General features: G+C 44.2%; 112 protein-coding genes (2 of these 112 only partly in view). 84 read left to right on the top strand and 28 right to left on the bottom strand.

The annotated features are described in order from the left end of the window. Both FN831_RS07860 and FN831_RS07855 read left to right on the top strand, forming a co-directional pair. Positions 1-458, top strand: the final stretch of a protein-coding gene (locus FN831_RS07860) for a hypothetical protein (RefSeq protein WP_142527648.1). It extends 781 nt beyond the left edge of the window; the window shows 458 of its 1,239 coding nt (coding positions 782-1,239); the start codon falls outside the window, past its left edge; the stop codon is at positions 456-458. 59 nt (positions 459-517) lie between these two features. After that, positions 518-1,714, top strand: coding sequence for a glycosyltransferase family A protein (locus tag FN831_RS07855; protein ID WP_142527647.1), 1,197 nt, complete (start codon positions 518-520; stop codon positions 1,712-1,714). A 524-nt stretch (positions 1,715-2,238) separates the two neighbouring features. On the opposite strand, the gene FN831_RS07850 is transcribed toward FN831_RS07855, so the two are convergent. Together FN831_RS07850 and FN831_RS07845 are read right to left on the bottom strand one after the other, a co-directional pair. Continuing rightward, positions 2,239-2,679: a hypothetical protein gene (locus FN831_RS07850; protein ID WP_142527646.1), complete on the bottom strand. Its 441-nt coding sequence runs from the start codon at positions 2,677-2,679 to the stop codon at positions 2,239-2,241. 383 nt (positions 2,680-3,062) lie between these two features. Then, complete coding sequence (locus FN831_RS07845; RefSeq protein WP_142527645.1) at positions 3,063-3,743, bottom strand: ATP-binding cassette domain-containing protein; 681 nt, start codon at positions 3,741-3,743, stop codon at positions 3,063-3,065. 498 nt (positions 3,744-4,241) lie between these two features. Here FN831_RS07845 and FN831_RS07840 point away from each other — a divergent pair, with 498 nt between their 5' ends. Continuing rightward, positions 4,242-5,054, top strand: coding sequence for an SDR family oxidoreductase (locus FN831_RS07840; protein ID WP_142527644.1), 813 nt, complete (start codon positions 4,242-4,244; stop codon positions 5,052-5,054). A gap of 99 nt (positions 5,055-5,153) precedes the next feature. On the opposite strand, the gene FN831_RS07835 is transcribed toward FN831_RS07840, so the two are convergent. The 3 genes from FN831_RS07835 to metK all read right to left on the bottom strand — a co-directional run bounded on the left by FN831_RS07835 (position 5,154) and on the right by metK (position 8,502). Then, a complete protein-coding gene (locus FN831_RS07835; RefSeq protein ID WP_142527643.1) occupies positions 5,154-5,501 on the bottom strand; it encodes a hypothetical protein in 348 nt (115 codons plus the stop codon). A 52-nt stretch (positions 5,502-5,553) separates the two neighbouring features. Then, positions 5,554-7,098 carry an alpha,alpha-trehalase TreF gene (treF, locus tag FN831_RS07830; protein WP_142527642.1) on the bottom strand — a complete coding sequence of 515 codons (1,545 nt, stop codon included), beginning with the start codon at positions 7,096-7,098 and terminating at the stop codon, positions 5,554-5,556. 135 nt (positions 7,099-7,233) lie between these two features. Further along, complete coding sequence (metK, locus tag FN831_RS07825) at positions 7,234-8,502, bottom strand: methionine adenosyltransferase (RefSeq protein ID WP_142527641.1); 1,269 nt, start codon at positions 8,500-8,502, stop codon at positions 7,234-7,236. 234 nt (positions 8,503-8,736) lie between these two features. On the opposite strand from metK, the gene FN831_RS07820 reads away from it, so the two are divergent. The 30 genes from FN831_RS07820 to FN831_RS07675 all read left to right on the top strand — a co-directional run bounded on the left by FN831_RS07820 (position 8,737) and on the right by FN831_RS07675 (position 35,482). Then, complete coding sequence (locus FN831_RS07820; RefSeq protein ID WP_142527640.1) at positions 8,737-9,636, top strand: diacylglycerol/lipid kinase family protein; 900 nt, start codon at positions 8,737-8,739, stop codon at positions 9,634-9,636. 6 nt (positions 9,637-9,642) lie between these two features. Further along, the gene (locus FN831_RS07815) at positions 9,643-9,999 is read left to right on the top strand and encodes a translation initiation factor (protein ID WP_142527639.1); all 357 of its coding nucleotides are present in this window, start codon (positions 9,643-9,645) and stop codon (positions 9,997-9,999) included. A 132-nt stretch (positions 10,000-10,131) separates the two neighbouring features. Further along, the gene (gene pckA, locus FN831_RS07810) at positions 10,132-11,736 is read left to right on the top strand and encodes a phosphoenolpyruvate carboxykinase (ATP) (RefSeq protein WP_142527638.1); all 1,605 of its coding nucleotides are present in this window, start codon (positions 10,132-10,134) and stop codon (positions 11,734-11,736) included. A gap of 293 nt (positions 11,737-12,029) precedes the next feature. Beyond that, positions 12,030-12,860 carry a MotA/TolQ/ExbB proton channel family protein gene (locus FN831_RS07805; RefSeq protein ID WP_090558140.1) on the top strand — a complete coding sequence of 277 codons (831 nt, stop codon included), beginning with the start codon at positions 12,030-12,032 and terminating at the stop codon, positions 12,858-12,860. A gap of 85 nt (positions 12,861-12,945) precedes the next feature. Next, positions 12,946-13,557 (top strand): ExbD/TolR family protein, encoded by a 612-nt coding sequence (locus tag FN831_RS07800; RefSeq protein ID WP_142527637.1) that lies wholly within the window; start codon positions 12,946-12,948, stop codon positions 13,555-13,557. Between the two features lie 11 nt (positions 13,558-13,568). Beyond that, complete coding sequence (locus tag FN831_RS07795; RefSeq protein WP_142527636.1) at positions 13,569-14,108, top strand: ExbD/TolR family protein; 540 nt, start codon at positions 13,569-13,571, stop codon at positions 14,106-14,108. A gap of 30 nt (positions 14,109-14,138) precedes the next feature. Further along, on the top strand, positions 14,139-14,960 hold the full coding sequence (locus FN831_RS07790; RefSeq protein WP_142527635.1) for an energy transducer TonB: 822 nt from the start codon (positions 14,139-14,141) through the stop codon (positions 14,958-14,960). A 7-nt stretch (positions 14,961-14,967) separates the two neighbouring features. Next, a complete protein-coding gene (locus FN831_RS07785) occupies positions 14,968-15,192 on the top strand; it encodes a hypothetical protein (protein ID WP_142527634.1) in 225 nt (74 codons plus the stop codon). After that, positions 15,193-16,098, top strand: a complete 906-nt coding sequence (locus tag FN831_RS07780; RefSeq protein WP_142527633.1) for a PstS family phosphate ABC transporter substrate-binding protein — start codon at positions 15,193-15,195, stop codon at positions 16,096-16,098. Between the two features lie 228 nt (positions 16,099-16,326). Beyond that, the gene (locus FN831_RS07775) at positions 16,327-18,051 is read left to right on the top strand and encodes a tetratricopeptide repeat protein (protein ID WP_246101417.1); all 1,725 of its coding nucleotides are present in this window, start codon (positions 16,327-16,329) and stop codon (positions 18,049-18,051) included. An 82-nt stretch (positions 18,052-18,133) separates the two neighbouring features. After that, positions 18,134-18,505: an NADH-quinone oxidoreductase subunit A gene (locus FN831_RS07770; protein ID WP_142527631.1), complete on the top strand. Its 372-nt coding sequence runs from the start codon at positions 18,134-18,136 to the stop codon at positions 18,503-18,505. A 107-nt stretch (positions 18,506-18,612) separates the two neighbouring features. Next, positions 18,613-19,155: an NADH-quinone oxidoreductase subunit B gene (locus FN831_RS07765; RefSeq protein WP_142527630.1), complete on the top strand. Its 543-nt coding sequence runs from the start codon at positions 18,613-18,615 to the stop codon at positions 19,153-19,155. After that, complete coding sequence (locus FN831_RS07760) at positions 19,155-19,655, top strand: NADH-quinone oxidoreductase subunit C (protein ID WP_142527629.1); 501 nt, start codon at positions 19,155-19,157, stop codon at positions 19,653-19,655. Before FN831_RS07765 ends, FN831_RS07760 begins: the two co-directional genes overlap by 1 nt. Positions 19,656-19,659: 4 nt before the next feature. Next, positions 19,660-20,874: an NADH-quinone oxidoreductase subunit D gene (locus FN831_RS07755; RefSeq protein ID WP_142527628.1), complete on the top strand. Its 1,215-nt coding sequence runs from the start codon at positions 19,660-19,662 to the stop codon at positions 20,872-20,874. After that, positions 20,867-21,379, top strand: coding sequence for an NADH-quinone oxidoreductase subunit NuoE family protein (locus tag FN831_RS07750; RefSeq protein WP_142527627.1), 513 nt, complete (start codon positions 20,867-20,869; stop codon positions 21,377-21,379). The genes FN831_RS07755 and FN831_RS07750 overlap by 8 nt, the downstream gene beginning before the upstream one ends. Then, positions 21,379-22,746 (top strand): NADH-quinone oxidoreductase subunit NuoF, encoded by a 1,368-nt coding sequence (gene nuoF, locus FN831_RS07745; RefSeq protein WP_142527626.1) that lies wholly within the window; start codon positions 21,379-21,381, stop codon positions 22,744-22,746. Before FN831_RS07750 ends, nuoF begins: the two co-directional genes overlap by 1 nt. Positions 22,747-22,763: 17 nt before the next feature. After that, the gene (locus FN831_RS07740; RefSeq protein ID WP_142527625.1) at positions 22,764-23,768 is read left to right on the top strand and encodes a 2Fe-2S iron-sulfur cluster-binding protein; all 1,005 of its coding nucleotides are present in this window, start codon (positions 22,764-22,766) and stop codon (positions 23,766-23,768) included. After that, a complete protein-coding gene (gene nuoH, locus FN831_RS07735; protein WP_142527624.1) occupies positions 23,768-24,805 on the top strand; it encodes an NADH-quinone oxidoreductase subunit NuoH in 1,038 nt (345 codons plus the stop codon). Before FN831_RS07740 ends, nuoH begins: the two co-directional genes overlap by 1 nt. A 33-nt stretch (positions 24,806-24,838) precedes the next feature. Then, positions 24,839-25,339 (top strand): NuoI/complex I 23 kDa subunit family protein, encoded by a 501-nt coding sequence (locus FN831_RS07730; protein ID WP_142527623.1) that lies wholly within the window; start codon positions 24,839-24,841, stop codon positions 25,337-25,339. A gap of 75 nt (positions 25,340-25,414) precedes the next feature. Continuing rightward, positions 25,415-25,912: an NADH-quinone oxidoreductase subunit J family protein gene (locus tag FN831_RS07725; RefSeq protein ID WP_142527622.1), complete on the top strand. Its 498-nt coding sequence runs from the start codon at positions 25,415-25,417 to the stop codon at positions 25,910-25,912. Then, complete coding sequence (gene nuoK, locus FN831_RS07720; RefSeq protein WP_090558106.1) at positions 25,912-26,241, top strand: NADH-quinone oxidoreductase subunit NuoK; 330 nt, start codon at positions 25,912-25,914, stop codon at positions 26,239-26,241. The genes FN831_RS07725 and nuoK overlap by 1 nt, the downstream gene beginning before the upstream one ends. A 21-nt stretch (positions 26,242-26,262) precedes the next feature. Next, entirely contained in the window at positions 26,263-28,155 is a 1,893-nt protein-coding gene (gene nuoL / locus FN831_RS07715) for an NADH-quinone oxidoreductase subunit L (RefSeq protein ID WP_142527621.1), read from the top strand. A 21-nt stretch (positions 28,156-28,176) separates the two neighbouring features. Further along, the gene (locus FN831_RS07710) at positions 28,177-29,643 is read left to right on the top strand and encodes a complex I subunit 4 family protein (RefSeq protein WP_142527620.1); all 1,467 of its coding nucleotides are present in this window, start codon (positions 28,177-28,179) and stop codon (positions 29,641-29,643) included. A gap of 4 nt (positions 29,644-29,647) precedes the next feature. Further along, the gene (locus tag FN831_RS07705; RefSeq protein ID WP_142527619.1) at positions 29,648-31,021 is read left to right on the top strand and encodes an NADH-quinone oxidoreductase subunit N; all 1,374 of its coding nucleotides are present in this window, start codon (positions 29,648-29,650) and stop codon (positions 31,019-31,021) included. Positions 31,022-31,065: 44 nt separating this feature from the next. Continuing rightward, positions 31,066-31,725: a DedA family protein gene (locus FN831_RS07700; RefSeq protein ID WP_142527618.1), complete on the top strand. Its 660-nt coding sequence runs from the start codon at positions 31,066-31,068 to the stop codon at positions 31,723-31,725. 3 nt (positions 31,726-31,728) lie between these two features. Further along, positions 31,729-32,280, top strand: a complete 552-nt coding sequence (locus FN831_RS07695; protein ID WP_142527617.1) for an inorganic diphosphatase — start codon at positions 31,729-31,731, stop codon at positions 32,278-32,280. Beyond that, entirely contained in the window at positions 32,280-33,605 is a 1,326-nt protein-coding gene (locus FN831_RS07690) for a hemolysin family protein (RefSeq protein ID WP_142527616.1), read from the top strand. Before FN831_RS07695 ends, FN831_RS07690 begins: the two co-directional genes overlap by 1 nt. Positions 33,606-33,614: 9 nt before the next feature. Then, positions 33,615-34,319 carry a 16S rRNA (uracil(1498)-N(3))-methyltransferase gene (locus FN831_RS07685; RefSeq protein ID WP_142527615.1) on the top strand — a complete coding sequence of 235 codons (705 nt, stop codon included), beginning with the start codon at positions 33,615-33,617 and terminating at the stop codon, positions 34,317-34,319. Next, on the top strand, positions 34,316-34,975 hold the full coding sequence (locus FN831_RS07680; protein ID WP_142527614.1) for a DUF4159 domain-containing protein: 660 nt from the start codon (positions 34,316-34,318) through the stop codon (positions 34,973-34,975). The genes FN831_RS07685 and FN831_RS07680 overlap by 4 nt, the downstream gene beginning before the upstream one ends. A gap of 3 nt (positions 34,976-34,978) precedes the next feature. Next, on the top strand, positions 34,979-35,482 hold the full coding sequence (locus FN831_RS07675) for an acetyl-CoA carboxylase biotin carboxyl carrier protein subunit (protein ID WP_142527613.1): 504 nt from the start codon (positions 34,979-34,981) through the stop codon (positions 35,480-35,482). 151 nt (positions 35,483-35,633) lie between these two features. On the opposite strand, the gene FN831_RS07670 is transcribed toward FN831_RS07675, so the two are convergent. Continuing rightward, positions 35,634-37,259 carry an SUMF1/EgtB/PvdO family nonheme iron enzyme gene (locus tag FN831_RS07670; RefSeq protein ID WP_142527612.1) on the bottom strand — a complete coding sequence of 542 codons (1,626 nt, stop codon included), beginning with the start codon at positions 37,257-37,259 and terminating at the stop codon, positions 35,634-35,636. Positions 37,260-37,494: 235 nt separating this feature from the next. On the opposite strand from FN831_RS07670, the gene porV reads away from it, so the two are divergent. The 3 genes from porV to FN831_RS07655 all read left to right on the top strand — a co-directional run bounded on the left by porV (position 37,495) and on the right by FN831_RS07655 (position 39,499). Continuing rightward, positions 37,495-38,676: a type IX secretion system outer membrane channel protein PorV gene (gene porV, locus FN831_RS07665; protein ID WP_142527611.1), complete on the top strand. Its 1,182-nt coding sequence runs from the start codon at positions 37,495-37,497 to the stop codon at positions 38,674-38,676. 90 nt (positions 38,677-38,766) lie between these two features. Continuing rightward, complete coding sequence (ispF, locus tag FN831_RS07660; protein ID WP_142527610.1) at positions 38,767-39,246, top strand: 2-C-methyl-D-erythritol 2,4-cyclodiphosphate synthase; 480 nt, start codon at positions 38,767-38,769, stop codon at positions 39,244-39,246. Positions 39,247-39,289: 43 nt separating this feature from the next. Next, positions 39,290-39,499, top strand: a complete 210-nt coding sequence (locus tag FN831_RS07655; protein WP_142527609.1) for a hypothetical protein — start codon at positions 39,290-39,292, stop codon at positions 39,497-39,499. 148 nt (positions 39,500-39,647) lie between these two features. On the opposite strand, the gene FN831_RS07650 is transcribed toward FN831_RS07655, so the two are convergent. The 4 genes from FN831_RS07650 to FN831_RS07635 all read right to left on the bottom strand — a co-directional run bounded on the left by FN831_RS07650 (position 39,648) and on the right by FN831_RS07635 (position 41,785). Beyond that, entirely contained in the window at positions 39,648-40,178 is a 531-nt protein-coding gene (locus FN831_RS07650) for a YceI family protein (RefSeq protein WP_142527608.1), read from the bottom strand. Between the two features lie 85 nt (positions 40,179-40,263). Then, a complete protein-coding gene (locus FN831_RS07645; RefSeq protein WP_142527607.1) occupies positions 40,264-40,851 on the bottom strand; it encodes a Crp/Fnr family transcriptional regulator in 588 nt (195 codons plus the stop codon). A 13-nt stretch (positions 40,852-40,864) separates the two neighbouring features. Further along, positions 40,865-41,026, bottom strand: a complete 162-nt coding sequence (locus FN831_RS07640; RefSeq protein ID WP_142527606.1) for a FeoB-associated Cys-rich membrane protein — start codon at positions 41,024-41,026, stop codon at positions 40,865-40,867. 84 nt (positions 41,027-41,110) lie between these two features. Continuing rightward, positions 41,111-41,785, bottom strand: coding sequence for an NAD(P)H-binding protein (locus FN831_RS07635; protein ID WP_142527605.1), 675 nt, complete (start codon positions 41,783-41,785; stop codon positions 41,111-41,113). Positions 41,786-41,912: 127 nt separating this feature from the next. Here FN831_RS07635 and typA point away from each other — a divergent pair, with 127 nt between their 5' ends. After that, entirely contained in the window at positions 41,913-43,718 is a 1,806-nt protein-coding gene (typA, locus tag FN831_RS07630; protein ID WP_142527604.1) for a translational GTPase TypA, read from the top strand. 84 nt (positions 43,719-43,802) lie between these two features. Here the strand turns inward: typA and FN831_RS07625 are convergent, their stop codons facing one another. The 3 genes from FN831_RS07625 to FN831_RS07615 form a co-directional block, all read right to left on the bottom strand. Next, positions 43,803-44,366 (bottom strand): type 1 glutamine amidotransferase domain-containing protein, encoded by a 564-nt coding sequence (locus tag FN831_RS07625; RefSeq protein ID WP_142527603.1) that lies wholly within the window; start codon positions 44,364-44,366, stop codon positions 43,803-43,805. A 98-nt stretch (positions 44,367-44,464) separates the two neighbouring features. After that, on the bottom strand, positions 44,465-45,214 hold the full coding sequence (locus FN831_RS07620) for a glycosyltransferase family 2 protein (protein ID WP_142527602.1): 750 nt from the start codon (positions 45,212-45,214) through the stop codon (positions 44,465-44,467). 12 nt (positions 45,215-45,226) lie between these two features. Further along, the gene (locus FN831_RS07615; RefSeq protein ID WP_142527601.1) at positions 45,227-46,498 is read right to left on the bottom strand and encodes a glycosyltransferase; all 1,272 of its coding nucleotides are present in this window, start codon (positions 46,496-46,498) and stop codon (positions 45,227-45,229) included. Positions 46,499-46,596: 98 nt separating this feature from the next. Between FN831_RS07615 and FN831_RS07610 the strand changes: the two genes are divergently transcribed. After that, positions 46,597-47,352 (top strand): class I SAM-dependent methyltransferase, encoded by a 756-nt coding sequence (locus tag FN831_RS07610; protein ID WP_142527600.1) that lies wholly within the window; start codon positions 46,597-46,599, stop codon positions 47,350-47,352. Positions 47,353-47,412: 60 nt separating this feature from the next. Here FN831_RS07610 and FN831_RS07605 read toward each other — a convergent pair whose 3' ends face one another. From FN831_RS07605 to FN831_RS07575, 7 genes are read right to left on the bottom strand one after another with little or no spacing between them, the layout of a single operon-like run. Next, entirely contained in the window at positions 47,413-48,312 is a 900-nt protein-coding gene (locus tag FN831_RS07605; RefSeq protein WP_142527599.1) for a glycosyltransferase, read from the bottom strand. 4 nt (positions 48,313-48,316) lie between these two features. Beyond that, the gene (locus FN831_RS07600; RefSeq protein WP_142527598.1) at positions 48,317-49,078 is read right to left on the bottom strand and encodes a class I SAM-dependent methyltransferase; all 762 of its coding nucleotides are present in this window, start codon (positions 49,076-49,078) and stop codon (positions 48,317-48,319) included. Positions 49,079-49,090: 12 nt separating this feature from the next. Further along, entirely contained in the window at positions 49,091-49,738 is a 648-nt protein-coding gene (locus tag FN831_RS07595) for a class I SAM-dependent methyltransferase (protein WP_142527597.1), read from the bottom strand. After that, entirely contained in the window at positions 49,735-51,054 is a 1,320-nt protein-coding gene (locus tag FN831_RS07590) for a flippase (protein ID WP_142527596.1), read from the bottom strand. The genes FN831_RS07595 and FN831_RS07590 overlap by 4 nt, the downstream gene beginning before the upstream one ends. A gap of 28 nt (positions 51,055-51,082) precedes the next feature. Further along, the gene (locus FN831_RS07585; RefSeq protein WP_246101415.1) at positions 51,083-51,784 is read right to left on the bottom strand and encodes a YjjG family noncanonical pyrimidine nucleotidase; all 702 of its coding nucleotides are present in this window, start codon (positions 51,782-51,784) and stop codon (positions 51,083-51,085) included. A 3-nt stretch (positions 51,785-51,787) separates the two neighbouring features. Continuing rightward, on the bottom strand, positions 51,788-52,432 hold the full coding sequence (gene upp, locus FN831_RS07580; RefSeq protein WP_142527595.1) for a uracil phosphoribosyltransferase: 645 nt from the start codon (positions 52,430-52,432) through the stop codon (positions 51,788-51,790). Further along, entirely contained in the window at positions 52,413-53,534 is a 1,122-nt protein-coding gene (locus tag FN831_RS07575) for a DUF7033 domain-containing protein (protein WP_142527594.1), read from the bottom strand. Before FN831_RS07575 ends, upp begins: the two co-directional genes overlap by 20 nt. Before the next feature lie 65 nt (positions 53,535-53,599). Between FN831_RS07575 and uvrB the strand changes: the two genes are divergently transcribed. The 16 genes from uvrB (at position 53,600) to FN831_RS07495 (ending at position 70,799) form a co-directional block, all read left to right on the top strand. Next, on the top strand, positions 53,600-55,654 hold the full coding sequence (uvrB, locus tag FN831_RS07570) for an excinuclease ABC subunit UvrB (protein ID WP_142527593.1): 2,055 nt from the start codon (positions 53,600-53,602) through the stop codon (positions 55,652-55,654). 6 nt (positions 55,655-55,660) lie between these two features. Continuing rightward, entirely contained in the window at positions 55,661-55,864 is a 204-nt protein-coding gene (locus FN831_RS07565) for a YwbE family protein (protein ID WP_142527592.1), read from the top strand. Between the two features lie 98 nt (positions 55,865-55,962). After that, positions 55,963-56,214, top strand: coding sequence for a DUF4834 family protein (locus FN831_RS07560; RefSeq protein WP_142527591.1), 252 nt, complete (start codon positions 55,963-55,965; stop codon positions 56,212-56,214). A gap of 86 nt (positions 56,215-56,300) precedes the next feature. Continuing rightward, positions 56,301-58,766, top strand: coding sequence for a YfhO family protein (locus FN831_RS07555; RefSeq protein WP_142527590.1), 2,466 nt, complete (start codon positions 56,301-56,303; stop codon positions 58,764-58,766). 457 nt (positions 58,767-59,223) lie between these two features. Further along, the gene (locus FN831_RS07550; RefSeq protein ID WP_142527589.1) at positions 59,224-60,075 is read left to right on the top strand and encodes a UDP-2,3-diacylglucosamine diphosphatase; all 852 of its coding nucleotides are present in this window, start codon (positions 59,224-59,226) and stop codon (positions 60,073-60,075) included. Between the two features lie 29 nt (positions 60,076-60,104). After that, entirely contained in the window at positions 60,105-61,091 is a 987-nt protein-coding gene (locus FN831_RS07545; protein WP_142527588.1) for a glycosyltransferase family protein, read from the top strand. A 30-nt stretch (positions 61,092-61,121) separates the two neighbouring features. Then, on the top strand, positions 61,122-62,102 hold the full coding sequence (locus FN831_RS07540) for a DUF6427 family protein (RefSeq protein WP_142527587.1): 981 nt from the start codon (positions 61,122-61,124) through the stop codon (positions 62,100-62,102). A gap of 89 nt (positions 62,103-62,191) precedes the next feature. Further along, positions 62,192-62,947, top strand: a complete 756-nt coding sequence (locus FN831_RS07535) for a type III pantothenate kinase (protein ID WP_142527586.1) — start codon at positions 62,192-62,194, stop codon at positions 62,945-62,947. Next, positions 62,931-64,265: a porin family protein gene (locus tag FN831_RS07530; RefSeq protein WP_142527585.1), complete on the top strand. Its 1,335-nt coding sequence runs from the start codon at positions 62,931-62,933 to the stop codon at positions 64,263-64,265. The genes FN831_RS07535 and FN831_RS07530 overlap by 17 nt, the downstream gene beginning before the upstream one ends. After that, positions 64,265-64,837 carry a hypothetical protein gene (locus FN831_RS07525; protein ID WP_246101411.1) on the top strand — a complete coding sequence of 191 codons (573 nt, stop codon included), beginning with the start codon at positions 64,265-64,267 and terminating at the stop codon, positions 64,835-64,837. The genes FN831_RS07530 and FN831_RS07525 overlap by 1 nt, the downstream gene beginning before the upstream one ends. Before the next feature lie 127 nt (positions 64,838-64,964). Next, complete coding sequence (locus FN831_RS07520; RefSeq protein WP_142527584.1) at positions 64,965-67,061, top strand: peptidylprolyl isomerase; 2,097 nt, start codon at positions 64,965-64,967, stop codon at positions 67,059-67,061. 62 nt (positions 67,062-67,123) lie between these two features. Continuing rightward, positions 67,124-67,639, top strand: coding sequence for a DUF2480 family protein (locus FN831_RS07515; RefSeq protein ID WP_142527583.1), 516 nt, complete (start codon positions 67,124-67,126; stop codon positions 67,637-67,639). A 32-nt stretch (positions 67,640-67,671) separates the two neighbouring features. Then, entirely contained in the window at positions 67,672-68,451 is a 780-nt protein-coding gene (locus FN831_RS07510; RefSeq protein WP_142527582.1) for a DUF3108 domain-containing protein, read from the top strand. Beyond that, positions 68,451-69,017 carry a DUF3109 family protein gene (locus FN831_RS07505; protein WP_142527581.1) on the top strand — a complete coding sequence of 189 codons (567 nt, stop codon included), beginning with the start codon at positions 68,451-68,453 and terminating at the stop codon, positions 69,015-69,017. Before FN831_RS07510 ends, FN831_RS07505 begins: the two co-directional genes overlap by 1 nt. Before the next feature lie 16 nt (positions 69,018-69,033). Further along, the gene (gene rfbA, locus FN831_RS07500) at positions 69,034-69,894 is read left to right on the top strand and encodes a glucose-1-phosphate thymidylyltransferase RfbA (RefSeq protein ID WP_142527580.1); all 861 of its coding nucleotides are present in this window, start codon (positions 69,034-69,036) and stop codon (positions 69,892-69,894) included. 32 nt (positions 69,895-69,926) lie between these two features. Further along, on the top strand, positions 69,927-70,799 hold the full coding sequence (locus FN831_RS07495) for an ROK family protein (protein ID WP_142527579.1): 873 nt from the start codon (positions 69,927-69,929) through the stop codon (positions 70,797-70,799). Positions 70,800-70,879: 80 nt separating this feature from the next. On the opposite strand, the gene FN831_RS07490 is transcribed toward FN831_RS07495, so the two are convergent. After that, positions 70,880-72,655 carry an aminopeptidase P family protein gene (locus FN831_RS07490; RefSeq protein WP_142527578.1) on the bottom strand — a complete coding sequence of 592 codons (1,776 nt, stop codon included), beginning with the start codon at positions 72,653-72,655 and terminating at the stop codon, positions 70,880-70,882. Positions 72,656-72,680: 25 nt separating this feature from the next. On the opposite strand from FN831_RS07490, the gene FN831_RS07485 reads away from it, so the two are divergent. From FN831_RS07485 to FN831_RS07360, 27 genes are all read left to right on the top strand, one after another. After that, entirely contained in the window at positions 72,681-72,887 is a 207-nt protein-coding gene (locus tag FN831_RS07485) for a hypothetical protein (RefSeq protein ID WP_142527577.1), read from the top strand. A gap of 380 nt (positions 72,888-73,267) precedes the next feature. Continuing rightward, a complete protein-coding gene (locus tag FN831_RS07480; protein ID WP_142527576.1) occupies positions 73,268-73,795 on the top strand; it encodes an RNA polymerase sigma-70 factor in 528 nt (175 codons plus the stop codon). A 127-nt stretch (positions 73,796-73,922) separates the two neighbouring features. Then, entirely contained in the window at positions 73,923-74,915 is a 993-nt protein-coding gene (locus FN831_RS07475) for a FecR family protein (protein ID WP_142527575.1), read from the top strand. Between the two features lie 248 nt (positions 74,916-75,163). Then, positions 75,164-78,769, top strand: coding sequence for a SusC/RagA family TonB-linked outer membrane protein (locus FN831_RS07470; RefSeq protein ID WP_246101409.1), 3,606 nt, complete (start codon positions 75,164-75,166; stop codon positions 78,767-78,769). Positions 78,770-78,909: 140 nt separating this feature from the next. Then, positions 78,910-80,496: a SusD/RagB family nutrient-binding outer membrane lipoprotein gene (locus FN831_RS07465; RefSeq protein WP_142527574.1), complete on the top strand. Its 1,587-nt coding sequence runs from the start codon at positions 78,910-78,912 to the stop codon at positions 80,494-80,496. Between the two features lie 61 nt (positions 80,497-80,557). After that, positions 80,558-81,181 (top strand): hypothetical protein, encoded by a 624-nt coding sequence (locus FN831_RS07460; RefSeq protein WP_142527573.1) that lies wholly within the window; start codon positions 80,558-80,560, stop codon positions 81,179-81,181. Between the two features lie 133 nt (positions 81,182-81,314). Then, entirely contained in the window at positions 81,315-82,643 is a 1,329-nt protein-coding gene (locus FN831_RS07455) for a M20/M25/M40 family metallo-hydrolase (RefSeq protein WP_142527572.1), read from the top strand. Positions 82,644-82,648: 5 nt separating this feature from the next. Further along, on the top strand, positions 82,649-83,971 hold the full coding sequence (locus FN831_RS07450; protein WP_142527571.1) for a M20/M25/M40 family metallo-hydrolase: 1,323 nt from the start codon (positions 82,649-82,651) through the stop codon (positions 83,969-83,971). A 19-nt stretch (positions 83,972-83,990) separates the two neighbouring features. Next, positions 83,991-86,738 (top strand): M14 family metallopeptidase, encoded by a 2,748-nt coding sequence (locus FN831_RS07445; RefSeq protein WP_142527570.1) that lies wholly within the window; start codon positions 83,991-83,993, stop codon positions 86,736-86,738. Between the two features lie 79 nt (positions 86,739-86,817). After that, entirely contained in the window at positions 86,818-88,248 is a 1,431-nt protein-coding gene (locus tag FN831_RS07440) for an amidohydrolase (RefSeq protein WP_221931303.1), read from the top strand. A gap of 14 nt (positions 88,249-88,262) precedes the next feature. After that, entirely contained in the window at positions 88,263-89,702 is a 1,440-nt protein-coding gene (locus tag FN831_RS07435; RefSeq protein WP_142527569.1) for an amidohydrolase, read from the top strand. Between the two features lie 27 nt (positions 89,703-89,729). Then, positions 89,730-92,582: a M14 family metallopeptidase gene (locus tag FN831_RS07430; protein ID WP_246101407.1), complete on the top strand. Its 2,853-nt coding sequence runs from the start codon at positions 89,730-89,732 to the stop codon at positions 92,580-92,582. A 37-nt stretch (positions 92,583-92,619) separates the two neighbouring features. Beyond that, the gene (locus FN831_RS07425; protein ID WP_317132080.1) at positions 92,620-92,871 is read left to right on the top strand and encodes an outer membrane beta-barrel protein; all 252 of its coding nucleotides are present in this window, start codon (positions 92,620-92,622) and stop codon (positions 92,869-92,871) included. A gap of 34 nt (positions 92,872-92,905) precedes the next feature. Continuing rightward, a complete protein-coding gene (locus FN831_RS27660; RefSeq protein WP_185960422.1) occupies positions 92,906-93,097 on the top strand; it encodes a hypothetical protein in 192 nt (63 codons plus the stop codon). Further along, positions 93,081-93,302, top strand: coding sequence for a hypothetical protein (locus tag FN831_RS07420; protein WP_246101405.1), 222 nt, complete (start codon positions 93,081-93,083; stop codon positions 93,300-93,302). Before FN831_RS27660 ends, FN831_RS07420 begins: the two co-directional genes overlap by 17 nt. Before the next feature lie 197 nt (positions 93,303-93,499). Next, on the top strand, positions 93,500-94,138 hold the full coding sequence (locus tag FN831_RS07415) for a (2Fe-2S)-binding protein (protein WP_142527566.1): 639 nt from the start codon (positions 93,500-93,502) through the stop codon (positions 94,136-94,138). Then, on the top strand, positions 94,059-95,147 hold the full coding sequence (locus FN831_RS07410; RefSeq protein WP_317132079.1) for an FAD binding domain-containing protein: 1,089 nt from the start codon (positions 94,059-94,061) through the stop codon (positions 95,145-95,147). The genes FN831_RS07415 and FN831_RS07410 overlap by 80 nt, the downstream gene beginning before the upstream one ends. Positions 95,148-95,162: 15 nt before the next feature. Continuing rightward, positions 95,163-97,439 carry a xanthine dehydrogenase family protein molybdopterin-binding subunit gene (locus tag FN831_RS07405; protein WP_221931302.1) on the top strand — a complete coding sequence of 759 codons (2,277 nt, stop codon included), beginning with the start codon at positions 95,163-95,165 and terminating at the stop codon, positions 97,437-97,439. Positions 97,440-97,447: 8 nt separating this feature from the next. Then, entirely contained in the window at positions 97,448-98,602 is a 1,155-nt protein-coding gene (locus FN831_RS07400; protein WP_142527564.1) for an XdhC family protein, read from the top strand. Next, positions 98,599-99,285, top strand: a complete 687-nt coding sequence (locus tag FN831_RS07395) for a nucleotidyltransferase family protein (protein ID WP_142527563.1) — start codon at positions 98,599-98,601, stop codon at positions 99,283-99,285. The genes FN831_RS07400 and FN831_RS07395 overlap by 4 nt, the downstream gene beginning before the upstream one ends. A 61-nt stretch (positions 99,286-99,346) precedes the next feature. Continuing rightward, on the top strand, positions 99,347-100,327 hold the full coding sequence (gene moaA, locus FN831_RS07390) for a GTP 3',8-cyclase MoaA (protein ID WP_142527562.1): 981 nt from the start codon (positions 99,347-99,349) through the stop codon (positions 100,325-100,327). A gap of 121 nt (positions 100,328-100,448) precedes the next feature. Further along, positions 100,449-101,657 (top strand): molybdopterin molybdotransferase MoeA, encoded by a 1,209-nt coding sequence (locus FN831_RS07385; protein WP_142527561.1) that lies wholly within the window; start codon positions 100,449-100,451, stop codon positions 101,655-101,657. Positions 101,658-101,665: 8 nt separating this feature from the next. After that, positions 101,666-101,899 carry a MoaD/ThiS family protein gene (locus tag FN831_RS07380; protein ID WP_142527560.1) on the top strand — a complete coding sequence of 78 codons (234 nt, stop codon included), beginning with the start codon at positions 101,666-101,668 and terminating at the stop codon, positions 101,897-101,899. Between the two features lies 1 nt (position 101,900). Beyond that, complete coding sequence (locus FN831_RS07375) at positions 101,901-103,004, top strand: HesA/MoeB/ThiF family protein (protein ID WP_142527559.1); 1,104 nt, start codon at positions 101,901-101,903, stop codon at positions 103,002-103,004. A 47-nt stretch (positions 103,005-103,051) separates the two neighbouring features. Beyond that, positions 103,052-103,495, top strand: a complete 444-nt coding sequence (locus FN831_RS07370; RefSeq protein ID WP_142527558.1) for a molybdenum cofactor biosynthesis protein MoaE — start codon at positions 103,052-103,054, stop codon at positions 103,493-103,495. Continuing rightward, entirely contained in the window at positions 103,495-104,406 is a 912-nt protein-coding gene (moaCB, locus tag FN831_RS07365; protein WP_142527557.1) for a bifunctional molybdenum cofactor biosynthesis protein MoaC/MoaB, read from the top strand. The genes FN831_RS07370 and moaCB overlap by 1 nt, the downstream gene beginning before the upstream one ends. 182 nt (positions 104,407-104,588) lie before the next feature. Further along, positions 104,589-104,879, top strand: a complete 291-nt coding sequence (locus FN831_RS07360; protein WP_142527556.1) for an antitoxin Xre/MbcA/ParS toxin-binding domain-containing protein — start codon at positions 104,589-104,591, stop codon at positions 104,877-104,879. Between the two features lie 131 nt (positions 104,880-105,010). Here FN831_RS07360 and FN831_RS07355 read toward each other — a convergent pair whose 3' ends face one another. The 4 genes from FN831_RS07355 to FN831_RS07340 are packed head-to-tail and all read right to left on the bottom strand — an operon-like array spanning position 105,011 to position 109,596. After that, positions 105,011-106,231, bottom strand: a complete 1,221-nt coding sequence (locus FN831_RS07355; RefSeq protein ID WP_142527555.1) for an ABC transporter permease — start codon at positions 106,229-106,231, stop codon at positions 105,011-105,013. A 12-nt stretch (positions 106,232-106,243) separates the two neighbouring features. Continuing rightward, a complete protein-coding gene (locus FN831_RS07350; protein WP_142527554.1) occupies positions 106,244-106,990 on the bottom strand; it encodes an ABC transporter ATP-binding protein in 747 nt (248 codons plus the stop codon). Continuing rightward, a complete protein-coding gene (locus tag FN831_RS07345) occupies positions 106,987-108,258 on the bottom strand; it encodes an efflux RND transporter periplasmic adaptor subunit (RefSeq protein WP_142527553.1) in 1,272 nt (423 codons plus the stop codon). Before FN831_RS07345 ends, FN831_RS07350 begins: the two co-directional genes overlap by 4 nt. A gap of 3 nt (positions 108,259-108,261) precedes the next feature. Continuing rightward, a complete protein-coding gene (locus FN831_RS07340; RefSeq protein WP_142527552.1) occupies positions 108,262-109,596 on the bottom strand; it encodes a TolC family protein in 1,335 nt (444 codons plus the stop codon). Between the two features lie 228 nt (positions 109,597-109,824). Here FN831_RS07340 and FN831_RS07335 point away from each other — a divergent pair, with 228 nt between their 5' ends. The 3 genes from FN831_RS07335 to FN831_RS07325 all read left to right on the top strand — a co-directional run bounded on the left by FN831_RS07335 (position 109,825) and on the right by FN831_RS07325 (position 113,038). Then, positions 109,825-110,916: a sensor histidine kinase gene (locus tag FN831_RS07335; RefSeq protein ID WP_142527551.1), complete on the top strand. Its 1,092-nt coding sequence runs from the start codon at positions 109,825-109,827 to the stop codon at positions 110,914-110,916. Beyond that, positions 110,891-111,634, top strand: coding sequence for a LytR/AlgR family response regulator transcription factor (locus FN831_RS07330; protein ID WP_142527550.1), 744 nt, complete (start codon positions 110,891-110,893; stop codon positions 111,632-111,634). Before FN831_RS07335 ends, FN831_RS07330 begins: the two co-directional genes overlap by 26 nt. 657 nt (positions 111,635-112,291) lie before the next feature. Next, positions 112,292-113,038: a hypothetical protein gene (locus tag FN831_RS07325; RefSeq protein ID WP_142527549.1), complete on the top strand. Its 747-nt coding sequence runs from the start codon at positions 112,292-112,294 to the stop codon at positions 113,036-113,038. Positions 113,039-113,095: 57 nt separating this feature from the next. On the opposite strand, the gene FN831_RS07320 is transcribed toward FN831_RS07325, so the two are convergent. The 3 genes from FN831_RS07320 to FN831_RS07310 form a co-directional block, all read right to left on the bottom strand. After that, positions 113,096-113,830 (bottom strand): SDR family NAD(P)-dependent oxidoreductase, encoded by a 735-nt coding sequence (locus FN831_RS07320; protein WP_142527548.1) that lies wholly within the window; start codon positions 113,828-113,830, stop codon positions 113,096-113,098. 72 nt (positions 113,831-113,902) lie between these two features. Further along, positions 113,903-114,793 (bottom strand): AraC family transcriptional regulator, encoded by an 891-nt coding sequence (locus FN831_RS07315; RefSeq protein WP_142527547.1) that lies wholly within the window; start codon positions 114,791-114,793, stop codon positions 113,903-113,905. Between the two features lie 55 nt (positions 114,794-114,848). Beyond that, positions 114,849-115,343, bottom strand: partial view of an AraC family transcriptional regulator gene (locus tag FN831_RS07310; RefSeq protein WP_142527546.1) — the 3' portion only. 381 nt of this gene lie beyond the right edge of the window; 495 of the gene's 876 nt are visible here — the last part of the coding sequence; its start codon lies beyond the right edge, outside the window — the gene reads right to left on this strand; its stop codon occupies positions 114,849-114,851.

The raw sequence follows: 115,343 nt of genomic DNA, 5'->3' as shown, positions 1-115,343 counted from the left end.
GTGCCTGGGTAAATACATTTTTTCGAAAAAATTATGGCGTGTATGCGGATTCAGTGGGGCAGGATTTATTTGCTCGGTACCCATTCTACAGAGCGTTCATTTATTATTTCTCCATTTTTAAGGATCATCACATAGACCTTGTAAGAAAAAACAAAAAATCTTATCCTCTAAACCTCATAATTTACCTTGGGGAAGATAATAACACCCCGATGGTACGTTTGATTGAACACTTTGTACTGGTTGATTTTGCAGATAAATATTTTGTCATTGTTCAGGATAAATATATTAACAAGGTCTATAGCCTGTTTAATGGAAATGACCGCCTTGTCCTCTGGGCTGAAAGCTGGCTGTTTACCAAGGAGCAATATGAAGCAATCAATCAAATGGGCTATCTGAGAAAAAAAAGTATATGCTGCTATCATGCAGCCAGGCGTAATAAATCCTGTACAATTTTGTAACATTTAAAATCAGAAATCATGGGTGAGTTAATGAACTACAGTTATTACAATGTAATACTGTGGAAAAAAAAAGCTCCATAAGGCGCTATCCGAAACATATCGCATATATTGAAGCCCAGGGCGACGACCAGGACTATCTGATGTTCCTGAAATTTGAAAATCATTATGCTATACCAGATATTGACAGTTTAATTGCTGGCGCTGAACTACTTCTGAATGCCAGAAAGAAAACGTTGGTTATTCTCACTTCCAGGAAAGCCGCACCTCCATACACCGCGAGCGAGGACGAATTTGTATACTCATTTTGCTGTCAATTGAAGGATTACAAAACGCTTAGCAAAACCATCAATAAAACTGAAATTCTATCAACTGATCTACTTTTCGAGCTTTTAGATCAAATTGCTGAAAGTCATTCGGCATTTAAGCAAATCTTGGTAGGGCAAATCCCGTTTGATCTCGGTTTGCCTTCGGAAATGAATCAATGTGATGTCATTGTTCCCCATCGCGGAGATAATAAATATTTAAGAACAGCACTTAAATTTTTAAATCGAATAGATTTCACCTCAATATACGTAGGGATAGACCAGACTATAACCAAGGATATGAATGAGCTGATAAGCCGTTATAATGATGTTGATTTCTATAATTTTAGCCCAACGCCGGTAGGTCCGTATGTGATAAGAAATTGGTTAATTGATCAGGGCAATAATCCTTTGATATTCTTCCAGGATTCTGACGACATACCATGTGGAGACAGATTTTCTACGCTTTCTGCCTTTATGCACCTTAATAACTGCCAGATGTGCGGCTCACATGAATTAAGAATGGACTACTTCAAAAGGAAATTACAGGCAGTTCGCTTCCCCGAGGATGTCAAGGCCGCTTTATCTGGAGCCCCGTATTTTCCTTTACTGCATCCAACTGCCTGCATTACCAGAAAAGCATTCTACGATTGCGGAAAGCTATCTGAAGAGAGAATTTTCGGGAATGATACAAAATTTCTGCTGTATAGTTATTTTGTGTTATCCTCGATCCGCAATGTTCCTGAGTTTCTCTATATCAGAAAGGCACTTCCGGGATCTCTTACGACCTCCCCTGAAATAATGCTGGGTTCTGCTATCAGAAGAAATCTTAATTATCAATGGAATTGTGACTTTCAGGATATTAAAGATGGTTTATTAAAAAGGGAAGATTCAAATCTACCTCCTGTTCTTTCAGTTATTCCCATTGAAAAATGGAAATGTGATATTAACTGAAATACATAGAAGCGACTTTACTAATAAGCTGGAGATAAAAGTAATTAAACGAAATCTCCTGCTATTTTTTAATGCTCCGGGTTATGATCACTGCACATCGCTCCCCTAAATACTAAAATAGCCTACAACGATGGATTGCAGGCCATAGGAACTTTATTTTTGCATATAGGTTTTACTAGTCTATTCGAACTGCTATTTGGATAAACCATTATTCCTGAGATGGTATAGGTGTAGCAGGGGTTGCATTTTCTAGCCGGCTATTTCAACTAAGAATTGGTTACAATCCATCCACCGACCCAAACAATAATAATTTTTATTCGACTGATGCTATTTAAGAATCGTGTTTAAATTACGAAGGTTCTAAACGTAAATTTAAAGTGGAAAAGCTGTAGGCATAATTTCCCCCGCTCATTTGCGGCCTGCAAAACCGAAGGAGTTTTGCTTTAGCATTTACCGAAAGGGACATTACGGAATATGGCCGGCATCCTGTCACTCTTGCCTGCAACATTGTACGACCAACATGGTTATTCTTTTTTTGTTCCTCTAAGGACAGAATCTAAACTTGCCTTCATTTGAGCAACGTTTTTATTGCCATTGGCTTCAAAATAGGAATTATTTGTACGAATATTATTTTGTAACTCATCATAGTAGTGTGCGTTTAACCCCCTAGCAAGGCACTCTTCTTTACTAAACTTTAATACTTCTTTATTGTCCTCTACAACTACGCCATTGAGAAGCACATCATTAATAGCATTAATGAGTTTTTTCTGTTCAGTTGTTCTTAAACTGTCAGGAACAGCACCCAAGTGTTTGTACTTATGACCTTTAATATCAAGATAAGCAGTATCCTTTTCCCTTGTGTTATAGTTCATGTATGTTATCCCACCAGAAGTAATTTTTTTGCCTCTACGTTCACAAGAGCACAACCCTATTATGATTAAAAAGTACAATAAAAATATTTTCATGGCTGTTTTATATTGTTAAAATTATATTCTTCATGTTGATTATTCTATCATATATAATGTATAATGAACCATGTTCTTATCCTAACATGAGTGTGATAATGTGAAACTGTGTTTACTATCAATTAGAGGGCGATTTAATTAAAAAAAGGGTCTACAATTATTTGATTTTCAACGAAAAATTAGTATATTAGTATCATAGCAATGCAGCTATATTGTACTATGATTTTAGTGAGTAATTCATGAGTCACTAACCGAAAAAGCTTAGAAAAACGTCATTTAAAGGCCGTTAACCTACTTTCATAAAGACCCGTCCGGTCCGCTAAAAGCTCTTCAGATTTCTGAGGAGCTTTTTTGTTTTCCGGTTTTTGCTCTATCCATACAAATTACTGCTTCAATACGGACGATGCCGATGCAGGTAAATACCCAAGTTCCACCAGCTGTCTGTGTTCTGTGATTACTTTAGTATTGCCTTTGTCCAATAAAATCACGTTGGTTGCGATATCAAGCACATGCTCATAACTATGATCAGTAATAATAATTCCTTTACTGACGGAATGTTTCTGAATGAGTTTTTTCAAAATCTCAATATGCAGCGGAGAGATCCCATTGAAAGGCTCATCAAAGAGCAGATACTCCGCATCGGAATAAAGCATCATCATCACTTCTACAATTCTTTTTTCGCCGCCAGACAACTGATTGATTTTACTTTTTAAAAATGGCTTAATCAGATCCTCTGCCAGCAGCAGGGAAAGCGCGGCACTGCTGCAAAAGCATGAAATAATCGTTTTTATTTGGATATGATCGGGCAGGAAATTATCCTGCGGGAGATAATGGATCAGTTTTCTGCTTTCGAATAAAGAATTGAGCTTTCGGGCATTTACCGCCACATATTTATGATCGGCAGCCAATGAACCGAAAATTATTTTTAACAGGGTAGACTTTCCGGATCCGTTTCTGCCAAGGAGGCCAATGATTTGTCCTGGCTGACATGAAATAAATACATCGCTGAGAATTTGTCTGGCATTAATTTCTTTCCTGATGCTGTCGGCATGCAATCCGCTCATATGAGTGCAATCGAAATACCTGATACGGCGCTGATACTAATTGTAGTTATCCATAATATCAGTTTGCTCAGGCCCAGGTTATAATAAAAAAAGTATTCGCCGGGCTTTCTGATTTCATAGGTGAGATACTGCATAACAGGGAGCAGAATCATAAATGAAATGCCGGCGCCTGTAAAGAAATCGACATATTTTTGAAACATTAAAGACAGCATCACCGAGAATACCACCGAGGGAAGGATGATTTTTTGATAAAAGAAACATAATCCCGTCAACATGTGCATTTTTATAAATCCTTCGTTATGGCTACAATATATGTAATTAAACCTAGGCTCTGGTAATATCCCCAGTATCGGGTATAGAGAAATCCCTGATAATACTATAAAATTGCAGCCGCATTGATTAGTATTAAACAATTTCATCTATAATTGCAGCAATATGATGAAGAGCAGGCTAATCTTTGTGACCAGCTTATATATTTAAACTCATAAAACGATAATAATGAAAAAAGTAATCCTTATTACAGGTGCATCATCCGGTTTTGGCCTGGCGTCTGCGAATGCACTGCAGGCTGATGGTCATATCGTTTATGGCGCTAGTCGCAGTATTAAAGAATTAAAAAACATCTCTTTTATTCCCTTAGAGATGGATGTTACTGACGACGCCTCGGTAAATTCGGGAGTTGAACAGATTATAAAGGAGCAGGGAAAAATAGATGTATTGATTAACAATGCGGGTATTGTAACTGCAGGGCCTGCATACAGCACACCAGTAGAATTTGCTAAAAAACAATTTGAGGTTAATTTCTTTGGGGTGGTTCGCTTAAGCACAGCTGTTTTGCCCGGGATGATTGAGCAGAAAAAAGGGCTGGTGATCAACATGAGTTCGATGGCAGGTTTATTTGGCCTTGCTTATCAGAGTAAATATGTAGCGGCAAAGTTTGCACTGGAAGGCTATTCGCAATCTCTGCGTATGGAATTACAAAACACCGGTGTTGATGTTGTAGTAGTGAACCCGGGCGATTTTAAAACAGCCAATACCAGCACACGTGACAAGATGAAGTTTCCATTCAAACATCCAAAGCTGGAGGCTGAATATGCAGCGGCGATAGACGTTCAGGAAGAAAATGAAATTAATGGCGGTGATCCCGCTGTTGTAGGAAAACTGATTGCTAAAATTGTTTCCAGCTCTAAACCTGCACACCGTTATCTGGCAGGTGATTTTGGTCAGACCAGACTGCCTTTAATCGTCAAAGCATTGTTGCCAAGTACCATGTTCTCTAAAATGATCAACGGTTATTACAACATCAAGTAATTGTCTTTCCTGATACAGGGATGAATCAGTTGGTATGAATACAAAAAACCCAGATGGAATCAGTCCACCTGGGTTTTTTTTAAATCTTCTTCTGTCCTGTTATTTAAAAAGTTCCTGCAGATCTCTGTCTGCTGTCGGGATTTTCTTTAAAAAGTCATCAAAACCCGTATTTTCCTGTGAACTGTACATACCATACGCATCCATTATATAACCAATTTGTCCGTCTTTATCTTCAAGAAGATAAAGCACAGAATTGTCCGCAGGATCAGAGTCACCTTCAAAGCGGTAAGTTTTTATGATAGTAAGATCTTCAGGATTATAAATTTTATTGAGACCGGTACCTTGCATTTTACCATGGTCGGTCATCTTTATTTCGTTGTCTAAACCTTTTTGTCTCAGTTTTTCCAAAATCTGGCTAAGTGTGGTCATTTCTACTGGCTGTTCCATAATAAAGATTGTTTTCTCTATAACAATGCCCGTAGTAAATGGTTTCGTTTTTTTATTCAGGTAAATTATATTTCCTGATCAGACCCAATAAAACACCATTTGTCCATCCGAAGCCATCCTGTGAAGTGTATTCTCCACCCCCTGCGGTTAAGTGGATATCTACTACATTATATTTTTCCATCAGTTTTCCGGTACTGCGGTAAACCCTTGTATTCAGGTCTACCCAGCGGATCGCAATGTTCTTCGCCAGGTCGCTGTAGCCGTAGTTTTCAAGACCGGTAACAGAGATCCATTGCAAAGGTGCCCAGCCGTTGGGAGCATCCCACTGCTGGTGTGTATTGTGCAGTGTAGTGCTGAGTCCGCCGGCTCTCAGGAATTTCTGTTCAAGTGTAACCTTTGACAGTTGTGCCTGTTTTTGATCTGCGATGTTAAAAAACAGAGGGAACATCCCTGCCAGACTGAGTACGGCCGACTTTTGTTTCGTTTTATAATTGTAATCCGTATACCATTGATCCCTGGCCGACCAGAAATATTTTTGTATACTTTGCTTTCTCTTTTGGGCCAGGTTGCGGTACAGCTTTTCTTTTGCTGTATTGTGTTTTGCTGCATAACTTTTCTGAAGGGTGCTTTCCAGATGATACAAAAGACAATTGAGGTCTACCGGTATAATTTGGGTGGTTTGAATGGTTTTTAACTGTGTTCCGTCTGAAAACCACCGACTACTAAAATCCCATCCACTTTCTGCTGCTGAACGGATATCACGGTATAACCCGGGGTTCTGGTTCCCGGCTTCTCCGGCACTCAATACGTCTTCCTTGTAAGATTCCTGCCGGGGAATATTCAGCTGATCATAATAGCGGTTCAGCAGGCTTCCATCCGGCATCGTCATTACATGTTTTGTTGCAGCAGATTTGTCCATCCAGTAGGCATATTCTTTTTCCAGATAGGGCAGGTAGGTAATATAAACCTCTTTGTTTTTGATTTGAGCAAGCAGATCTATCATGAGTGCAAAAAAGGGCGGCTGAGACCTGCTCAGGTAATAATTTCTATTTCCATTAGGAATATGACCGTATTGCCTGATCAGTGCAGCAAAGTTCCTGATCATGTTTTCTATCACTTCATCTTTACCGGATGCCTTCAGTCCAAGCATAGTAAAATAACTGTCCCAATAATAGATTTCTCTGAAACGGCCTCCTGGCACGATATAGGGGTAGGGCAGGTTAAGCAGGCTGCTATTGGCAACTTTGCCTGAAGGTACGCGTTCCAACCCTGTCCATAAATCATTGATATGCTGTACAACGGATTGGTTTGTAGTAACTGCTACGGTCGTGTTGGTATCTGGAAATACGAAATTGTTTGCAACAAAATCTTTTAGACTGAATCCTTTACTTTTCCTGAGCCTGATATAATCCTGCAGGATTAATTTTGGGCTTCTTTTTGGCTCGCAGTCAACAAATGTCTTTCCGTCTTTCAATACATTTTGCATCTGGACATCAACAAAGAGCTGTCCATAAATCTGGTCCGGGGTTTTTGCCTGCTGGGCATAGAGGCTTCCGGACTGAAGGGCTATAAAAAATATCAGTATAATTTTGCGCATCGTTTTTTAGTCTATTCTTAATACTACGTAAATAATATCGTTATAAAAAATTGAGACCGCAAACAAAAAGGCTGTATTCGTTCAAAACGATACAGCCTTATAAAAGGTGATTTTTATATCACCTGTTTAAATAGTTTATAGAGAAAATGCCGCTTTAACAGCATCTACATGGTCTAATTTTTCCCAGGTAAACAATTCAACTTCAACAGAAGACTCTTCGCCGTTAGAAGCTTTGAATACTTTCGTCACCACCTCGTTTTTCTTACCGAAGTGACCATAAGCAGCAGTCTCAGAATAGATCGGGTTACGCAGTTTTAATCTGGTTTCGATACCATAAGGAGTCATGTCGAAGATTTTTTCCACTTCTTTGGCGATAGCGCCGTCAGTTAGTGTTTTGCCTTCAGCATCCTTAACTTTCGCAGTTCCGTAAGTATTTACGTAAATACCCATTGGCTGTGCAACACCGATTGCGTAAGAAACCTGTACCAGAACTTCGTCGGCAACACCACCTGCAACTAAGTTTTTAGCGATGTGTCTTGTTGCATAAGCTGCAGAACGGTCAACTTTAGATGGGTCTTTTCCTGAGAACGCACCACCACCGTGGGCACCTTTACCACCGTAGGTATCAACAATGATCTTTCTGCCTGTCAGGCCAGTATCTCCATGCGGGCCGCCAATCACAAACTTACCCGTTGGGTTGATATGATATTTGATATCCTTGTTAAACAAGTGTGCAAACTGCGGATATTGGCTTGAAACACGTGGAATAAGGATGTTAATAATATCGTCTTTGATTTTTTTAAGCATAGTCTGCTCTTCATCAAAATCATCATGCTGTGTAGAAACAACAATCGAATCAATCCTTACCGGCTCATTGTTGTCATTATATTCCAACGTTACCTGAGACTTGGCATCAGGGCGTAAATATTTAATTTCGCTGTCTTCACGGCGGATAGCAGCCAGTTCGATCAGGATCTTATGTGCAAGGTCGAGCGCTAAAGGCATGAAATTGTCAGTTTCGATTGTTGCATATCCGAACATCATACCCTGGTCGCCTGCGCCCTGAGTAGTTTTGTCAGCTTTGTCAACACCCTGATTAATGTCAGGCGACTGCTCATGGATAGCAGATAATACGCTGCATGAATTGCTGTCGAACATGTATTCGCCTTTGGTATAACCAATTTTGCTGATTACTTCCCTGGCAATTTTTTGAACGTCAAGATAGGCTTTCGATTTAACCTCTCCCGCCAGGAAAACCTGTCCGGTTGTTACTAATGTTTCACATGCAACTTTGGATTCGGGGTCAAACGCTAAGAAATTATCAATTAGTGCATCTGAAATTTGATCTGCTACTTTATCCGGATGACCTTCAGAGACAGATTCTGATGTAAATAAATACGACATTTTAAATAATTAATTTTATAATCAACAATTATATAAAATGGATAATGACCCTGCAAAAACAGGCAGTAAAAGGAAGTGTATGAATGGTTAGCACTTTTTTTTACGTGGTTGCAATCCCGTTATGTATACATAACATCGCAAATCAGTCCACCTTAGGATTGCAAAATTACTATATATATTCAAATTAGTCAAAAAATATCAATTATTTTGTACTCGAATTTAATTCATACCCCTTTGGCAAAGTCAAACATTCTATTTATTATCAATCCTATATCTGGTGGCAAGGACAAATTAAAGATACCAGCGATCATTGATGCAAACCTGGACCGCTCCAAATTTAATCCGAATTATAGCTTTACAGAATATGTGGGACATGCGGCCGAAATTGCGGAGGAAGCAGCCAACAAGAATTTTGACATTATTGTAGCGGTAGGCGGTGATGGTACGATCAATGAGATTGCAACAAAAGTAATGCAGCAGCAAAAGATTCTTGGGATCATTCCTTTTGGTTCGGGAAATGGACTGGCAAGATTTCTGAAGATCCCGATGAATACCGCAAAATCGATTCAGGTGATCAATGGCCTGAATGTAGTAAAGATAGATACCGGAACCTTTAATGATAAGTTTTTCTTTAATATGGCAGGAATGGGATTTGATGCGCACATCAGCTCTGTGTTTGTAGGCAATAAAAAGAGAGGTCTTTCAGGCTATATTAAACTTGGGCTCAAAGAAATGATTAATTACAAACCTGAAAAATATCATTTGCTGATAGACGGTGAAGGATATACGCGGACTGCGTTTGTAGTGAGTGTTGCCAACTCATCACAGTATGGGAACAACGCACATGTTTCGCCCCAGGCATCAGTAACAGATGGCTTGCTCGACGTTTGTATCATCAAATCATTTCCGCTATACAAGATTCCTTTGCTGGCGTATCATATGTTGAATGCGAGCACAGACCAGTCTGATATGGTTGAGATTATCAGGGGGAAGGATATACAGATTACCCGGGCAGAGGATGCGGCCATACATATTGACGGAGAACCCTTTTTTATGGGAAGGGACATTGCCGTGTCTATCTCGCCCTTATCACTCAATGTTATTATACCGGCAGACAACGCTGCCATCAGCTAAACGAATATGAGCAACCCAAAGAAAAAATTACTCAGCGACCTTGGCGGAATCATGTATTCTACCGATCCTTCATTTAATTATGAGCAGGAGCAGGAACCTGCTGAAGAAGCTGTGGCAAACAACCAGCAGGACCTCAGGGTGACCCTCGACCGTAAGAACAGGGGCGGAAAGGCTGTTACACTCATCACCGGATACCGCGGAACGGAAGCGGCGCTGGAGACCCTGGCTAAAATGCTGAAAACAAAGTGTGGGGTAGGAGGGGGCGCCAAGGATGGAGAGATCATCATTCAGGGAGATTTTAGAGATAAAGTAATGTTGATTTTGCAAAAAGAAGGATTTAAAGTAAAAAAATCAGGCGGCTAAAATTAGTATTAAGTTATTGATATATAGTGTATTATTTGATAGTGTAAATGCTACAATATTAAAAATTTTCATTTAAAATGATAATTTTTCAATAAATATCTGCTTAGCTTTGTCATACCAAATATTCTTGTTATGAACAAAGTTTTAATGCCCGGGCCAGACCTTTCATGGTTAAATCTGGGTAATGATCACGCGTTGTATCAGCTCAGCGTGCCTCAGCTGATAGAGGAGGCTGTGAGGAACGGCGAGGGTACGCTCACTTCTACAGGGGCTTTAGCCGTAGATACAGGTAAATTTACAGGACGTTCTCCTAAAGACAGGTTTATTGTTCTTGACGATATTACCCGTGATGCAGTGTGGTGGGGAGAGATCAACATCCGCTTTAGCCCTGCAGATTTCGATAGATTGCTGCAAAAAGTATGTGCGCACCTCAATCAAAACAAATTTTATGTAAGGGATGCCTATGCCTGTGCGGATAAGCAATATCAGACAGGGATCAGGGTAATCACTGAAACTGCATACCAAAATCTTTTTGCCTGCAATTTATTCCTGAGGCCTGAAAAGGCAGATGCACTTCAGCATCCGGAATGGACGATCATTGCCGCACCGGATTTCTTTGCTGATCCCGGCATCGATGGTACCCAGCAGGCTAATTTTTCTATTTTAAATTTTTCAAGAAAGATAATCCTGATCGGGGGCACAGGATATACCGGTGAAATTAAAAAAGGAATTTTCTCTGTCCTGAACTTTATCCTGCCGGAACAGCACCATACTTTGTCTATGCACTGCTCGGCCAATGTAGGGGCAAAAGGCGATACTGCAATCTTCTTTGGCCTTTCCGGTACAGGTAAAACTACATTATCTGCAGATCCGGAGAGGAACCTGATCGGAGATGATGAACATGGCTGGGGAGACCAGAGTGTTTTTAATTTTGAGGGCGGCTGTTATGCCAAGTGTGTTGATCTGACGCCCGAAAAAGAACCTGAGATCTATGCAGCAGTAAAATATGGGGCATTGCTGGAGAATATTAATTATTTTCCGCATACCAGGGAGGTAGATTATTCAAATATTGAAAAAACTGAAAATACAAGGGTAGCTTATCCCATACATTATATAAATAATGCCGCCGTACCGTCTATCGCAGCCGTTCCGAAGAATATTTTCTTTCTTACTGCAGATGCTTTTGGGGTGTTGCCGCCGCTTTCCAGATTAACCCGGGGACAGGCTATGTTTCACTTTATCTCAGGTTATACAGCCAAGGTTGCAGGTACTGAGGCAGGCGTAACTGAACCGCAGGTAACTTTTTCAGCTTGTTTCGGAAAAGCCTTCCTGCCGCTGCACCCGGCAAAATATGCTGCGCTGCTGGGCGAAAAGATGGATAAGCACCAGGTCAATGTCTGGCTGGTAAACACCGGCTGGAGCGGCGGGGCTTACGGAGAAGGACAACGGATGAAATTAAGTTATACCCGGGCACTGATCACTGCAGTGCTGGGCGGAAAATTAGCCGGTGCGAAATTTACTGAACATCCGGTTTTCGGATTGCTGATGCCCGAAGCCTGTCCCGGTGTTCCTTCAGAAATCCTAAATCCAAGAAATACCTGGGCGGATAAAAATAAATATGATCTTAAAACAAATGAACTGGCCAAAGCGTTTATTGAAAATTTTGGGCAGTTTGGGGAGTTGGTCACTGGGGAAATATGGGAATCAATCCCAAAAGTTGTGGAAAACACGTTTTAAATCAATTTTTTTAGGGAAAAATTTGCATTTCAATTTTTTTTTAGTTTTCATTGTGAAAGATTGTCTCCCAAACGAGGCAATCTTTTTTAATATACACTACTGCAAAGAGAATTTGGTTACGAATAATCTATTTTAGCTGATAACGATAATTTAATTTGGAATTTAAATCAAAGTTATAAATTTGTTTATTGCAACATTTGATTCTATTTGTCGTTGTGTGTATTACGGAATAATAATCTACATTTAAAAAATCTTTAAAAAACAAGTACTAAAAACTCAAAAACTAAAAAAAAATGGCAAACGCACCAAAACCAACAACAGTTAAACAAGAAGGCTCATCATCAGCTTCAAATCTATTCGCTACATTAACCATTCCTATTTGTATTATTATCGGAATCCTCCTTTATAAATTTGTTCTGGGAGATGCAAACAACTTCATCGATAACAACGTTGAAAATCTTCCAAAAACGGGTAACTATGCTGGTATGGCTTACAAAGGTGGAGTGATCGTTCCAATCTTAATGGGTATGCTTTTGATGGTAATCGTTTTCTCAGTAGAACGTTTTATCGTAATCGGAAAAGCAACAGGTACATCAGGTTTGGATGCTTTTGTTAAAAAAGTACAAGCTCTTTTAAATTCAAATAATATCGAAGCTGCAATCGCAGAATGTGATAAACAAAAAGGTTCAGTAGCTAACGTAATCAAATCTGGTCTGAAAAAATACCGTGAGATGGAAGTTGAAGCTAACATGGATACTGATCAGAAATGTCTTGCTATCCAGAAAGATATCGAAGAAGCTACTACTTTGGAAATGCCAATGTTAGAGCAAAACTTAACTGTAATCGCAACATTGGTATCAGTAGGTACTTTGATGGGATTATTAGGAACAGTAACAGGTATGATCAAGGCCTTCGGTGGTTTAGGTGCAGCTGGTTCACCAGATTCAGCAGCGTTGGCAACAGGTATCTCTGAAGCACTTATCAATACTGCAACAGGTATCGGTACTTCAACTACAGCGATTATCATGTACAACATCCTGACTTCTAAAATTGATAAATTAACTTATGCAATTGATGAAGCTGGTTTTAGCATCATCCAAACTTATGCTTCTACGCATAAATAGAAAATAATGTTATTTTTTTTTACCGGCTTTATGGAAAACCGGAAGAATTAACATCATTATATAAAACATAAGTAATTTTAAAATTATGGCAAGAGCAAAAGTTGCAAGAAAAAGTACCTCGATCGATATGACCGCCATGTGCGACGTGTCTTTCCTGTTGCTTACTTACTTCATTTTATCAGCAACTGCAAAACAACCGGATCCCTTGGATGTTAAAGTACCATCCTCGACATATAAGCTCAAAGTTCCTGAGAAGGATATCGCTATATTAACGATAGGAAGCGGCAAAGTGTTTTTTGAAACTGCTGGTCCTGATATCAGAGCTGCGACTCTTGATAAAATGGGAGAGCAGTACAAGATCAGTTTTACGCCAGAGGAGCGAAAACGCTTTAGCGTGGTAGCATCTTTTGGTGTGCCTATCCAGAACCTTAAAAAGTTCATCGCGATGGATGCTGGTGAAAGAAAAAAATCTGGTATTGAAAGTGGTATTCCTGCAGATTCGTTAAACAATCAGCTGGCTGACTGGATCCTGAATACACGTAAATCCGTTGCTGAGCTGCACTCTGAATCTATGCGTGTCAGTATCAAAGGTGACGCTGCTGAAGATTATCCGGCAGTTAAGAAGATCGTTGACATTCTTCAGAAACAAAAAATTAATAAATTTAGTTTAATCACTACTGCTGAAGGCGGTAAATAACTAATACTAACATGGCAGAATTAGATACCTCCAGCGGGGGTGGCAAAAAAGGAGGAGGCAAGGTCAGGAGTAAGAAAGCATCTACGAAAGTAGATTTAACCGCGATGGTTGATTTAGCCTTCTTATTGATTACCTTCTTCATGTTGACCACCACGCTGAGTAAACCACAGGCGATGGATATCGCTAAGCCGGATAAGGACGATAAGAACGAAACAAAATTAGAACTAAGGGCGTCTCAGACAATGACGATTTTATTAGGTAAAAATAATAAAGTTGCATGGTACATGGGCGAAGCTGGTAAAACAGCCCCGGAAATTCAGAGTTTCAGTCAGATCAGACAGACTATCCTGGACAACAAGAAAAAAGTAAAAGAAAGTACTGGTAAGGATATCGTAATGGTAATCAAACCTACTTCTGGTGCTAATTATAAGAACTTTGTTGACATCATGGATGAATTGTTAATCACAGGCATTAAAACTGCCCCGGCGATTGATGATGAGAATATCCTTGATAATGAGAAAGCTTTCATGAAACAACAAGGTATTTTATAATACAATTATTAACAATTTAAATAACAAGCAATGTTCGGTTCTAAAATAGATTTATTTGACAAAGAATGGCTTGATGTTGTATTTGCTAAAAAGAACAAATCATACGGAGCTTATGAGCTGCGTAAGGATAATGGTGCAAATACAACCAAGGCGTTATTTTTGGCATCGGCAGTCTTCATATTTCTTTTCTTTTTACCTAAGATCGTTGATTTGATCAAAGGTCAGATGCCGGAAGAAGAGATCGTGAAACAAACTGAAGTTGTCATGGCTCCACCTCCACCAGTGGACCCTAAAACACCACCACCGCCACCAGTTGAGCCACCGCCACCAAAGACGGATCAGATCAAATTCCCTCCTCCGATTGTAAAACCGGATGATCAGGTAAGAGATGAAGATCCTCCACAGGTTGAGCAGTTAAAGGCAGCTGACCCGGGACAAAAAACTATCGAAGGTGATCCAGGTGCGGACATCGTTGTAGTTGGTCCGGTAGGTGAAGGCCCTAAACAGGCTGCAGTGGTGGAAGATACTAAAGTATATGACTTCGTGAGTATTGAAACTCAGCCAGGTTTCCCTGGAGGTATGGATAAGTTTTACGCTTACTTAGGTAAAGCGATCAGATATCCTCCTATGGCTCAGGAAAACAATATCCAGGGTAAAGTATTCTGTTCTTTCGTAGTAGAGAAAGACGGTCGCTTAACTGACATCAAAGTAGAACGTAAATTAGGCGGTGGTACTGATGAAGAAGCCGTAAGGGTATTAAAGGCAAGTCCGAAATGGACTCCTGGTATCCAGAATGGTAAGCCGGTAAGGGTTAAGTATAACATCCCTATCAGCTTTACATTATCTAACTAACATTACAATGTTAAACTTCAATACATTTAAACAGAAATCGCCTCAACAGCGATTTCTGTTCATTTTAGGCCTTGTCATGTTTGCCATGTATCTGGCGCTCGGAGTATATCTGATCTTTTGGAAAGACATCCCTTTTGACATTAAGCCAACCTACAGGATAATGTTTGGCGGCCTGCTTATCGTTTATGCGGGAATAAGATTTTACCGTTTAATCAATCAAAAAGACAATTAAATGAACAAGTTATTCTTTCTGCTTCCGGTAATTTTGTTTGCAGCATGCAAGCCGAAGACTGCAAAAGAACCTGTTGAAGAAACCCGTACATCCGGCACGCTCAAAATGATTGTGGATGAGAGCTTCTCATCGGTGCTTGCAGATCAGATACAGGTATTCAGGGTTGATTATCCTGATACTAAATTCGATCTGGTCCAGGGCAGTGAAAATAAGATCCTGCCGGCATTTCTAAAGGACAGTGTACGTGCGGCAGTGCTTTCACGTGTGCTAACTCCCGACGAAGAGAAAGCTTTTGCCAGACGTGATGTCCGCATTTCTACTTCCAGGTTTGCCATTGACGGCATAGCCCTGATTACCGGCAACGATAATCCTGATTCTACGATCACGGCTGATGAAGTGATCGCGTTGATGAAAGGCAGTAATCCGGGGGGAATTAACCTTGTCTTTGATAATGCAAATTCCAGTACACTTCGTTATTTCAAAGAACTTGCACAGATAAAAGAGCTTCCAAAATCGGGCATTTATACTTTAAGCAGTAACAATGACGTTATAAAATACGTTGCAGAGCACAAAAACTATATTGGAATAGTGGGAGTGAACTGGCTGCTCAACGGGCAGAAAGACAGCTTCGATTTTACAACGCAGGTTAAAATACTGGCTGTTAAGAATGTTAAAGGTAAAAAGGGAGATGATGGCTTTTACAAGCCTGCCCAAAAAAATCTGATTGACGGAGTATATCCTTTCTTAAGAAATGTTTACATCATTAAGGCAGAGGTAAAAAACGATTTAGGCACGGGTTTTGCCAATTGGTTGGTAGGCCAGCGCGGCCAGCTGATCGTCCTTAAGTCGGGACTTGGCCCAAATTCAATGAACTCGAGGGACATTAATATAAAGAGTGAAAATTAAATATTATATTGAGCCCGGATTGACGTGTTGATAATTTGATAATGCGGTTCTTTCAGCATACAATCAACCTATAAAGCCTGCATAGTTTAGTTCTAGCTTTATCGGTATGATCTGTTCCTGACAGGTGCTTTAACTTCAAATTCAGCAAGACATCAATTGAAACATACTAATAGTATTAAAGACCAATAACTGGAATAAACACTGAAAACAAACAACGAACAGATGAAAATGACAAAGAAAGCAATAACCTTAAGTTTAGGTTTAGTAGTGATGGGTTCTGCCTCTTTTGCTCAAAATTTAAATGACGCAAAGAAAGCGATTGATGCAGAGCAGTATGCGAAAGCTACATCAATGCTTAAATCACTGGTAAGTTCACAAGCCGGTAAAGGAGAGAATTATTTTAGTTTAGGAGATGTTTATCTTCGCAATGATTATGTTGATTCTGCTAAAGCAGTGTTTAATAAAGGAATCGCTGCTGATCCAAAATATGCATTAAATTATGTTGGTTTAGGTAAAGCTGAACTTGCTTCCAATAACCCAACTGGTGCAAAGGCAGATTTTGATAAAGCAATTGCTGCTGCTTCGAAAAAGGATTACCTTCCATATATGTACATAGGTAAAGCTTATGTTGAGCAGGATAAACCTGACTTTGCTGCTGCTCTTCCTATGCTGCAAAAAGCTGATGAGTTAGATGCAGCCGATAAAGACCCCGAAACATTTGTTGCTTTGGGCGATTTCTATGCTGCTCAGAAAAAGAACTCTGAAGCCTTGAGCAATTACCTGCGTGCGTTGAACATGAACGAAGCTCAGGTAAGACCAAAGGTTCAGATTGGTAGAATGTACAAAGAATCAAGGGCGTTTCCTGAATCTGAAACTCAATTGAAAGAAGTAATCACTGCAGATCCTAATTATGGTCCTGCTTACCGTGAGATCGCTGAGCTTTACATGCAGTGGGCTAACTTTGAACCAGCAAACTTTGCTGCGAAATCAACTGAAGCTATCACCAACTACAAAAAATATTTAGACCTGACTGATAAATCTTTTGATGCAAGATTACGTTATGCACAGTTCCTGTACTATGCTAAAGATTTCAAAGCTTTAGAAACAGAAACAGCAGATTTAGCTAAATTGTATCCTAACAACCAAAAAGCTTTAGTAATTCAGCGTTTACAGGCTTATTCAGCTGCTGAAAACAAAAACCCTGAAAGTTTAAAACTGTTAACAGATTTCTTTGCTAAAAACTCTGATACTACACGCTTAATCGCTGCCGATTACCTTTATTTAGGTAAAGCTCAGTTATTGGCTAATCAGGATAGTTTAGCTTTGATCAGCATCACTAAAGCTGTAGCTAAAGATTCAACTAACGTTGAAGCCCTTGAAGATGTAGGTAAAGCATTATATGGTAACAAAAAGTACGCTCAGGCTGCTGATGTTTATAAAAATGCTATCAAGTTAAATCCAAATGGTAAAGGTTCACTAACCAACTATTACTATTTAGGTTCTGCTAACTACTACAGATATGCTATCGCTGATCAGGCAAAACAAAATCCAGACAAAAAAATCTTAGTTGAAGCAGATTCAGCATTGGCCTTCATCAACAGAACTGCTCCGGATTTTACTTTAGCTTATATCACCAGAGGTCGTGTAGCACGTTATATGGATGATCAGACGAATCCTAAAGGATTAGTTATTCCGTTCTATCAGCAGTATATAGACCTGGTTACAGTTAAAAAACCAGAACTGGCAACTCAGCCGGCTGAGAAACGTAATATCCTTGAAGCTTATGCTAACCTTGGATATGCGTATATGAACACAGACAAAACTAAAGCTGCTGACATGTTCAACAAAGCTTTAGCTATTGACCCTTCATATACTAACGCTTCAAATGGCTTAAAGGCATTGACTGCGCCAGCTCCAAAAGCGGCAGCAAAGGCAGCGCCTAAAAAGAAATAAAGAGTATTAATCATACAAAATTGAAAAGGCAGGGTTGATATCCTGCCTTTTTCTGTTACTTTTGTATTCAAATTCAAATTATATGGAAACCCAAAGTCTCCCTTCAGATTTTCTCCCGATTATTTTCCAGGTTATTGTAGCCCTAGGATTTGTTGTAGTTACTTTGTTTGCTACTCACTTTTTAGGCCCTGCACGTAAAACCAAAGATAAGTTGGGCACGTTTGAAGCCGGGATAAAAGTGGTAGGAAATGCGCGCCAGCCCTTTTCCATTAAATATTTCCTGGTTGCTATCCTGTTCGTCCTGTTTGATGTGGAGGTTATTTTCATGTATCCCTGGGCTGTAAACTTCAGGGATCTGGGATGGTCTGGCCTGATTGAGATGTTTATTTTCATGGCAACGCTCTTATTAGGCTTTATTTATATCCTCAAAAAGAAAGCACTCGATTGGAACTAAACTATTTAGATCGTTTCTAAATCTGGTTGCGTTCATATCTTTTGCTCCTAAATATTGTAGATTTGTGGTTCATTCTGTATTGGAATGAGCCTTTTTTGTTTTATGATATGAGTGACATCAATATAGTAGACGCGCCTCCGGGCATTGAAGGATCTGGGTTTTTCGCCACATCTTTAGACAAGGTTGTAGGCCTTGCCCGTTCCCATTCATTATGGCCCCTACCATTTGCTACATCCTGCTGCGGAATTGAATTTATGGCTACCATGGGTTCACATTACGACCTTGGCCGTTTTGGATCAGAGCGTTTAAGCTTTTCTCCACGCCAGGCAGACTTGTTAATGGTAATGGGCACTATCGCTAAGAAAATGAGCCCTGTATTAAAACAAGTCTATCTTCAGATGGCAGAACCCCGCTGGGTAATGGCTGTTGGTGCCTGTGCATCAAGCGGAGGTATTTTTGATACCTATTCTGTTTTGCAGGGGATTGATGAGATTATTCCGGTAGACGTTTACGTTCCTGGCTGCCCTCCGCGTCCTGAGGCCATCTTAGATGGTTTTGGTAAGATACAGGAGCTGGTAAGGAATGAGTCTGGCAGAAGAAGGCATTCTGATCAATACAAACAAATGTTGGCTTCATACGGAATAGACTAATGGCTGCAATGACCAACGAAGATCTGATCAAATTACTGGGCGATAAATTCGGTAACAAAATAAGCGGCGTGAACGAGCCTTATGGCTTGCTTACCATTGAGACAACCAAAGATGTGATTATCGGCGTACTTGGTTATTTAAAGGAAAGTGCCGGTACAGGATTTAATTACCTGACAGACATTACCGCTGTTCATTACCCTGAAAGAAATCATATTGCTGTGGTATATCACCTGCACAACATGGTGGATAAGATCAGGATCAGGGTAAAGGTTTTTATTCATGAACATACTCCAACAATCCCTACTGCTACTGTTCTCTGGAATGGTGCCAACTGGATGGAAAGAGAAACATATGACTTCTTCGGAGTAAAATTTGAAGGTCACCCGGATCTGAGAAGAATATTAAATATGGATGAACTTGATGTACATCCCATGCTGAAGCAATATCCTTTGGAAGATCCAAACAGAGTTGATAAAAAAGACGAATACTTTGGTAGATAAGAACATGAATCACAATCAACCAGTATATACAGACAACGATCCCCAGAGTGAACTGGTAACCCTAAACTTAGGCCCAACTCACCCGGCTACCCATGGTGTTTTTCAAAATGTACTTCAGTTAGACGGAGAGCGCATTGTAAGCGGAGTATCTACAATCGGGTATATCCACCGCGCTTTTGAGAAAATCGCAGAACACAGGCCATTTTACCAGATCACCCCGCTGACAGACAGGTTAAACTACTGTTCATCGCCGATCAATAACATGGGCTGGCACATGACGGTAGAAAAACTGTTAAATATAAAAATGCCTAAACGTGTTGATTATCTCAGGATCATCATCATGGAACTGGCGCGTATCTCAGATCACATTATCTGTAATACGATCATCGCACAGGATACCGGTGCAACAACTACCTTCCTTTATCTTTTCCAGTTCAGGGAACATATCTATGAGATCTATGAAGAAGTATGTGGTGCACGTTTAACTACTAACATTGGCCGTATCGGTGGATTTGAAAGAGATTTCAATGATATCGCATTTGCTAAAATCAATAAGTTCCTGAAAGAATTTCCTGTCGCGCTCAGGGAATTTGAAAGCCTGCTTAACCGTAACCGTATTTTCATCGACCGTACTGCAGGTGTTGCCTGCGTTACGCCGGAAGATGCATTAAGCTATAGCTGGAGCGGGCCATTATTGCGTGCTACAGGCGTTGATTATGATGTTCGTGTAAATGAGCCTTACTGTTCCTATGAAGACTTCGATTTTGAAGTTCCTGTAGGTACCAGCGGTGATATTTACGACCGTTATCTGGTGCGTAATGAAGAAATGTGGCAGAGCGTAAGCCTGATTGAACAGGCAATGGAGAAACTGAAACATGAACCTGCCGGAGTTTTCCATGCTGATGTTCCTGATTTTTATCTTCCTGCCAAAGAAGAAGTATATAACAATATGGAAGCACTGATCTACCATTTCAAAATTGTAATGGGAGAGATTGATGCACCAAAAGCTGAGGTATATCATGCTGTTGAAGGCGGAAACGGTGAACTTGGATTTTATCTGATCAATGATGGCGGAAGAACACCTTACCGTTTGCATTTCAGAAGGCCTAGTTTTATCAATTACTCAATGTATGCAAAAATGAGTGAGGGAATGCTGTTATCTGATGCCATTATCAACATGAGTAGTATGAATATTATTGCCGGAGAATTAGATGCTTAAAGTAGAAGAACAACAACCTGTAGAGTTTTCGCCAGCTTTGATCACAAAGTTTGATGAGATCTCGAGTAGATATCCTGAAGGCAAACAGAAGTCGGCCTTATTGCCTATGCTACATGAAGTACAGGCAGAACTGGGCTGGTTAAGTGCCGCTGCCATGGATAAAGTAGCAGATTACCTTAAAATAGAGCCGATCGAGGTGTATGAAGTTGCGTCGTTTTATAGCATGTACTTCCTTAAGCCTCAGGGTAAATATACACTTGAGGTGTGCCGTACCGGACCCTGCTGCCTGGTTGGCGCAGAAAAGGTGATGGACCATATTGAGCAGACACTGGGCGTAAAAGAAGGCGAAGTTACTGCAGATGGCTTGTTCAGCTGGAGAGGGGTAGAATGTCTTGCAGCCTGTGGTTTTGGCCCGGTATTGCAGATTGGCCCTGAATACACATTTTATGAAAACCTTGACGAGCAAAAGGTTGATACATTGATAGCAGAATTACGCAAAAAATAATGGCACGTAAACTCTTATTAGAACATATAAACGTACCAGGCATCAATACTCTTGATGTTTACCGCCAGAAAGGCGGCTATCGTGCTGTAGAAAAGGCTTTAAAAACTTTAACTCCTGATGAAGTGGTTGAAGAGGTTAAAAAGTCTGGCTTACGCGGCCGCGGTGGGGCAGGATTTCCTACGGGAATGAAATGGAGCTTCCTGGCAAAACCTGAGGGTGTTGCACGCTACCTGGTATGCAATGCAGATGAGTCTGAGCCGGGCACCTTTAAAGACCGTTACCTGATGACATATATTCCTCATGCTTTAATTGAAGGAATGATTGTGGCAAGTTACGCCCTGGGTGCTAAAACGTCTTATATCTATGTACGCGGAGAAATGATGCCGCAGATCAGGATCCTCGAAAGAGCGATCGCTGAGGCAAAAGCCGCAGGTTTCCTGGGTAAAAATATTCTGGGCACTGGTTACGACCTGGAGTTATACGTTCAGCCGGGTGGCGGGGCTTATATCTGTGGTGAAGAAACTGCGCTTTTAGAGTCGCTCGAAGGAAAAAGAGGCAATCCAAGGATCAAACCTCCTTTTCCTGCTATTGCGGGATTATATGGCTGTCCAACGGTAGTAAACAATGTTGAATCTATTGCGGCCGTTGTGCCTATTATCAACGACGGTGGCGATGAATATACAAAAATCGGTATCGGGCGCAGTACAGGTACCAAGCTGATCTCAGCTTCGGGGAACCTGGTTAAGCCGGGAGTATACGAAATTGAACTGGGACTGCCTGTAGAAGAGTTTATCTACTCTGATGAATACTGTGGCGGGATTGCCAATGGCAAAAGATTAAAGGCTACTGTAGCTGGAGGATCTTCTGTACCGGTATTGCCTGCTAACCTGACGCTGAAACTGGCAAACGGTGAGCCAAGGCTGATGAGTTACGAATCACTTTCTGAAGGCGGATTTGCTACCGGGACCATGATGGGTTCAGGCGGTTTTATTGCTTTTGACGAAGACCAGTGTATCGTAAGGAATACCTGGAACTTCTCCCGTTTTTACCATCATGAAAGTTGCGGACAATGTTCGCCATGCCGTGAAGGAACCGGATGGATGGAGAAAGTATTGCACAGAATTGAACACGGTCACGGAAAAATGAGCGATATCGACCTGCTGGTTGATGTTTCCAGAAAGATCGAAGGAAATACCATTTGTCCTTTAGGAGATGCTGCTGCATGGCCTGTTGCCAGTGCAATCAGACATTTCAGGGACGAATTTGAATGGCATGTAAGAGAGCCCCTGAAAAGTCAGGAGACCAATTACGGTATCGCTAAATATGCGGAGCCGATTGCCAAAGCAGAAGTGACTACAGATAACTAACGAGAATATCTTTAACAATGAGTGAAAAAGTTAAGGTAACCATAGACGGGATAACTGTTGAAGTTGAACCCGGAACAACGATCCTGAATGCTGCAAGGCAGATTGGGGGGGATATTGTGCCTCCTGCAATGTGCTACTATTCTAAACTGGAAGGCAGTGGCGGGAAATGCCGTACCTGTATTGTAAAGGTTAGCAAGGGTTCTGAAAAAGACCCCAGACCGATGCCTAAGCTGGTAGCGTCATGCCGTACCACGGTAATGGACGGAATGGAAGTGCAGAACATTACTTCTCCTGAAGTGATGGAAGCGCGTGCAGGGGTTGTAGAGATCCTGCTGATCAACCATCCGCTGGACTGCCCGGTATGTGACCAGGCAGGTGAGTGCGACTTACAAAACCTGGGCTATGAGCATGGATTACAGAAAACAAGATATGAATTTGAGCGCCGTACTTTCGAAAGAATAGATATCGGTGATAAAATCCAGCTGCACATGAACCGCTGTATTTTATGCTACCGTTGTGTGTTTACAGCTGATCAGATTACCAATAAACGTGTTCACGGTATCCTCAACAGGGGAGACCATTCTGAGATTTCTACCTATATCCAGACAGCAGTTGACAATGATTTCTCCGGAAATGTAATTGATGTTTGTCCGGTAGGTGCATTAACCGACAAAACTTTCAGGTTCAAAAACAGGGTTTGGTTTACCAAGCCTGTGGATGCACACAGAGATTGCCCTACCTGCAGCGGTAAAGTTACGCTCTGGTATAAAGGCGCTGATGTTTTAAGGGTTACAGCACGCAAGGATATTTACGGAGAGGTAGAAGAGTTTATCTGTAATACCTGCCGTTTCGAGAAAAAGAAAACTGACGACTGGGTACTTGAACACCCTACACATATCAGCGATGCTTCTGTGATTTCTTCAAATCACTACGAAACCATGATACCATTGCCTGTTATTCAGGAAAACCTGCGTTTACAGGAAGCTAACAAAGTTGAATTGGAAAAAACCGCTAAATTCTAATGGATATCACATTTGTAATAGAAAAATTTATACTTGTAGCTATCATTTTTGGTATAAGTTTAGTGATCGCGATGTACTCTACATATGCGGAAAGAAAAGTTGCTGCATTTTTACAGGACCGGCTTGGACCAGACCGTGCAGGCCCGGCAGGAATGTTCCAGCCACTGGCGGACGGACTGAAAATGTTCATGAAAGAAGAGATTATCCCTACACATGCCAATAAATGGCTGTTCATGGTGGGTCCCGGACTAGCCATGTTAACCGCTTGTATCGGTACTGCCGTTATCCCATGGGGAAGCGCTATCACTTTAGGCAGCAAGGTGATCCCGCTGCAGGTTACAGATATTAACGTCGGCGTATTATACATCTTTGGCGTAGTATCCTTAAGTGTTTACGGCGTAATGATCGGAGGCTGGGCTTCCAACAATAAATATTCCCTGTTAAGTGCTATCCGCGCTGCTTCGCAGAACATCAGTTATGAGGTAGCAATGGGACTGGCAATCATTGCCTTGTTACTGGTAACAAATACGCTTAGCCTTAAAGAAATTGTAGAGCAGCAGCATGGCTGGCGCTGGAATGTGCTGTATCAGCCGCTGGGCTTTATCCTGTTCATCGTTTGTGCTTTTGCAGAAACCAATCGTGCACCATTCGATTTACCGGAATGTGAAACCGAGCTGATCGGTGGTTACCACACAGAATATTCATCGATGAAATTAGGTTTTTACCTTTTTGCAGAATATATCAACATATTTGTGTCTTCGGCAGTAATGTCTACTTTATACTTCGGTGGATATAACTACCCGGGTATGGACTGGGTTGCATCTGTAGCTGGCCCGGTACTGGCGCCGCTGATCGGAACTGCCGTGCTGTTTATTAAAATCTTTGCCTTCATCTTTTTCTTTATGTGGGTAAGGTGGACGATCCCGCGTTTCCGCTATGATCAGCTGATGCACCTGGGATGGAAAGTGCTGATGCCACTGGCAATAGCAAACGTAATCATCACGGGTATCGTGATTGCAATAGTCGAAAAGTTTTAACTATCCGCACTGCGGAATATAAAAGGAGGTTTAATGGAACCATTAACCAATAAAAAGAAAGTATTAATACAGAAGCCACTGACTTTTGCTGAAAGGATCTATCTGCCGGCATTGACAAAAGGCTTATCTATTACCATCAGTCACTTCTTCAAAAAGGAAGCTACCATCCGGTATCCGGAGGTTCAGCGCGAGATGTCTATCAACTGGAGAGGAATGCATTCTCTGAAAAGGGATGAAGACGGAAAAGAACGATGCACAGCATGCGGGCTTTGTGCTTTATCATGCCCGGCAGAGGCTATCACTATGATTGCTGCTGAGCGTAAACCCGAAGAGAAAGATCTGTACAGGGAAGAGAAATATGCATCCGTATATGAGATCAACATGCTTCGCTGCATTTTCTGCGGATTGTGCGAAGAAGCCTGCCCTAAAGAAGCAATCTATCTGGATGGCCCTATTGTACCGTCGGATTACCTGCGCAAAGATTTTATCTATGGTAAAGATAAACTGGTAGAACAGCCTTTAGTAAAGAAATAACAGCAACTGAGGCGGTATGCCTCATATATCAATTTTATACATTTGCCGCTTTCGGCCCTAAAACAAAAATAATAAATGGGTACATCAGTATTCTATCTGGTCGCTTTCTTAAGTATCTTCTTTTCACTGATGGTGATCTTCGCGAAGAACCCTGTGCACAGCGTACTTTATCTGATCGTAACTTTTTTTACGTTCACCGTCCATTACATCCTGCTCAATGCGCAATTTCTGGCTGTGGTAAACTTCATCGTTTATATGGGTGCAATCATGGTATTGTTCCTGTTTGTGCTGATGCTCCTCAACCTCAATAAGGATAATGAGCCGCTAAAATCAGGTTTGGTTAAAGTGGTAGGAATCGTAGCAGGCTGCTGCCTGGTGGTTACGCTGATCGGGTCACTAAAAGCTACAGCAGCATCTGATCCGCTGGTACTGCAGAATGTAAATCTGGGATTGGTTAAAAACCTGGGTAAAGAATTGTTTGGCCCTTTTATGCTGCCTTTTGAATTGTCTTCAATTCTTTTGCTGACAGCAATGGTAGGTGCCGTATTGTTAACTAAAAAAGAAAAAGTATAGTGGGAAACATTACTCAGGATTTACAGGGCGTACCGCTTAACCATTACATCTGGTTAAGTGCCATTATTTTTACCATTGGCGTTATAGGCGTGCTTACCCGCAGAAATGCTATCGTGATCTTTATGTCGGTAGAGTTGATGCTCAATGCGGTCAACTTGTTACTTACCGCTTTTTCGGTACACAGCAATGATCCTTCAGGACAGGTATTCGTATTCTTCATCATGGCGCTTGCCGCGGCAGAAGTTGCAGTAGGGCTGAGTATTATTGTGATGGTGTACAGAAATACACAGTCTACAGATATTAATGTATTGAATCGCCTTAAGTGGTAATTATTAAGAATAAATTATAAAATGATAAATTTAGTTTGGCTGGTTCCGTTAATTCCTTTGTTGGGCTTTGTGATCAACGGTCTGGGAAGAAATACATTTTCTAAAAATCTGATTGGTTTTATTGGAAGTGGCGTTATACTCATCTCCTTTGTTATAAGTATCGGTATCTTTTTAGCGTTGGGCAGTGATGCGGTAAAGTCGCATGAGATATTCCTGTTTGACTGGATCAGTGCCGGTTCGTTGAAGATCCCGCTTTCTTTCCTGGTTGATCCACTGAGCGCAATCATGCTGCTGATCATTACAGGCATCGGCTTCCTCATCCATATTTATTCTATCGGGTACATGCATGACGACGAGGGTTTCGGCAAATTTTTCAGTTACCTGAACCTCTTTATCTTCTTTATGCTGCTGCTGGTTCTTGGATCTAACTATATCGTGATGTTCATTGGATGGGAGGGCGTAGGGTTATGTTCTTACCTGCTCATTGGCTTCTGGTTTACCAATTCAAGTTATGCCGCCGCCGCCAAAAAAGCATTTGTAATGAACCGTATCGGGGACTTAGGTTTCCTGATCGCCGTATTCCTTATTTTTACCACTTTCGGCAGTGTAGAGTTTGCAAAGGTATTTCCACTGGCAGGCAACATGCTTCCGGGAAATTCAACGGTTGCACTGATCACTTTATTGCTATTTGTTGGTGCCTGTGGTAAATCTGCACAAATTCCTTTGTTCACGTGGTTGCCTGATGCAATGGCCGGGCCTACGCCTGTCTCTGCACTGATCCATGCTGCTACGATGGTAACGGCAGGTATCTATATGATTGCACGTTCAAATGTGCTATTTGACCTTGCACCAGTTGTACAGCATGTCATAGCGATTATTGGTTTGGCCACCGCAGTACTAGGCGCGGTGATCGCAATGACACAAACAGATATTAAAAAAGTACTGGCTTACTCAACTGTTTCACAGCTTGGATATATGTTCCTTGGCTTAGGAGTAGGAGCATACAATGGTTCTTTCTTCCATGTGATTACCCATGCGTTCTTCAAAGCTTTATTATTCCTGTGCGCAGGATCTGTAATCCATGCAATGCACCACGAACAAGATATGAGACATATGGGCGGGCTGCGCAAAAAACTGCCTGTTACCTTTATTACCATGCTGATCGGTACGATCGCAATTTCAGGATTGCCTCCTTTCTCAGGTTTCTTCTCCAAAGATGAAATCCTGGCGCATGTATATGAGCATAACAAAGTAATGTGGGCTATCGCTGTATTTACCGCATTCCTTACAGCTTTCTATATGTTCAGAATGATCTTCCTTACTTTCTTTGGTTCTTACAGGGGCACACATCATGCAGAAGAGAAAATCCATGAATCTCCGTCAAGCATGACTTTCCCGCTGATCGTTCTGGCTGTTCTGTCTGCAGTAGGCGGAATCATAGGAATACCTGAAGCGCTGGGCGGCCATCACTGGTTATCAGGCTGGCTGTCGCCTGTCATCCCTCATCATGCAGGAGCAGAAGATTTCGCTACAGAATACATGCTGATGGCTGTATCTGTGATCGGTGTCATCATCGCTATCATTATTGCTTACTTCAAATATGTGAAACAAAACCACGTTCCTGTTGCAGATGAAAGTAAACGTTCAGTGCTGGCAGAAGTGTCCTATCATAAATTTTATATCGATGAGATCTATGACATTGTGATCAGAAGACCTCTGGATGCGATATCCGGTGTTTTCTACAGGGTGTTCGACAAGAAAATCGTAGACGGCATTGTGAACGGACTGGGATGGAGCACCTCTGAAGCAAGTAAAGGCGTAAGGCTGCTGCAATCCGGTAATGTTGGTTTCTATATTTTTATGATGGTGGCTGGAATCATCTCATTGTTATTGTATACTTATTTATCTCTATAAAGGATCGTCCAAGAAAACATAATGGAACAAGTTTTACTACTTCTTATATTTTTACCATTAGTTGCTGCGCTGATTACAGCATTTACCGGCAATGCCGCTAAACATGTGGCCATGGTCTTTGCTTTAGCCTCACTGGCCATTACGGCAGCTATTGCCTGTCAGTTTACACCAGATGCAAGTAAGCAGTTTGTGGTCAATCTTCCCTGGATACAGAGCCTCGGGATAAACTTTCATGCAGGTATTGATGGGATCAGCTTAATCACAGTGTTGTTAACAAACGTATTGGTCCCGATCATTATACTGGCAAGCTATCAGAGTGATTACAAAAAACCAGCATCATTTTTTGCGCTGATCTTATTTATGCAGGCAGGCCTGCTGGTGGTGTTTACCGCAATGGATGCGTTTCTGTTTTATATTGGATGGGAAGCAGCATTGATCCCGATATACTTTATCTGCGCCATCTGGGGCGGAAAAGACAGAGTAAGGGTAAACATGAAATTCTTTGTGTACACGATCGGTGGATCCCTTTTTATGTTGCTGGGAATTATTTACCTGTACCTGCAGAATCCTGCGCACAACTTTGACATACAGGCATTTTATCAGCTGAGTCTGGATCCTGCACAGCAGGGCTGGATATTCTGGTCGTTCTTTATCGCCTTTGCGATCAAAATGCCGGTTTTCCCTTTTCATACCTGGCAGCCCGATACCTATACAGAAGCTCCTGCGGGAGGTACCATGCTCTTGTCTGGTATTATGCTTAAAATGGGTATTTATGGAGTAATCAGATGGTTATTGCCAATCGTTCCCGCCGGTGTTCAGGACTGGGGCACTACAGCAATTGTGCTGTCTGTCATCGGGATTGTTTACGCTTCATTAATTGCCTTTACTCAAAAAAATGCCAAGAGGCTGGTTGCCTATTCATCTATTGCACACGTTGGATTAATTTCTGCGGGCATATTCGCACTGAATACTCAGGGAATGCAGGGCGCAATGATCCAGATGCTCAGCCATGGTATCAATGTGGTAGGTTTATTCTTTGTACTTGATATTATCTCATCAAGGCTAAAGACCAATACGATCAGTGAACTCGGCGGTATCGCTAAAGTAGCACCTAAACTTGCCATTGCATTTTTAATCATTGTACTTGGTACAGTGGCATTGCCAGGAACAAATGGCTTTATCGGGGAGTTCCTGTTGCTGATGGGTGTTTATCAATTCAATATCTGGGCAGTTGTTTTTGCCGGACTCACGATCATTTTCGGCGCAGTGTACATGCTAAGAATGTATCAGCATGTGATGCTGGGCAAAACCAATGAGCTTACCATTGGATTTGAAGACATCAGGGGAACTGAAACTTTGGTTTTAGTGATCATTTGTGCGCTCATCATTGTGCTTGGAGTTTATCCAAAACCAATTCTGCATTTATCAGAGGCTTCGGTACAACAATTATTAGAACAGGTAAATCAAAAATTAACATCGGTAAAATAAGGAAATGAATATCATTATAACAATTGTTGTTACAGCTCTGGCGGTGCTTTATGCGGGTTTGTTTAAAGCTACCAAAGCTTTGCTGCCGCTTACTTTAGTGGGACTGCTTGTTGCGCTTGGCTTCTGTGTTACTGCATGGGATACCAACACCATTTATTATGGAATGATGCAGATGAATAATTTTGCCATCGCCTTTTCATCGCTGCTGATCTTAGGTACCGCATTTATTTTTCTGCTTACAGAAAACTACTTTGCCAAAGACAGTGAAAATGTAGCTGAATACTATACACTGATCTTATTTGCACTCTCTGGTGGAGTGATGATGGTTTCCTATACCAATTTGTCGATGCTGTTTATAGGCCTGGAAATCATGTCTGTTTCTTCATACATCCTTGCCGGTATCCGTAAAAATAATTTTGCCTCCAATGAGGCCTCACTGAAATATTTTCTGATGGGTGCTTTCTCTACCGGCTTTCTGTTATTTGGTATTACTTTAATTTATGGCGCAACAGGTTCTTTCAGCCTGGGCGCAATCAACTCATACCTTGTGGGCAACTACAAGATGGTATCTCCTTTATTCTATCCCGGGGTAATCCTGATGATGATTGGTATGTGTTTTAAAGTGGGTGCGGCACCATTTCATTTCTGGACTCCGGACGTGTATGAAGGCTCGCCTTCACTTATAACCACGTTCATGTCTACCGTAGTGAAAACCGCTGCCTTTGCTGCCTTCATACGTATTTTTGCAGGAACATTTGCTCCGCTGCATGATTTCTGGATGCCGCCGCTGATGGTAATCGTATGCTTAACACTGTTCATTGGTAACGTGACAGCATTGTTCCAGAAGAACTTCAAAAGAATGCTTGCCTATTCAAGTATCTCACACGTGGGTTACCTGTTATTCTCCCTCATTACGCTTACCTCAACATCAAATAACAATGTGCTCCTTTATACTGCTGCCTATACGTTTGCCAGTATTACTGCCTTTGCCGTTTTGATCCTGGTTAAACAAAAAACCGGTGGTGATGATTTTGAGAGTTTCAACGGCTTGGGCAAACGGAATCCGCTGGCTGCCCTGGCACTTACAGTGGCTATGTTATCCCTGGCGGGTATCCCGCTTACGGGTGGTTTCATGGGAAAATACCTGATGTTCCTCAATGTAATGAACCAGTACCAGATCTATCTGGTGGCATTTGCGATTTTAAATGCTCTTGTTGGCTTCTATTACTATTTGAGAGTAGTGGTGGCCATGTACTTTAAAGAAGGCGCCGACGTACTGCTGGAAACTCCTGTTCAATACAAGGTTGTTCTTATTTTATCTGTTATTATCACTGTGATCCTGGGAGTTTATCCTTCAGTAATTTTAAATTTGATTTAAGCATTCCCAGTAAAATTATTTGTAGTTTTACGAATACTTGAACTATGCACGATTTCTGGACTTCCTTACATCAGTATATTGATCCTGAAAAATTACTCAAAGAAGGTGGTTTTTACGTGGTGTTGTTCGTTATTTTTGCCGAGACAGGATTATTCTTTGGCTTCTTTCTGCCTGGTGATTACCTGTTGTTCCTGGCTGGAATGTTTGTCGCTACCGGAAAACTTGATGTCAACATTTATCTGCTGATCCTGGGATTAATTGTATCTGCAGTCTGCGGCAACTTTACGGGTTATTGGTTTGGCAAAAAAACAGGTCCCGTTTTATATCATAGAAAAGATACTTTTTTTTTTAAAAAGCGCTATCTTAAAGCCGCAGAAGTATACTATAACAAACAAGGTGCATTTGCCCTGATCATGGGCAGGTTTGTACCGATCGTCAGGACCTTTGCCCCAATCTTTGCAGGTGTGGTAAAACTGGATTTCAAAAAGTTTGCATTATATAATATCTGCGGTGCATTTTTATGGATAACATCTTTAACTTTGCTGGGTTATTTTCTTGGCAAGAAATTTGAAAAGGAAATTAATGACTACCTCCTGTATATTATAATAGGTTTTATCACGATCACTTCTCTACCTCTGGCAATTGCCTTTTTTAGAAAAAGGGCGGAACAAAATACAAACGAAGATATTTCTAACACTGAATAATAAATGAATATAGACTTAAATCACCCCTGGCATAATGTTTCTCCAGGTGCTAATTTACCGGAATCGGTAAACGCTATTATCGAAATCCCTAAAGGATCAAAAGCAAAGTACGAAATTGACAAAGACTCTAACCTGATTAAGTTAGACCGTGTTCTTTTCTCTTCTGTAATGTACCCGGCCAACTATGGTTTCATTCCGCAAACGTATTGCGATGACAATGATCCCCTGGATATCCTTGTCCTGTGCTCTGTTGACGTTTATCCCCTTACCCTGCTCGAAGCAAAGGTGATTGGTGTAATGCATATGGTAGACAACGGCGAGCAGGATGATAAAATCATTGCTGTGGCTAAAAATGACATGTCAGTAAACTATATCAATGATATCGCTGAACTGCCTCCTCACCAGATGAAAGAGATCGTAAGGTTCTTCCAGGACTACAAAGCTTTAGAGATGAAAAACGTAACTATCGAAAAACTGATGGGCGTTACTTATGCTTATAAAGTAATTCAGGAAAGTATCGAACTTTATAACAGTACATTTAGAAACAACTCTTAATGGGCTTTCAGATATTCTTAACCTTTTTCTTAGTCGTCTTAAACGGCTTTTTCGTTGCAGCTGAGTTTGCAATCGTTAAAGTCAGAGCGTCGCAAATAGAAATTAAAGCTAAATCTGGTAATAGAGTAGCTAATATTGCTAAATATATTACACAACATCTTGATGGTTACCTGGCTGCAACGCAGCTGGGTATTACATTAGCATCACTGGGACTAGGCTGGGTTGGAGAATCAGTAATGGAGCATCTGTTACGTAATCTGCTAACTTCATTTACCCAGGACCCGGCATTCATCGAATCCTTCTCCAAAACAGCATCACCGATTATTGCATTTAGTTTTATTACGATTATGCACATCGTTTTCGGAGAACTGGCACCAAAATCAATCGCTATACAGCGCCCTGTGGCCACCACGTTATTTATATCACTGCCCTTACAGATCTTTTATATTGTATTCAGGCCATTTATCTGGCTGCTGAACAGCCTTGCCAATATTATACTTAAGATATTTGGGATTTCCACAGCAGGCGGGCACGATTCTGTACACAGTACCGAAGAACTGTATTACCTGCTTGATCAGGGAAAAGAAAGCGGTGCTCTGGATACAAATGAGCATGAGCTGATCCGCAACGTGTTCGACTTTAATGAACGTGTTGTAAAGAATATTATGGTTCCCCGTACCAAGATCTCGGGTATTGAGCTGGCAACACCAAAAGAAGAAGTAATTCAGCTGATCATTGCTGAAGGATATTCCAGGATGCCGGTTTATGATGATATTATTGATAAGATCATCGGTATCATTCACGCCAAGGATGTTTTGCCCCTGCTGGCGGTAAACAAGGACTGGTCGCTGAAAGATATCATCAGAAAGCCTTATTTCGTTCCGGAAACGAAAAAGATCAATGATCTGTTAAGTGAACTTCAGCAGAAAAGAATCCAGATTGCTATCGTGATCGATGAATTTGGAGGTACCGCCGGAATGGTGACCCTGGAGGATATCGTTGAAGAGATCGTTGGAGAGATCCAGGATGAATATGATGAGGAAAAACCTACCGTTGAAAAAATATCCGATACTGAGTTTGTGATCAATGCCTATGCAACGGTATATGATGTGAATGAACATCTGCCGCATGACCTGCCGGAAGACCTGGATTTTGATACAGTAGGTGGTCTGGTTTCCCATGCCTTTGGCAAGATCCCCGATGTGGGCGACAGCGAAGAGTGTTATGGATACCTGTTTACCATCCTGAAGAAAACGGAGCAGAACATAGAAACCATTAAGCTGGAACTGGTGATCCAGAAAGATGATATGGTAGACAACCACTAATTCTCGGTCATGCACGTTTTTTATACACCTGATATTACCTCGTCTGATTATATCCTCAATGAAGAGGAGAGCAGGCATTGTATGAAGGTTTTGCGCCTCGTTACAGGCGATGTGGTACATCTGATTGATGGCCGCGGCGGTTTGTACGAGGCAGAAATCACCGGTGAATCAAAGCGGAATGTTTCGCTGCATGTACTTAAAACTACCAGCGAATACCAGAAAAGAAATCATAACCTTCACATTGCCGTGGCGCCCACCAAAAATATAGACCGTCTGGAATGGTTTTTGGAAAAGGCCACGGAGATAGGTATAGACCAGATCACGCCAGTGATCTGTGAGCGCTCCGAACGTAAAATCGTAAAAGAGGACAGGCTCAATAAAGTAATAACTTCTGCGGTAAAACAATCCTTACAGGCTTACCATCCTATGTTAAATGAGGCCCTGTCCCTGAAAGAACTGATCAGCCATCATAGCGCAGATCACAGGATGATTGCACACTGTGTTGAAGGGGAGCCCCGCAAGTACATTAGTGAGATTGCTCCGTCAGGCAGCAGCTACCTGATTCTGATTGGCCCCGAGGGCGACTTCACACCAAATGAAATCCAGCTGGCTTTGCAAAATGACTTTAAACCATTAACTTTAGGTAATACACGTCTCAGAACAGAAACTGCTGCACTGGCAGCTTGTTTTGAAGTGAATTACTTAAACCGATGAACATTAAGCACCTGATCTTATCCTTTTTACTGATTGTGCTGTGCTGCAGCTATCGTGTACCCACTTATCAGCTGGCCAGGCTAAAGTATAATGGTGGGGGCGACTGGTACGGGGACCGCACTGCCCTGATCAACCTGATTGCTTTCTGTAATCAGAACCTGCATACTAACTTTGCCGATGAAGAAGCTATTGCCGATGTTGGCAGCCCAGAAATCTTTAATTATCCCATGATCTATATGACAGGGCACGGTAATGTTACTTTCAGCGAACATGAAGCCAAAAACCTGAGAAAATACCTGACTGGCGGGGGATTTCTTCATATCGATGATAACTACGGACTGGATAAGTTTATCCGCGTGCAGATGAAAAAAGTATTTCCCGAGCTGTCATTCGCAGAATTGCCCGCCAGTCACCCCATATTCAATCAGAAGTTTAAATTTCCGGGCGGGCTGCCCAAGGTACATGAGCACAATGGAAAACCTGCACAGGGGTTTGCTTTGATGTGGCAGGGCAGGATGGTCTGTTTTTATTCTTATGAGAGCGATCTGGGCAACGGATGGGAGGATGCCGGAACATATCCCGGTGATTCCCAGGAAAAGCGCTTACAGGCGCTTAAAATGGGTGCAAACCTGGTTCAGTATGTATTAACCCAATAAGGCATGTATAAAGTAAAAGTAAATGAAAAATATGATTTTGAACTGCTGGAAGAAAACGGCGCTTTTAAGCTGGCCGGTCAGGATCTTCAGCTGGACAGGCATGAACCGGGAGCAGGACATGTGCATATAATTTACAACCATAAATCCTACCGTGCAGAAGTTGTTTCGCAGGATCAGGACAACAAAACAGCAGTTGTTAAAGTCAACGGCACCTTATACAATGTAGCTGCTGAAGACCAGTATGACGGATTGCTCAAAGCGATGGGCCTTACCGGTGCAGCCGGTAAAATGGCACTGGAACTCAAAGCCCCGATGCCGGGATTGGTACTTAGCCTGAATGTAACAGAAGGGCAGGAAATTAAAAAAGGCGATAGCCTGCTGGTACTGGAGGCCATGAAGATGGAAAACATGCTGAAAGCTGCCAGCGACGGAACTGTAAAAAAGATATTTGTTGCCAAAGGCGATAAGGTAGAAAAAAACCAGGTGCTGATAGAATTTTCAGCGTAATCACTATTGAAAACAAAAAAGGGGCAGTGTATTGATGATATCGAGCCTCTGAGAATTGAATATTTGACAGTGCTCCCTTAGGGGTGTACAAGTAAAAATAGCAAAAAAGGGGCTGATTTTGATCAGCCCCTTTTGTATGATGGAGATATTATTATCTCTTTTTCGCGTTGAATGGTTTTTGCTGTTTAGGCTTAAACTGTGGTTTGCCATTAGGATTGATCTCTGACGCACCTAACATGGTCATTGCACACCTGAAACCGATATCTGCTGTAGATTCATCCTGTTGAAGGAATCTTCTGGTAGCAGGGTTTAACCAGAGCGCCTGGTCATCCCATGAGCCGCCTTTGTACACTCTTGCTTTATTGTTTACCAGTGTGATCTCGCCATAAAGTTTATTCTCTTCATCGCGGTAGCCTCGCTGGTCGGCATTATAGGTAGTTGTATTTGCCGCTGCTGTTTGTGCCTGAACACCACCTGCTGCAACTGCCGCCTGTTTCTCGGCCCAGGTTTGTTTTCTGCCTGAAATAGCCGGGGTCATGATCGGCCTGTTGTATTTATCTTTTTCAAGTTTTCCTGTAACCTGATCAGCAATCTTTTTATCCTGGAAGTTATTACCACGGTAAGGGTTTAATGCTTCTGCATCATTAAATGTATTGGAGCGGTAAACGTCCGATACCCATTCGTTCACATTACCTGCCATATTGTACAATCCAAAGTCGTTCGGAACATAGGCTCTTACGGGTACGGTAATACTTCCCTTATCATTCAGTCCGCCACCAACGCCCATGTAATCACCTTTAGTCCTCTTAAAGTTGGCAAGGATCAGTCCGCGGGTTTTAGTTTTTGCAGAGGCTATGCCCAGGCCGTCCCATGGATAAATCTTGTTATTGTTGATGTTTTCGTATTCTGTATTTCCGATCAGTCCCAATGCAGCGTATTCCCACTCAGCTTCTGTCGGTAAACGGTATGGCTGTTTTAAAATACCATCTTCCAGTCTTACGTTTCTTGTAGCTCCGCCTTTAACCGGTTTGCCATTGCCTGCAGCAATCGTTCCCTGCGGGCTCAGATCTTTCATCGCCCTTTTACCTTTATCGTCATACTGGCCGTTTTGGTAAAGGTCAGTAGTAAATGGTCCTGTGGGACGGGCAGCCGTAGTAGCAGCATTGGTTTTCTTCCCATTCTGCGCACCATACATATCTTTATAGCTGGACATATAACCCTGTTCACGTAATAGTGACTCATTCACGATATCCGTTCTCCATGAGCAGTAACGCTGTGCCTGTTCCCATGATACCCCAACCACAGGATAATCCTGGTAAGCAGGATGTCTCAGGTAGTTATCTACGTAAGGCTCATTATAAGACAGTGGCCTGCGCCAAACCAGCGTATCAGGAAGCTCATTGTAATAATATTCATAATTGGTAGGGTCAGTTCTTCTGATCCAGTTCAGGTATTCCAGCCAGTTGGTGTTGGATACTTCAGTCTCATCCATATAAAAAGACGACACTGTGGTTTCTCTTTTGTGATTGTAATCTTTCAGTTCCTGACCGGGAATGCCGATGGCACTTCCGCTCATTACAAACACACCACCTTCAATTTCAACCAGGCCGGGGCCAGGGCCGCGCCTGAATTTGGTATTTACCTGAAACCCTCCGTTCTCTGCTCTGTTATAGGCTAATCCGGTCTTTTCTGAGGTCGCATTTTTGTTGGACTTGCAGGAAATTAATGAAGAAGCAGACAGTAAAAACGCAAATGAATATAAGTATATTTTTTCCATAAGATCATGTTGGGTAATTATGAGGATAAATTTACACAAAAAAAATCCAATGCACCAAAACAATTGAACAATAAGATGTTAAAACAGCTTAAAATCAATACATTGGCGTATTTTTGAACTGCGATTTTTTGATTGATATGATTAAATTGCTTATTTAATTATATTTGAAGAATATTACGACTCTGAAATTGTGCTCCTTACCGTGCTTCAAGAGATGATCAATTAATAAAGGACAATGAATCTTAAGCGCTTTTTACAGTTTCTTTCTTTGTGTCTTCTTTTCTTGACAGAAAGCAGTGTTGCAGTTTATGCACAAGCGCTTTCCGAAGCCCAAACCAACGGCAGCAGGTTTAACAGTATCCGTACAGCAGTTCCATTTTTACTGATTACTCCGGACGCAAGGATTGGGGGAATGGGCGAGGCCGGTGTTGCAGTGGCGCCTGATGCAAATGCTCTGAGCATTAACCCTTCCAAAATTGCTTTTCTTGAACAGCAGTCGGGTTTCTCCCTCTCTTACAGTCCATGGTTAAAGAATATCGCCTCAGATATCAATCTTGGTTATCTCAGCGGTTTTTACAAAATTGATGCAAACAGCACCATTGGAAGTTCCCTGCGTTATTTCTCACTGGGCAAGATCCAGTTGACTGATGTGAATCAGCAGGATCTTGGTACTTTCAGCCCCAGTGAACTGGCGGTAGATCTTACTTACGCCCGCCGCTTCGGCGATTCTTTCTCTCTGGGTACTGCCCTCAGGTATATTCATTCCAATATTGCCACCAACCAGTTTTCAGTGGGGCAGCAGAACAGGGCAGGGCAGTCGCTCGCTGTAGATGTTTCTGCGTATTTTAAAAAGCAAACTTACTGGCTTGGTCATGATGCGATACTTTCTGCGGGTATGAACATCTCCAACATCGGAACAAAAATGAGTTATTCTGACGCGGGCGAAGAATACTTTTTGCCCACCAACTTAAAAATAGGCGGGGCGGGAACATTCATTCTTGATGACGAGAATGAAATCACAGTGGCCTTAGACTTCAATAAACTGCTTGTCCCAACCCAGCCAATCTACAATACAGACGGAACTATACAATCAGGCAAAGACCCCAACCGTTCAGTTCCGTCGGGTATTTTCGGCTCCTTCACAGATGCACCGGGTGGCGCATCAGAAGAACTAAAGGAGATCAATATCGCATCCGGACTGGAATACTGGTACAATAAGAAATTTGCCCTCAGGGCGGGATATTTTTATGAAAACCCTAAAAAGGGCGACAGGAGATATTTTACAATGGGCACAGGTGTAAAATATGAGGCCATGGAGCTCAACTTTTCTTACCTGCTGGCTAATTCTCAAAACAGCCCGCTGGCAAATACACTTAGGTTTTCCCTGATATTTAATATCGGAAGTGCCAGCAATTAATAAGAACTAACCCGGCTAAAATTAACAGCAGCAGTTAACAATAATGACCCCCTGCCAAGCAGCAGCAGTAAATAATTTAAAAGGATTAAGATGAAGATAAAAGTAGGATTTGGATTTGATGTACATCAGTTAAAAGATCAGCACCCCTTTGTAATGGGCGGGGTAACTCTTGATCATCACAAAGGCGCATTTGGACATTCTGATGCCGATGTGCTGCTACATGCCATTTGCGATGCCCTGTTAGGTGCAGCAAACCTGAGGGATATTGGCTTTCATTTCAAAAACACCGATCCCCGCTGGAAGGGAATCAGCAGTGTCATTCTTTTGCAGGAAACAGTGAAATTACTGACTGAAAAAGGATGGACAATAGGCAATATAGATGCTATGCTGTGTCTGGAGGCCCCAAAAATCAATCCCCATATTCCACAGATGCAGGAAAATATCTCTAGGGCCATTAACCTCCCTGTTGAAGATATTTCCATTAAAGCTACTACCAATGAGATGATGGGCTTTATTGGCAGGGAGGAAGGTGTTGTGGCTTATGCCGTATGCCTCATTCAAAAATTGTAAAACAATTGGAGTATCAGCGGGTTTTTAAATGAAACCACTGTTTATGAAACATCTAACGAAATACTTTTTTATAGCGATTCTTGGCGTGTGTTCTTTTTCTGCCTGTACCATGGGCGATAAGGGAAGTGAAAAAAAGCCAGATTCAGTAACGATTGATACAAACATTAAAAGTCAGTCTGCCACTCCTCCAAAGCAGTCGGACACCACGCTGATTGACAGTTTGCAAACCGATACTACAGGGAAAAAGAAATAAAAAAAGGGCTTAAGCCCTTTTTTTATTTCTTAAAGTTGTCAAAACCATGATGCAGTAACGACCGCGCTGGATTGTGTCTGGCCGACGCAACCTCCGGTTTTGCATCGTAGCCGGGCAAAAGGAAAGGCTTATTATTTAATTGGTCTGACTATGCTTGTTTTACGAATTGCAGTTCGCCTAAAATCCTCACCTCTTCACTTACTACAACACCACCGGTTTCCAAAGCTGCGTTCCAGGTTAAACCAAAATCAGTTCTGTTGAATTTTCCGCTGATGCTGAATCCTGCTTTGTTCTGTCCGTAAAGATCAGTTACTGTACCACCAAATTCAACGTCAAGGGTAACAGGTTTAGTTACATCTTTGATAGTTAAATCTCCGGTAAGTTTATAATCTCCGCCAGCTTTGCTGAAAGATGTAGAACTGAAGGTAATCGAAGGGAATTCATCTGCATTAAAGAAATCGCCGCTTTTTAAGTGACCGTCTCTGTCGCCGTTTCCTGTATCTACAGAATCAACACCAGCTTTAAAACTTACTGTAGCACCATCAAAATCCTCAGACTCTGTGATCAGTTCTGCAGAAAAGTCATTGAAGCTACCGGTAACAGTAGTGATCATTAGGTGTTTAACTTTGAACTGAAGTTCGCTGTGCATTGGGTCTAAAGCCCATTTAGTAGTTGCCATAATATTATGTTTAAGATTGGTTATTTGTTATACCCAAAATTAGGACTAATAAATTATGCACACGTTGATGTATGATAAGAAATATTTAAGCTTTGAAGTGTTTGTGTGCAAGGTCTTTACGTACACGGCTCAGCGATTCGGGAGTGATGCCCAGATAAGAGGCGATCATCCATTGCGGCACCCTCAGGGTAAGGTTGGGATACAACTTTATAAAGTCAAGGTAACGCTCTTCTGCAGTAGCGCTCAGGAGCATATTAATCCTTTTTTGCATAAAGCGGATGGAATTGTTTAGCATGGTATTGTTCAGGTCATGCATGCAGGGCACATGAACTGCAGAATCATTAAAATAATTTCTGGGTAAAAGTAAGGCTGTTGTAGGTTCTATCGCATCAATGTAGAAATCTGATGGCTCATCAAAGAACCCGTTCCTTTCAGACAGCCACCAGCGTTCAGGCGCAAACTGTATGACATTCGTTTTCGCTTTGCTGTCCACAGAATAACAGCGCAGCAGGCCTTCCGATACAAAAAATGTCTTCGTACTGGTCTCTCCGGGAGAAAGGATGATTTTGTTTTTTTCGAAGGTTTTAACTTTGATCTCGCTGGAAATTAAGTCGAACTGCTCATCAGTTATGGTTATACGTTGGCGCAGATAATCTTTGAACTGATCAAGCATGTTGTTTTTAAAGCTATTTATTCTTGACCTCGATCTTGGAGAGGTCCACACCACATTTGCCGCATCCTGAAGCACAGCCTCCGCTTTTTGGAGACACAGAACGGTAAATGATGCGCCCAATATAGAAAAGGGCAGCCAAAAATAAAAGTCCAACTAAAATAATTTGCACGTCCATTACACAAAAATAACTAATTAGCCTTTGCAGCAAGTCTGTAAATTGTAAATTATTGTACCTGGCAAGTCCTCAGCCCAGACTATACTATTCGGTGGTATCGCCCTCGCTAAGCTTCTGGATCTCATCTGATTCATGGACAAATATCCCCTTTTTATCTTCCAGGGAGAGCCTGATCATGGTTTTTGCAATGTCTTCAACCCTAATGCTCCTGTATTTTTTTAATCCACCGATCAGAACAGGGTTGATTACATTCATGATGATATTCATACTGCTTTCCATAAAGCGCTTGTCTTTCCTTGGTGCATCCAGTAACGAGGGGCGATAAATATGGATATCATCAAAGGGAACCTGCTGCAGGTCGTTTTCTACTTCGCCTTTTGTTCTCGTATAAAACATCTTTGAATTTTTATCTGCACCTATAGAAGAGATCAGGTGAAAGCCTTTGCTGCCATTTCTGCTGGTAATCCGCGCAATATCCAGTGGATACTGGTAGTCGATCTTTTTATACTGGCGCTGATCGGGGGTCTTGCTTTTTGTTGTCCCCAGGCAGCAAAAAACTACATCTGCGTTGAGCTGTGCCGCATAATCGCTGATCCGGTCGTAATCTACCACAAGCTGTTGCAGCTTGGGATGCTGTATGCGCAATTCACTTCTTACCAGGATCAGCACATGAGCATAATTTTTATTCCCCAGTAAGTGGAAGAGTAAACTATTCCCGATTGCTCCGCTTGCGCCAGCTACAATTGCTTTCTTTTCCATCTTTTTATCACTAAACAAATTCGCAGCAAAAGAGTTGTTCAATTATTTTAATTATGACATTGTCCTATCAGATAGGATGATATATCAAAAATTTACGTTATCTTTGCGCCAAAATTAGGCGCATTTTATGCAAAAAATAAGAAATATAGCTATCATAGCACACGTTGACCACGGTAAAACTACATTGGTTGATAAGATTTTACACACTTGTTCAATTTTTCGTGATAACGAACAAACAGGTGACTTGATACTTGATAATAACGACCTGGAGAGAGAACGTGGTATCACGATCGTTTCTAAAAACGTTTCTGTAATGTATAAAGACACTAAGATCAACATTATTGATACACCTGGTCACGCCGACTTTGGCGGTGAGGTAGAACGTGTACTGAAAATGGCTGATGGTGTGTTGTTATTATGTGATGCGTTTGAAGGTGCGATGCCCCAAACCCGTTTCGTAACTCAAAAAGCCCTGGCTTTAGGTCTTAAACCTATTGTTGTTGTAAACAAGGTAGATAAAGAAAACTGTCGCCCTGAAGAAGTTTATGAGCAAATCTTTGAATTGTTCTTTAACCTTGAGGCTACAGAAGACCAGTTGGACTTCCCGGTAATCTACGGTTCATCAAAACAAGGATGGATGAGTACTGACTGGACTAAACCAACTACTGATATCTTCCCTTTGCTTGATGCTGTTGTAGCAAACATCCCACCTCCGCCAATGCTGGAAGGTACTTTGCAGATGCAGATCACCTCACTGGATTATTCATCTTTTGTAGGCCGTATTGCGGTTGGACGTGTTCACCGTGGATCGATCAAAGAAAACCAGCCTGTAACGTTGATCAAACGTGATGGTAAAATGGTTAAATCAAGAGTAAAAGAACTATATACATTTGAAGGTCTTGGAAAGATCCGTACTACTGAAGTAAAATCAGGTGATATCTGCGCTGTTGTAGGTATCGATGGTTTTGATATCGGTGATACGATCTCTGACTTTGATGCACCGGAACAACTTCCTGTAATCAAAATCGATGAGCCTACAATGAACATGCTGTTCACTATTAACAACTCTCCTTTCTTTGGTAAAGAAGGTAAATTTGTTACTTCTCAGCGTATTAAAGAACGTTTATACAAAGAGATGGAGAAAAATCTTGCCCTTAAAGTGGTTGAGACAGAATCTCCTGATGCGTATCTGGTATACGGAAGGGGTATTCTCCATTTATCAGTACTGATTGAGACCATGCGTCGCGAAGGATACGAAATCCAGGTTGGACAGCCACAGGTTATTATCAAAGAAATTGATGGTAAAAAATGTGAGCCGGTTGAGACCCTGATCGTAGATGTTCCTGGTGAAGTTGCCGGTAAGGTAATTGAATTGGTTACACAACGTAAAGGTGAACTTCTGATCATGGAACCAAAAGGCGATCTTCAGCATTTAGAGTTTGAAATCCCTGCACGTGGTATCATCGGATTAAGAAACAACGTATTGACAGCAACAGGTGGTGAAGCAATTATGGCTCACCGTTTCAAAGCTTACGAGCCCTGGAAAGGTACAATTCCTGGAAGGTTAAACGGTGTTCTTGTATCAATGGAAAAAGGTAGTACTACTGCTTATTCAATTGACAAATTACAGGATCGCGGTCGTTTCTTTGTTGATCCGGGTGTAGATGTTTACGAAGGTCAGATTATGGGTGAGCACATCCGTGACAATGACCTGGTAGTAAATATTGTTAAAGGAAAAGCCTTGACTAACATGCGTGCTTCAGGTACAGATGATAGTAACCGTATTGCTCCTGCAATTAAATTCTCATTAGAAGAAGCAATGGAGTATATCCAGGCTGACGAGTATATTGAAATTACTCCGTTAAGCATGCGTTTACGTAAAATCTTCTTAACAGAAAATGAGCGTAAGATCAAAGGAAAACAATTCCAATAGGACTTCCATATCATTAAAAAACGCCTGTAAGCTCTTGCTTGCAGGCGTTTTTTTGTTTAATGGTATTCTGAACGATACCGGTGCTTATGCGTGCTGTCCGTCGTGCACACCTTCTGCAAATTCTTCAACGATCTTGTCGTTAAATGCAGGAAGGTCTTTAGGGCTGCGGCTGGTTACCAAACCCTGGTCAGTCACTACCTCGGAATCTTCCCAGTTTGCGCCGGCATTTTCAAGATCTATCTTAATCGTTTTGGTAGAGGTGAGGTTACGTCCTTCCACCACTCCGGCAGAAATCAATACCTGCGGACCGTGGCATATGGCTGCGACCGGTTTACCGGCTTCAAAAAAGGCCCTTACAAACTGGAGGGCATCCTCATTTTTTCTTAATGAATCAGGATTTAGTACACCGCCCGGAATGAGCAGGCCCTGATAGTCGTCGGCATTTGCCTCTGTTACTATTTTGTCTACATCAACTTCTACAGTCCATTCACGGTCATGTTTCATTCCCTGGATCTTGCCCGGCTCCAATGAGATAATATGTACAGTGGCACCTTCTTCTTTTAATCTTTGGACAGGGCTTGTTAACTCTGATTCTTCAAATCCGTTTGCTGATAAAACAGCTATGTTACGATTACTTAATGTTCCCATAATACTATTTATTAAAGTGTATAACTACTACAAATCACAAAAAGTATTGTTTCTTCTAATTGTAAACTGATATTGAAATGGCACAAACCGTAAGCGGTTTAGTCGTTTGTGCGGTGGTGTTTAAAGTAAAACCGTGCAAGGTTAACCGCAATTGAAAAGTGATTGATCAGGTTTGGGAGCAAACCATAATATTTAGTAAAAATGTGGAAGCGTTCTTTCAGGCTTTCCATATGTTTCTGCTTGGAAATGCCGCCCACCAGATATTTTGCTACATAAGTATGCGTATTAACAATACTCGATGCTTTTTTTGCCACTTTAATAATCCAGTCTATATCTGCACTGTATTTGTACTGCAGGTCATACGGAGAGGCCAGGTCGCGTTTGATATAGATGGCCTGATGGCTGATGCTCATGCCATATTTAAAGCTTTTCCAGTCAAATGTTTGTGGTGCCTCGTGCCTGCGCTGGCCCAGACTATGCCAGTCTTCATCATACATTTCCGTTTCGCCGTAATAGATATCCGCGCCGGGAGCGGAGGCAAATACTTCCCGTACAGTATCGGTACTGTAAATCTCATCCCCTGAGTTCATGAACAGGAGATAGTCGCCTGTGGCCAGGGACAGCCCTTTGTTCATCGCATCATAGATACCCTTGTCTTTTTCAGAAATAAACTGCGCCAGCCGGTCTTTGTACCGGTAAATAATATCTTTTGTGCCGTCGGTAGATGCACCGTCGATCAGGATATATTCAATATTGGGATAGCTCTGGTTCAGTACGGAAAGCATCGTACGTTCGATATCCTTTACATTGTTATAAACGATCGTGATAATACTAAGCTTTGGCTGCATGGTTCAATTTATTTAACGGGGGTGTAAGTTAATGAGCGACTGGTACAGCACCATGTGCTTTTCAGCGATCACCTCTTCAGAAAAGTTCTTGAGAATGGTCAGTCGTGCCTGTTTCTGGATCTCTGCGGCACTTTCTTCGTGATACAGCCATTCCATACCGGTGGCCAGGTCTTCAGCGGATTCATAATCCGCCAGATAGCCATTTACCAGATGTTCTACCATATCAGGAATGCCACCTGTTTTAAAGGCCACTACAGGCGTAGCACAAGCCAGGCTTTCCATTACCGTGTTCGGTAGGTTATCTTCCAGTGAAGGGGTTATAAATGCGTCAGATGCCGAGTAACACTTGGCCAGATGAATATCATTGCTGATGGTTCCTAAAAACGTCGTTTTAAAAGGGAATTCCGGCATCTCGGCGTTTTCCTTATTACCAAAGATCAGCAATTCAATATTTTCTTTGTCGATCCCGGGTCTGCCCGCCAGGTCATTCAGCGCATCGATCAGATAGGAAGTGCCTTTATGTTTGTCATTTTTGGAGGGCATAAAACCGCTCATCAGCACAAATTTTTCAGGCGCAATCTTCAGGAGCTTTTTGGCCTCAGCCTTAACATACGGTTTAAAAACCGCAGTCTCGATCGTGTTTGGAATCACCGCAACATCCCTGGCACCCATCAAACTGCTGAATTTGATAGAATTGGCCATCCATTTACTGGGCGCAACGATATGAAAACCGAGGTTCTGGTAACCTTTCCGCTTTCTCAGCCAGTTCTGATGCGAAATGTCATTCCTGCCACTGATCTTTAAAAGGGGGCAGAACCCGCATTGGTTATGAAAGTTTTCGCAGGAATAGCGCACATGGCAGCCGCCCGTAAAAGCATTGCTGTCATGAAAGGTCCACACAATCGGCTTATCCAGCTCTTCCAGTGCGGCAAGGTCTTTAGGACGCAGAAAACCATGATTGATCCAGTGCAGATGGATCAGATCAGCCTCTTTTAATGCAGGGTGCTTTGCGATAGAGCGGCCAAACCATTGTATGGAAAAAGGGGTCTTGAGCGCCTTCACCAGTCCTTTAGACATATACCGCTCAGAAAGTATATTAAATACAGCCCTGGCTTTCTGAAAGGGGCTTTTACTAAAGGCCACAGCCTTTGCACTTTCCTTAAACTGATAGTATACCATTACACTGGAGTCGGCACCGCTCGCATTGAGGGCATCACTTAACCGCAGGCATGCCCTTCCGGCGCCACCGTTTCCTTCGTATGTATTTAAATGTATTACTTTCAATGTGTCAAAATTACATATTATTGTGATCGTTTATGTATTTTCGCCCCGGCAAAATTTTATCTTTTCTCAGCCCTTCAACAGCGTTTAATAAAATAATTATGAGCAACCTTTTAACGGACAGACAATTTTGGGTGGATTACTGGGAAAGCAAAACAGGACTGTCTGTCAATATTCCGGCAGATTACCTGTTTCATAAAGAGCTTGCTTCGATTATCAAAACGCAAAATGTAAAAACAGCGATAGAGCTCGGGGGCTTTCCGGGATATTACGCCGTTTTTCTAAAAAAATACTTTAAGCTTGACGTGACACTGCTGGATTACTTTGTCCACCAGCCCGTAACCAATGCCTTATTAAAAGCCAATAACCTGACGGAAAATGATATCCATATCATAGAAACGGATTTGTTTAACCACAATGAGCAGCAGCAGTATGATCTTGTGCTGTCATGCGGTTTAATTGAGCATTTTAATGATACAAAAGATATTATTCAGCGCCATATCCACTTCCTTAAACCCGGTGGAACGCTATTGATCACCCTTCCAAACTTTAAAGCGCTGAACGGATGGTTCCAGAAATCATTTGATAAAGACAACTACGATAAGCATAATATCAGTTGTATGGACCCTCAGCTGCTGGCGGGCATTTGCGCAGAAGCAGGATTAGAAGTGGTACAGGCAAAATATTTCGGCCATTTCAGCCTATGGCTGGAGAATGAAAAGCAAAAGCCGGCAGGCGTACGGATACTTAAAAAGTCCCTGTGGCTGGCAGGTAAAGTTTTTACCAAAGTATTCCCGTTCAACTCCAGACAGCTATCTCCCTATATCATCCTCGAAGCGCGGAAACTGTATAGATAAAGCTTATAGCTATTGTGGCAGAATGCTGGAGATTGCCGGCAATAAAGCAACCCGGTCCTGTTAACCCAATCTCTGAACGATATAACGCTTTAAGCGCTGCCATAAGCTGCCTTTCCGCGTGCTTAAAAAAGCTTTGACCGACTGGTAAGCAGCGGCATTTTCCTTAATCTCTTCAGGGAAGACCGTGATGGGCTTTGGATGAATGATCACGTTATAAATATCGTTGATACCTGAATGTACTCCAGTGCCATCATGACCAATATTATTGACCAGCGAATGTGCAGGGTTCAGCGTAAGCCCGTTCTTTAGAAAGATGGAGGCATACCAGCGGATAGCCCATGAGTTGTTTTTCCCGTTTTTAAAATCCAGCATCTGCTTCCAGAAGTTCATGGTATGGTCAATCGAAAAAGCACTTCTTTTTTTTGCATCAAACTGGCCCATCAGTGTATCTATATTGGGCTCAAAATGTTGCCATGCTCTGTCCCAGGTAGCCCAGCCCCAGCTGGTGGCAGCCCGGTAAAAAAAAGATTCCGGCAGCGTATTTTCTTTCAGGTGGTACATGTATGCACCAATGTGCATTACCCGCTCTTCGTTGCGGTAACGGTTCAAAGCATCATTAAAATAATTCAGGGTATATGGTGAGGTGATCAGGTCGTCCTCAAATACAATCACCTGTTTATAGTCCTTCACCAGCCTGCTTACCCCGGCAATCACAGAATCTGCCAGGCCCATATTTTTTTTCCTTTCGATGATCTCAACCGATTTAAAGCCTTCAACCGTTTTTAAAAGGTCCCTCACCATCGTTACCTTATCTACATCATCGTCGGTTTTAGGGCCGTCAGAAAAAATGAACAGGCGGCTCTCTGCAGCAAGTTCATTCTGTTTCAGGAATTTTAGCGTGCGCTCAGTATGCTGAGGCCTGTTGTACACAAATAAGGCAATGGGAGCAAAGCTTTGCATGTATTTAAAATATTTGCAGGGTTTGGTTAGATTTCTGAGTAAGAACGGTATAAGCGTTGGCAAATTGTTCTTCTTTCTTCCTGCCCATCAGATTTCCGATTAATTTTTTAATCCGGTATTCCATTTCAATCTTCAGGATCACAGAAAAAGATTTGGGCGTTTTTTTATTGACAAACTCATTGAACTTTGTTGTCGCCGGAGGGGTCATTGATACCCTGCCAGAAATCACCTGTAATCCTTCGCTCTGCAACAGAAAACGCAGAGAAGTTGGTGTATACATATTGATATGGCCATAGTCGAGAAAGTGCTTCATCCTTTTGTCTACCCCAAAACGGTAATCCAGGGGCACTTCTATCACAATATTTTTGGCGATACGTTTCAGCTCCCTGATCAGTATCCGCTCATGTTCCACATGCTCCAGTACATGCGCCAAAATCACAAGGTCAAAACTGTCATCTCCATAGGGGATTTCATATCCGTCAAAGCTCTTTACCTCCACCAGCCTGCTCAGCTTGCGCTCCCTGATCCTTTCAACGCCGGTATCTGCAATTTCCAGTGCATAAAGTTCCTTTCCAAAGTCCCAGTCGTTTAAAAAATGCAGGATACTGCCGTCGCCGGCACCCACTTCAAGAACTTTCAGCGGCTGGATACCTTTGCACACCTCCACAATGTTCGCTGCCTTGGCCTTTGCGCCAAGCATCCGCCATTCCGAGTCGTCTTTGGTATAAAAATCGTTATATGCTGATTTTACGTCGTCACTTAACATCAGGATTTGTTTTTATATATGTAAACAGTTATCTGCTTTATAAAATACGGAGGTAGCCTTCAGGTAAAATAAACCTGGCGATATACCAGAGAATGAGAGCTCTTTAAATCCTGCATCAAGCAAAAAGGTTCGCGCTTTATCATATTCCGGGCGTTCAGAATCATCAAGGACAATCACTCCGGCGGGCGTTAAGGCAGCGGCACTGCTGATGCAGCAATTCACACGGTCGCGTCCGTCCACAATGATCATATCAAACTTTTCGCCAAGCGTTGCTGCTTTCTTGGAATATTCTCCGCCTGTTTCCAGTTTGCTAAAGATCATTTCTGCATTCTGCGCCTTGGTCTTCACAATCTTGTTGTACCAGGCTTCATCATGTTCTACCGACACTACTCTTCTGACCAGCTTAGCATAGAAAAGCGTAGAGCTGCCGGAGCCATATTCAAAAATACTGAGATCCTTGCTGAGACGGGGTTTTACAAAATCAATAAAAGAATATGTTACCCAGGGTAAGGGTTCTCCGTGCTGGTCCATGGCCTGCTGATTGTCGAATGAGGTAAACCATCCAATATTTGCTAAATAGCCTTTATGGCCGTAAGATAACAGTGCCTTTAATCTGTCCGGCTTTTTTAATAATGTTGCGAATGCTTTGAGTTTATTCAACGTTTAAATATTTTTTGAAATGCAGTAAACAAAAATAATGATTTTAACATCATCACGCCCTGCTTCCGGGTTTTAGGGATAAATAAAAGGTAAAAGGTACTGATAAAACAAGCGATAAGTGTAGCTACAGAAGCACCGATGCCCCCGTATTTAGGAATAAGCCATAAATTGAGCAGAACATTTGCCACTGCGCCAAATGCCGTGCGCTGAAAAGAAATCATCGTGTAGCCCTCTGCCAGGAGGTATTGCGAGCTGGCGCTGCCAAGAAAAACAAAGATGCCCGACCAGATATGGATAGATAACATTTGTCCGGCGCCCGCGTAGGCATCCTTATAAATCAAATGAATGATATCTGTGCCAAGGAAACTGATCAGTACCGCTACCGGCAGGCTGATAAATACCAGCAGGTCGTACAGGTTTTTTAATCGTTTGGTATAGCGCTCCAGGTCAGTTTTCCGCGCATGTATGATGGCGGGGAATACAGAGGTCACAATGGCTACCGGGATAAAATACCATGCTTCGCTGATATTGGCAGCCACGCTGTAAATACCCACTTCGGCACTGCCTACATCCTTCAGCATCACCTGGTCAATTTTCATATAGATAGATACCATCACGGCAGAGAGGATCAGGGGAAAGGATTGTTTCAGCAGCGTGGTGGCCCTGGACCGGCTAAAAGTCCATGTTAACAGGCTAAACCCGCGTTTATGGTACATATATATCAAGCCGGCAGCCAGGCATAAGCTGTCAAAGCTCAGTGCGGTAGCAAACCAGATCACCGGCAGATGAAACCATACCAGCAGGACCTTTACAATTACAGAAATCATCACACAAACATTCTGCACCTTCACCACATATTTTGAGGCTACCTGCGACTGAAAATAGGAATCAATGACATTGAATGATTTAAAAAAGTATGCCAGGGAGAGGATCACAATTACCCAGGTAAGGGATTCTCCCGGATGGTCTGCATAGTGGTGAAAGAGCAGGTATACGCCCAGGGTAACCGGAATAAGCAGTAAGCTGACAATGAGGCGCAGCAGCAGCGCTGTACCTAAAATCTCGTCTTTTTTTGCAGGTTCATTGATGATTTCACGGATGATAAAACTATCCAGGCCCAATGCGGCGACAGCTGCCATAATCATTGTAAAGGCCGTAGCAAAACTTAAATCGCCAAAAGACGAAGCGCCAAGATATCCTGCGATGATAAATCCGATCACCATACTCAGGATCTTGCCAAGCATCAGCCAGCCTGTATTTTTAACATACTTCTGGAATGCTTCCTCATCAAAACCTTTTAAACCGGGTAATTTCATTGCCGCAAAGATGTGAAATTAAAAGCGATTAGAAGTGCAGCATTAATTCCTCCAGATGGAGGATCTGCCATTCCACATCTGCCGGTTTAACCTTGTTCAGCGGATTAAAGAAAATGGCCTTCATCCCAAAATTCTGTGCACCGCGGATATCGGCTTCGATACTGTCACCAATCATAATGCTTTCCTCTTTTCGGGCACCGGCTTTTTGCAGGGCATACTCAAAAATAGCTTTGTCTGGTTTATTCACGCCTGCATCCTCAGAAATGATCACCTGATCAAAATAGGGGTTTAAATTACAGCGGTCCATTTTAATCAGCGTAGTTTCCTTAAATCCGTTGGAGATGATATGCAGGGTGTATTTCTGCTGCAGGTAGGCCAGCACCTTTTCAGAGCCTTCAAATAAATTGGTTTTCTTTGGGCTGTACTGCACATAATCTTCTTCAAACTGATGCGGTACCAGTTCAGGTGCCACGCCCAGCTCAATAAAGGTCTTTCGGAACCTTTCGGCCCTCAGGGTATCCTTTGTGATCTTTCCCATATGGTAATCCGCCCAGAGCAGCTGATTGTTCTCTGTGTACCGTTCAATAAAAGAAGCGCAGGAACTGAGGCCGATGGCGTCCAGCTGATAATGGTGATACAACTCTGTTAAGGTTTCCTCTGCATTCCTGTCAAAATCCCAGATGGTATGGTCAAGGTCAAAAAATATATGTTTAATCATTTCTGTACTCATGCTTTATAATTTGGTGCCATAGGCAAGATCACCTGCGTCGCCCAATCCAGGCACAATGTACGATTTGCTGGTCATCTCTTCATCTATTGCTCCCAGCCATAGTTTTGCTGCGGGCAGATTGGCACGTACATGTTTTACCCCTTCCACGCTGGCAATTGCGGCAACAATATGCAGTTCTTTGATTTTATACTGTGCAATCAGTTCTTTGCAGCAGAGCACCATGCTTAGTCCTGTAGCCAGCATTGGATCGGCAATGATCACCACCTTATCAGTCAGGTCAGGGGCAGAAATATAATCTACCTGTATCTCCAGTGGCCCGTTGATGTGCATTTTCCGGTAAGCGGTAATAAATGCGGCCTCCGCCCGGTCAAAGATATTGAGCAGCCCCTGCTGCATCGGCAGTCCTGCGCGCATAATCGTGGCAAGCACAGGTTGTTTTTCCAGCTGTACTGTATTGGCTGTGCCCAGGGGCGTTTGCGTTTCCACAGGCACATAGGTCAGTGTTTTGCTGATTTCCCAGGCAAAGAATTCGCCCAGTCTTTCCAGGTTCCGGCGAAATCGCATCGCATCCAGCTGGATATTTTCATCGCGCAGTTCTGCAATGAAGATGTTGGCTGCAGAGTTGGTCTTACTTAAGTCGAATATCATGGCGTTCGGATAAAAAGTTAGCTAATAATTCCAGGTACAGTCTTCTTCCCACTTTACCTTTCCCAAATTCGGGTAAAGTTTCTTTGTGCCAGAGCAGGTAAAAATGCCCGTTCAGCAATTTTACATTTTCAATCAGCCTGCCCCATTTGGCAAGCACATCCTCAATATTAAACGTTCTGTTCAGCTTCAATATTTCATCGTTCACCGCTACGGGATGGATCAGCAGGTGGGTGGTTTTCTCCAGCTGCAGGTCGTACCAGAAGAATGGGGTACAAGTGCCCGCCCTGAAGCCGATGGTATGTGCATATCCCATACGGTAATCTTTGGTAATCCCGCTTTTGATCAGATGGAGATAGCTGTTTGGAAAAGACAGCTGCCTGCCGCATACCATATCCAGTTCCTGTACGGGTTTGTGAAAGTACACCGGATTTAGATCATATTTTTCATGCTGCTCCTTTAAAAACAACTGCAGGCCTCCGGGTTTTAAACCTGCCACTGCCGCTGCGGGTTTCATAAAAGGAAGTTTTCTAAATAGCTTTATCGCTTTGTGCAATGGGCTTAACCTTGCTTTTGGATACAGACAGATCAGCGGGGTAAACGTATATTCTTTCTTACCAAAGTGTAATTTCGGGTAGCTTTTGAGCAGCATATTCTTCAGCATCAGCGCCCAGCCGTCTACCACCGGAAATTCCAGTAACTTTAACTTGCTCTGCAAACTGGCTTCTGCGGGATAATGGCCTTCGTGATCCGCAGTAAAGGGCAGATATTCCTCATAGCGGCTTACAAAATAAAAGGCCGCTGCAAAAACATCAAAGGGCAGGCTGCTGTTGTCTACTGCAAAGGGCACAATAGTATCACCAAAAGTAGTAGTCTTTATTGTAGGCTGCAGGATGGTATGTGATAACAGGAATGCTGATTGTCTGAAAAACGGCTCATCACCTACGGGCTGGTCGCCATAAGTGATTTTTGGCAGTTCAGAAACTTTAAATTCTGAAACATTGGAGCTGAAAGCAACCTGTGTTTGGAGGACATCATTAAAAATAAAGTTAAAAATGTACTTTATCCTTGGCGTAAGTAGTGGGACATATACAAGTAGCTTCATGAACATTAAATTTAGGATATAATCACGACATATCAATACGCCATAATTCTTATCTTTGAATATCTATGAAATTTCAACTCGTTTCAGACTATAAACCTACAGGTGATCAGCCCAATGCCATTGAGCAGCTGGTTACCGGCGTAAACAATGATGAGCATTATCAGACACTGCTGGGTGTAACAGGTTCCGGAAAAACATTTACCGTAGCCAACGTGATCCAGCAGACCCAAAAGCCTACACTGATATTAAGCCATAACAAAACGCTTGCGGCACAGCTGTATGGAGAATTCAAGCAGTTCTTTCCTGAAAATCAGGTGAATTACTTTGTCTCTTACTATGATTATTATCAGCCTGAGGCCTATATGCCCAGCAGCAACACCTATATAGAAAAAGACCTGAGCATTAATGAAGAGATCGAAAAGCTGCGGTTAAGAACAACCTCGGCCCTGATGTCGGGCAGGAGGGATGTGATCGTCGTATCTTCCATCTCCTGTATTTATGGTATGGGTAATCCCGAAGATTTCTCGCGTTCTGTATTCCGCTTTGCGGTAGGCACGCGCGTTTCGAGAAATACATTTTTACATAGCCTGGTAGAGATCTTATATGCCAGGACCATTACCGACTTTAAACGCGGGACTTTCCGGGTAAAGGGCGATACGGTAGATATTTTTCCGGCCTATCTGGATAATGCTTACCGCGTATCTTTCTTTGGTGATGATATAGAAGAACTCAGCGTGATTGATCCTGTGACGGGAAAAACCCTGGAAAAACTTGAAGATATGGCCGTTTATCCGGCAAATTTATTTGTTACCCCCAAAGACAGGTTCCAGTCCTCCATCTGGGGCATCCAGGAAGAACTGGAAGTGCGCAAGAACCAGCTGATCGGCGACCGCCAGCTGCTGGAAGCCAAGCGACTGGAAGAAAGGGTAAACTTTGATATAGAAATGATGAAAGAACTGGGCTACTGCTCAGGGATTGAGAATTATTCGAGATTTTTTGACGGGCGCACGCCCGGTATGCGTCCCTTCTGCCTGCTGGATTATTTTCCTGATGATTACCTGATGGTGATCGATGAGAGCCATGTTACAGTTCCCCAGATCAGGGCGATGTACGGCGGTGACAGGTCCAGGAAGATGTCTCTCGTAGAATATGGCTTCCGCCTGCCATCGGCACTGGACAACAGGCCCCTCAACTTCGAGGAGTTTGAACGCCTGGCCCCGCAAACGATTTATGTGAGCGCAACCCCGGCCGACTATGAACTGCAGAAATCCGACGGGGTATATGTAGAGCAGGTAATCCGTCCTACGGGACTGCTGGATCCGGTAATCGAAGTAAGGCCGGCCATCAACCAGGTGGATGACCTGCTGGATGAAATCGATAAAACGATCAAGATGGGCGATCGTGTGCTGGTGACCACGCTGACCAAAAGGATGGCCGAGGAACTCACCAAGTATATGGACAGGCTGAACATTAAATGCCGCTATATCCATTCCGAAGTGAAAACACTGGAACGCGTAGAGATCCTGCGGGGACTGCGTTTGGGTGAATTTGACGTACTCATCGGGATCAACCTGCTGAGGGAAGGCCTGGATTTACCGGAAGTTTCCTTTGTGGCCATTCTGGATGCTGATAAAGAGGGTTTCCTGAGGTCTGAACGTTCCCTGATCCAGACAATAGGAAGGGCTGCGCGTAACGACCGCGGAAGGGTTATCCTGTATGCAGATAAAATAACCGATTCTATGGCCATCACCATGGAAGAAACCAACCGCAGGCGGGAAAGACAGATTGCCTACAATACAGAACACGGTATTATACCAAAAACCGTGGGCAAAAGCAGGGAGGCCATTCTGGAACAAACATCGGTGCTCGACTTCTCTGCCAATGCCGAGCGTAAAGCTGCCTATGTAGAAATTGATCAGGTGAGTATCGCCGCTGATCCGATTGTACAGTATATGACCAAGCCCGAGATGCAGAAGTCTATTGATAAAACACGTAAGGATATGGCTAAGGCCGCCAAAGATATGGACTTCCTGATGGCGGCAAGGCTCAGGGACGAGATGTTTGCCATGGAAAAAGTATTTGAAGAAAGGTTTGGCAAAGCCAGTTTAAAAAAAGTATAAGGTTAAATGGACGGAAAAAACAGATCGGATATCTATCCGGGACTAGAGGTAGATATCATTTTAAAAAAAGATCAGCGCAGCGGGAAGCTCACACGAGGGATCGTGGCAAATTTGCTCACATCATCACCTTATCATTCAAGGGGAATCAAGGTGAGGCTCGAAGACGGACAGGTTGGCAGGGTAGCAGAAATCGTTGAAGAAGATTTTTAATCGTACTTTAAATTGTAATTATTGTGCAAGAAACAGCGTGTATTTGTAATATTGCGCGCTGAAAACTGTCTATATTTGTAAATCAACTGAATTATATCATGGGTCTTATAAAATTTCTTTTCATCACTATAATGATACTCTGGGTTATCCGGTTGCTCTTACGCCTTGTTTTTCCAATGGTACTTAAAAGTGTTTTTGGCAAGATGCAGGAGCAGCAGGCCGCGCAGAATAATCCGAACAGCTCTACAAAGCCTGAAGGATCTATATCAATCGATTATGTACCGCCACAGCAAAAACAGGGAAACGCCGATAAACTTGGTGATTTCGTAGAATATGAAGAGGTGAAATAAAAATTTCCCTTATTCATTGTTATTTTCCTTCCTAATCTGTATCTATTTTATATTTTTGGGGTTAGTTTAAATATAAGCAAACCTTAATGAATAATTGGTTAAAAAGGAATGGCATACATCTGGCCATCAGTGCGTTTTTTGTAATTATATGTTTTGTCTATTTTAGTCCTGTCCTGCAGGGTAAAGTACCTCAGCAAGGCGATGTTTTGCAGGCTAAGGCCATGCAGAAAGAAATCATGGATTACAAAGCCAAAGATGGCAAAGGCCCTCTGTGGACAAATCAAATGTTTGGCGGAATGCCCGCCTATCAGATCTGGGTACAGTACCCGCTTAATTTAACTACTTACGGCATCTCCCTGATCAAGGATACTTTCCCTGATCCTGTAGGAACTGTTCTCTTATATCTTCTGGGTTCATACCTGCTGTTTTGTGTGCTCAGGATCAACCCCTGGCTGGCCGCTGCAGGAGCTATTGCATTCTCTTTTACTTCGTATAACTTTATTATCATCGCCGCAGGCCATAGCAATAAGGCCCTGGCAATAGGATTTTTTGCCCCGATACTGGCCGGTATCATCCTCACCCTCCGCGGACGGTACCTGATGGGTGCCAGTTTAACGGCGCTATTTCTGGCTTTAGACATCAGGGCTAACCATATCCAGATGACTTATTACCTGCTGCTTGCACTGATTATCTATATCGGTATCGAAATTTATGCTGCGGTAAAGGAAAAAAGGACCCAGCAACTGGGCAAAGCAATGGGCTATCTGGGTATCGCTGTTTTGGTATCTGTCATGATCAATGCCGGAAGCTTGTGGACTACCTATGAATACGGAAAAGAAACCATACGCGGTAAATCCAACCTGAAAACAGACGCTGCTGAACCGGATAACGGCCTTCCAAAAGACTATGCCTACCAGTGGAGCCAGGGCGTAAGTGAATCGCTTACTTTCCTGATCCCTAACTTATACGGTGGCGGAAATGAGCGCCTTGATGCCAGTTCAAATGTTGCAAAAGCAATCCAGACTGTAGGCGCAACGCCAGAGCAGGCTGCAGACTTTGCACAGCGTTTACCTGTTTACTGGGGTGACAAACCATTTACCGCAGGGCCATATTACTTTGGTGCTATCATCTGCTTCCTGTTTGTGTTCGGCTTGTTCATTGTGCGCGACAGGATGAAATGGTGGATTTTATCAGCTACAATACTGCTGATGCTCTTGTCTTTTGGCAAGAACTTCCCGCTCATCTCAGACTTTTTCTTCGACTATGTACCACTGTATAACAAGTTCAGGGCAGTAGAATCTATACTGGCTGTAGTGGGCCTGCTATTCCCTATCCTTGCCCTGCTGGCAATCAAAGAAGCGCAGGAAGGAAAATATGATCAGAAATTCCTGGTTAAAAAGCTGACCTGGTCGGCCGGTATTACGGGAGGCTTCGCCTTGCTCGTTGCCATCATGCCTACTTTATTCTTCAGTTTCCGCACTTCAGATCATGAGCAGTTTGTAGAACAACTGATGCGTGCGCTGAACAACGACAGAAATATCGCTACAACTATTGCTAACGCACTAATCCAGGACAGGGTATCCCTGGCAAGGGCCGATGCGATACGTACGGTAATTTTTGTGGCAATCGGTTTCGGACTGATCTGGGCACTGATCACCAAAAAGATGAAAGCCGATGTGGTTTTTGGAATACTGGCGATCGTCATCCTGTTCGATATGTGGCAGGTTGACCGCCGTTACCTTAACAACCAGAATTTTGTACCGAAGAATACTTTAACCAATCATTACCAGCCAAGAGATGTAGATACCTTCATCATGGCCGATAAAGACCCTGATTTCAGGGTTTTTGATACATCAATTCCTACATTCACCAGCGCCGATGCCTCTTACTTCCACAAGACTGTGGGCGGAGCACATTCAGCCAGGTTAAAACGCATCCAGGAACTGATCGATCACCAGTTCACCAAAAGCGTAAACCAGGATGTGCTGGATATGCTGAACACTAAATATATCATCACGCAGGACCAGCAGACAGGTGCCTACAAAATGCAGCGGAACGAAACTGCAGCGGGCAATGCCTGGATTGTAGACAAAGTTCAGTTTGTGCAGAACTCTGATGAAGAAATGAAAGCGATCAGCAGCTTTGACCCAAAAAAGGAAGCCATTGTAGATATCAAATACAAAAGTGCAATGGATACCACCCGTGCCGGACTGGGCGGGCCAACGTCATTTATCAAGCTTGACAGCTACGGACCTGATCACATGATCTATTCTTACAGCGCACCAAGGGATGTCATCGCTGTATTCTCAGAAATCTATTATGATAAAGGCTGGAAAATGCTGATTGATGGCAAAGAAAAGCCATATTTCAGGGCTGATTATGTACTCCGTGCTGCACAGCTGGAGTCTGGTAACCACAAACTGGAATTTGTTTTCCATCCAACATCATATTACACCGGTGAAAAGATCTCTCTTGCAGGATCAATCCTGCTCGTACTGGGCCTGGGATTTGCATTTTATTCAGAAAATAAAAAAGGTAAAAGAACCGTATAACCATTACTCTGATATTTTCAAAAGCTGCTGCATTCTCCTGCAGCAGCTTTTTTTTGCATTGCTGTCTCCTGTAGTAGCGTCAACAGCAGACTATAGGAGATCGGTCTCAGCTAGCTTTCAGCTACACTTGAACTAGCCATCACCTATTCATGTCCTACCCTGAGGGTACCTGAGCAATAGCTGAGATCCTGCTGAATCCTTTCTTATCTTTTACTAATACAATTACGCTTCCGTGTGTAGGGTGTCTGTGATGTTGGGCACTCATTTCAGGAGTGATCTAACCTGAACATAATATTGTGTTAATGCCTTGTTAACCTGCATATTGCATATTTGTATAATAAACTGGAATGATATGCAGGAAATAGCTCTTACAGTCTGTGTGGTTGCCCTGGTGATATTCTTTTTCAGTCCCTGGGAATTGAGAATTGATGAAGATGACGTATAAAAACAAATGAAGATGGATAAAAGAGAAGTAGATATCGCTGTTATTTCTGACGTTCATTTGGGTACATATGGCTGTCATGCAAAAGAACTGCTCAAGTATTTAAAGAGCATCAAACCAAAGATGTTAATCCTCAACGGGGATATTATCGACATCTGGCAATTCAGCAAACGATACTGGCCTGAAACCCATATGAAGGTAGTAAGGAAACTGATGAAATTCGTAGCAGAGGGCGTACCTGTTTATTATCTGACAGGTAACCACGACGAGCTGCTGCGGAAATTCGCAGATATGCACATGGGAGGATTTCACCTCCAGAATAAACTGGTCCTGGAACTGGATGGTAAAAAAGCATGGTTTTTCCATGGCGATATATTTGATGTGACCATGCAGCATTCCAAATGGCTGGCCAAACTGGGTGCTGTGGGATATGATTCCCTGATCCTGATCAACAGTGTGGTCAACTGGGGCCTAACCCTGGTAGGACAGGATAAAATGAGTTTCTCCAAAAAGATTAAAGCCCAGTTTAAAGATGCTGTGAAGTTCATCAACGGTTTTGAACAGACCGCTGCAGAACTGGCCGCAAAAAACGGATACGGCTATGTAGTATGCGGGCACATCCATCAGCCCGAAAAACGGATCATCAGCACTGAAGATGGATCCGTAATCTACCTGAACAGTGGCGACTGGGTAGAAAATCTCACAGCGCTGGAATACGCGAATAAAGAATGGACGATCTTTAAATATGAGAACAAAGATTTCCAGACAGATGAAGTAGAAGAAGGAGCACTTTCTGACAGTGAGGATTTACACAGTAAGCTGGATATCAATGCCTTGCTCCAAAAGATAAAATTAGAAATTGTCTAGCGGATAAAATTTACAGATATTCGGGGAGGATGAAGATACTTTATGCCATACAAGGCACGGGAAACGGTCATATCAGTCGTGCGCGGGAGATTGTACCTTTGTTGCAGCAGCACGGTGATGTTGATCTTCTGATCAGTGGCACACAGGCTGATGTAAAGTTAAGCCAGGATATCAGGTTCCAGCTGCACGGATTCAGTTTTATCTTCGGCAGGAAGGGCGGGGTAAACCACTACGGTACCTGGAAGTCCATGAACCTTCCGCGGTTTGTCAGTGATATGCGCAAGCTGCCACTGAAAGATTATAACCTGATATTAAACGATTTTGAGCCGGTAACCGCCTGGGCATGTAAATCACGCGGAATAGAAAGCGTAGCCCTGAGTCACCAGGCGTCATTTCTGTCGCCCAAAGTGCCAAAACCACAGAGCATAAACTGGGCACAGCTGGTCATGAAGTATTATGCTCCTTCCACACATCATGTCGGCTTTCATTTTAAAGCATACGACGATTTTATCCATACACCGGTCATCCGTTCAGAAATCCGCAACCTTATCACCAGCAACCTTGGTCATTATACAGTCTATCTGCCGGCTATAGATGATCAGATACTCCTTCCTATCCTCAAACAGATACCGCAGGTAGAGTGGCAGGTGTTCTCCAAACATACCAAAGGCAGTTTCACAGACGGCAACGTGAGTGTGTGCCCGGTAAATAACGAACAGTTTAATGCCAGTATGGCCAGTTGTACCGGCCTGCTCACCGGAGGTGGATTTGAAGGCCCTTCAGAAGCACTCTTCCTTGGCAAGAAACTTCTGGTGGTACCTATGAAATTCCAGTACGAACAGCAGTGCAATGCCTTTGCGCTGCAGGAGATGGGGCTTCCGGTCATCTGGGGGAGCAATAAAAACTGGGTCCATACGATAAAAAAATGGGTGTCTGATCCCCAGGAGCACCAGTTTAGTTTTCCAGATGAGACCGCCATAGTGATTGACAAAGTTGTAAAGGAGTTTGCCAGATAAATTTCTTTACTTTGCCCTTAACTAAAAGGCATGATCAATCAATTTAAAACGCTTAACCCTGTTAACCTGCTGCTGCTTTTTGCATATACCTTTTTTATGCGGATCGCCATCCTCTCCAATCCTCCGGAAAGGTTAAATTTTGAGTTTTTAGAGCCTTACACCAAATTGCTGATCCAGATCCCCATCGGGAATGGTTTTTCCACCATGTCCAATATTCTGTTTGCCGGCATACTGATCTATGTGCAGGCGCTAATTTTTAACAGGATCGTTAACAATCATGCACTGCTGGCCAAGCCCAGTTTCCTCCCGGCACTGCTCTTTATCACAACAGCAAGTTTATTTGAGCCTTTTCTTGTGCTTAGCCCTACACTGATCTGTAATTTTCTGCTGATCCTGATCATGGATAAATTGCTGAAAATAGGAAAAGCCCCAAATGCGATCATGATCATGTTTGATGTAGGTATGTTCATTGCCTTGGGTACACTGATCTATTTCCCTTTTGTAATGATGTTGCTGCTCATCTGGCTGAGCCTGCTTTTGTACAGGTCATTTAACTGGCGTGAATGGGTCTCGGGCCTGGTTGGCTTCCTGAGTATTATCTTTTTCCTGGCCATTTTTTATTACTGGAATGATAACCTGGGGATGTTTTATAAAATCTGGCTGCCGCTTAAGAATAAATTCCCCTCAGTTTTCAAAATACAGTACAATGATTACCTCGTACTTGTTCCGGTAGCCGTGATGATGGTGCTGGCCATGATCCAGCTGCGTGAAAATTTCTTCAGAAGTTTTATCAGTACCAGAAAAGCATTTCAGATGTTATTTTTTATGTTTCTGATCGCGATTGTGAGTTTTTATACCAAACCCACTTTTAAATTATATCATTTTTTACTGTGTGTTCCACCAGGGGCTGTATTGCTGGCGTATTATTTTTCAAACGCCACAAAACGTTGGTTTTACGAAAGTTTATTCCTTATTCTGGTAGTTGCTATACAGTTCTTTTTATTTGTTTAACTTTTTTTAACAGTTTGAAGCCTTGAAACTTGGTAAAGATTAATAGCTTTGTACCATGAAGTTTGGAGTTGTTATCCCGGGATTGGTAAATGCATAACCTGGTCATAGATATCGGCAATACAAACAGCAAAATTGCTGTTTTTGATGATAAAGTGCTGGTATTTTTCCAAAGTGCTGATCATATTGATCAACACAGCCTCTCAGAATTAATTGATAAATACAAAATTGTGAGCTCTACTGTTTCCAGTGTGAAAGAGGATGTCACAGCTATTGTCGATGTTTTGAAGAGCGGGACCAACTATATTCCATTTTCTACCCAGATGAATACCGGGGTAAAGAATTATTATCAGACACGTGAAACACTGGGGCAGGACAGGTGGGCAAAAGTAATAGCCGTGCATCATGCCTGGCCTCAGCAGAACTGTCTGATCATAGATGCAGGAACCTGTATCACCTATGATCTGTTGAATGAGGAGAGTGCCTATTTTGGCGGAAGCATCAGTTTGGGTATCAAAATGAGGTTCGAAGCTTTGCACCATTACACTGGTAAACTGCCGCTGGTAAAATGGGACAAAGAAGTACAGCAGATCCCTGAAGGAACAGATACGCAGACAGCGATCATAAATGGTGTTTTACAGGGACTGATCAACGAGGTTGAAGGGTTTATTTCCCTCCAGAATATAAAAAATACAGACCTGAAGGTAGTAATAACGGGGGGCGACGCGACATTCTTGCTGGAACAATTAAAAAACAGCATCTTTGCGCCTCAAATTATACACGATCCCTATTTGGTATTAAAAGGATTAAACGAAGTCATTGCATTTGAATATGTACAAAAAGATTAATTATATAACTGCAGTTTTAGTTCTGCTCGCCAGCATTTCTGTTAACGCACAAGTTACTACACAGTCACCTTACTCGAGGTACGGGATCGGAAACCTCAGAGGGAGCCTGCTTCCCCAGCTCAGGGCAATGGGAGGTATTTCTACTGCAGTAAACAAACCAACAGGATACAGCGTGATCAATATGCAGAACCCTGCATCTTATGCCGGCATTACACTGACTACGATCGATGTAGGTATGTCTGCCGGGTTTACTACGCTGACCAAAGATGATGCAAAGGATAAGAGTTTCAATGCAACACTGAGCCATCTGGCACTCGCTTTCCCGATTACCACACATTCTGCATTAAGTTTTGGGATTCTGCCCTATTCAGAACTCGGTTATAACTTTGCCCAGAAATCAACTATCAGTGGTTCTGCGACAAATGGTGCAACGCAAAACGTAACCAGTCTGTATACCGGTGAGGGCGGACTTACAAAAGCTTATATGGGTTATGGATACCGGATCGGAGATAATTTCAGGATCGGTGCCAATGTAGAGTACCTGTTCGGAAACCTGATCGAAAATAAAGATCTGCAGTTTACTGACAATGCAGAACTGGATGCAGGCGCTACGTCTACCAGCTACGGTACACGTTTACAAAATAAAAACAGTGTAGCGGGGGTGGCTTTTTCATATGGCGCACAATATGATATCCACATCAATTCAAAAATGCTCGTAACGCTTGGTTATTCAGGATCTTCGGCATCTACAGTAAATTCTACCAGGACCTTCCTGGCAACAAAATATGCGTACGACGGTACTGAAGATGGTGGCGTAACGATTGAAACTATTGATTCAACCGGAACAGGTAAATCAAACCTGAAACTTCCGCTGGTACATAACTTCGGTATTGTGCTTCAGAAATACAACAGGTGGATGGTTGGTGCGGATGTAAGAATGGGCAAATGGTCTAACCTTACCATCAACGGTGTAAACCAGGGCTTGCAGAACAGCAGGGGAGCTTCTATCGGTGGTCAGATCACTCCTGATATTACCTCGATCAACAGTTACTGGAGCAAAGTGGATTACCGTTTGGGTTTCAGCTATGATAAAACCTATATCAAACTAACTGATAACGACGTTAAACAGGTGGCACTGACATTTGGTGTCGGACTTCCTCTGGCCAACTCAAGAAACGCATTCTACAAACTGAACTTCACTACAGAAATTGGCCGCAGGGGCACAATGGTGACCAACGATCTGCGTGAGAATTATGTAAACCTTCATTTGGGCTTCACCATCAACGACAAATGGTTTACAAGATTTAAGTTCGACTAATGAACAATGCAGGCATATTTTCACGGATTGCTGTACTATGCCTGATCCCGCTGTTTTTATATTCGTGTAATGATGACGATTTAAAAACAGCGGCAGAAATATCTTCCAAAAAGCTTGTGCTCAGCAAAGACAGGTCGCTCAAAGTAGAAATCGTGTTCAGCGATTCTGCTGTGGTAAAAGCAAAAGGTTATGCGCCTGTACTCGATCAGGTGAACCCTACCTCGGGCAGCAAATACCAGGAAATGCCCAAAGGAGTAAAAATCACGTTTTTTGATCCTCTCCAAACGGTAACCGGCACAATCGTATCCGATTATGCACTCAGAAAAGAAACAGAACAAATCACAATCTTTAAGAGAAATGTAGTGGTAGTGAGGAACGACCTTACGTTCAATACCGAAGAACTGACCTGGGACCAGAAGAAAAAAATGTTCTTTTCTCCGCGCGGTATCGTCACCAGGCCTGATGGCACAGTGCTCAATGCAATAAACTTCAGCGCACCGGAAGATTTCAGTTCTGTAGATTTTGAACAGGGTTCAGGAGAGACCTATGTAAAAGGCGATTTGGCCCCGTAATCCGGAGAATTCTGGCCTCTTATTCCCTTAATTTTTAAATACTTATTCAAAACAATATAATTGTTTTCTTTTTTTGGCAAAAGTTGTATCTTGCGCCCTCTTAAAAAAAATATAAATAATAGATATTATGGGTTTAATGACATTTTTGCGGAATCGCGCAGGCTTTATCCTGGTAGGCGCCATCGGTTTTGCAATTGTTGCATTTTTAGTTGGTGATGCAATTAACGTAGGTAAGCCTTTCTGGGCGGCATCACAAAAAGTTGTCGGAACCGTAGATGGTGAGGAAATCAACATCGATGAGTTCGGTACTAAAGTGGATCAGAATCTGCAGCAGTTTAAACAGCAGTATGGCGGCAGTGCCAATCCTCAAATGACGGCTATGGCTGTTGATAATGCATGGAACGGTGAATTGGCCTCTATCTTATTGTCTAAAGAATACAAACGCCTGGGACTTGATGTTTCGGGTGATGAATTATTTGACCTGATGCAGGGCAAAAAACCAAGTCCGCTGATCGTTCAGTATTTTGGTAACCCTCAAACCGGCGAGGTTAACCGCGCTGCGGTAATCCAGTCATTAAAACAACAGGGCAGCAACCCTCAGCTGAAACAACAGTGGGACCTCCTGCAGATCGAAATCGAAAAACAAGCTTTACAGCAGAAATATGCTAACCTGATCAAAAATTCTGTTTACGTAACTTCCCTGGAAGCTAACGACGAATACCAGAACAGGAATAAACTGGCAAACTTTAGCTATGTAAGCCTGGATTACGCAAGTATTCCTGATGCTACTGTTAAACCGTCGGAATCTGATTATTCAGATTATTATAACGATAACAAAAAGAAATTTGAGAACCCTGCAGAAACACGTTCATTTGAATATGTTTCATTCAGCGTAAATCCAACGAAAGCAGATTCAGCTGCAATCAAAGTACAGGTAGATAAACTGGCCGCAGACTTCAGAGCGTCAAAAAGCGACTCACTGTTTTCAGCCATCAACTCTGATGTTAAAATCCCTTATGCGTATATTACTAAAGGTAAACTGGATCCTAAAATTGATTCCGCCGTGTTCGCACTGCCTGCAGGTAGTTTCTTCGGACCGGTATTCTCTGGTAACTCGTATAAACTGGTAAAAGTAATTGATACACGCATGTCTCCCGACTCGGTTAAAGCAAGCCATATTTTATTGGATGCTACCAAAATGGGCGGTGTGGATAAAGCTGAGAAATTTGCCGACTCCTTAAAAACCCTGGTTCAGAATGGCGGAAGCTTCTCTGCCCTGGCTAAAATGTACAGCGTTGACGGATCTAAAGATAAAGGCGGCGAACTCGGTACTTTCGCAAGGGGACAGATGGTTCCTGAATTTGAAAATGCTGCTTTCAATGGCCAGACCGGCGATCTTAAAGTAGTACGTTCACAGTTCGGTGTTCACCTGATCAAAATCGAAAACCAGATCGGTTCTTCTAAAGTGGCTAAACTGGCTTACATAGAGAAAAACCTTGCGCCAAGCAGCAAGACCAAAGATCAGGCTTACAAAAAAGCATCTGCTTTCCTGAATTCTGTAAAAGGCGACGATTTCGCTGCAGAAGCTAAAAAAGCAGGATATACAGTATCAGTGGCAGACAGGATCTCTGGCAGCCAGGGTTATGCCCCAGGCCTGGATAATCCGCGTCAGCTGATCCGTGATGCTTTCGGCGCAGAAAAAGGTGATGTGCTGACAGAAGTTTACCAGATGGATAACGCTTTTGTAATCGCACACCTGACAGACATTAAACCTAAAGGTATCCTTCCGCTGGAGGCAGTGAAGAAAGATATTGAACCAATGGTGATCAATGCTGTTAAAGCAAAAATGCTGACTGAGAAATTGAAAAATGCTGCTCAGGGCGCATCAAGCCTTGCACAGGTAGCTCAGAAAATGGGTAAAACTGTAATGCCGGTTCAGAATATTGTTTTTGCAAACCCAATCGTTCCGGGTGCTGCACAGGAAAACAAACTGATCGGCAGTGTATTCGGATCACCGGTAGGCAAACTGTCTAAACCAGTTGATGGCGAACGCGCAGTGTACTTGTTTACCGTAAACGGATTCACTAACCCGGCTCCGATTGGCAATACTTACAAACAAAAAGAAACGATGCTGCAGGGAATTGCCCAAAGATCATTAGGGGCAGCTTTCCAGGCATTACAGGATAAAAGTGATATAAAAGACAATAGAGTGAAATTCTATTAACCTTTATTACGTAATTTTGAAACCGGAAGTAGTGTTACTTCCGGTTTTTTTATTTTACAGCCATGGATATTCAGGAAAATATAGTGAATAAGGTTGCTTCCAGTGGTTTAATCACCTTAAACCTGGAAGATTATTATGATCAGGGCGAACGGGTGGTGTACGATCTGAAAGAAAATTTGTTCCAGGGATTGATCCTCAGGGAAAAGGATTTCAGGGAGTTTATTAAATTGCACGACTGGACTGCCTATACCGGTAAGAACGTTGCCATTATCTGCAGTGCAGATGCAATTGTACCTACCTGGGCTTATATGCTGCTGGCAAACAAAATGAAGCCTTATGCCAATGAAGTGGTTTTCGGCGGACAGGAAGTTTTGGAAGCTGTTTTATTTACAAAGGCACTCGCTAAAATTGATATTTCAGAATATAAAGATGAACGTGTCGTAATCAAAGGCTGTGCGGATATTGAGGTGCCGGTATCGGCCTATGTAGAGATCACAGCGCTGTTAACGCCTGTAGCTAAAAGTATTATGTATGGCGAGCCGTGTTCAACTGTTCCGATCTATAAACGAAAGGATTAGTTTCTGGATTGCTTTTTGTGTTTAAACAGGGTATGAGAAAAATATTTTTGCTGACTATCTTTTTGATTACCCTCATTGATGCCAAATCGCAGGAGTTGCCTTTAAAAAAGGAGCCGGTTTTTCAGGAGGGAGAAATACTCCAGTATAAGCTGAGATACGGAATCATTACAGCAGCAGAAGGCATTATCAAAGTGCTCAAATCGGATCTCAAATTTGATAACAAACCAACTTACCGGCTGGTTGTGGATGCAAAAACAGCAGGTACATTTGATATATTTTATAAGGTACGTGACCACTATGACTCTTATATCGACAAGGATAAACTGACACCTTATTTTTATCAGGAAGACATTAAAGAATCAAGTTATAAAAGAGAAGATAAAGCCAGGTTTTACCAGGACACAAAAAAAGTAGTGTCCAACAAGGGTACATTTACAACGCCTACAGATCAGACATTTGACCTCGTATCTGCCTATTATTTTGCACGGAGCCTGGATATTTCAAAACTTAAAATAGGAGAACAGTTTAAACTGAACTACTTTTTGGGCAAGGAGATCCATCAGCTGCAAATCAAGTATGTAGGCAAAGAGGTGATTAAAAGTAAACTAGGAAATATACGCTGTTTAAAGTTCAGCCCGTCAATAGAGCCAGGCAGGATCTTTAGAAAAGACAGCAACTTATACCTCTGGATTACAGATGACGGCAACAGGGTGCCTGTAAAGGCCCAGGTTGAAATTATTATTGGTTCCGTTACCATGGAAATTAAATCTGCCACCGGATTAAAATACGCGTTGGCAAAAGAAGAAAAATAATGATAGAAGTACAGAACACACTGATACACGAAGATGTCATCACTGAAAGCTTTGTCTGCAATCTAAACAAATGCAAGGGTATTTGTTGTGTGGAGGGCGATTCCGGTGCGCCATTGGATGTGGCCGAGACGGCAATTCTAGCAGAGATTTATCCTAAGATCAAACATATGCTTGCCCCTAAAGGCATTGCTGCCATTGAACAGTACGGTACTTCGGTAGTTGATGCTGATGGCGACCTCACTACTCCCTGCGTGGATGGCAATAAAGAGTGCGCCTATGTTACTTTTGAAAATGGAATCACCAAATGTGCGATTGAAAAAGCACATGAGCAGGGTATTGTAGACTGGCAAAAACCTATTTCATGCCATTTATACCCTATCAGGATCACACAATATCCTGAATTTGATGTGCTCAACTACGACCGCTGGCATATCTGTTCAGACGCCTGTACCTTTGGCAGGGAGCTCAAAGTACCCGTATATACCTTCCTAAAAGGACCATTGATCAGAAAATATGGCGAAGAATGGTACAGGGAATTAGAAAATAGTGTATCTTCAAATCTATAATTATAAAACGAGTATTTTGAAAGGAATAATTTTAGCAGGAGGAAGCGGTACGAGGCTGCATCCTTTAACTCTGGTCATGAGCAAGCAAATGATGCCTGTGTATGATAAACCGATGATCTATTATCCGCTGTCAACATTGATGCTGGCTGGAATTAAAGAAATACTCATCATCTCCACCCCACATGATCTTCCTAATTTCCAGAAACTTTTAGGCGATGGAAGCAGTCTTGGCTGTAAATTTTCTTATGCTGTTCAGCATGAACCGAATGGTCTTGCCCAGGCTTTTGTGATTGGGGCCGACTTTATCGGTACAGATAAAGTGGCTTTGGTGCTTGGAGACAATATCTTCTATGGTGACGGAATGGCAAAGCTTTTACAGGCCAGTTCCGATCCTGATGGTGGTGTAGTGTTTGCTTACCGTGTTTCAGATCCTGAACGTTATGGTGTAGTAGAATTTGATGCCGATAACAAAGCGGTATCCATCGAAGAAAAACCTGAGTCGCCAAAATCTGACTATGCTGTTCCCGGGCTTTATTTCTATGACAACAGCGTAGTAGAGATCGCTAAAAATATTAAACCTTCGCCACGCGGAGAATACGAAATTACCGATGTAAACAAAGCTTACCTTGAGCAGGGAAACCTGAAAGTTGGCGTACTGAGCCGTGGTACTGCATGGCTGGATACAGGAACCTTTGCTTCACTGATGCAGGCCGGACAGTTTGTTCAGGTCATTGAAGAGCGTCAGGGCCTTAAAATAGGCTGTATTGAAGAGGTTGCCTACAGGATGGGCTTCATCGATAAGGAGCAGCTGCGTAAAGTAGCCACGCCACTTGTAAAAAGCGGTTATGGTGCCTACCTGTTAAAATTGATCAAATAATAATCTAAACACAATATAGTTAAACCACGCATATGAATTTTAAATCGCCCAGACTGCCTTATATAGGGGTCGATATTGGAGGTTCGCATATCACTGCAGCGCACATTGATGCCGCTGATTTTAAGATTGTAAAAGATTCTCTGGTTAGAGAACGTGTAGCCTCCATGGAAGGCGCTGATGTAATTATCAAAGCATGGGTTGATGCCCTTACTCCGCTGATCGTTAGTGCGGGAGATGAGCAAATACATATCGGCATTGCTATGCCTGGTCCTTTTGATTACGAGAAAGGTATTTCCCTGATGAAGGGAACCAAAAAATATGACTCATTATATGAGATGAATGTGCTGGAGATCTTGTCTCAAAAATTAGGTATCCCTCAGAGCAATATTCTTTTTAGAAACGATGCTGAATCGTTTTTGCACGGTGAATTAGCCTCTGGCGCAGTCGCTGGCGAGAAGCGTGCCGTAGGCATTACGCTCGGTACAGGCCTGGGTTCTGCAAGTAACTGCCAGGGCAGTACTATTGATTCAGACCGTGCTTTTATTCCCTTCAAAGACAGCATTGCAGAAGAGTATATTTCTACCAGATGGTTCTCTAACCGTTACAAAGAACTGACAGGAAATGATATCAAGGATGTGATCGCAATGCTTGCTACAGATAATAAAGCAATCATAGACCAGATCTTCGAAGAATTTGGTGAAAACCTTGCGCTGTTTTTAAATGATTTTATCGATCAGGAACAGCCAACAGTTGTAGTGATCGGTGGTAATATCGCAAAAACATGGGATCATTTTATTCCCGTTGTTTTAAAGTACCTTAAGAATAAGGAAGTAGTGCTTAAACAAAGCACAATGTGGGAAGATGCAGCACTTGTGGGCGCAGCATACAGCTGGTTCCAGTCGTAATATACCCTCAAATATTAAAAGCCCTGGTACGCTTCTGCATAAGTATAATACTTAGGCAGAAACATACCAGGGCTTTTTGATTAAATCGCCTTCGTAGCTGTGCTCAGCCATTCCTGCTCCTCTGCGTTCAGCGAAGGACTCAATATCTCCAGTACCGAAGCATTATAGGCATTCAGCCAGTCGATCTGTGACTGCTCCAGCAAATCTTTAATTACGATGCTGGTGCTGATCGGTGCAATTGTCAGTGTTTCGAAGGCGTACCAGTCATTAAACTCATTTGCTTCGAGTTTGATGGTGGTCACCAGGTTTTCAATGCGTATCCCATGTCTTCCGGGGCGGTATACGCCCGGCTCCACAGAAGTGATCATTCCCGGTTCAATGGGTACGGGGTTGTTCGTTGGGTTAAAAACCTGCGGCCCTTCATGTACATTCAGGAAATAACCTACGCCATGTCCCGTTCCATGGCCATAATTGATTGCATGGTCCCACTGAGGTTTTCTCGTGATCGCATCTATCTGGTAACCACAGGTACCTTTCGGGAATTTTACCTTACATCCTTCAATCATACCCTTAAGTACCAAAGTATAATCCGTTCTTTCCTGTTCTGTCGTCAGGCCCATTGGGATTGTCCGGGTAATATCAGTTGTTCCGTAAAAGTACTGCCCGCCTGAGTCTACCAGGAAGAGGCTTTCGGGCAAAATCTCAGCATCGCTCTCTGCAGATGGCGCATAGTGCGGTAATGCCCCGTGTGCTCTGTAAGCGCTGATGGTATTAAAGCTATCGCCGATAAACCCTTCCTGCTCCGCCCTGTAACTGCGCAGCTGTGCAGCAGCAGAAAGCTCTGTGATTTTTATTTTCCCGATGTGCTCTTCCAGCCATTTCAGAAAGCGGGTAATTGCAACACCGTCTTTTCGCATAGCCTCGCGGGTATTGCTCAGCTCCACTTCATTTTTAACAGCTTTCAGGCTGGTGGAAGGATTGGTTTCCTTAACGATATGTACAGAAGGAGGGATCAGTTTAGCGTAGGCGTAACAGTTGCGCTTAGGGTCAATAAAAATGGAACTTTGCTCAGGGATCAGCTTCAGTGCCATTTCAATTTCCTCATAAGGCAGTACCTCTGCGCCACTTTTCAGCAGAAGTACTTTTTCTTCTTCACTGAGTTTTTCAGGATGAATAAATAATTTGGCATGATCATGATTGATCAGTGCAAAGCCCAGCACTACCGGATTAAAACTCACGTCTTTTCCTCTGATATTAAATAACCAGGCGATGTCATCCAGTGAAGACACCAAATGATAATCTGCCTGATGCCTGCTCAGTTCTTCACGTACTGCTGCCAGTTTACTGCTCACAGACTGGCCGGCCGCCTCTTCACTGATCAGAAATGCGCTGTCTGCCGGCAAGTCCGGACGGTTCTCCCAGATTGGTCCCAGGTAATCTCTGTGCTGCAGGCTGATTCCCTTCGCCGAGAACTGCTGCGTCAGCAAGTCACCGAGTAAAACGGATAATAATTTCTCATCTGTTCCCACAACGGCACCTTTGGCCAATCTGCTGTTCAGCCATTGTATATATTCCGGGGCATGCTGTACTTTCTGTTTGACCAGCTCAAAACCACTGTCATGCAACTGCTCTGCCGCCTGTTCAAAGTATCTGAAGTCGGTCCACAGTCCGGCAAAGTCATGCGTAATCACTAATGTTCCTGCAGAGCCGCTAAAGCCGGATGCAAAAGGTATACATTGGTAATGCTTAGGCAGGTACTCGCTGATATGCGGATCTGCTGAAGGAATAATGTAGGCTTCTACATTATCGGCCTTCATCTGTGCACGTATTTGGCTTAGTTTTTCCTTGTATGTCATATATGCAAATGTTAAATATTGAATAATGCGGAACAAATCTAAGGATTTTATTTACACCGCTTCTACAATGAGCACTGCGGAGGGGGCAGGATTGCAGTTCCCATCAGATCATCAACCACGTTGTATGATGAATCCCCGGATGGATGCGACAGGTTTGAAACACCCGGAAATCACAGTGCATGTGGAAGAGGCCCTGAGATCCAAATTGCTGCAGGCAGATTCACAAGAATAATACAATTTATTTCGTAAAGTTTATCCGATCTGCTATATTACAGCTATTATCTAATATACCATTGCTGATCCTGAGCGTTGTTTGCCCTGCTCAGGAAAAGCAAGGGTTTCAAATTGAATCAATTTAAAGGATTTGTCGGCTAAAAACACTCGGGAATTGTATTTATCATAAAAAATCGACACATATCTACCGTTTTTTAGAGATAATTGGGGTTATGAATTTTGAATATTGAAAAAACTGTTAAATATTCCGGACATATGTAATATTATGGTAATAAATCCATAATTTTAACACAAGGCTTTAACTAAAAACTCTCAACTATTAAAAATCAACCTGAATATAACGAATCCGGTGTGCTTTCGTCTTTAAGTAGAGGAGATATGGCAGCTTTTGAACAGATATATCAGTTATATTGGTCTGATCTTTATAATTATGCCTACAATATCATCCGGAATAAGATTGTTTGTGAGGAAATTATCCAGGAAACCTTTTTTTCATTGTGGAGCAAACGTGAGCAGATACAGATCACCCAATCCCTGAAGGCTTATCTATTTACAGCTGTTAAATTCCAAACCATTAATTATATACGTTCAGAAAAGGTAAAGAGAGATTACGCTTCCAGTTACGCCTCTTTTACAAAAACTGCTTTTGATAACTCAAATGAAGAAAACATTCAGTTATCAGATCTGAAAGGAATGATTGAGAATGAAGTTGCTAAACTCCCGGAAAAATGCCAGCAAATCTTTAGATTGAGCAGGAATGAGCATCAGTCGATCAAAAATATCGCAGATCTAATGAATATATCGCATAAAACAGTAGAAAATCAGCTCACAAAAGCTTTACGCCAGTTAAGATCGTCGCTTGGGCAATTCTTTTCGCTGTCCATTCTGATTTTGGCTGTTTGCTAAATCTATTTACCTCTTATAAATGAGGGATTTGCTGAAAATTGTAATTTTTTTTTAAATGATTCTTCACCGGGGATAGGTGTATTGTTCTTCTGAACTGACTTACATACAGAAGCCTAAAAAAAGCTGGATGCAGAATAAAGATTTTGATGCCTTAATTGAAAAATATCTTAATGATGAACTAAGCATTGATGAGAAAAGCAATGTGGAGTCCTGGATCCGTCACATTACCGATCATTCTGCTGCTGAGCAGCTTAGCGCGCAGGAACAGACAGAGCGCGGAGAACGCATTTTTAAGGCTTTAGGTAAACGTATAGGCACACCGGGGGAAGCAATTGTGCGGCCATTGCACCCAAAAAGAAAAATAGTATTCCAAAGACCGGGGCTGCTTGCAAAAATAGCTGCCTCACTGTTAATATGCTGCTCTTTGATTTTTTGTTTTCGTACCCGCCTTTTCGAAGCGCTGAATATCCATCAGTACGCTTCGGTAAGTAATTCGGGCAGCGATATCACCAAGACGATTTTATCAGACGGCAGTATCGTATGGTTGAAGGGCGACAGTGAGCTTACCTATCCTTTAAAGTTTAAAGGCAATTTGCGGAACGTAAACCTGGAAGGCGAAGCGCTCTTTGAAATCGCAAAAGATCCGGCACATCCCTTTGAAATTCATTGTGCAGGATTAAAGACCCGGGTCCTGGGAACCAGTTTTAATATTAAACATACCAGTCACAAAATAGAAGTAAACGTTTTAACGGGCCGTGTTTTTTTAAGTTCGGCAAAGTCGGCACCACTCATTTTACATCCCTACCAGAAGGCGGTATATCTGGAGCAGAAAAAAATAATTGTAAAACAGGCAGAGCCCGTGATTGAGGTAGCCTCATTAACCAGGGGTACAGAATATATGATGCAGTTTAATGATGCCCGCGTATCAGATGTATTGCACAGGATAGAAAACAAATTTGAAGTACAGATTACTTTAACTGATAAAAGGATCATTAATAACCGTGTGACTGCTGATTTTACTGATCAGTCTTTGTTAAATACCATCAGCATGATGAGCGATGTATTTAATCTGGACTTCAGGATAGACGGGCAATCGGTCACACTTGAAGATAAATCCTGAGATTAATCAAAAGAACATCAAACAAAACAAGTCCAAAATCAACCAAACCGACACACCAACCAAAAAACTAACCTAAGAAGCCTATGACAAGATAGAAACTCTACTTAACAGATGGCAGAGGTGTTGAAGCCACCTCTGCCACAGAATTCCCCCTCAATTTTTATCAAGAATCACCCTATCATATGATACGGGTAAGGGACTTTTTTGTCTCATTCAATCAGGAAATTAACAAAAAATCAAACAAATGTATGCAAAAATGTAAGGAAACCAGAAAGGTTCTTTTTATTCAGCTCATGCGGATCTCGGTTTTACAGATCATTTCGCTATTTATGCTCTCAGGTGTATTATTCGCTAATCCTGGTTCCTCAGAGAGCATTTTGAATAAACGGCTTTCAATCAGCTTAAAAAATGTTTCGCTGGAAACAGCACTAAATAATATTCAGACCAGGGCTGCCGTAAAATTCGTTTACAGCTCTACAGTTATCCCCTTAAACAGTAAAGTAAGTGTAACTGCCAGTCAGGAAAAGCTAAGTGATATCCTTACCGATATCCTGTCAGACCTTGGTGTAAACTACACTGTCAATGCCAGTCAGTATATCGTGCTCAAAAGGAATGAGCTTGCAATGACCGACAGCTTAATGATCAATGCCCTTCTGGCCAACCAGCAGCATACCGTTAGTGGTAAAGTTATCGGGAAAGCCGATCAAAAACCCTTTCCCGGCGTTAGTGTCGTGGTTAAAGGAACAAAAACAGGTACTGTTACCAGTGCTGACGGATCTTTTAAAATCAGTGTCCCTAATAGTGAAAGCATCCTGGTTTTTACTTATATCAGTTTTCAAACGCAGGAAGTTGCTGTAGGCACCAGCAGAACCATCAATGTGGAACTCGCCGAAAGTGCCAATGCCCTTACAGAGGTTGTAGTTACAGCTGCGGGTATCAAGCGTGAAAAAACTACACTTGGATATTCTGTAAGTACAATCAGTTCAGATAAGCTGGCTCAGAAATCAGAACCTGATCCCCTGCGTGCACTTACAGGCAAGGTGGCCGGTGTGAGCATCGGTTCATCAGGCGGTGTTGCCGGTGGTGCAACAAATATCAATATCCGCGGTAGTTCTTCACTGAATGGTAACAACCAGCCGCTGTTTGTTGTGGATGGTGTACCGTTTGATAACTCCAGCTTCGGAAACGTGGGCGGACAGAGCAGCGGTGGTTCAAGTGTAACCAACCGTGCGTTCGACCTTGATCCCAATAACATCCAGAGCATGACGGTACTGAAAGGTGCAGCTGCAGCGGCCTTATACGGTTCAAGAGCAGCCAATGGTGCGGTGATCATCACCACAAAAGCTGGTAAGAAAATGAGCAGAAAAGGAACTGAGATCGCTTACAATACTTCCTATTCGGTAGAAAACGTATCGGGTCTTCCGGAATATCAGACCAAATACGGACAAGGTACCAACAACGATTACCGCCAGGGTGTTTATGGTTCATGGGGACAGCCTTTTCCGGGTGTACAAAGTATCATTCCTACAAGAGCCACCATTCCTGCACAGTTAACCAGGTCTTTTTCTTCGGCAGTTTTTCCTCAGCTGTATCAGGCTGATGGTGTAACGCCAATCCAGATCCCTTACAGATCTTACGCAGAAGAAAATGCAAAGAATTTCTTCCAGACGGGCAGTGTTTATGAAAATGCACTTTCCATTTCTTCGGGCAGTGAAAAAGGAAATCTGAATGCAGGTTTTTCAAGGACCAATAATACAGGTGTTGTTCCAAACAACTCCATCAACCGTACTTCCTTTAACATCAGCGGAAACATGAAGCTTGACAACAAGTTCTATGTGAGCGGTTCCATGAATTACGTAACTACAAGACAAAAAACTCCACCTATCGGCGGTGCTACAGGTTCAATCATGTCGGCCCTGATGTATACGCCTACCAGTTTCGACTTAACAGGAAACCCTTACGAGAATCCTGTTGACGGCAGTAACGTTTACGATTATACCGGACTGGATAACCCGTACTGGTCTACCGTCCATAGTGTTTCTACCAGCAGTGTAGACAGGTATTATGGTAATATGGTGCTTGGATTTGATCCCCTGCCATGGTTAAACATCCAGAATACTGCCGGTTTCAACGCCTACACAGACAGAAGGTTAAACGTTCGCGGTAAAGGATCATCGTCGTACTCAAATGGAAGTATCGCTACAGATGATATCTACCGTCAGGAACTGGATAATACATTCCTGGTTACCGCTACTAAAAAATTAACCAGCGACCTCTCTCTACGATGGATTTTGGGAAATAACGTCAATCAGCGTTTAACCGACCGTAAAGCATTTTATGGTGACGGAATTATTGTAGCCGATCTGAACACGATCACAAATACAAGTTCTGTTACGCCTATACAGTTAACAAACAACAGAAATTTATTGAAACAACGTTACTATGCATTTTTTACGGATATCACCTTCGACTATAAAGACTATGCGTCATTAAACTTAGTCGGGCGTAATGATATCTCTTCTACACTTCCTGCTAATAACAGAAGTTATTTCTACGGTGGTGCAAACGGTTCATTTATCTTCACCAAAGCATTAAAGATGGATGACAGCTTCCTGAGCTTTGGTAAAGTAAGGGGTGGTTACACCCGCGTAGGTAACGAGTCTACAGCTTACCAGACCGCGGAATTTTATCTGGTGAATTCACCGCTCGGAGCTACCACAGGTGTAGGTTCTATCGGATCACCATTTACCAATTCAAACGGTACCTACAACTCATCCACCCTGGCTAACCTCTTAACAAATGCCAATCTTAAGCCAGAGTTTATCACAGAGCTTGAGGTAGGTACAGAACTGCAGTTCTTCAAAAACCGTATCGGACTTGACTTCACGTACTACAACAAGAAAAGTACTTCTCAGATCTTTGAGGTTACCGCAGCCCCTTCTTCGGGATTCACTACCCAGATCCTCAACCTTGGTGAGGCTACCAACAAAGGGGTAGAGATTGCCCTTAACCTGGCACCTTTCCGTAACCCCAATGGCTTTAGCTGGGATATCTCAACAGTATTTACCCGCAACAGGAACGTGATCAACGATCTTGGAGGCTATCAGCAGTTTGTTTTTGGTGGTGCCAATGGTACAAGCAGTGTGCACATGGTGGGCTCGCCTTACGGTCTGATCTACGGAACGGCCTATGCACGTGATGCTGCCGGCGAGATCCTGATCGATCCAAACACAGGTAAACCACTGGTATCAGGCTCACTGAAAGCCATCGGTAACCCTAACCCTGATTATATCCTGGGTATCACCAACAGCTTTACGTACAAAGCATTCTCTTTATCTGTATTGTTCGACCTGAAAAAAGGCGGCGATATGTATTCCAACACTGTCGGACAAATGCTGTCACGCGGCGTAACCAGGGATACAGAAAACAGGGAGGGAGTTTTGGTGTCTCCGGGCGTACTGGGTAACCCGGCAACGCTTCAGCCTTTACTGGATGCAAACGGAAAAACCATCCCCAACAATGTGGGTATGTCATATGAGGATTTGTTCTTCAACAATGGTATCGGCCCCGGCGGTGTGGATGAAGGGTCAATTTTTGATGCAACAGTATTCCGTCTGCGCGAAGTATCCCTTGCCTTCCAGTTCCCTAAAAGCATGCTGAAAGGAACACCTTTCGGATCAGGAATGATCTCCGTAACCGGCCGTAACCTATGGTACTACGCACCAAATTTTCCTAAATACACAAATTTTGACCCTGAAGTAAGTTCATTAGGTGTAGGTAACTCACAAGGGTACGACAACCTTTCTGTGCCAACAACTAAAAGATTTGGCGTTAACCTCAGGTTCACCTTTTAATGAATTGAAATTAAAGTATTTAAATCAGGTAGACATATGAACCCAACTTGATTAAAATAATAATTAAGACCAAGGGCAATAATTATTTTAATCATCAAAGGCTCCATCTAACGATTGAAAACAATTAAAACAGAGATGAAATGAGAAATAAAAAATACATGTTCCTGTTAGCCGGTGTATTGCTGACAGGTAGTGCCTGCAAGAAGTTTGTAGACATCAACCAGGACCCGAATAATCCCACCACAGCACAATTAACGCTGTTATTGCCTTCTACAGAAATATCCATGGCAGGAAATATGTACCAGCTCAACAGTGGTACATCCACCATCATGCAGCAAACGATGTGGTCAACCACCATCAGCCGTTACCAGCAGCAGGGTACAGATTATGCCAACTCCTGGGATGGCTTTTACAGTCAGACACTCAACGACCTGGAGTCGGTGATTACCAGCGGAACGGCTTCACAGCAGTGGGGTTATGTGGCTATCGCCAAGTTCGAAAAAGCTTACCTGTACAGTCTGATGGTAGATATGTGGGGAGATATTCCATACTCACAGGCAGAGAGCGGAGCCACAACTACCAGCCCGCCGCTTGAAAAAGGAGCTGAGATCTATGAGAAGCTTTTGCTGATGATCGACGACGGGATTGCAGATGCAGGAAAGATCACTACAACCACGCTTGTTCCTTCTACCTCAGACGTTTTTTACGCAGGTACAAAAGCCTCATGGTTAGCGATGGCAAACTCATTAAAGCTTAAAATGTACAACCAGATCCGTTTGGTAGATCCTGCAAGATCGGCCACGGCCATCAAAACACTGATCGCCGGACCGCTGATCAGCGCCAATGCAACAGACTTTACCTTTAAATTTGGTTCAGGACAAAACCCAAACAACCGTCATCCATGGCACAGAGTTGAATATCAGTCATCCAAAACCTTTTACCAGAACCAGTTCTTCATGGACCTCCTGTTTAACAACGATGATCCGCGCCTGAGAGATTTTATTTACAGGCAAACGGCTACTGCTGGTCTGAACAACTCTACCAACAGCAATGGTTACTACGGCCGTAACCCGGGCGATGGTACTGCTGCGCCGGCAGATTTGGCGCGCAGGGCTGATTTCGGTGTTTACCCTGCAGGCGGTCTGTATGATAATGCTCCGATCAACAACCTGACAGGTGCAAACTTATACCTTACTAATACTGGTGCAACGGCTACCCCAAAAACAATAGCGGTAACAGACGGTACAGGTGCCGGGATAATTCCTTTGATTACCAATGCAATGGTGAAATTTATCAGGGCCGAGGCTGCTTTAACCCTGGCAACAGGTGATGATGCAAGGGCAAACTTTAGTGATGGCGTTACTGCCAACCTGAACAGTGTGAGCACATTCGCGGTAGCGAATAACGGTGTGGCCATACCAGCTGCAAGTATTACCGGTACCGTAGCAAAGCTTTTAGCACAGTACGATGCAGCAACAGCTGCCGGCAAGCTCAACCTGGTGATGACACAGAAGTATATTGCCACCTATGGTAATGGTATGGAAACATATAACGATTACAGAAGGACAGGCTTACCGGTCCTGCGTGATCTTTTATCACCACTGAGCACATTTCCTTTGCGCCTTTATTATTCTCAGACAGAACTTTCTGCCAATACCTCCTTCGGTGCCAATGCAAGTGCAATCCAGGTGGCGCAGCAGATCACACCTGTTTTTTGGGATAAATAAAATTGATGGATAAAATTTGTCAGGATCAACTAATCAAAACTATTACCAAATAAAAGAATATATGAAAAACTTTATACTGTCCATATCATGCATCTGTTTGCTGGGATTAGGTGCATGTAAAAAGACCCATTACGAATGGGAGAATTACACCTACACGGCTGTTCCTACGGTAAAAATTGATACTGCGATGTCAGCATTGCCTACCCGGCAAAATGCCAAGGTTTCCTTTTTCAACCTGAAGGATGCAAACCTCGCGAACGAGCGGATGTCGTTTACCCTCAACTGGGAAGGCTCGGGCTACGCCAGCGTAACATCAATAGAGGTGTACAGGAGTTTCAATAAAGCAGAGGCCAGTGTGCCGGCTTACCCTATTGTGATTTCATCACCGGGCAACCAGTATCCAAACATCGCACAGTTTCCTATTCCGGGAAACATTACAACCACGGATGTGCTGTACGAAACGGTGACTACATTCCCTAAAACCTATACTTTCACCGCAGCACAGCTCGCTGCATTGAACAATATCAGTTTAACCTCTGTTGCCGTAAATGATTACTTCCTGTTCAAGTTTGTGGTGAACCTGTCAGACGGCCGCCGTATTGCAGCCTGGTTTGCCAATCTTGCCGATGAATCACGCGGAGAACCTGGCGATACACGTACAGGGGTGCGTTTTAAGAGCCAATAGTCATTTCTTTAAATACCGGATAACCGATCGGCCTGATCGGTTATCCTTTTTGATTTAACTTCAGGTATCATCTTTTGGGCTCAGCTGAAGATTCAGTAAAGCCACAGGTTTTATCCTTACTACAGAAATTAATATGGTCATAAATAAAAAAAATGCTGCAAAGGCACTGTTCGCCTTGCTGCTGGGATGTACAGCTACCGTAAATGCACAGGACAGCGAACAATCCGCATCCGTTCCAATCGACAAAAAATATACTGCAGAAATCAAAAAAATCGCTGCGGCACCGCTTGTAAAAAAGGCAATGCAGCAGATTGTTGATCTTGAAAAAGAAACAATGAGCAACCACGTGCTGCTCACCGAAATCCCTTCACCTCCATACAAGGAAGCAAAAAGGGCAGCGAAATTTGCAGAAATGATCAAAGCTGCGGGTATTGATTCCGTTTGGACAGATACCGCCGGCAATGTGCTGGCTTTCCGTAAAGGCCGTACCGGCAAAAAACGCGTCATACTCGAAGCGCATATGGATACGGTTTTTCCCGAAGGTACAGATGTAACGGTAAAGTACAGGGGAGATACCCTATGTGCCCCGGGAGTGGGAGATGATACCAGGTCACTATCGGTATTGCTCACCATTGTGAAAGTGATGAAACAAACCAACATCCAGACAGATGCTGATGTGATCTTTGTAGGTGCTACCGGCGAAGAAGGACAAGGCGATCTGAGAGGAGTTAAAAACCTTTTCAGTCCTGCGGGGCCGGGAAAAATTGATTCTTTTATTGCCATTGACGGCTCCGGAACGGAAGGCATCGTGCACCGTGCACTGGGCTCACACCGTTACCGCGTAACCTTTAAAGGACCGGGAGGGCATTCTTCAGGTGCTTTTGGAATCGGCAATCCGCACAATGCACTTGGCCGCGCCATGCACTACTGGGACGAATCCGGTAATGCCTATGCAGCAACACCTGGTACAAGGGTAACATTTAGTGTAGGAGTAATCGGAGGTGGGACTTCGGTTAACTCCATTCCCTTTGCTTCCTGGATGGAAGTGGATATGCGCTCAGAAAACCCTGAACGCCTCAATGCCATGGACGCCCTCTTAAAGGCGGCCATCAGCAAAGCCCTGGCAGAAGAAAATGCCATGAAAAAAATGGGCAAAGACCTTACCGTGGATATCAAACTTATCGGCGACCGCCCTGCGGGGAACAACCCTGCAACAATTCCGTTAGTTCAGCGCATGATGGCCTCAATCTCTTATCTTGGTGGAACACCAAAACTGGGCGTAGGATCTACAGATTCCAACATCCCCTTTGCAAAAGGCGTACCCGCAATGACAATTGGCCAGGGCGGAAAAGCAGGCAATGCACATTCACTCAATGAGTGGTTTTTAAATGATAAAGGATATATCGGAATTCAACAGTCACTATTGGTTCTGCTCTCTGAAGCAGGATTAGCCGCAAAATAAACAGGATGAACAAATCAACCCTACCCGCGCTATTTTCACTGATTATGATGGGTTCCGCCCTTTCTGCCGCTGCGCAGGAAGAAAAGCCCAAAACAGCCCCTATAGCGGCACAATATACTGCTGATATTGCCGAAATCACCAGCAAAGCTGTCGTGAAAAAGGCCCTGCAAACGATCATCGACCTAGAAAAGGAAACGATGCGCAATCATGTTACCCTTACCGAAATCCCGGCGCCGCCCTATAAGGAAACCGCCAGGGGGATCAAATTTGCAGAAATGCTCAAAGCCGCCGGTGTGGATTCGATCTGGACAGACACTGCCGGCAATGTTATCGGTCTTCGTAAAGGAAAAACAGGTAAAAAGAAAGTAGTGCTTGAAGGTCATCTGGATACCGTATTTCCCGATGGCACCGATACCAGGGTTACCTTTAAAGGAGATACCTTATACGCTCCGGGCGTAAGCGATGATACCCGCGGGCTTGCGGCACTGCTTACCGTAGTAAAAGCGATGAAACAAACCGGTATTCAAACCGATGCAGACGTACTATTTATCGGAACTACAGGAGAAGAAGGACAGGGAGACCTCAGAGGCGTAAGAAACCTGTTCAGTGCTTCGGGGCCGGGCAAGATTGATTCCTATATCGCTTTTGACGGCACCGGATATGGTCATACTACTCACAGGGGCCTGGGCTCGCACCGTTACAGGGTAACTTTCAGGGGGCCGGGAGGCCACTCTTCAGGGGCATTTGGTATCGGCAACCCGCACAATGCCCTTGGCCGGGCCATGCAGTACTGGGATGAGTCGGGCAATACATTTGCTGCCACAGCAGGTATTCGCGTAACCTTCAGCGTAGGCGTAATCGGCGGCGGTACTTCGGTAAATTCTATTCCTTTCGAATCCTGGATGGAAGTAGATATGCGCTCAGAAAACCCCGGACGCTTAAACGCGATGGACACCCTGCTGCGAAAAGCAGTTCAAAAAGCCCTGGCAGAAGAAAATGCAATAAAAAAATCCGGTAAAGACCTTAGGGTAGAGATCAGGCCGATTGGCGACCGACCTGCAGGTGGCAGCGATCCCAAGCAGCCGCTGGTGCAGCATGCCATGGCCGCCATGAAATACCTGGGCGCAAGCCCAACGCTGGGCGTCGGCTCGGCAAACTCCAATATTCCTATCTCGCTCGGTGTACCGGGGATCACGATAGGCTCAGGAGGAGAATCCGGCAACTACCACGCATTAAACGAATGGTTTCTGAATGATAAAACTGGTTATCTTGGTATCCAGCAGTCGCTGCTGGTCGTATTGTCAGAAGCCGGTGTAGTCAATAAATAAAAACATAAAAATGGAGAATATGTACAACAAATTTAGCAAAATGTTTACCCTGGCTTTGCTGTGTACAGCAGGCTTAGCCAGCGCGCAATCCATTCCTTCGCCAAAGGAATACTTTGGTTTTAATATCGGGGATGATTACAAGCTTACTACCTACACCCAGGCGGAAGCGTATTACAAAAAACTGGCGGCGTCACCGCGTACCAAACTGGTGGATATCGGTATGACCGAAGAAGGCCGCCACCAGTGGATGCTGATCGTTTCCTCGCCGGAGAATATCAAAAAGCTGGCAGAATATAAGGACATCTCCCGCAAGCTTGCCCATGCAGAAAACCTTACGCCCGCAGAAGCGAAAAAGCTTGCTGCCAAAGGCAAGGCTATCGTTTGGATTGACGGAGGTTTGCATGCTACAGAAACTGTAGGAGCACATCAGCTGATCGAGACGATGTACCAGCTGGTTACACGTACCGATGAAGAAACGATGACCATCCTCAACAATGACATTATCCTTTTGGCACAGGCCAATCCTGATGGTCAGGAATTGGTAAGTACCTGGTATATGCGCAATGCAGATACCTTAAAACGCAAACTGGATATTCCGCGTGTTTATGAAAAATATGTAGGCCACGATAACAACCGTGATTTTTACATGATGAATATGAAGGAAAGCCAGAACATCAGCAACCAGCTGTTTGTAGAATGGATCCCGCAGATCATGTACAATCACCATCAGCGTGGGCCTGAAGGTTCTGTGCTTGCAGGACCTCCGTACCGTGACCCTTTCAATTATGTTTTCGATCCGCTGATCGTGACCAGCATTGATGGTGTAGGTGCAGCAATGAACAACCGTTTAAATACTGAAAACAAACCCGGATATACACAGCGTAACGGCTCCCAGTTCTCTACCTGGTGGAACGGTGGCTTGCGTACCACGCCATATTTCCACAATATGGTAGGCTTGCTCACAGAAATCATCGGCGGACCAACACCAGAAGATATCGCCCTGGTGCCAGACCGTCTGATCCCGAACGGCGCTACACCTAACCCCGTAGTACCACAAAAATGGCATTTCCGCCAGTCGATCGATTATTCTGTATCCCTGAACTATGGTGTGCTGGACTATGCTTCGCGTAACCGCAGCAACTTATTGTACAACATTTACCAGATGGGGCAGAACTCCATCGCCCGTGGCCACGAAGATCACTGGACGTTCTATCCCAAATATGTGCAGGCCATCAAAGACGCTTACAACAAGGATAAAAAAGATACCGGTGCAGAAAAAAGCGAAGGCGAATTTTCTTTTGGCAGCGAAAGCGGTATCCCCGCAAAATATTTTGATGCTGTTATGAAAAACCCAGAGCTGCGTGATGCAAGAGCCTATATCATTCCTGCAAACCAGTCTGATTTCCCTACCGCGGTAAGATTTATCAACTCACTGATCCGTTCGGGTATCAAAGTGGAAAGAGCTACCGGAACCTTTACCTCAGAGGGTAAAACATATCCCGGAGGATCATATGTTGTATCTACTGCCCAGGCTTTCCGCCCGCACGTAATCGATATGTTTGAGCCACAGGACCACCCGAATGACTTTGCATACGAAGGCGGGCCTCCGATCAAACCGTATGACGCTGCCGGATGGACACTGGCTTTCCAGATGGGCGTAAAGTTTGACAGGGCCATGAGCGAAGTTACAGGTGATTTCAAAACAGTTCCATACGGAGAGATCCAGCTGGCACCAAAACTAAGCATTGCCACTGCAAAAACAGGCTATACGATCAGTCCTAAACAGAACAATGCTTTCATCGCAGTGAACGATCTGCTCAAAGGCGGGGCAGAAGTTTATCGCCCAACTACAGGTTCAACAGGCGAGTTTTATGTTCCTGCATCGGCAGCGGCAAAAACAATCCTTGCAAAATCTGCTGCTGAATACGGAGTGATGGTCAGCACTGCCGCTTCAAAACCATCCGGTTTGGCTAAAATCACACCTTCACGTATTGCGATCGTAAATACCTACGGTGGTTCAATTCCTGCAGGATGGGTACGCTGGCTGATGGAGCAATACCATTATGGTTATACCGTGATCTACCCGAATGAAGTAGATGCGGGCGACCTGAACAAAAAATATGATGCCATTATCCTCGTTACAGGTATCGTGCCTGCCAATGATAAACCATCGCCGTTCAGCCGTTACTTTGATAAAATGCCAAAGGCTGATGAAGTACCGGACGAAAACAAATCCTGGATCGGTAAGATCTCCATTGCGAAATCAGTGCCGATGTTCAAGAAATTCCTTGAAGCGGGCGGTAATATCGTAACCATCGGTACCAGTACCAACCTGGCCTATCACCTGGGCCTGCCGGTTAAAAACCAACTGGTAGAACCTGGAAAAGACGGCAAGGATAAACCACTTCCGGGTACCAAATACTATATTCCGGGAAGTTTGTTAACTGTAAGCCTGGATACCAAACAACCATCCAACTGGGGTATGGCAGAGCAGAACGATGTACTTTTTGACAGAAGCCCGGTTTTCAAACTGGAGGCAGGCGCCGAAGCTAAAGGCATCAAACCACTGGCATGGTTCCCAACGGCTACACCGCTGCATAGCGGATGGGCATGGGGACAGGCCTACCTGAAAGATGGTGTGGCTGCATTCGAAGCACCGGTAGGAAAGGGTAAACTGTATGCGTTCGGACCGGAAATCACCTTCCGCGGCCAGTCGCACTCTACCTTCAAAATGCTGTTCAACGAACTGTACGGCCAGAAGAAATAATATCATTAACAGCGTTGTCTGTATCCTGCTGCAATCGCCGCGGGAATACAGACAGCGCTTTTATGCTAAAACTCAATCCATGATCAAAAAAATTACTTTACTGACGATGGCTGTTGGCCTCTCCTATGGAGTGATGGCACAGAATGCGGATAAAAAGAAAATCCTCAGTTCCCTGACGGCCAGGACTGATGAGTATACCAAAGTTGCCAAAGACATCTGGGACTTCGAAGAAGTGGGCTATCAGGAAGTGAAAAGTTCGGCCCTGCTGGAAAGCGAACTGGAGAAATCAGGCTTTACGATCACCAGAGGCGTGGCGGATATCCCTACGGCTTTTGTAGCTACCTATGGTTCAGGCAAACCTGTCATCGCTATTCTGGCAGAATATGATGCCCTTCCGGGAATATCGCAAACCGGTAATCCTGTACAGGAGTCCAACGGCGGTAAGGCAGGCCATGGCTGCGGCCACAACCTGTTCGGCACAGCCTCAACTGCTGCTGCGATTGCGGTGAGCGAATGGCTGAAAAGCTCGGGCAAACCCGGAACCATCAAATTAATGGGCTGTCCTGCAGAAGAAGGCGGATCAGGAAAAGTATATATGGTGCGTGCGGGCCTCTTCAGCGATGTGGATGCCACCCTGCACTGGCATCCCGGTAATGTAAATTCTGCCGGAACATTCAATACACTGGCCAATATCAGCGGAAAATTCAGGTTCAAAGGGATCTCTTCGCATGCTTCCGGAGCACCTGAAAAAGGCCGTTCTGCACTCGATGCCGTAGAGGCGATGGACAACATGGTCAATATGATGAGAGAGCATATCCCCTCTGATACCCGCGTGCACTATGTCATTACCCATGGTGGCGAAGCACCAAACGTAGTTCCTGCCTTTGCAGAAGTCTATTATTATGTGCGCAACCAGGACAAACAGGTAGTGAAGGATGTTTGGGCACGCGTAGTCAAAGCTGCCGAAGGTGCCGCGATGGGCACCGGTACCAAAATGGAAGTGGAAATCACCGGCGGAGTATATAACATGCTGCCAAACCTGGCCATGGCCAAAGTGATGGATGCCAACCTGCGGATTGTAGGCGGTTTTACCTATACCCCCGAAGAGAAAGCCTGGGCAGAAAAAATCCAAACCAGCTTTGTAGATCCAAAACACCCTGATTTGGCCTCTACAGCAAAAATACAGGCATTTGAGAAAGAAGATGTACACGGTTCGTCAGACGTGAGCGATGTCAGCTGGACTGTTCCTACAACCGGATTGTCTACCGCTACCTTCGTTCCCGGGTCTGCAGGCCACAGCTGGCAGAATGTTGCCGCGGCAGGGACAAGCATCGGCGCAAAAGGCATGATGATCGCTGCAAAAACCCTCGCCCTTTCGGCCTATGATCTGTTCAATACACCGGCAGTGCTCAAAACCGCTGAAAAAGAATTTGCAGAAAGAAGAGGCACAGATTTCAAATACGAAGCCATGCTGGGCGACAGAAAGCCACCGCTGGATTACAGGAAATAATTAAACACAATTCAATGAAAAACATTACGCTACTCAGCCTGGCATTGGGAATATCTGTCAGTGCATTTGCACAGAATGCCGATAAAAAGAAACTGATCTCCGCGCTCGACGCCAAAGCTCCGGTATACAATAAAATCTCCAAGGATATCTGGGGCTGGGCAGAGATGGGTTATCAGGAGGAAAAGAGCTCAGCCCTGCTGGAAACTCAGCTGGAACAGGCAGGGTTTAAGCTGGAAAAAGGCGTCGCCGAAATTCCTACAGCCTTTGTGGCTACCTATGGCTCCGGAAAACCTGTGATCGCCATCCTGGCAGAATATGATGCCTTACCGGGGATCTCGCAGACAGAAAATCCCTTTCAGGAATCTGCCGGCGGCAAAGCAGGCCACGGCTGCGGGCACAACCTTTTTGGAACAGCATCAGTAGCTGCGGCCATAGCCGTAAAAGACTGGATGGCGCAAAGCGGAACCAAAGGCACACTGAAACTGATGGGCTGCCCGGCAGAAGAAGGCGGCTCAGGCAAAGTATACCTCGTCCGTGCCGGATTGTTCAACGATGTAGATGCTACATTGCACTGGCATCCGGGCAATTCCAACTCGGCAAGTATCTCTCCCTGGTTAGCCAACAAAAGCGCCAAATTCAGGTTTAAGGGAATTTCGGCCCATGCTGCGGCAGCGCCGGAAAAAGGCCGTTCGGCACTCGACGCCGTAGAGGCGATGGACAATATGGTGAACATGATGCGCGAGCATATCCCTTCAGATACACGTGTGCACTATGTGATCACCCGCGGCGGCGAAGCACCAAATGTGGTCCCTGCTTTCGCAGAAGTATATTATTATGTAAGAAATCCGGATATGCAGGTGGTGAAAGATGTTTGGGCGCGACTGGTAAAAGCTGCTGAAGGCGCAGCCCTGGGTACCGGCACAACCATGAGTTACGAAGTGATCGGCGGAACATACAACATGCTGGCCAATGTGCCTTTGTCTACAGTGATGGATAAAAACCTGCGCATCGTAGGCGGATTTACCTATACCACAGAAGAAAAAGCCTTTGCAGAAAAAATACAGTCTACCCTTCAGGGCAGCAAACAGCCGTCACTGGCCAGCACCGCAGTGGTAGAACCATTCACTGTAGAACTGAAGAACTCCGCAGGCGGCGCTTCCTCTGATGTGGGCGATGTCAGCTGGGCAACCCCAACTGCCGGTTTGTCTACCGCTACCTTTATTCCCGGCTCATCCGGCCACAGCTGGCAGAACGTTGCCGCAGCGGGCAATACTATCGGCCAGAAGGGGATGATGATCGCTGCGAAAACCATTGCGCTTTCTGCATATGACCTGTTCAAAACTCCAGAGGTACTCAAGGCAGCCACCAAAGAGTTTAACGAACGCAAGGGTCCCGACTATAAATATGAGGCATTGCTGGGCGACAGAAAACCTGCCCTGGATTACAGAAAGTAACGATAAGAACCTAAAACCAACGTAAATATGAAAGCATTTTTAAACATCAGGTTTTCCTGGATGCTCAGCGCAGTACTGCTCGTAACAGCATCTCAGGGAAATGCACAGACCGCTCCCAAAAAGCCTCTGGTGGTAAAAACCGCAGACGGCTATAAGCAGGCGAAATATCCCGGACAAAGCGTTCCCTCTCCAAAAGAGCATTTCGGTTTCAATATCGGCGACGATTATAAACTGGCCAATTACACCCAAACGGTTGCGTATTACAACAAACTGGCGGCTTCCCCAAGAACAAAGCTGGTAGATATCGGGCTTACCGAAGAAGGGCGCCATGAATATATGATGGTTGTTTCTTCACCTGAGAATATCAAAAACCTGGCAATGTACAAAGACATCGCCCAGAAACTTGCGCGCGCTGAAGGCTTAACCAACCAGCAGGCACTCACACTTGCAGCCAGGGGAAAAGCCGTGGTATGGATTGACGGCGGCCTGCATGCTACAGAAGTGGTGGGCGCAGCACAGCTGATCGAAACCATGTACCAGCTGATCAGTCGCAAGGACCCGGAAAATATGCGTATCCTCGATAACGTCATCGTGCTCTTCACCCATGCCAATCCTGACGGGATGGAACTCGTTTCCAACTGGTATATGAAAGATGCCGATCCCCTGAAAAGGAATACTGAAATCCCTACGCTTTACGAAAAATATATTGGTCACGATAACAACCGTGATTATTACATGATGAACACAAAGGAAGCCACCAACATGAGCAGGCAGCTCTTCCTGGAGTGGTTCCCTCAGATCATGTATAACCACCACCAGAGAGGCCCTGAAGGATCTGTGCTGGCAGGGCCGCCTTACCGCGATCCCTTCAATTACGTGTTTGATCCCCTGATGATCACCGGGATCGATGCCCTGGGCGCAGCCATGTACAGCCGCCTCAACGTAGAAAACAAACCAGGTTATACCCGTTTAACAGGTTCAAGTTTCTCTACCTGGTACAACGGGGGACTGCGTACCACTACACAGTTCCACAACATGATCGGTTTGCTTACCGAGATCATCGGTAACCCTACACCCGAGAAAATCCCGGTAGTGCCGGCGCGGCTGGTGCCAAACGGCGCAACGCCAAACCCTGTTTTACCACAGGATGTATGGCATTTCCGCCAGTCGATCGACTACTCGGTATCTTTAAACTATTCTGTATTTGATTATGCGGCACGTCAGCGTGACGAAGTGCTGTACAACATCTACAAAATGGGTAAAAACTCTATTGACAGAGGAAGCAAAGACAACTGGACGCTGTCGCCGAAACGCACCGATGCCATTACACAAGCCTACAGGAACGATCAGAAAAGCAGCAGTGATAATGCTGGTTCAGCAGGTGATCCGATGGGATGGATGACCCGCGGTTCAGATATCCCTATGAAATATTACGATGCAGTACTTAAAAATCCCGCAAACCGTGATGCAAGGGGATATATCATCTCTGCGGATCAGCCCGATTTCCCTACTGCCATCAAGTTCCTGAACGCCCTGATCAAATCAGGGATCAGCGTACAGAAAGCCACATCCGGTTTCAGCGTAGAAGGCATTAACTATCCTGCCGGTTCATACATTGTAAAAACCGACCAGGCTTTCCGTCCGCATGTCCTGGATATGTTTGAGCCACAGGATCACCCTAATGATTTCCTTTACCCGGGTGGCCCTCCAATCAGGCCTTATGACGCTGCGGGATGGACATTAGCTTTCCAGATGGGCGTTAAATTTGACCGCGTACTCAATAACTTTGGCGGCCCTTTCGTGAAGATCCCTTACGGGCAGATCCAGGTGCCACCTAAAGCAGTGGTCCCTGCTGCAGCAAAAGGTTACCTGCTCAGTTCACAGGTAAACAATTCATTCAGCGTGGCCAATGATCTGCTGAAAGCAGGCGTAGAAGTTTACCGTGTACCCAAGGGTGCTGGTGGTCTTGCAGAAACAGGAACCTTCTATATTCCTGCAGGAGCGATGGCAAAATCAGTACTGGATAAAGCAGATGCAGGTTTGGGCGTAAAGGTGATGGCAACAGATGAGATGCCTGCCGATGCCAAAAAAATCACCTCGCTTCGTATTGGCCTCTGGGACCAGTATGGTGGTTCTATCCCTTCGGGCTGGCTGCGCTGGCTGATGGAGCAAAATCATTTTGACTACAGCATTGTCTATCCGCAGGATATCGATGCCGGAAACCTGGACAGCAAATATGATGTCATCGTATTTGTGACCCGTGCAATCCCTCCGGTTGGCGGCGAACCAAGGTCGAACAGTATGTTCTATGACAGGATGCCAAAAGCCGAAGATACCCCTTCAGCATTTCAGAAGATGCTGGGCAAGATCACCCCGGAGAAATCGATACCGCAGTTAAGATCTTTCCTTGAAGCCGGCGGCTCTATCGTAACGATAGGCAGCAGTGCTAACCTGGCGTACCATCTGGGGCTGCCGGTACACAATGCCCTGGTGGATAAAGACAGCAATAAACCATTGCCTGGTACCAAATATTACATTCCCGGAAGTATCCTGCAGGCCAGTGTAGACCCAACGGTTGCTGCTGCCTGGGGCATGCCTGCTGATGTGGATGTTAATTTTGATAACAGCCCGGTGTTTAAACTGGACGATGATGCAGCGAAGAAAGGCGTACAGCCGATCCTCTGGTTTGCTACAGACAAGCCTTTGCGCAGCGGATGGGCCTGGGGGCAGTCGTACCTGAAAGATGGTGTGGCAGGTTTTGCAGCTCAGGTTGGCAAAGGTAAACTCTATACTTTTGGTCCGGATATTACCTTCAGGGGACAGTCGCACGGTACTTTCAAGTTATTGTTCAACCAGTTCTACGGATTTACAGGCAAATAAATAGGCTTCTGGAAATCATTGATAAAGCGGTTCTGGTCTGACGATCAGGACCGCTCTATTTTTTTACTCCAAATCGAAAAATGATACCAACGGGATGTCCTTTTCTGGTGTAAACCCCGGTGAGTCTGTCAGCGCTTTAACCCTGTCTGCAAATTTAAAAGCCGGGGGGCTTACCTTTATTCCCGAAATCCGGGTGGATAATGGTTCCTCTGCCCAGTTTATTAAAAATAATCTCGACCCCACAAAGACCGCATCCCAGTTCTCATTGGCTGCAGTTTATGCTTTTTAGTATCCTGATCATCCTGCAGGATATACACTGCAGGATGGCAATTATTCATCCGGTTCCCTGCCCGGAAATAATTTCCAGTTCAGTCCTTCCACCATTCATATCTCCTAAAAACCCCGTTTACACCTTTTTTAAAGCAATAAAAACAAAAACTGCCAGTTATAGATGTTTTAATTTACCTTTGGGCCAAGGAGAAGAATATGGGATTGAAGATGCGTATTACGTATAAAGACACTGACTATGTGTATGAGATTATCAATGGTGCGGAGATTAATAAAGACACTGCCGAATTAAAAATAGTCTTAAATGGTTCATCTATTACATTATCAAAAGATACCAGTAAGATATGGGTGCAACAGGATGGCGACATCACCATTGAACCGGATTTTGCCCAGGCCTTAGGCAGGTCGGTATCCTTACGGTACAGGATGTAATTACTGTTGCCCTGAAATTGAATATATGCAGGGTAGCTCTATTTATAATCCCTTTAAATTACCGCTGGGCGGATTTTAGGAAAAACATTTAAAAATACTGTCTGTTGCAGTTTTATCTAACCATAACTCAACAGCAGGGTCTATTCATGGTCATTCATGATCCTGTATAGGGCCGGACAGTATAAAATGTTTTTACTATGAAAAACTCAGTACAGAATCTACAGCTGCCGGAATCCATTCCGGTTAGTCTCAACGTGAACGGGCAGCAGCATAACCTTTCGCTTCAACCCTGGGTAAGCCTTCTGGATACCCTTCGTGAACATCTTCATTTAACAGGAACCAAAAAGGGATGCGATCATGGCCAGTGCGGTGCATGTACGGTCCTGGTGGATGGCAAAAGGATCAATTCCTGCCTCACGATGGCCGTAATGAAAGAAGGTTCCGAAATCGTTACCATAGAAGGCATCGCCCATGGCGATACACTTCATCCCCTGCAGCAGGCTTTTATAGAACACGATGCTTTTCAGTGCGGCTACTGTACACCGGGGCAGATCTGTTCGGCTATTGGCCTGATGAATGAAGGTAAAGCAAATACTTTAGATGATGTAAAAGAACTGATGAGCGGCAATATCTGTCGCTGCGGTGCATACACGCATATTAACGAAGCAATCATGCAGGTAAAGGAGCAGGAAGCAGAAGCGGCGATCCTGCTGAAGAACACTGAAGCGTCCGGCCTTCATGAAGTGTCAGAGCGTGATGAAACATCCGTACCCGGAGCACCAGCCCGCGAGGCTGAGCTTGTCACTGAAGCAGAAGGAGGAGCATCTCATGAATAGTTTTTCCTACATCCGCGCTGCAGATCCTGCAGAAGCTGTAAGCCAGCTGGCACAGCAATCCAATGGCAAATTTGTGGCAGGGGGAACCAACCTGTTCGACCTCATGAAGGAGAATATCGAACAGCCTCCCTATGTCATTGATATCAACCGGCTCGACCTCGCCAGAATAGAACCTCTCCCGCAAGGGGGACTGCGACTGGGTGCACTGGTCACCAATGCAGATACCGCATGGAATGAACTTGTAGAGCAAAACTACCCGCTCTTATCAAAAGCGATTCTTGCAGGTGCTTCGCCACAACTGAGGAACATGGCCACTAACGGAGGTAATCCCCTGCAACGTACCCGCTGTTATTATTTTTACGATCACGCTACACCCTGCAACAAAAGAGAGCCAGGCACAGGTTGTTCGGCTTTAAATGGTTTTAACCGTATCCATGCGATACTGGGCACAAGCGAACACTGTATCGCCACCCACCCTTCAGACATGTGTGTGGCGCTGAGGGCACTTGGAGCCAGGGTAAATATCAAAGGCGTCAACGGAGAGCGGACAATTGATTTTGCCGATCTGCACCGTTTACCCGGAGATGCTCCTCATCTGGACAATAACCTGGAACATGGCGACCTGATCACTTCAATAGATCTGCCGGAAAAACAATTTAAGACTAACGTGGCCTACCTGAAACTGCGCGACAGGCAGTCTTATGCTTTTGCATTGGTTTCAGTGGCAGTTGCACTGGAAATGAACGGAGATCAAATCCTGGAAGCACGTGTAGCCCTTGGTGGAGTGGCGCATAAACCATGGCGCGATGAGGCAGCGGAAGAACAATTAAAAGGACAGCCGGCTACGGCTGATCACTTCAAGGCTTTTGCCGATACGGTATTGTCAGGTGCCATAGGTTACGGTCACAATACCTTTAAAATTGAACTGGCAAAACGTGCAATTGTCAGAGCCCTGACCACCGCAGCAGCTCAAAGTGTTGAAGAGCCTTCCAGTCAACCTCTTGTTTAAACCTAACCTACAGAAATGATGAATACCAAATATACAGGTCAGTCGGCCAGCCGCGTCGATGGTCCGCTGAAAGTTACCGGCAAAGCAAAATACGCGGCAGAATTCGCAGCCGATGGCCTGCTGTATGGCTATGTGCTCAACAGCAATATCGCCAGCGGGGAAATCCTCAGTATAGATACTACTGCCGCCATGGGCATCAAAGGTGTGATCTCCGTATTTACCCATGAGAATGTTGAAGACCTGACCTGGTTCAATATCAAATACAAGGATATGGATTCTACGGCAGGCACACCATTCAGGCCGCTGGGGAGCAACAAGATCCTGTTCAGCATGCAGCCCATCGGGCTCGTTGTAGCAGAGAGCTTTGAAATTGCACGTCTTGCCGCTTCGCTCATCGAAATCAGCTACAAAGAATACCCGCATGTCACCAATCTGCAGGGAGAGCTGGACCATTCAAAGGAAGCGCCAATGGGCAAGATCGGATATGTGCAGCCTAAAAGCCGCGGCAACGCTGAAAAAGCATACCGCAAAGCGGAATATAAAATACAGGGCGAGTATGTACATGCCGCTGAGCATCACAATCCACTGGAAATGCTGGCCACTACGGCAATCTGGGAAGAAGAAGGGAAGATTACCCTCTATGATAAAACACAAGGCGTAAGCAACGTACAAATGTATATCAGCAATGTATTTGGGTTAAAAATGGAGAATGTACGCGTGGTATCCCCATTTGTCGGTGGTGCTTTCGGCATCGGGCTGCGCCCCAAGTACAATGTTTTCCTGGCTACCCTGGCCTCCCTGGAGCTGAGAAGAAATATCAGGCTGGTACTTACCCGTCAGCAGATGTTCTCTTTCGGCCACCGTCCCGGAAGTGTACAGCGCATCGCCATGAGCGCTGATCTGAACGGAAAACTGACCTCCATCCAGCATGCGGCATTTGGCGAGACCTCTACCTACGAAGATTATACAGAGATCGTCGCCAACTGGTCGGGCACCATGTACAACTGCGAAAATGTCAAACTGAAATATGAACTTGTCAAGCTAAACGTAGCCACGCCTACAGATATGCGTGCTCCGGGAGCGGTAACCAGTGCCCATGCCTTTGAAAGCGCGATTGATGAAATGGCTTATGCCATAAAAATGGATCCTCTGGAATTCAGGCGCATCAACTATGCCGAGGAAGACCAGGTAGAGAAAAAACCATATTCCAGTAAAGAGCTCAGGGCCTGTTACGATCAGGGCGCAGCGAAATTCGGTTGGGAAAACCGTCCGCTGGAACCCCAGTCCATGCGCGAGGGAAATCAGCTGGTAGGCTGGGGAATGGCAAATGGTGCATGGGATGCCCTGATGATGCCGGCCAAGGCACAGGCAATCCTGAGTGCCGACGGCAAGTTGATCTTAAGCAGTGGCACCTCAGATATCGGAACAGGAACCTATACGATCATGACGCAGATTGGCGCGGAGACCCTCGGACTGGGGCTCGATGATGTGACCTTCCAGCTGGGGGATACGCACATGCCAATGGCACCCCTCGAAGGAGGTTCATGGACAGCAGCTTCTGTAGGTTCTGCCGTTAAGGCGGTGTGTGAAGAAGTAAAGACCAAACTCTTTGAAATGGCCAGTAAACTCAAGGATACTCCTTTTAAAAGGGCAAAAATCAAGGATTTTGCTGTCGATCATGGTCACATATCCCTGTTAAGCAACCCTTCAGCGCGACTTTCTATTGTTGATGTGATGCGGTTATCAGGTGTAAACAGCATTTTGGAAACCGCCATGTCCGGACCTGATCCAAAAGCAAAGAAGACCCACTCTTTCAACTCCCATGCTGCTGTGTTTGCCGAGGTGAAGGTAGATGCAGATCTTGGTACGGTGGTTGTCACCCGTGTAGTATGTGCGGTTGCGGCAGGAAAAATCCTAAATCCTAAAACCGCCGGAAGCCAGATCCTGGGCTCCGTAGTTTGGGGGATCAGTAAGGCCCTGGAAGAAGAAAGTGTGCTTGATAACGAATTCGGGCGCTTTATGAACCATAGCCTGGCAGAATATCATGTTGCCGTAAATAAAGATATCAACGAAATTGATGTTATCTTTGTAGAGGAGCATGACGATCTGGTCAACCCGCTCGGGATTAAAGGAGTAGGGGAAATCGGAATTGTTGCTGTTGCCCCGGCAATTGCAAATGCAGTATTCCATGCCACCGGTGTAAGGGTGCGCAACCTGCCGATCACCATGGATAAAGTCCTGCAAATTGCAGAAGAAGATAAAAACCAGGAGGAAGTACCCTTATTGAAATAGTATACATCATGAAAGAAATACTGGATATCATAGCAGCCTATACCATCGCATCAAATGAAGGCAAAAGAATGGCACTGGCTACCGTAGTACACGTAGAAGGTTCATCTTACCGCCGTCCGGGAGCCCGGATGCTGGTTACCGATGATGGAATGCTGACCGGGGCCATCAGCGGCGGCTGTCTCGAAGGAGATGCCCTGCGCAAGGCGCTGCTGGCTATCAATCAGCAGCAGAACAAGCTGGTTACCTATGATACTTCGGATGAGGATGATGCCAAATTTGGTGTACAGCTGGGATGCAATGGCATCGTTCATATCCTTTTTGAACCGATAGACCCTTCCCTTGATGTACATCCGCTGCACCTGTTGCAGGAACTTTCTGCAAAACGCCAGGAAGGCGTATTGGTCACCCTCTTTTCTTTGTCACACCCCCAGCTTGCGGTTCCCGGAACCTGTTTGCTGGTGCTGCCGGATACTGCGGTTTCTGAACAGCTGTATAAGGAACAGTACGGTGCAGGTCTGCTGGAGGATGCAAATCATGCCCTGCTGACCAGAAAATCCTTTATCGGGGAATATCTTTTCGGAGAGCATCTCCTCACTGCTTTTGTAGAGTTCTTAAGGCCTCCCGTTGCCCTGGTTATTGCCGGGGCCGGCAATGACGCATTTCCGCTGGCCGCGATTGCAGGTATACTGGGATGGCAGACCACCATCATCGACGGGCGCGCCACACATGCCAACCGACAGCGTTTTCCGAAGGCAGACAAGGTGATCGTGGCGAAGCCGGATCAGGTACTGTCGCAGGTAGAAGTGGACGACCAGACGGTCTTTGTGCTGATGACACATAATTACAATTATGATCTCGCGCTGCTGAAGAATCTGCTGGAGCAGGAAAAGGCGGTTTATATCGGGAGCCTGGGACCAAAAAAGAAATTAGACCGTATGATTGGCGAGATGGAAGACGAAGGCATTAAAATCAAAGCTTCACAGCTGCAGCGGATTTTCGGCCCTGTGGGACTTGATCTCGGAGCTGAGACCGCTGAAGAGATTGCCTTGTCTGTTGCCTCGGAGATCAAAAAGGTACTGAGTGAAGCATCGGGTCTTTCACTACGGGATAAACGTGAACCTATTCACCAGCATCAGTCCGACAAAAATAGTGTAGACCTATGAGCCGTATAAATCAATTCGGGATCATTATTCTTGCTGCGGGTTCTTCCTCGCGGCTGGGAGAACCAAAGCAGCTTTTGTCATACCAGCATAAAAGTTTACTGCAGCATACCATTGATGCGGCCAAAGATACCCGGGATGGAATAGTTGTTGTTATCTTAGGGGGAAACCATGAGGCTGTTGCCAAAGAAGTTGAAGGACCCGGCCTGATTTATAACGCCGACTGGGAAGAGGGTATGAGTTCCTCCATCAGGACCGGCTTATCAGCATTGCTCGAAAAGTATACAGCACCTGAACCAAATGACCCTGCTGATATTGAAGGTACAGAACTGCAGGCAGGCTTGCAAAGCGATGAAACAACAACATCAGAAGCGCAAACTGATCTTGATGGTGTGATCATCACTGTTTGTGACCAGCCGTTTTTGACTACAGCGGTGCTTGAAGCTTTACTGGACGAAGCAAAACTATCCGGTAAAAGCATTGTTGCCAGCGCATATAATGGAACACTGGGCACACCGGTATACTTTGGCAGGCAGCATTTCGATGATCTGCTGGCGCTGAAAGGACAGGAAGGAGCAAAGATGCTGCTGAAGAAGTATGAAGCTCAGGTGGCTTCAGTCCCTTTTGAAAAAGGGGAAATTGATATTGATACATTTGAGGATTACCAGAAGCTGATTTCATCATAGATCAGGTCGTTTATTAAAACACCGACAGATTAATCGCTTAAGACCTCTCAACAAATATAAAATGATAAAAGACTCTTATAACCGTATACATAATTACCTGCGTATCTCGCTTACAGATAACTGTAACCTGCGCTGTTTTTACTGTATGCCTGAAGAAGAGTATGAATTTACGCAGGCCTCCAAACTGATGCAGGCCGCAGAGATTGAAACACTGGCCAGGCTCTTTGTAGAACAGGGCGTAAATAAGATCAGGCTTACCGGTGGAGAGCCATTGGTACGCAAGGATGCCGCACAAATCATTTCAGCGCTGGGTAAATTATCGATTGATCTTTCACTCACGACCAATGGGGCGCGGGTGCATGATTTCATTGATGTATTTCTCGAAGCCAATATCAGATCAATTAACATCAGCCTGGATACGCTTCAGGCAGATAAGTTCCAGATCATTACCAGAAGAAATATCTTTCAGCAGGTAAAGGATAATATCGACCTGCTGCTGAAAAACAACATCCGGGTAAAGATCAATGTCGTGGTGATGAAAGGCCTCAACGATATGGAAATTACAGACTTTATTGCCTGGACAAAACACCAGCCGATAGAAATCCGCTTCATTGAATTTATGCCTTTTGCCGGTAACCGCTGGACCAGCAATCAAGTGGTGTCTCTGGAAGATATCCTGAGCGCGGTTTCAAGCCGGTACCCATACATATCCCTTCCCGGCGGGCCCAATGACACTGCAAAACATTACCAGGTAGAAGGGCATGCCGGCACATTCGCGGTCATCAGCACCATGAGCGCTCCCTTTTGCTCTACCTGCAACAGAATGCGTTTAACTGCCGATGGCAAACTGAAAAACTGTCTTTTTTCCGAAGCAGAAACTGATCTGCTGGGGCCAATGCGAATGGGGCAGGACGTGCTGCCTCTGATCCACGAATGTATTGGCAGTAAGGCTAAAGCGCTGGGCGGACAGTTCTCGGGCTTATTTGAAAATATTGAAGCCAGCACGATCCATAACAGGAGCATGATTACAATCGGAGGATAGTTCGGGCAATCAAGCCAACAAAAGATATTTGATTTCTGTTAACAAAAACGGTTCCTTTTCTGTTCCTATAAGGAAACACATCTGGCAAAAAACGTAATTCCTCATCATCAATTCTATCGCTATGATCTCCGTACAAGAAGCCAAATCACTTATACTGGAACAAATTGTTCCAATGCCCCTGCACCCGATGCCTTTAGCCATGGCTGCGGGAGCTACGCTGGGAGCAGACGTATACGCAAAAATAGATATTCCTGCTTTTGAGCAGTCCTCCATGGATGGCTATGCTATCCGTTTTGACGAACGCCTGCTGCCCTTAAATATAGGCGGCGAAATGCAGGCAGGTGCAGACCAGCAGATTACGCTGCTGCCAGAGCACGCTGCCCGGATTTTTACCGGAGCGCCCCTGCCGCACGGTGCCGATACGGTAGTGATGCAGGAAAAAGTGGAAGTCAGCAATGGCGTCCTTCATATTCTCGATGATCAGCTGTCGCCTGGCCTCAATGTGCGCCCTAAAGGCGCAGAAGCCGCGGCCGGTGCGCTGGCCATGCAAAAAGGCTGCAAGCTCAGCCCTGCCGCAATTGGCTTTCTTGCCGGGATCGGCCTCACCGAGGTTGAAATTTGCCTTACGCCTTCCGTTGCAATTATCGTAACCGGGAAGGAATTGCAGCGGCCAGGTGAAGAACTTGCTTTCGGGCAGGTTTATGAGTCCAATTCTTACTCACTTACTGCCGCGCTTGAACTTGCACAGGTAACCAAAATCAATTTTTACAGTGCTGATGATGAGCTGGATGAACTGACTGCCGTGCTCAAAGAGGCGCTGGCCCTGAACGATGTGGTGCTGCTCACCGGCGGGGTAAGCGTGGGCGATTATGATTTTGTGCTGCGCGCTGCCGAAGCTTCGGGCGTACAGCAGATTTTTCATAAGGTGAAACAGAAACCCGGCAAACCCCTGTACTTTGGTAAAACAGATAAGCATATTGTATTTGGCCTGCCCGGTAATCCTTCATCGGTACTCAGCTGTTTCTACCAGTATGTGCTGCCTGCGCTCGAAAAAATGATGGGTTACAAGAGCAATATCCCGGAAAAAGGACAGCCCTCGGGCAGCCTGAAAACGCAGGAGGCAGTATTGACGCATGAGTGTACCAAGGGCGCCGGGCTTACACATTTTCTGAAAGCACATTTTAATGACGGAAATGTTACTCCCCTGAGCGCTCAGGAATCCTTTAGAATGAGTTCATTTGCACAGGCAAACGCAATGATAGAATTACCTGAAGAGGAAACTGTCTTTGCTGCCGGAACGAAGGTGAAGGTTTATATTTTTCCAGAATAAGATATTCAATGAACATCAAGATTTTATTATTCGGCCGGTTAACAGAACTGCTTGGTCAGAATGTCCTTCATCTGGAGGATATGGCCGATACAGATTCGCTTAGCCGGTTCCTGTCCGTTCAGTATCCCGGACTGGCGCAGATCAACTATCAGATCGCGGTAAACCAGGAGATCATTCATGGCAACAGGCTTTTAACAGATGGTATGACCGTGGCTTTGATGCCGCCGTTTTCAGGAGGTTAAAATGGAAATTAAAGGTAAAGCGCGTTATGCGCGTCAGATGATATTAAAGGGCTTCGGCCCTGCCGGTCAGCAAAAGCTTTTCCAGGCAAAAGTACTGGTTATCGGTGCCGGCGGATTGGGCTGTCCCATCCTGCAGTATCTTGCTGCGGCGGGAGTAGGCACACTGGGGATTGTAGACGATGATACCGTGGAGCTCAGCAACCTGCACCGGCAGATTTTATACAGCGTAGCCGATGTGGGACGCTTAAAGGCTGACTGTGCGGCCGAGAAGCTCAGTTTATACAACCCTGATATCCAGATTATATCCTATCCGCTGCAGCTGAGCAATCAGAATGCCGCGCTGATCATGAGCAAATTTGATATTGTGATTGATGGCTCTGATAACTTCCCTACACGGTACATGGTGAACGATGCCTGTGCCTTGTTAAACCTGCCACTGGTGTATGGCGCACTGTCTGAGTCTGAAGGGCAGGTGGCGGTATTCAATGTCAGTGATGCTGCCGGAAGGAAAGTGAACTACCGGGATATCTTTCCCAATCCACCACAGCCCGGAGAAGTGCTCAACTGTGCCGAAGCAGGTGTACTGGGCGTATTGCCCGGAATTATCGGCACCATGCAGGCCAGTGAAGCCATCAAACTGATCTCTGGAGTAGGAGAGCCCCTGATCAATCAGATGCTCATCTATAATCTGTACACCAATCATACGTATAAAATCAACCTTACTTCCGCAGACACAGCGGAAAGCATATTACCGCCCGATCTGGATGCCTTTCTGGAAACCGACTACAACTGGTTCTGCGGGATCAGGGACAATGCCTCTGAAATCCAGGAACTCAGTGCAGGCGAATTCAGGGAACTGATGCTCGATGAAGAATATGAGATCATCGATGTGCGCGAGCTCGCCGAGCTTCCCCTTGCACCTTTTGATCATATCCGCGTACCTTTATCAGAAATCAGGAAGAAGGTGCCTGCACTGGAGAAAGAAAAGATCATCCTCTTTTGCCATTCCGGCGTGAGGAGCGTGATTGCCGGCGGATTATTACAGGAAGTATATCCTGAAAAAGAGTTTTTCAGCCTGAAAGGCGGTATCTTACGTTTAAACTAATGTGGCGCTCAGAAATAACAGCCTGGCGATCAGAAAATAATCTGGAAATGAGAGAAAAAAAATTAAGAAATATATTTGTTAACGGGGCCATTCCGGCCGATACCATTGCCGAAAGCATCCGGAAGCACCATACCAAAACAGATATCGGTGCGCACAGTATATTTTTAGGGCAGGTGCGGGCAGACGAGATCGGCGACCAGCAGGTAGCAGGTATCAATTATACGGCCTACGAAGACCTCGCACTGGAAAAGATGTATGAGATCAGGGAAGCGATTTTTGCAAAATACCCCCTCACTTGTATGCACATTCACCACAGTCTCGGCATGATCGCTGCGGGAGAAATCTGCCTCTTTGTATTTACCTCCTCAAAACACCGCAAAGCGGCCATGGAAGCCTGTGATGAGCTTGTAGAACGCATCAAGGCAGAACTGCCGATCTGGGGCCAGGAAATATTAACTGACGACTCTCACCAATGGAAAGAAAATAAATAATGGTTGATATTACCCACAAATCCAATACCCTCAGAAAGGCCGTTGCCATTGCAACAGTAAAAGTTTCCGGTCAGCATACCATCGATGCCATCGTACAAAAGAAAGTGCCAAAAGGCGATGTGTTTGAGTTTTCGAGGGTTGCCGGACTTTTCGCGGTAAAAAAAACCAGTGATGTTATTCCCGACTGCCATCCGCTGCCAATAGAATATACTGCCATCAGCCATGAAATCGAGGGACTGAACATTGTGATCCGTGTAGAAGTGCACACCGTTTACAAAACCGGGGTAGAGGTAGAAGCCATGCACGGTGCCTCAGTTACTGCGCTCACCCTGTACGATATGCTCAAACCTATCGATAAAGGCATTGAAATCTTTAACATCCGCCTCGATCACAAATCAGGTGGTAAAAGCCAGTACAAACTTCCCGAGGGAAGCAGCCTCAAGTGTGCTGTTGTCGTTTGTTCTGACAGCATTGCCAGGGGCGAAAAGCAGGACGGCTCAGGAAAAGCGATCATCAGCAAACTGGAGCAGTTTAAACTGGAGACCAATCATTACGATATCATACCAGACGATTTTGCCCAGATCCAGAAAAAAGCAATGGAATTGGCAGAGCAGGAGTATGACCTCCTGATCTTCACTGGCGGAACAGGACTATCCCCGAGAGATGTTACCCCGGATGCAATCGCGCCATTGCTGGACAAAGAAATTCCCGGCATTATGGAAAACGCAAGGAAGTACGGACAGGACAGGATGCCCTATGCGATGCTTTCAAGAGGCGTAGCAGGATTTATTGGCGGGACGCTGGTTATTACCCTTCCGGGATCAGTAAAAGGCGTAGAGGAAAGCATTGATGCTTTATTTCCAGCCGTATTGCATGTGTTCAAAGTGCAGGACGGCACAAGACACAATTGATTTTACAGACATTCTTGTTTAAAGAAATAATATTGTTATATTTGTTCTATTAAGAAACTATTTAAGTTTTGAGGCACTGTTTCAACATTTATAGACATGATCATCGTGATGCTTGTGCATCGGCATAACGACAGCGGCAAACCTAATACGAGCTTCTAAAACTTGAATCTAATTCTAAAATTATGAAACAGGTAAAAACAGAAATGTCGGAATGGTTCCTTACTCACGATCCATTCCAAAATACACCTTCAGACAATCCGGAAGATGCAGAGACCGAAAGGATGAATGTACTTTCTCTGACGTACCGATATGGTATTGAGGTCTTCGATGACAAGGATATTTTTGAGCGGTGGTTACGAAATCCGAACCGTGCATTGGGTGGAAAGGTTCCACTCTGTCTTCTTGATACGATGGCCGGAATAAAAGAGGTAGTAACGATAATAGGGCGTCTTGATCACGGGATATATTCTTAGAGCCAAATTTATGATTAAGCTTTAACGGCCCGGCTCATGGAAAGACCGGACCGTAACTATTAGAAATGAGAATCTTTATTCACAAGTATTACTGATCTTCTGCGAAGTAGTGTGTCGTAACGAAATGAATATTACTCGTATCTCAGCGCTTCAATAGGATCAAGCCCCGAAGCCTTAAGAGCGGGATAATACCCAAAAAAGATTCCTGTAACCGCACAAACCAGGAACGAAATCACAATCGAAGATTCAGAAATTACTGTAGGCCAGTTCAGCATCGCAGGGATGATAATCGCTGCGGAAATCCCCAGCACTACCCCGATCACACCACCAGTCACACTGATCATTACCGCTTCAATCAAAAACTGAAGCAGGATATCAATTCCGCGGGCACCGATGGACATCCTTAAACCAATCTCGCGCGTTCTTTCTGTTACGGAAACATACATGATGTTCATAATCCCGATCCCGCCAATCACCAGCGAGATACTCGCTACTGCAGTCAGCAGCGCTGTCATCATACTGCTCGTAGAGTTCAGCATCGTCATCAGCTCTGCCTGTGTCCTGATCTGAAAGTCGTTTTCCTGGCCTTCCCTTATTTTATGCGTTGCTTTTAAAGCAACTGTAGCTTCATCCACTGCCGCGTCAGAGTCATCCTCCTTTGTAGCTGAGGCATAGATCTGGCTAAAGTAGATCGATGACAATACCCTTTTCTGAATGGTAGTGTATGGGGCAATGATAATGTCATCCTGGTCCTGTCCAAAATTGCTGGTTCCTTTCGGGGTAAGCACCCCGATTACCTGCAGGGGGATCTTGCCAAAACGGATCACCTTGCCCAGTGGGTTCTCCCCTCCGGGGAAAAGATTGTCTACAACTGTTTTGCCCAGCAGGCAAACCTTTGCCGACGATTTCACATCCTGATCAGAGAAGACAATCCCGTCCTTTACAGACAGCTTACGGATCTCCAGGTATTCCGGGCTCACGCCCTGTATCGTTGTCGGCCAGTTGGCTCCGGCATTAATCGATTGTCCCGAAGATGATGCCAGCGGAGAGATCATGGCGATATGCGGTGCATTCTTTTTCAGTGCTTCCACATCTTTGATCGTCAGTGTTTTAAAACTGCTCCCCATAATCCTGGCGCCGCCCGGCTCATTACTCTGTGGCATGATCGTAATCATATTCGAGCCCATGCTCGATAAAGAGTTGTTGATACTCTGCTTGGAGCCTTCCCCGATAGACATCATCGTGATCACCGAAGCCACCCCGATAATGATGCCCAGCATTGTCAGCAATGCCCGGAGCTTGTTCCGCTGCAGCGCTTTAATAGCCAGAAGTATAAGATTGATAATCTTCATAATATGTTTCTTTTAATAATCGTCTGATTCCGGCAGCGAGGCCAGTGCCTCTTTTGCGGAGCGGCGGTTCACGTTTTCTGTATCCTTCTGCACCTTGCCATCCCTCAGCATCACCGTCCGCGTGCTAAATCCCGCGATATCCGGCTCATGCGTCACAAAGACAATCGTTTTGCCATTCGCATTCAGGTCCTGCATCAGTGCCATAATCTCATAAGAGGTACGCGTATCCAGGTTTCCTGTGGCCTCATCCGCCAGGATCATCACCGGTTCGTTCACCAGCGCCCTGGCGATCGCAACACGCTGTTGCTGACCGCCGGACAACTGATTTGGTGTGTGGTCAAATCTTCCATCCAATTTGACCGCCTGTAATGCTGCAATAGCCCTTTCCCTGCGTTCCTGCGAACTGATCAGGGGATTATATAATAACGGCAGTTCTACATTTTCCAGTGCCGTTGTTCGCGGCAGCAGGTTATAGGCCTGGAAAACAAAACCAATCTTTGTATTTCTCAGCTTCGCCAGTTCATCCTTGGACAGTTCCTTTACATTCACATTGTCCAGCATATAAGTGCCTTCAGTAGGTTTGTCCAGACAACCCAGCATATTCAGCAGCGTAGTCTTGCCCGAGCCGCTGCTGCCCATGATCGTCACAAACTCTCCGGCGTTCACATCAAAAGAAACACCTTTCAGCGCGCGCACCGTTTCTGTGCCCATGATAAACTCACGTTTAACGTCTTTTATTTCAAGGATCTTGCTGCTCATCGTCTGTTTCCTCCTGGTCTCTTCGGCATGAAAGGGCTTGATGCTGCTCCGGCCGGCGCCCCTTTGGCTGCCTGCTCTGAACCTGATGCAATCACATCACCTGAAGTCAATCCTTCCAGTACCTGAACATGTGTATTGTCGTTCAGGCCGGTTTTAATCTGTTTCTGTACCAGTTTTTTCCCTTGTACCAGCCATACATAACTCGGCTCGTTCTTCACCACCTCTGTTTTCTCACCGCTGGCAGCAGTCACCGTTTTTTTCTGTTCAGATCCCGATCTGGCACCTGTTTTCATGCCCGACTTTTTCTCACGCAGACCTTTGATCGGTACAATCTCATAATCTTTGCCCAGGGTAGAATCCGGGCGGAACTTCAATGCCTTTGCAGAAATCAGCAATGCATCCTTAATCTCTTTGGTATAGATGATAATACTGGCCGTCATTCCCGGCTTTAGTTTCTTGTCGTCATTCGGTGCATCAATGATCGTCGTATAGGTCACCACATTCGATGAAATTGCAGGTTGTAAACGTATTTCCTTTACCGTACCATTAAAAGTATCATCGATAAAGGCGTCTACCGTAAATGTTGCACGCTGATCTTTAACCACATTACCTATATCTGCCTCGTCAACTTTGGCTTCCACCTGCATTTTGGTAATATCTTTTGCGATGGTAAAAAGCGTAGGCGTACTAAAACTCGCCGCTACGGTCTGGCCAATACTTACGCTTCTGCCCAGTACCACGCCATCAATAGGCGAATAGATCTTGGTGAAGGAAAGGTTTCTTTCTGCCGAGCGTAACTGCGCTTTAGCATTATTTACCGTTGCTCTGGCAACCTGGTCGGTATTTTTCGCCAGGTCGTATTCTGCTTTACTGATTGCGTCAGTTTTGTATAGCAGTGCCTGACGTTTAAAATTGGCTTCCTGATAAATCTGATTGCTCTGTGCCTGCGCAAGACTGGCCTTCGCCTGGTCTACCGTTGCCTGCAGCAGGATCGGGTCAAGTTCAGCCAGCAGCTGTCCTTTCTTTACAGTCGAGTTAAAATCTGCATACATGGCAGATAAAGTTCCCGAAACCTGGGTACCTACCGTTACTGTATCCACCGGCTGGATCGTACCTGTTGCCGTTACGCTGGTAGAAATTGCACCAGTTTCTGGTTTTTCCGTTGTAAGCACCGCAGGCTGTTCTTTATTCCGCATGAAGAAATACCATATCAGGCCAAGAACGACCACGATAGCAACAATAATCAAGATAATTTTTTTAGGCTTCATGTTTTATAATTTAATGGGTACTCCAAGGTAAAATTCATATATTCTTACTGACAGGGCAGCATTGTATTTTGCCTGTATAAAGCTTTGCTGGGCCTGCACATACAGGTTTCTTTGCTGATAGAAATCGTAGATGTTCGCTGTTCCGATCCTGAGTTCTTCGTTCGAGATCCTGTACAGCTCCTTGTTATAGGCAAGGTTCTCCGTTGCCGATACATACTGCGTTTTTGCATTCTGTACCGTGATAAAGGCCTGCTCTGTGGTCAGCGATAAGGTCGTTTTTGCGTTCTCCAGCGTATTGCGGCTCTGGTCTATCGCGATCCGGGCTTTTGCTACATTCGTCTTATTGATCCTCTTCGTGAAAATCGGAACAGACAGCGTCAGTCCGGCCTGCTGATAAAAGTTATTATCAAACTGCCTGAAGGTATTATAGGTAGGATCGTTTGCAAAACTGGTTCCTATACCTGCGCCCAATGACAGGGTAGGCAGGTAGCCCGATTTCGCTTTCGTCAGGTTTAGGTCAGCAATACGCACTGATAGTTCGGCACCTTTAATCTCAGGGCGGTTTTCCAGCGCATATTTCTGTACGGTCGGCAGGTCCGGCACCGCCGCATCAGAGATCACCGTATCCGGTTTTACCACGTCAAATTCAGGCGTCTGGCCCAGTTGTAGCAATTGTTTCAGCGTGATCTTGTCCTGGCGCTCAGCATTTTCTGCGGCAGTCAGGTTATAACGGTCGGTAGCCAGCTGCGCTTCAAACTGGATCACCACCTTTTTCGCTACCGTACCGGCATCAAAGCGGCGCTTTGCCTGTGCCAGCTGGGCGATAGAAGTTTTCACCAGGTCCTGGTTATAGATGATACTTTCTTTATCCACCAGGATGTTCAGATAGGCCTGTGTGATCTGTAAGGTGATATCGTTCTCGCTCACCAGTACATTGAAGTTGGCGGACTGTACCGAAAGGTCTTTCTGCCTGATATCCGTTTTCAGGTATCCGCCCTGGTAGAGCGTCCAGGCAGAACTTACACCGTAGGATCCCGAAGAGTTAATGGCTGTTGTGGTACCATTGGTGTTCCGGTTGTAATGGTTGTAAGATAAAGAGCCTGATCCGTAAAGGTCCGGCAGCAGGGCTGCTTTTGCCAGCAGCTTATCCTGTTCGGCAGATTTGGTGTCCAGTCGCAGGTTCTTCAGCGTAATGTTATTGCTCTTTGCATACTCCAGGCAGGTCGCCAGATCCCATACCGGCGGCAGGGATTTTGCCAAGCTATCCTGACTAAACCCCTGTACAGAGGAAAAGCCCAGAAAGATCAGGAGCAAACTTTTGATGGTTAGTTTTAACATATATAGTGTATAAAAATTCTTGGGTCTTTCTCAAAAAATTCTTCGGTACTTTTCAAAAAATCATTGATTAATATCCAAATCAACAGTTCTTTACGGAATTTAAAAACCACAATAGACCGGCCCCGCAAATACGCCGACCGGAGCCTGATAGCAGCCGACGTAAACATTTGGACATTTCTGAGAAGGTTGATTACCTTGCACGCAGTTATCATGCCTAAATTGGAAAACATGAATCCGGTAAAAAACAGAGCCTACATCACTATACTCCTGCACCTGCTGGTTTGGATGCTTTTTGCATTTATCCTGCTCTTTTACCAGCCGCTGAGCTGGAATGTACAGCTGCCTTACCAGTTCTGGTTTAAGCAGAGCGGGGTGCTCATCATGCTGGTTACAGTATTCTATGTGAACAGCAATATACTGGTTCCGCAGCTGCTGATGAAAAACAATAACCTCGGCTTTATACTGGTGATCCTGGCGATCATTATTGCGGTGGGGCCGCTGGTGAATATGCTGGACGACTCGCTGCACCTTCCTGAGCTGATGGACAAGGCCTTTAGTGCTTCCGGTGTGCTCAGGCCTTTCAGAAAGAAAGACCGGCTGGATATTTTCCAAATCATGATGACCCTGATGATCGTAGGTATCAGCACCAGTGTTACCCTGATCCAGAAATGGCAGGCAGACAAACAGCAGCGCGAGGCCCTGGAAAAAGAAAGGATCGGCTCAGAGCTGTCTTTTTTAAAGGCACAGATCAACCCCCATTTTTTCTTTAATACCCTCAACAACATTTATGCACTAACACATGTAGATGTAGAGAATTCCAGAAGGGCATTGCATAAACTGTCCAGAATGATGCGCTATCTGCTTTATGATACGCAGGCAGGGATTACCCCGCTGAGCAAGGAAGTATCCTTTATTGTAGACTACCTGGAACTGATGAAACTCCGCCTCAACGATACCACCAAAGTTTCGTTCGAGGGGCCACTCGTTAGCCAGGATATCAATATTGCTCCCATGCTTTTCCTGCCCTATATAGAAAATGCCTTTAAACATGGCGTAAGTGCCGTGGAACCTTCTGTCATCCGCATAGAACTGAGCCTGGAAGACAAGGTGCTCGAACTGAAGGTGATCAATACCATCTTCAATGAAAATGCCGAGATTGTAGATAGTTACGGCGGAATTGGCCTTACCAACACTAAAAGACGCCTGGATTTGTTATATCCCGGCAAACATACTTTCTCGGCCATGAAGGTTGAGGAGCGTAACGAATTTGTTGTTCATTTAACCCTGGTAATCGATGATCCTGAATTGTATAGCCGTTGATGATGAGCCCCTGGCGCTCGGCCTGCTGTGCAGCTTTATAGAAAGTACCCCCTTCCTTCATCTTGCAGGGAGTTTTTCCAGTGGCGTAAAAGCGCTTGAAATGATCCATGATCAACAGATCGATCTGATTTTCCTGGATATCCAGATGCCTGATCTTACAGGCTTGCAGCTGGCCAGGATCCTCGACCGCCAGCCGGGGAGTGCCGGGCCGAGGGTGATCTTTACCACAGCATTCAATAACTTTGCCCTCGAAGGGTACAAGGTGGATGCGCTGGATTACCTGCTCAAGCCATTCAACTATGAAGAATTCCTCACCGCAGCCAATAAGGCGATGGCCTATGCCGAGTTATTGAAGCCAGCGCCGGTACAGCCCGCAGCTTCGCAGCCTGCAGAGGAGGATGAGTATATCTTTTTAAAAGTAGAATATCAGCTGGTACGTATATCCACGCGCGATATCTTATATATTGAAGGACTAAAGGACTATGCAAAGGTCTACCTTGAAAGCACGCCCAAGCCAATCCTATCCCTGATCACCCTTAAGGCACTGGAGCAAAAGTTATCTCCAAAATCCTTTATGCGCGTCCACCGCTCGTACATTGTTTCCCTCGATAAAGTTAACTCCGTAACTAAAAACAGCCTCAACATTGGTGATCTGGCAATTACGGTAGGAGAACAGTACAAAGAACCTTTCAACACCTACCTGAGTAAATGGATGTAGTTGTTAACATTTTTAATCACAATGTTGGTAATCTTAAATAAGTTATTAACACTGTTTTTGGTAAAACGCTGTTTATGATTTGTTTGTGGTGTGGACAACGATGTGTATAAGAGAAGTAGTGTGGAAAAACTTTGCCGGGAAATCAGGCAATGCTTCGTAAACCGTATCGTTTACGAGCTAAAGGAAAAAAGTCATACAGGTATATTTGGTTAGAATATGGGAGTGTTTTTGTAACACAAAACAAATCTATAAGTTATATTAATTGCCTGTATGTAAAATGTTAAATTTTGTTAAAAATAATTATAACTGATTGATATTTAGTGTTATAATTTTATATTTCAGAGGTCAAAAGGGCTTAAATAACCTGTTTTGACCTATATTTTTGGATCGCCTTGAAAAATATTTATTAGTGTTAAAGTTACACTATGATAAAATAGTATTAGTAGCGTAATCTGGCTGATTACGCACCCGGTTCATTAGCCAAGCTAAATGTTATAAGCGTTGAAATAACGCTTAATATCAGACCCAGATAAAATCGTATTGAAATTGCTTAAACAGTGTTACTGAGAATATTTTAGATTTTTTGCGGATTTTGGCCTTGTTTTTAGGGCTATAAACCGAGCCAAATGTTTATTTTAATCCGCATAACTTTATCAAATGTTTAAACCATTTAAATTACTCTCTTTTATTGCCCTGCTGTCCTTTTGTTCCTGCTCATCAGTATATGTGCCTAATGTTCCGAACACGCCGATGTTAAGTTCTCAGGGAGAATTAAGTGGAGGTGCTCATATCTCACTCAGGGGAAATGCAAATTTCAACGGTGCTTACGCAGTTTCCAATCATATCGGGGTACTGCTGGGAGGGGAATATATGAACAGTGAGCGCAGGCGTAAAGACTTTAACACCAAAATGGTTGAAATAGGCGGGGGCTACTTCACTACTTTCGGCCCTGATCAAAACAGGATCCTTGAAATATATGCCGGAGTAGGGACCGGGAAGACCGACCGCAGTTTCAGGAATTACGATTCCGGGGAGCTGATCAGTTCAGAAGTGCAGGTGACAGATTTCAGTAAAACCTTTGTGCAGGTAAACTACAGCTCTAAGAAAAATAAGAACTTTCACCTTTTCGGGAACAACTATCCTTTAAATTATGGTACTGCACTGCGTGTCAGCCACCTCAGCATGGATAACTTTTTCATCAACGGAGTGGTTACGCCAAAAGAAGATAATATCTATCTGGAACCCATCTTTTTTACACGGATGCGACTAAGCGACGCCGTACAGCTTCAATATACCACCAGCAGTAATATCGGGTTAAAAAACCGGAAATACATGACTGCCGGAAATTCGATCTTTAGTGTAGGTGCGGTAATCAACGTTGGTGGGCTGAAGAAGAAGAAATAAAGCTAAAGTTTAAAAATTACAAGACAGCCGGGAAATAAGGTCCCCGGCTGTTTTAGACTACCAGGGACTAATCCCAGTTTCCGGCGAATTATCGTCGCTAAAAAATGTACCTGTGGGGCCATCCGCTCCTAACACCGCAGCCTTTACCACTCTTGCAGCGGCATCCGGTACAGTGCCCGGGCCACTATGGTGATTAAAATCTGTAGCGGTATAACCCGGGTCAACAACGTTTACCTTAAAGGCTGTCTCCTTTAAATCATGGGCCAGTGCCAGGGTATAAGCGTTTAGTGATGCCTTGGAAGGAAAATAACTGGCAACCTTTACGTTGTAATACTTCCATGAAGGATCAGCATGCAATGCAATTGAACCCAGTCCCGAAGTTACGTTTACAATTCTTGGTTCAGGTGCATCCATCATCAAACCGATGAAAGCCTGTGTTACCTGTATTACCGCAAAAAAGTTAGTTTCAAATACAGCCCTGAAAACGCTCATCTCTGTTTCCAGCGCATTTTGCATCGTACCACTTACGCCTGCATTGTTAATCAGCACATCAAGTACCTTGGTTTTCTGTCCCAGTACGGTACGTGCCGACTTTACCGATTCGGCATCCGTTACGTCGATGACTATTGGTTCTACATTGGTCAGGCCTTCGGCATTCAGCTGGCGAACTGCTTCCTCACCCTTTTGCATGTCCCGGCAGCCCAGGTACACATAATATCCTTGTTGTAATAATTGTCTGGCTGTTTCAAAGCCTATACTTTTGTTTGCTCCTGTGATCAGTACTGTTTTCATATTCTTATTGTCTTTGTTTACAGTACAAATCTATGGCAGGACCCCTTATCAGGTGTAACACATACAACGGTGTTAATGGTACATTTCGCGGATTTGGTTGCGATACCCGGCGGGAGTTGCGCCAGTTTCCCTTTTAAAGAAGCGGTTAAAGTAGGAGGCATCGGAAAAACCAAGGTCCCAGGCAATTTCCTTCAGCGGATTGTTCGTATGAAAAAGCAGGCGGCGGGCTTCCATCACCAGGCGGTCGTGAATATGTTTGATTGCCGGTCGGCCACTTTGGTTCTTCACCACCTCGCTCAAATGCCCGGGAGAGATGTTCAATAATGAAGCATAATCGCCTACCTCGTGCAGTTCCTGAAAGCTCTCATCAATTTTTGCCTGGAATTTTCTCAGCAAAAGCTGGTCAACTGAAGGGGCATTGTCGTTATACTGTTCCGTATACAAACGGCTCAGGTAAGTCAGCAGGAGCGAAACATAGGCCGCCAGCATGCGTTGCCGCCATTCACTGGGCTGCTGGTTTTCCATTTTAATCTTGTTCATCAGATCTTCCACAAACGTGATGTCCGGGGCATTCAGGATCAGTTCATGGCTGTTGTATGGGTTCTGGATCAGCGGCAGTTTGCTGAGTGATACGTTTTCCTGCAGTGACAGGAATTCGGGGGTAAAAGCGAAGGCGGTGCTATAGATCAGATCCGCTTCTTCTTTAACAATGATGCGCCCGGGGTTATAAAAGTATACGGTATTGTCTTTTAATTCATAGGGCTTCATGTCCAGCCACTGTCGCATCCCACCTTTTTTCAGGAACACAAAAAGGTAATGGTCTTTGCGATGTGGAACCAGGAGACCTGCATGTTCGGGCAAAACGCCTTCAAAATTGTAAACCCTGAAATTTTTGTTGCCAGTGATCTCATCCGGTCCCAAAGAATAAACCGGTAGCTGTGCATGGGTGCTTACTGCTTGCATAATTTAAAGATAGAGAAATTTTTGTAGTCCCGGATAGCTATCCCGGCAGTTACGATTAGATAAACACGCTTGTACCGCAGAAATTCTCGCGAAATTCCTTTGGCGTGCAGAACTTCTTCTTTTTAAAGATCCTGTTAAAGTTGGAGATATTGTTAAACCCGCAGTTGACCGAGATATCCGCTATCGGCATATTCGTTTCGATCAACATTCTCGTGGCGTGTGCCAGCCTGATTTCGTTGAGTGTGTCTACAAAGGTATTGCCTGTTCTTTTACTGATAAAGCGGCTGAATGATACATCCGTCATGCTGATCAGCTGCGCCAGTTCCTTTAGCGTGATCTGTTTCTGATAGTTGGCATTCATGTATTCAAAGGCCTTATCGATCCGGCGGCTGTTGGGGTTTAAGATCTGGTTATTGTCAAGAGCAACCCTAGAGAGCGTCCTGGCATTTTCGGCAATTGACAACTCATGAAGGATATTTATCAGTTCCATCACAGCAGTAAAACCTTTCAGGTCGTTCAGTGCCATTAATTGCGCAGAAAGCGCAACAGC

Source organism: Pedobacter westerhofensis (assembly GCF_900182595.1).
GTDB classification, from domain to species: Bacteria; Bacteroidota; Bacteroidia; order Sphingobacteriales; family Sphingobacteriaceae; genus Pedobacter; species Pedobacter westerhofensis.
This window is presented reverse-complemented; position numbering and strand designations above follow the sequence as displayed.

What these genes read in the sequence shown, in the direction of transcription:
- FN831_RS07515 (WP_142527583.1), top strand. Translation starts at nt 67,124, where the DNA reads ATGGATATTCAGGAAAATATAGTGAATAAGGTTGCTTCCAGTGGTTTA.
- FN831_RS07490 (WP_142527578.1), bottom strand. Translation starts at nt 72,655, where the DNA reads ATGACATACAAGGAAAAACTAAGCCAAATACGTGCACAGATGAAGGCC.
- FN831_RS07655 (WP_142527609.1), top strand. Translation starts at nt 39,290, where the DNA reads ATGAAACATCTAACGAAATACTTTTTTATAGCGATTCTTGGCGTGTGT.
- moaA (WP_142527562.1), top strand. Translation starts at nt 99,347, where the DNA reads ATGATAAAAGACTCTTATAACCGTATACATAATTACCTGCGTATCTCG.
- FN831_RS07730 (WP_142527623.1), top strand. Translation starts at nt 24,839, where the DNA reads ATGGAACCATTAACCAATAAAAAGAAAGTATTAATACAGAAGCCACTG.
- FN831_RS07650 (WP_142527608.1), bottom strand. Translation starts at nt 40,178, where the DNA reads ATGGCAACTACTAAATGGGCTTTAGACCCAATGCACAGCGAACTTCAG.
- FN831_RS07505 (WP_142527581.1), top strand. Translation starts at nt 68,451, where the DNA reads ATGATAGAAGTACAGAACACACTGATACACGAAGATGTCATCACTGAA.
- FN831_RS07605 (WP_142527599.1), bottom strand. Translation starts at nt 48,312, where the DNA reads ATGCAAAGCTTTGCTCCCATTGCCTTATTTGTGTACAACAGGCCTCAG.
- FN831_RS07465 (WP_142527574.1), top strand. Translation starts at nt 78,910, where the DNA reads ATGAGAAATAAAAAATACATGTTCCTGTTAGCCGGTGTATTGCTGACA.
- FN831_RS07330 (WP_142527550.1), top strand. Translation starts at nt 110,891, where the DNA reads ATGATCCTGAATTGTATAGCCGTTGATGATGAGCCCCTGGCGCTCGGC.
- FN831_RS07530 (WP_142527585.1), top strand. Translation starts at nt 62,931, where the DNA reads ATGTACAAAAAGATTAATTATATAACTGCAGTTTTAGTTCTGCTCGCC.
- FN831_RS07385 (WP_142527561.1), top strand. Translation starts at nt 100,449, where the DNA reads ATGATCTCCGTACAAGAAGCCAAATCACTTATACTGGAACAAATTGTT.
- FN831_RS07600 (WP_142527598.1), bottom strand. Translation starts at nt 49,078, where the DNA reads ATGTTAAGTGACGACGTAAAATCAGCATATAACGATTTTTATACCAAA.
- FN831_RS07680 (WP_142527614.1), top strand. Translation starts at nt 34,316, where the DNA reads ATGAACATTAAGCACCTGATCTTATCCTTTTTACTGATTGTGCTGTGC.
- FN831_RS07445 (WP_142527570.1), top strand. Translation starts at nt 83,991, where the DNA reads ATGTACAACAAATTTAGCAAAATGTTTACCCTGGCTTTGCTGTGTACA.
- FN831_RS07590 (WP_142527596.1), bottom strand. Translation starts at nt 51,054, where the DNA reads ATGAAATTACCCGGTTTAAAAGGTTTTGATGAGGAAGCATTCCAGAAG.
- FN831_RS07765 (WP_142527630.1), top strand. Translation starts at nt 18,613, where the DNA reads ATGAGTGACATCAATATAGTAGACGCGCCTCCGGGCATTGAAGGATCT.
- FN831_RS07460 (WP_142527573.1), top strand. Translation starts at nt 80,558, where the DNA reads ATGAAAAACTTTATACTGTCCATATCATGCATCTGTTTGCTGGGATTA.
- FN831_RS07670 (WP_142527612.1), bottom strand. Translation starts at nt 37,259, where the DNA reads ATGGAAAAAATATACTTATATTCATTTGCGTTTTTACTGTCTGCTTCT.
- nuoL (WP_142527621.1), top strand. Translation starts at nt 26,263, where the DNA reads ATGATAAATTTAGTTTGGCTGGTTCCGTTAATTCCTTTGTTGGGCTTT.
- FN831_RS07635 (WP_142527605.1), bottom strand. Translation starts at nt 41,785, where the DNA reads ATGGAAAAGAAAGCAATTGTAGCTGGCGCAAGCGGAGCAATCGGGAAT.
- FN831_RS07555 (WP_142527590.1), top strand. Translation starts at nt 56,301, where the DNA reads ATGAATAATTGGTTAAAAAGGAATGGCATACATCTGGCCATCAGTGCG.
- FN831_RS07750 (WP_142527627.1), top strand. Translation starts at nt 20,867, where the DNA reads ATGCTTAAAGTAGAAGAACAACAACCTGTAGAGTTTTCGCCAGCTTTG.
- FN831_RS07700 (WP_142527618.1), top strand. Translation starts at nt 31,066, where the DNA reads ATGCACGATTTCTGGACTTCCTTACATCAGTATATTGATCCTGAAAAA.
- upp (WP_142527595.1), bottom strand. Translation starts at nt 52,432, where the DNA reads ATGATATTCGACTTAAGTAAGACCAACTCTGCAGCCAACATCTTCATT.
- FN831_RS07340 (WP_142527552.1), bottom strand. Translation starts at nt 109,596, where the DNA reads ATGTTAAAACTAACCATCAAAAGTTTGCTCCTGATCTTTCTGGGCTTT.
- ispF (WP_142527610.1), top strand. Translation starts at nt 38,767, where the DNA reads ATGAAGATAAAAGTAGGATTTGGATTTGATGTACATCAGTTAAAAGAT.
- FN831_RS07535 (WP_142527586.1), top strand. Translation starts at nt 62,192, where the DNA reads ATGCATAACCTGGTCATAGATATCGGCAATACAAACAGCAAAATTGCT.
- FN831_RS07850 (WP_142527646.1), bottom strand. Translation starts at nt 2,679, where the DNA reads ATGAAAATATTTTTATTGTACTTTTTAATCATAATAGGGTTGTGCTCT.
- FN831_RS07450 (WP_142527571.1), top strand. Translation starts at nt 82,649, where the DNA reads ATGAACAAATCAACCCTACCCGCGCTATTTTCACTGATTATGATGGGT.
- porV (WP_142527611.1), top strand. Translation starts at nt 37,495, where the DNA reads ATGAATCTTAAGCGCTTTTTACAGTTTCTTTCTTTGTGTCTTCTTTTC.
- FN831_RS07815 (WP_142527639.1), top strand. Translation starts at nt 9,643, where the DNA reads ATGAGCAACCCAAAGAAAAAATTACTCAGCGACCTTGGCGGAATCATG.
- FN831_RS07485 (WP_142527577.1), top strand. Translation starts at nt 72,681, where the DNA reads ATGCGGAACAAATCTAAGGATTTTATTTACACCGCTTCTACAATGAGC.
- FN831_RS07740 (WP_142527625.1), top strand. Translation starts at nt 22,764, where the DNA reads ATGAGTGAAAAAGTTAAGGTAACCATAGACGGGATAACTGTTGAAGTT.
- moaCB (WP_142527557.1), top strand. Translation starts at nt 103,495, where the DNA reads ATGGTTGATATTACCCACAAATCCAATACCCTCAGAAAGGCCGTTGCC.
- FN831_RS07520 (WP_142527584.1), top strand. Translation starts at nt 64,965, where the DNA reads ATGGGTTTAATGACATTTTTGCGGAATCGCGCAGGCTTTATCCTGGTA.
- FN831_RS07710 (WP_142527620.1), top strand. Translation starts at nt 28,177, where the DNA reads ATGGAACAAGTTTTACTACTTCTTATATTTTTACCATTAGTTGCTGCG.
- FN831_RS07435 (WP_142527569.1), top strand. Translation starts at nt 88,263, where the DNA reads ATGAAAAACATTACGCTACTCAGCCTGGCATTGGGAATATCTGTCAGT.
- FN831_RS07510 (WP_142527582.1), top strand. Translation starts at nt 67,672, where the DNA reads ATGAGAAAAATATTTTTGCTGACTATCTTTTTGATTACCCTCATTGAT.
- FN831_RS07430 (WP_246101407.1), top strand. Translation starts at nt 89,730, where the DNA reads ATGAAAGCATTTTTAAACATCAGGTTTTCCTGGATGCTCAGCGCAGTA.
- FN831_RS07800 (WP_142527637.1), top strand. Translation starts at nt 12,946, where the DNA reads ATGGCAAGAGCAAAAGTTGCAAGAAAAAGTACCTCGATCGATATGACC.
- FN831_RS07695 (WP_142527617.1), top strand. Translation starts at nt 31,729, where the DNA reads ATGAATATAGACTTAAATCACCCCTGGCATAATGTTTCTCCAGGTGCT.
- FN831_RS07355 (WP_142527555.1), bottom strand. Translation starts at nt 106,231, where the DNA reads ATGAAGATTATCAATCTTATACTTCTGGCTATTAAAGCGCTGCAGCGG.
- FN831_RS07320 (WP_142527548.1), bottom strand. Translation starts at nt 113,830, where the DNA reads ATGAAAACAGTACTGATCACAGGAGCAAACAAAAGTATAGGCTTTGAA.
- FN831_RS07325 (WP_142527549.1), top strand. Translation starts at nt 112,292, where the DNA reads ATGTTTAAACCATTTAAATTACTCTCTTTTATTGCCCTGCTGTCCTTT.
- FN831_RS07525 (WP_246101411.1), top strand. Translation starts at nt 64,265, where the DNA reads ATGAACAATGCAGGCATATTTTCACGGATTGCTGTACTATGCCTGATC.
- FN831_RS07805 (WP_090558140.1), top strand. Translation starts at nt 12,030, where the DNA reads ATGGCAAACGCACCAAAACCAACAACAGTTAAACAAGAAGGCTCATCA.
- FN831_RS27660 (WP_185960422.1), top strand. Translation starts at nt 92,906, where the DNA reads ATGGCAATTATTCATCCGGTTCCCTGCCCGGAAATAATTTCCAGTTCA.
- FN831_RS07845 (WP_142527645.1), bottom strand. Translation starts at nt 3,743, where the DNA reads ATGAGCGGATTGCATGCCGACAGCATCAGGAAAGAAATTAATGCCAGA.
- FN831_RS07770 (WP_142527631.1), top strand. Translation starts at nt 18,134, where the DNA reads ATGGAAACCCAAAGTCTCCCTTCAGATTTTCTCCCGATTATTTTCCAG.
- FN831_RS07400 (WP_142527564.1), top strand. Translation starts at nt 97,448, where the DNA reads ATGAAAGAAATACTGGATATCATAGCAGCCTATACCATCGCATCAAAT.
- typA (WP_142527604.1), top strand. Translation starts at nt 41,913, where the DNA reads ATGCAAAAAATAAGAAATATAGCTATCATAGCACACGTTGACCACGGT.
- FN831_RS07350 (WP_142527554.1), bottom strand. Translation starts at nt 106,990, where the DNA reads ATGAGCAGCAAGATCCTTGAAATAAAAGACGTTAAACGTGAGTTTATC.
- treF (WP_142527642.1), bottom strand. Translation starts at nt 7,098, where the DNA reads ATGCGCAAAATTATACTGATATTTTTTATAGCCCTTCAGTCCGGAAGC.
- FN831_RS07455 (WP_142527572.1), top strand. Translation starts at nt 81,315, where the DNA reads ATGGTCATAAATAAAAAAAATGCTGCAAAGGCACTGTTCGCCTTGCTG.
- FN831_RS07565 (WP_142527592.1), top strand. Translation starts at nt 55,661, where the DNA reads ATGGACGGAAAAAACAGATCGGATATCTATCCGGGACTAGAGGTAGAT.
- metK (WP_142527641.1), bottom strand. Translation starts at nt 8,502, where the DNA reads ATGTCGTATTTATTTACATCAGAATCTGTCTCTGAAGGTCATCCGGAT.
- FN831_RS07840 (WP_142527644.1), top strand. Translation starts at nt 4,242, where the DNA reads ATGAAAAAAGTAATCCTTATTACAGGTGCATCATCCGGTTTTGGCCTG.
- uvrB (WP_142527593.1), top strand. Translation starts at nt 53,600, where the DNA reads ATGAAATTTCAACTCGTTTCAGACTATAAACCTACAGGTGATCAGCCC.
- FN831_RS07755 (WP_142527628.1), top strand. Translation starts at nt 19,660, where the DNA reads ATGAATCACAATCAACCAGTATATACAGACAACGATCCCCAGAGTGAA.
- FN831_RS07480 (WP_142527576.1), top strand. Translation starts at nt 73,268, where the DNA reads ATGGCAGCTTTTGAACAGATATATCAGTTATATTGGTCTGATCTTTAT.
- FN831_RS07415 (WP_142527566.1), top strand. Translation starts at nt 93,500, where the DNA reads ATGAAAAACTCAGTACAGAATCTACAGCTGCCGGAATCCATTCCGGTT.
- FN831_RS07785 (WP_142527634.1), top strand. Translation starts at nt 14,968, where the DNA reads ATGTTAAACTTCAATACATTTAAACAGAAATCGCCTCAACAGCGATTT.
- FN831_RS07370 (WP_142527558.1), top strand. Translation starts at nt 103,052, where the DNA reads ATGAGAGAAAAAAAATTAAGAAATATATTTGTTAACGGGGCCATTCCG.
- FN831_RS07545 (WP_142527588.1), top strand. Translation starts at nt 60,105, where the DNA reads ATGAAGATACTTTATGCCATACAAGGCACGGGAAACGGTCATATCAGT.
- FN831_RS07705 (WP_142527619.1), top strand. Translation starts at nt 29,648, where the DNA reads ATGAATATCATTATAACAATTGTTGTTACAGCTCTGGCGGTGCTTTAT.
- FN831_RS07375 (WP_142527559.1), top strand. Translation starts at nt 101,901, where the DNA reads ATGGAAATTAAAGGTAAAGCGCGTTATGCGCGTCAGATGATATTAAAG.
- FN831_RS07780 (WP_142527633.1), top strand. Translation starts at nt 15,193, where the DNA reads ATGAACAAGTTATTCTTTCTGCTTCCGGTAATTTTGTTTGCAGCATGC.
- FN831_RS07420 (WP_246101405.1), top strand. Translation starts at nt 93,081, where the DNA reads ATGCGTATTACGTATAAAGACACTGACTATGTGTATGAGATTATCAAT.
- FN831_RS07620 (WP_142527602.1), bottom strand. Translation starts at nt 45,214, where the DNA reads ATGCAGCCAAAGCTTAGTATTATCACGATCGTTTATAACAATGTAAAG.
- FN831_RS07625 (WP_142527603.1), bottom strand. Translation starts at nt 44,366, where the DNA reads ATGGGAACATTAAGTAATCGTAACATAGCTGTTTTATCAGCAAACGGA.
- FN831_RS07410 (WP_317132079.1), top strand. Translation starts at nt 94,059, where the DNA reads ATGAAACATCCGTACCCGGAGCACCAGCCCGCGAGGCTGAGCTTGTCA.
- FN831_RS07760 (WP_142527629.1), top strand. Translation starts at nt 19,155, where the DNA reads ATGGCTGCAATGACCAACGAAGATCTGATCAAATTACTGGGCGATAAA.
- FN831_RS07690 (WP_142527616.1), top strand. Translation starts at nt 32,280, where the DNA reads ATGGGCTTTCAGATATTCTTAACCTTTTTCTTAGTCGTCTTAAACGGC.
- FN831_RS07475 (WP_142527575.1), top strand. Translation starts at nt 73,923, where the DNA reads ATGCAGAATAAAGATTTTGATGCCTTAATTGAAAAATATCTTAATGAT.
- FN831_RS07775 (WP_246101417.1), top strand. Translation starts at nt 16,327, where the DNA reads ATGACAAAGAAAGCAATAACCTTAAGTTTAGGTTTAGTAGTGATGGGT.
- nuoF (WP_142527626.1), top strand. Translation starts at nt 21,379, where the DNA reads ATGGCACGTAAACTCTTATTAGAACATATAAACGTACCAGGCATCAAT.
- FN831_RS07360 (WP_142527556.1), top strand. Translation starts at nt 104,589, where the DNA reads ATGAAACAGGTAAAAACAGAAATGTCGGAATGGTTCCTTACTCACGAT.
- FN831_RS07560 (WP_142527591.1), top strand. Translation starts at nt 55,963, where the DNA reads ATGGGTCTTATAAAATTTCTTTTCATCACTATAATGATACTCTGGGTT.
- FN831_RS07495 (WP_142527579.1), top strand. Translation starts at nt 69,927, where the DNA reads ATGAATTTTAAATCGCCCAGACTGCCTTATATAGGGGTCGATATTGGA.
- FN831_RS07470 (WP_246101409.1), top strand. Translation starts at nt 75,164, where the DNA reads ATGCAAAAATGTAAGGAAACCAGAAAGGTTCTTTTTATTCAGCTCATG.
- FN831_RS07610 (WP_142527600.1), top strand. Translation starts at nt 46,597, where the DNA reads ATGAGCAACCTTTTAACGGACAGACAATTTTGGGTGGATTACTGGGAA.
- FN831_RS07685 (WP_142527615.1), top strand. Translation starts at nt 33,615, where the DNA reads ATGCACGTTTTTTATACACCTGATATTACCTCGTCTGATTATATCCTC.
- FN831_RS07585 (WP_246101415.1), bottom strand. Translation starts at nt 51,784, where the DNA reads ATGAGTACAGAAATGATTAAACATATATTTTTTGACCTTGACCATACC.
- FN831_RS07575 (WP_142527594.1), bottom strand. Translation starts at nt 53,534, where the DNA reads ATGAAGCTACTTGTATATGTCCCACTACTTACGCCAAGGATAAAGTAC.
- FN831_RS07440 (WP_221931303.1), top strand. Translation starts at nt 86,818, where the DNA reads ATGATCAAAAAAATTACTTTACTGACGATGGCTGTTGGCCTCTCCTAT.
- nuoH (WP_142527624.1), top strand. Translation starts at nt 23,768, where the DNA reads ATGGATATCACATTTGTAATAGAAAAATTTATACTTGTAGCTATCATT.
- FN831_RS07380 (WP_142527560.1), top strand. Translation starts at nt 101,666, where the DNA reads ATGAACATCAAGATTTTATTATTCGGCCGGTTAACAGAACTGCTTGGT.
- FN831_RS07645 (WP_142527607.1), bottom strand. Translation starts at nt 40,851, where the DNA reads ATGCTTGATCAGTTCAAAGATTATCTGCGCCAACGTATAACCATAACT.
- FN831_RS07795 (WP_142527636.1), top strand. Translation starts at nt 13,569, where the DNA reads ATGGCAGAATTAGATACCTCCAGCGGGGGTGGCAAAAAAGGAGGAGGC.
- FN831_RS07790 (WP_142527635.1), top strand. Translation starts at nt 14,139, where the DNA reads ATGTTCGGTTCTAAAATAGATTTATTTGACAAAGAATGGCTTGATGTT.
- FN831_RS07315 (WP_142527547.1), bottom strand. Translation starts at nt 114,793, where the DNA reads ATGCAAGCAGTAAGCACCCATGCACAGCTACCGGTTTATTCTTTGGGA.
- pckA (WP_142527638.1), top strand. Translation starts at nt 10,132, where the DNA reads ATGAACAAAGTTTTAATGCCCGGGCCAGACCTTTCATGGTTAAATCTG.
- FN831_RS07675 (WP_142527613.1), top strand. Translation starts at nt 34,979, where the DNA reads ATGTATAAAGTAAAAGTAAATGAAAAATATGATTTTGAACTGCTGGAA.
- FN831_RS07405 (WP_221931302.1), top strand. Translation starts at nt 95,163, where the DNA reads ATGATGAATACCAAATATACAGGTCAGTCGGCCAGCCGCGTCGATGGT.
- FN831_RS07540 (WP_142527587.1), top strand. Translation starts at nt 61,122, where the DNA reads ATGATCAATCAATTTAAAACGCTTAACCCTGTTAACCTGCTGCTGCTT.
- FN831_RS07395 (WP_142527563.1), top strand. Translation starts at nt 98,599, where the DNA reads ATGAGCCGTATAAATCAATTCGGGATCATTATTCTTGCTGCGGGTTCT.
- FN831_RS07835 (WP_142527643.1), bottom strand. Translation starts at nt 5,501, where the DNA reads ATGGAACAGCCAGTAGAAATGACCACACTTAGCCAGATTTTGGAAAAA.
- FN831_RS07550 (WP_142527589.1), top strand. Translation starts at nt 59,224, where the DNA reads ATGGATAAAAGAGAAGTAGATATCGCTGTTATTTCTGACGTTCATTTG.
- FN831_RS07345 (WP_142527553.1), bottom strand. Translation starts at nt 108,258, where the DNA reads ATGAAGCCTAAAAAAATTATCTTGATTATTGTTGCTATCGTGGTCGTT.
- FN831_RS07640 (WP_142527606.1), bottom strand. Translation starts at nt 41,026, where the DNA reads ATGGACGTGCAAATTATTTTAGTTGGACTTTTATTTTTGGCTGCCCTT.
- FN831_RS07335 (WP_142527551.1), top strand. Translation starts at nt 109,825, where the DNA reads ATGAATCCGGTAAAAAACAGAGCCTACATCACTATACTCCTGCACCTG.
- FN831_RS07725 (WP_142527622.1), top strand. Translation starts at nt 25,415, where the DNA reads ATGGGTACATCAGTATTCTATCTGGTCGCTTTCTTAAGTATCTTCTTT.